Below are 115343 nucleotides of genomic sequence, written 5' to 3' on the forward strand. Positions count from 1 at the left end.
CTGGTGCTCAAGGTTTAAAAGGTGATAAGGGAGATGTAGGTGCAACGGGTCCTGCTGGAGCAACTGGTGCTCAAGGTTTAAAAGGCGATAAGGGAGATATAGGCGCAATGGGTCCTGCTGGTGCAACTGGTGCTCAAGGTTTAAAAGGTGATAAGGGAGATGTAGGTGCAACGGGTCCTGCTGGAGCAACTGGTGCTCAAGGTTTAAAAGGCGATAAGGGAGATATAGGCGCAATGGGTCCTGCTGGAGCAACTGGTGCTCAAGGTTTAAAAGGTGATAAGGGAGATGTAGGTGCAACGGGTCCTGCTGGAGCAACTGGTGCTCAAGGTTTAAAAGGCGATAAGGGAGATATAGGCGCAATGGGTCCTGCTGGAGCAACTGGTGCTCAAGGTTTAAAAGGTGATAAGGGAGATATAGGTGCAACTGGTCCTACTGGAGCAACTGGTGCTCAAGGTTTAAAAGGCGATAAGGGAGATATAGGTGCAACGGGTCCTACGGGCGCTACAGGTGCTGCTGGTGCACAAGGCATTCAGGGTGTGAAAGGTGACAAGGGCGATGTAGGTGCAACGGGTCTTACTGGCGCTACAGGTCCTGCAGGTGCAACTGGTGCTCAAGGTTTAAAAGGTGATAAGGGAGATATAGGTGCAACTGGTCCCACTGGCGCTACAGGTGCTGCTGGTGCACAGGGCATTCAGGGTGTGAAAGGTGACAAAGGCGATGTAGGGGCAACCGGTCCTGCTGGTGCAACAGGTGCTCAAGGCTTGAAAGGTGATAAGGGAGATACGGGAGCAACGGGTCCGGTAGGTGCAACAGGTGCTCAGGGCGGTACAGGTTTAATAATTGATGGCCTTAATACAACAGTCACAGGAAATGGAACAACTGCGACACCATATAAAATCAATACACCGACTACAACTTTAAGTCAAAATACTACGACTGGCGCAATTACTTATACCAATGAGGCCACAACGGCAGTAACAGCCCAATTGAAAAGTGCTAATACGCCTAATATTTTAAAAGTGGGTACAGATGGCGGTTTATTATTGGCACCAACTGATGTTCTAACGGCTACCAGTGCAAATAACGGATTAACAGTGACTAATGGCGTAGTGCAGCTTAGCGGACCGCTAATTAAGCCAACTATTGTTATTGCAGACGTTACGAATACGCTTGCGTTGGCAGGCTTGCAAACTGGCAATAATACCTATAGCTTTAATGGATCCTCATATACTTCAACTGCGGATCGCATTGTTGTAGCTGATCCAAGTTCAGGTGTATTAAAACAGGTTAAAGCAGCAATGCCTAAGTTTTTCTATGCACCATCGGTAGTTGTTCCTACACACGATGCTAACGGAATACCATTAACCGGAACCAGAACTTTAAATATTTATACATTTTATTCGCAGCAGTTTGGATTTACTTCGGCTCCAAATCAGGCGAGAAGTAATGCAAGTTCATCATTACCGGTTCTAGCACCAGCTGATCTGGATTATTTTGTAACCTATTTTGATAATAATGTATTCAATACGGTCACGATATCTGCGGCAGGTGTGATTTCTTATACAGTTAAATCTACTGCAGTAGCAACTGAAGCTTCATTTATGAATATTGTATTCAAGGTAAAGGATTAATATTTTAATAAATAAAGAAATGAAAATTCAAGTTATTATATCTATTAATTTTTTGAAGGACATTATTTGTCCTTCAAAAAAATTAAAAATGGCGATTAGCTTAGCCTTATTTTTAATAGTAGCTAATGTTAAGCAGGTAAATGCGCAATTATTTGGCGATTTTCCATACAATCAATCATTTTTGTCAACTACCCAACCCGCTGAGGTAACTAAGCCTACAGGCGCTGGAACAAATGCCGCTACCTTTACCACTACAGGATTACAATTAACGCCTGCTCAAACTGCTCAATTTGGTGCAGTTTTTATTAATGACAAGCAATTTAATACCTCAGTAGGGATTAAAATTTCTTTTGAGTATGCTATATATGGAGGTACAGGTGCTGATGGGCTGTTACTTTTTTTATATGATGCATCTATTACGCCAGTAATTGGGGCTAAAGGTCGTGGTATGGGATATGCATATTTAAGAGCGAGAGATTTATATAGCGCAGAGCGAAAAGATGGGCTTAGCGGAGCCTATTTAGGCATTGCCTTTGATTCTTATGGAAACTTTAAAAACGCCCCTTTTCAGGGTGATGCCCGTCTCAATGGTATTTCCGGAGTAACCTGGTCAAATGCAATGAGTCACGTAACTTTAAGAGGAGCAAAAGGAAAATTTATAGATAATTATGGTAGAGAACTTGGGCGGACCGGGTATCCGGTATTAAGAACTCAGGGTACGCTTTCCCCTACTTCTGTAACCAGAGGAGGCGCAGTACTTACAACAGCCGGTGGTTATAGTTATTTAGGTGGGATAGCTGATAATTTTAATTTAAGGTCTGGAGCTTATACTACAGATCCAAATGATCCGAATTATAGAAAAGCCTTTATTGAATTGATACCAAACGCTGGTGGCGGTTTTGATGTAACAGTTAAAATACAGCATCAAAACACAGTGACTACGGTAATTGATAATTACTGGTACAGGGCTGATGCCAATATGAATTATACTGAAAATGCAAACCCCCAATCAACTGATTATAATACTTCTGATATTCAGGGAGCCAATACTTTAAATACCATAGATAGTCGGGTTCCTGCAAATTTTAGAATGGGTTTTGCCGCAACAACAGGAGGGTTAACCGATATTCATAAAATATGGAAACTAAGTGTTTCTTTGCCTTATGCGGCAGAAGCTGCTGATGATAATGCTGCAACCTGTAAAAATACTCCGGTTATTGTAGATCCTTATGCCAATGATGTTGCCTACACAGGGCCTGTAAACGGCCCACCTACCGGTTCATCGGCTAATATAGATTTTAATGCGTTTCAATTTCTTAAAGCAGATGAAACCCCGGAAACGAATCCTTTTTCTGTAACTAATGCACAAGGTACATTCATATATGCTCCTGCTACCGGAAAGGTAACTTTTACACCCAAAGCAGGTTTTGTTGGTACAGCATCTATAGCCTATAAAATAAAAGGTAAAAACAATGGATCCAATCAGCCTTACGGAGATGAAAGTTTCCGATCAGGAGTAGCAACAATTTATTTTAGTGTGAGAAAGTGCCAGGTAATAACAAATCCTATGCTGCCCTCACCAAGTAATCAAAATTAATTATCGTTCAAATGTCAAGCCATTCTATAAAAATATTAATATCAACCTTATTGATGCTTTCCGGTTTTGGTGCCATGGCCCAAACCGGGACAGGCAGTATGACTGTCGATAATTCAACGGTTAATATCGCCGCTGGTACCACAGAGCAACGCTTCTCTGAGGAGAGCTATTTCGGACCGGAGGCAAACTGGACAATTGACGGAACACTTGAAATATGGAGTAAAAAAATATGGATTGCCCCGGGCGCAGTTTTTAAGGGATTGGGAAAAATTGTGATTTATAATCCTGGGGCAAATCCATTTTATCCTGGTATGGCTTCCGGTCAGACAAAGATTGATGGAAACAACGGTAATTTCATCAACCTGATTATTGAGCACCGCAATGAGGAGAATATCCTGCTTGCCGATGTTTCCGATCCGGGTTACAAAACGGCCAACCCTACAGGCGCCTTATCGGCAGAGCTGAACATTGGCGGTACTTTGGATTTAGCGGCAGACCGTGCAGATATTATCCTAAACGGACACAACCTAGCTTTTAACAGTTCAGGTAAAATTGAGAACTACAGCAAATCGAGGATGGTTGTTACCGGCAACAGCATTAACGGTCACATGATAAAAGATTATGCAGGCAGCGATGGTTTTGTGTTTCCTGTGGGTATTGAAGAAGGAGATTATACGCCTGCTACTTTAAGCCCGGGCAGTGTAGGCAAATTGTTTGTAAGCGTTCAGGATTATGCAGGCGCAAACAAGGCGATTAAAAACCCGGCTTTGGGCATGGACCGTGTGTGGCACATTTATGGTTCCCCATCGCTTACTGCAAACATGATTTTACAGCACAACAGCAACACCAACGGAAGTTTGTTTAAAGATGCCAATGCAGCAATTGCACGTTACTTAAGCGGTGAAAAATGGGATATCTTAAAGGGGACTAACCCTGGCGTGGGTGTACATACACGCAACAATGTAGCCCTTGCCACCGATATGGCAGCAAATGGCGGTTACTTTACCAAACTTAATGTTTCGGGCGCTACCTTGTTTATCCCTAATTTATATACACCAAACGGCGATGGCACGAACGATACCTTCGAGATCCGTGGATTGGAACTATTTGAGGAGAATGATTTGATTATTGTTAACCGATGGGGCAACGAGGTTTATAAAGCCACAGGCTACCAGAACAACTGGACAGGCGAGGGCTTGAATGAAGGTACTTATTTTTATGTACTTCGGGTAAAGGAATTAGCAGGGGCAGAGTGGCAGGTGTTTAAAGGCTACATTACTTTGATCAGGGCATTTAAGAAATAGGATTAAGGATTGGATGCTGAATGGTTAAACAAACAGAACACATTTTTAACTAACGCTCATTCAGGCAAGCCCATAATTAAGATAATAAATGAAAAAGATATTCATACTAACGATACTAACGATAAGCGTACTGCTGGCTAAAGCCCAGCAGGATGCCCAGTTTAGCCAGTACATGTTTAACGGGATTTACATTAACCCGGCGTATGCAGGTTATAAGGAACAGTTAAACCTTCACGCGTTTTACCGTAACCAGTGGACGGGTATTGAAGGTTCGCCCACCACCATGTCTATCGCGGTAGATGCAATTGCAAACAATGGCAATGTTGGTTTGGCCTTACAGATTTCAAGCGATAGGATCGGTGCGCAGCGCAACCTATCGGCCTATGCAAACTACGCTTACCGGATTCCGATGAACTCGGATGGCTCCTCGAGGCTAGCCTTTGGAGTGGGTGTTGGAGCGGTACAATTGGGAATTGATGGATCAATGTTAAACCCAAACGACTTTGAAGTGAACCAGCCAGTAGGTATTCAGAGTACAATTGTACCCGATGCACGTGCCGGGGTTTACTTTTCGAACAACCGCTTTTATGCAGGTTTATCAGCGGATAACCTGGTTTCGCAGTATATCGATATTGACCGCTATGCTTTTATTGCACAACCCAAACCACACTATTATTTAACCGCGGGGATGTTGTTGCCGATTAATGAAGACCTGCAGTTGAAGCCTTCGTTTTTATTGAAGGATGACCGTGGAGGACCAACGAGTTTAGACGTTAATGCTTTCTTTATCATTGCAGATAAAGTATGGCTGGGCGGTTCTTACCGTACGGGCGTAAAGTTGTACGATAAAAGTTATCTCCAGAAAGATTTGAGCAACTTAAATTCAGGAGTTGTGGCAGCGCAGTTTTTTGCAAGCAGCAATTTACGGATTGGTTATGCTTACGATTTCTCTATCGGACCTTTGCAGGGGTATAGTGGCGGTACCCATGAGATTTCGATCGGTTATTTCTTTAATAGGAAAAGCCTGAGGATGGTTACGCCAAGATATTTTTAGATGTTAAGCTTATGCTCTGAAGGATGAGATTCGCGATGATCGGAATCAGGTTGTATGATTCCAAAATTTCAAATTTAAATTAACCAATGAGATATAAAAAACTATCACTGATCCTGTTCAGTATGTTATGCTCTTTTTCAGCAACAGCACAGTATGTATTAAATGAGGCTGATCGAGCGTTTGAGCAATATAATTACGATAAAGCAATTGATCTTTACGAGCAGGCTTATAAGAAAAAAGCAACACTACATGCTGCCGAACGGTTAGCGGCCTGTTATAACTACCAACGTAATTATAAGCAAACCGAAAGCTGGTACGCGATCGCTGCAGGAATGGAAAAAAGCCCGGCAGAAAATACTTTGGCGTATGCAAAAGCATTGCAAAGTAATTCAAAATACAGCGAAGCTAAGATTCAGTATAATAATTATGCAGATTTAAATAAAAATCTTAACCCTTCATTAAAAAGTATGTGGTTGCGTTCCTGCGATTCGGCGATGTACTGGATGAAAGAACCGAAATCCGTTGTAATCAATAATGAAAAATCATTAAACAGCCCACAATCAGATTGGGGGGCAGTGATGCAAAAAGGAATGATCGTATTCTCCTCAGACAGGGGCTTAAAAGGTAAAGACGAACAAAGCGGGAATAAGCCATTTTTAAAATTCGATGGTTCGAAAGCACCCAATAAAACCATATATGGCTGGACAGGGAATCATTACCTTAAGCTTTACACCAAAACCGGTGCAGATAGCATCGCATTATTTCCAATCGGGACAGGAACAGATTACCATGTTGGTCCTGCAAGCTTTACTCAAAATGGAGGTGAAATGTATTTCACGCTTACGAGGATTCCAGCGCAATTAGATTACACAAAAGTTAAAATCCTAAAAGGAAAGCAAGCTACGGTTAACATCGAGATTTATAGCAGCAAAAAAGATGCTTCAGGAAAATGGGGTACTCCCGTAGCTTTTAAATACAATAATGTAAATCAATATTCTGTAGGCGATCCTTTTATCAGCACAGATGAACAAAGCTTATATTTTAGTTCAAACAGGCCGGGTGGCAAAGGTGGAACTGATCTGTATGTTTGCCAGAAAACAGCTGAGGGTGATTGGGGACTGCCAATTAATTTAACAGAGATTAATACGGAGGGCAACGAAAGAAACCCATCTTTTGACGGTGATAATAATTTTTATTTCAGTAGTGATGGACGGGTAGGCATGGGTGGTCTGGATATTTTTAGTGCCAAACTAATTGGCGGAAAGATATCAGAACCTCAGAACATGGGTTACCCGGTTAATTCTCCCCAGGATGATTTTACCTTCAATTTAAGTACTGCAACAACAGGATTTTTATCCTCTAACCGTATTGATGGTTCAGGTGAAGATGATATTTACAGCTTTACCCAACAATTAATTCTGGCCTTTAAATTGACTGGAACGGTTTATAATAAAACCACTGGACAGCCGCTTGGCAATACCATTGTTACACTAAACAAAACAGGTGGTTCAACATTAAAAGTAGAAACGGATGAAAACGGTAGGTTCAGGTTTAATCTTGAGAGAGCGTCTGATTATGGACTAAAAGGGGAGAAGACCAATTATAGAAGTGATGGAGATTCGTTAACCACTATTGGTCTTACTGCATCAACAGAGATTAAAAAACACTTATATCTGGAGGCGATTGAAATCAATAAAGCGATTAAACTGGAAAATATTTATTATGACTTCGATAAATCGAATATCCGTGCAGATGCGACGATTGAATTAGATAAGCTGGTTAAAATTATGACTGACAATCCAACGATTTGGATTGAACTAGGCTCACATACCGATAGTCGTGGAAATGATGCCTACAACCTGGCATTATCACAAAGAAGGGCAGATGCTGCAGTGCAATATATTATAGATAGGGGAATAAGTAAAAACAGGATTACAGCTGTTGGTTACGGAGAAACCAGATTGTTAAATAAATGTACAAATGGGGTACAATGTACTGCTGCCGAGCATCAGTTAAACAGAAGGACGGAATTCAAAATAGTAAAACAATAGCCTGATCATATTTGCTGCTATAAGCTATATTTTGCGTTCATAATATGAATGGACTAGGTATGGAAATTCAGCGATTTGCAGGTGATGGTGAATTCCGATGAATGAAGATCATCATCATAGATGATCACAAAATTTAATGCTCATGAAAAGCTGCCCACTTTCCTTCCGGGAAACCGCTGTGGTTACGGATTTAAGTGGAGGGTAGCTTACCATGGCTCCCTATTTCGGCAAACCTGCAGATCTCATATTAGTAACGGCGTTCCTTACCGGGAAAATTCAGGAACATAAAGAAATCTGTTCAATTATTGCCGCTTTGTTGTAAGGATAACGCCAATACTTCTCCCATTATTGCGCCTGGAAAAATATAGTCGAAAAACGTTGTTTTCGTGTGTTATACCTTATACTTTTGACTTTTCGTCTCTGTTAAAAATGCAGTTAAAGCATTGATAAACAAAGTTTAAAGATGTTTTAGTGTAGGGTGAAGAGACAAAATTTCTCCCAGATAAAAAAGGAAATGATATGAGCACATACGTAACTGGTTTTCATGAAATCGACAGGTCTGATATTTTAGAAGTTGGGGGCAAAGGTGCCAATCTTGGCGAGCTATCCAAAATTGACGGGATGCAAGTGCCACGGGGCTTTTGCATAAGCACCGAAGCCTATAAAGAAATAACAGGAAGCAATAAGGCACTTAATAATTTATTGGATGGGTTGAGCCAGCTCAAAACAGGAGATCTGCAGGCGGTTAGTAAAACCAGCGCCAAAATTAGGGCACTTATTGAAAACATATCCATTCCGGAAGATACTGTCGAAGAGATCGGAAAGTATCTTGCTGATTTTGACAAATATGAAGCTTTTGCTGTGCGATCTAGTGCTACCGCCGAAGACCTTCCAACAGCATCTTTTGCGGGGCAGCAGGATACCTATCTGAACATTATCGGAAAAACAGCCATCTTAAAACATATCAGCAAGTGCTGGGCATCATTGTTTACCGATAGGGCGGTAATTTATCGCCTCCAGAACGGTTTTGACCATCGGAAAGTGCAATTATCTGTCATTGTTCAGAAAATGATTTTTCCGCAGGCAGCAGGCATCTTATTTACAGCAGATCCGGTTTCAGGAAATCGGAAAATCTTATCCATCGATGCCAGTTTTGGACTTGGTGAAGCATTGGTTTCGGGTCTGGTAAATGCCGATAATTATCAGGTCTGCAATGGCCGGATTATCAATAAAAAAATAACAACCAAGAAACTTGCTATTTATGCCTTGAAAAATGGGGGAACAAGAGCTGTGGAGCTTTCGGTAGAAGCACAAAATAGGCAGGTGCTTACAGGTGAACAGATTTTAGAGCTTGAGCAATTGGGCAGGAAGATCGAAACACATTTTGGCCAACCTCAAGATATTGAATGGTGTTTGCTTGATGATATCTTTTATATGGTGCAGAGTAGGCCAATTACCACTTTATACCCCATTCCAGAAACAAAAGATGTTGAAAATCATGTGTATATATCGGTTGGCCATCAACAAATGATGACTGATGCCATGAAGCCACTAGGACTATCATTATGGCAATTAAGAGCTGCCAGACCAATGTTTAGTGCCGGGGCGAGGTTGTTTGTTGATGTAACGGATAGTTTGATTACGCCTACTGGCAGGGTAAATTTATTAGATGCAATGGGGCAACACGATCCGCTCATTAAGGATGCATTGATCACCATTACAGAACGGGGTGATTTTCTAAAATCGTTACCTGATGATGGAAACGAACCAGTGCTGGTTAAAAGCACTAGAGGGATGTCGGCTGAAGCCATTTTAGCGCAAATAGGAAGCGATCCGGCAATTGTTGCTGATCTGATTAAACAGAATGAGGCATCGGTAGCAACACTTAGGCAAAATATCCAAATAAAATCGGGACCGGATTTATTTGATTTTATTCTTGAAGACATCGCGCAATCAAAGAAGATGATATTTGATTCGAAACATATGGGGGTGATCATCGCCGCGATGAATGCTTCAGTGTGGATCAATGAAAAGATGGACGAATGGCTAGGTGAAAAGAATCCGGCAGACACACTATCTCAGTCGGCGCCTAACAATATCACATCAGAAATGGGCCTGGCACTATTGGATGTTGCAGATGTGATCCGTCCTTATCCTGAGGTAATTAATTATTTACAAGACGCAAGGGATGATAATTTTTTAGATGAGCTGACTCAATTTGATGGAGGCAAGGAAACCCAGGACGCTATCTATGCTTATCTCGAAAAATATGGAATGCGGTGTGCCGGAGAAATTGATATTACCAACACACGTTGGAGCGAAAAACCACTAACACTCATTCCCCTGGTTCTTAGCAACATCAAGAATTTTGAGCCTAATGCGGGCAAACGAAAATTTGAGCAGGGGCAACAGGAAGCTTTTAAAAAGGAAAACGAATTATTGGCTAAACTGACGCTATTGCCAGAGGGCGAACAAAAAGTAAAGGAAACAAAACAAATGATTAACCTGCTCCGGAACTTTGCAGGTTATCGCGAATACCCAAAATATGGAATTGTTAACCGCTTCTTCATTTATAAGCAAGCCCTACTGAAAGAAGCCGAACAACTCTTAAAAGCCGAAGTGATCAATGAGCGGGAAGATATTTATTATCTCACTTTTAAGGAATTACATGAAGTTGTAAGCACCAATAAATTAGATATTCAGCTTGTAAACAAACGAAAAGAAGCATTTAAACAGGACGAAAAATTAATTCCGCCAAGGGTAATTACATCCGATGGAGAAATTATCAGGGGTAAATATAAACGCGAAAATCTTCCGGCCGACGCTATTGTAGGCTTAGCGGTTTCTTCTGGCGTAATTGAAGGGAGGGCCCGCGTAATCCTAAATATGGAAGATGCCAGCCTGGAAGATGGAGATATACTCGTTACCCCCTTTACAGACCCCAGTTGGACACCTTTGTTCGTTTCAATAAAAGGTCTGATTACCGAAGTTGGCGGATTAATGACGCATGGCGCTGTAATCGCAAGAGAATATGGCCTACCAGCTGTTGTGGGTGTAGAAAATGCCACCAAGCTGATCAAAGATGGGCAGCGTATCAGGTTGAACGGAACGGATGGATACGTAAAGATTTTATAATTAAGCCTGGAGTCTTTAGTCCGGAGTTATGAGCCAATTAATTTGTGATTTATCATTCTGAGCGCGGTGAAGGATCTTTAAAAAGATAGATGTTGATGTTAGTACGGGGCGTGGGTTACGCACAAAGAAAAATCTAACTTTGTGGTATTTGCTTTTTTTCTTTATGCTCTTTGCAGTTAAACAGATCATACACCTCAAAATTTTGTATCACGATTAATACCAATCGTTTGTGAAAACAGTCTTATTTTTATCGCAAGATTAACTAACATGATGAATAAATATTGGCTTACTGTAACGGCTTGTACTTTGGCCATTACAGCAAATGCTCAGCAGAAAGCTTTAACCGTTAAAGATTACGAAAGAGCAGAAAGTTTTATGGGCTATAACACCGCAAAGTATATAGACCACGCCAGTGTGCAGCCTAACTGGCTGGACGGCGATAAATTCTGGTACACCACTAAAATGAATGATACCGAACAGACTTTTTTGGTAGATCCGGTAAAGAAAACCAAGACTTTAACCACCGATTATAAAGGCGGTGCAATACCATCACGCCGGGGAGCTAACCGTAATGAAGTTTTATCTCCTGATGGGAAAAAAGCCATTTTAATTAAAGATTATAACCTCTTTGTTAAGGATGTAGCCACCGGGAAATTAACACAATTAACCACGGACGGTATTAAAGATTACGGTTATGCTACCGATAATGCCGGATGGAAACATAGCGATGCACCAATTTTGCGCTGGTCGCCCGATTCGAAAAAGATCACCACTTTTCAACAAGACCAACGGAATTCGAAAGATATGTACCTCGTAACCACCAATGTGGGGGCGCCTGTGTTAAAAGCCTGGAAATATCCTTTGCCTGGCGATAAACAGATTGCAACGATTAGAAGAGTTGTGATTGATGTAGAAAACGCAAAAATGGTTTCATTAAATATTCCCGCAGATCAACACCGTGCTACCTTAAGTGATGATATTTCGAGTAGTGGTACTTTTGATGATATCGATTGGAAAGCCGATGGCACAGAAGTGGCATTCCTGTCTACCTCCCGCGATCATAAAAATGAAAAATTCCGTATTGCCAATACCACAACGGGTGCCGTTCGCGAAGTTTTCGAAGAAACCGTAAAAACACAGTACGAATCTGGTCATGGCGCTATCAACTGGCGTTACCTTCCAGCGTCTAAAGAGATTATCTGGTATTCGGAAAGAGATAACTGGGGTCATCTTTATTTATATGATTCAAGTAACGGCAAATTAAAAAACCAGATTACCAAAGGCGATTTCGTAGTTACCCGTTTAATTAAAGTAGACGAAAAAACTCGCACGCTTTACTTCATGGCCAATGGTCGCGAAAAAGGAAACCCTTATTTCAGTCATTTGTACAAAATCGGCTTCGATGGGAAAAATCTGGCATTGCTAACCCCGGAAGAAGGCAATCATCAGGTGGTATTTTCTCCATCTTTCGAATATTTTGTAGATACTTATTCACAACCTGATGTACCTGCCATTACCGTTTTAAGAAGTATCAACGGTAAACTGATCAATACCTTAGAGAAAACAGATGTATCGAGGTTAGCCGCCACAGGTTGGAAAGCACCTATTCCGGTTACTGTTAAGGCCAAGGATGGTAAAACCGATATCTATGGACTGATTTTTACACCAACCAAAATGGACCCAGGGCAGAAATATCCGGTTATCGATTATATTTATCCGGGGCCTCAGGGTGGTAGTGTAGGCAGCTGGTCTTTTGCTGCTTCGAGAGGCGATAATCAGGCCTTGGCCGAGCTGGGCTTTATTGTAGTGGTAATAGAAGGAACCAGCAATCCAGACCGCTCTAAAAGTTTTCATGATATGAGTTATGGCAATATGGCCGAGAATACCTTGCCTGACCAGATTGCAGCTATCAGACAGCTTTCTGCCAATTATCCTATTGATACAACTAAAGTAGGAATCTGGGGGCACTCGGGCGGTGGTTTTGCCACTGCTGCTGCCATGTTCCGCTATCCGGATTTCTTTAAAGTGGGGATTTCAGAATCGGGTAATCACGATAACAGAAACTATGAGGATGATTGGGGCGAGCGTTACAATGGTTTGGTAGAAAATTCTGATTATGAAGCACAGGCCAACCAAAACTATGCTAAAAACTTAAAAGGAAAACTGATGTTGGTACATGGCATGATGGATGACAATGTGCCACCTTACAACACGCTATTAGTTGTGGAAGCATTAGAAAAAGCAAACAAATCTTTCGATCTGGTTATTTTCCCAAATAGTGCGCATGGTTATGGCGATTACTCGCCTTATATGACACGCCGCCGTTGGGATTACTTTGTACAACATCTTTTAGGTGCAGAACCACCTAAAGATTATCAAATGAAAGCCAATATAAAATAACTTTATCAGAGCAACCTAATCAGTTGCTCTTTTTTATTATATTACCTTCGTGGCGAAACAAAGCGCTTTCTTTTAAGTTTTTGTTAATTAAGCAAATCATATCATGGGAAAAACCAGAACTCAGAATAATGTTATCATCACAGGTGCTACAGGAATGGTTGGCGAAGGTGTATTGATGCAATGCTTAAACAGTCCTGAAATTGATCATATTTTAGTAATCAATCGTAAGCCTTGTGGTTATACCCATTCAAAACTAAAAGAGATAATCCATTCTGATTTCTTTGATTTTTCGCAGATTGAAAATCAGCTTTCGGGTTACAATGCCTGTTTCTTTTGTTTGGGAATTACCTCAGTAGGTGTTGATGGCGATACTTATTATAAAATGACTCATACCCTAACCATGCATGTTGCCGAAACGTTAAGCAAGCTGAACGCTGATATGACTTTCTGTTATGTTTCTGGAGGTGGAACCAATGCGAATGGGCGTTTAAAATGGGCCCAGGTAAAGGGGGAAACTGAAAACGATTTGATGAAATTACCTTTCGCTCAGGTGTTTAATTTTCGACCGGGTTTTATTAAACCTTTGCCAGGACAAAAATACGCTCATAAATTTTATGCTTATATCAATTGGCTGTTTCCTATTGGAAGGGCCATTTACCCAAGTGGTTTCTGTACCATGGCCGAGCTGGCACAGGCAATGATCAATACCTTGAGCCATCATGGTGAAAGACGGATTTTGGAGGGCAAAGACATCATTGCTTTAGCTAAAGAATAAGCCCAGGTACCGCTTGGGTACCCGAGCTCATCTTCAGCAGGTTTAAGGATTTAGTTTAGGTTAATTGATTATTTTGGGTTTAATATAAAACTGCGGTTGCGTCTTTATCTTTTTGAGATAATACTGTTGCACCTGAGCCACATTGGCCACCATTCATAAGTGATAGCGCATCTGTTCCAGTAACACCAGGAACATTTGTTGCAGTTGATTCGCCTTGCGCTGCCCAGTTGGTATGCCTGAAAGAAATACAGTGACCAAACTCATGGCATATTGTTCTCGCCCTTTGAGCAAACGAATTACCCGCAATGTAACTTTTATTAATTTTGATTAAAGCACCTGCGCTTCCTCCCGATGGGAACTGCCCCTGGCCACAAACACCCGAACCTAAATTTTCATCTTTGATCAGTATATCATAAGGTGCTGAGGTTACAATATTAAGACGTAGTGTAGAACCGGGCACACCATTCCATTGTGCAATGGCATTATTAATTTCGCTGCTCATTGAAGTCATAGATGGATCTACAAAAACTCTGATATTTAGCTTATTAGTGCTGTTTACTATACTTCCGGTATAATACTGCTCTGTTTTCGGTCCAGCACCATTAGTCGTAATTTCCATGTTTTTAGGAAATATAATATCTTCTTCAACGATATATTCATTTCCATTATCTACAATACTCGACTCGGGGAATCCTAGATTTTTAATGTGCTGTAAAACCTTATCGGCATTTTTTACAGTTTCTTGTGGTTCTGGTGTTGATGTTTCCTGGTTTTTTTTACATGCAGCAATTGCAACTGCAACCATCGCTACAATTGCGATTTTTTTTAGGTTTTTTTTCATTGGTAAAGCGGTTAGTTAATCCTTAAGAGCTGATGAAACAAATGTAACAGAACGTGTTACATGAATTTTAAGCAAACCACGAATTTTACACGAAAACTTAACTGGCGCTCGGCGTGGCTGTTTAAAGCTATTGTTGTATTTAAAAATTTACACAAACAATCTGTTTTTACAGGTAATATTTTAGATATGTAGAAATTGTTATGTGTTTTTTTGCTGCGATAAATGAATTTTAAATCATAGCAATATCAAATATTAAACCTGATAAAAAATATTTTTTATTCTGATTTTACACTGCCATAGGGTTGTCAGTGGTCTGTGTTTTCTTTGTATAACTAAAACAAAAAAACATGATACAGGAACAATTATTCGCAGAAACAATGGAAGAAACTTCCCTTGTGTATTTAATGAAAAATTATGCAAACTATAATTTCTGGGCAAACTTAACCTTGGTAAATTGGTTAAAAAATTATCCAGAAGAGTTATTGGAGCAAGAAGTATTATCGAGTTTTAAAAGTGTAAAGTTAACGCTCGCCCATATTTTACAGACGCAAGAATATTGGTATTCAATTCTTACTAAAACCGAATTCGAATTTCGGGAATATGGAAGTTTGAATGATACTTTTGATGCACTGTTGAAACAGTCAGAAAATTTAGCCGTTTATATTACCGCAATCAGCGAAGATAGGTTTAACCAGAAAACGGAAATTCAAAGCCCTTGGTTTACTTCAGATTTTCAGAATTTTGAATATGTATTACACGTTTTCAACCATAGTACCTACCACCGTGGTCAAATTATTACCATTTGCCATAATTTAGGGATAACAGGCGCTCCAATGACGGATTATAACTTCTATAATGTAATGGCGAAATAAAGCTGCTATTCGTTAGTAACGGCTTGTCAGAAAATCTCATTCAACGTGAATCTTCAGACAAGCCCTTTTTTAATATTAAGTTACCTTCAATTATTTTTTATTATCGTATTTTCTTTGGTTGTCTTTATTGGACGTTTGATCTGACCGTTGTCCGCCACCATTGGTTATTCCCTGGATTTTTTTATCTGTTTTAACATCGTGGTTAGCCCGATCGGCTATTGAACTGCCCTGAACTGTTGGATTGTTTTTTGGTGTGTTCGTATTTTTCATAACTCAAAGATTTGGTAAATAAATAGCAGAGCGCTATAACAACAACCAATGTGGGATTGGATATGTTTTGATTTTTTTTGAGTTAGGTTTAACCAGTTAAGCAATATGTAATTTACAGTTGCCAATAAGCCAATTAGTTAGGGTTTAAACGCATGGCATTAGTTAACTATTTAAAATTACCAATGAACAACTGAACCAATGACTATTGAGCCGCCTAGTACAACAAAAATATAGTTGGCTGCTTATGCAGGTCTATTTCCTCCTTGCGCCAATTGTAAACACTTTGGGTTTTAATAAATTCATCCTCTGCGGTGAGGTTGCTGGCTACGCAAACCTGTGTATTGGGCTTGCAGCTTTTTAGTACTTCTTCAAAAAGCTGGTTGTTGCGAAAAGGTGTTTCGATGAATATCTGTGTTTGTTTGTAACGGCTTGCCGATAAATCTAAATCTTTAATCCGTTTGGTACGTTGCTCTTTATCAATCGGTAAATAACCCCAAAAAGCGAAACTCTGTCCGTTAAAACCTGAGGCCATTAGGGCCAGTAAAATTGAGCTTGGTCCTACCAGTGGCACTACTTTAATACCGCGTTTATGTGCTTCGGCAACAATATCTGCCCCAGGATCTGCAATGCCAGGGCAACCAGCTTCGCTCATTAAACCTACGTCTTTTCCGGCCGCAAGCTCAACAAAAAACTGACCTAAATCTGTCCGGTTATGTTTACCATAATCGTGCACAATTAAATCTTTCTGTGGTGTTTTTAAACCTGCCTCTTTTAAAAAGCGACGGGCTGTTTTACTATTTTCTACAATGTAAGTATCAATCTGGTTAATGGTATCAACCAAATAAGGGGTAAAAGTTTTGTGTGCTACCTCTTCAGCCAATGGTACGGGAATAAGGTATAAAGTGCCTTTTTGCATGCTACAAAAATACTCACAATAAATAGAATTTAAGTTCTAAAGTTGATAGAACTGGCAATATAATCTCTTTTGTAAGCAAAGGTGTAGCAAATTTTATTTCTGACTGACTTATTTTCTGCACAATTAAACTTGGCTTAAAACGTTAAATATTAGTTAAATATGCCTTGTATGGCAATATTTGAGGGAAAATGCGAAAACTATGCTTGCATATTAAACCCTCGATAATTTTGGTTCTCTAATTGATACATACAGATTAGGTTATTAAAATAAAACACACAAATGAAAACACTGAAATCTACGGCACTTGTGCTGGGGCTATTTGGGCTCCTTGCCGGAACCACAACCCTTGTCAGGGCACAAGACTACCAAAATGATTACCAGGATGATGGTTACAGCACTGGCAATATTTCTTTACAGACTTTTTACGATGAACTTTCGCCTTATGGCACCTGGATACAAGACCCACAATATGGATATGTTTGGCGCCCTGATGTAGATCAAAGCGAATTTCGGCCATATTATACAAATGGACGTTGGGCAATGACCGAATATGGTAATACCTGGGTTTCCAATTACGATTGGGGCTGGGCACCTTTCCACTACGGCCGTTGGGTAATTAACAGTTACAGGCAATGGATCTGGTTGCCAGATACCAATTGGGGACCAGCATGGGTAGATTGGAGAAGCGGTGATGGTTACTACGGATGGGCACCAATGGCGCCAAGCATTAGTATCAACTTAAGTTTTGGCCGCCGTTATGTGGTACCAGAATTTTGCTGGAACTTTATTCCACAGCGTAATATTTATATCAATACCTTCCCAAGGTACGATTACGGTCGTAACAATGTATATATCCGAAACACCACCATTATCAATAATACTTATGTTTATAACAGAAGAACATATTATGGTGGTCCAAGGGTTGAAGATATCAGACGTGCAACCAATAGAGATGTAACTGTTTATCGTTATGCCCAAAGTTCAAGACCTGGCGCAAGCAGGGTTGGTGGTAGAGAGGTTTCTATCTACAGACCAAGGCCTGAACGTAATTCAGTAGATAACCGTAATGCGGCACCAAGAAGATTTGAACAAGGTAATGCGGGTATTAGCAGAGGAGGAAGGAATGAAGGTTATACCAATCGCGATCAAAGAGACGGTAATAATAACGATAACCGTTTTGGATCGAGAAGAGATAACCGTACTGTGCAACCTGATAGGAATAACGGTACCATAAGCAGAGATAATAATCAGCCTAGTAACAGGGGCGAAGTTTATAACAGAGATGCTAATGGGCGTGCTAGCCGTGGCAATGCCAATGGAGTTGACGGAAGAAACGGACAAGAAAACGTAAACCGTGGTCAAGATCAGCAACGTTTTGAGCAGATGAGGCAGCAACGTATGCAACAAGACCGTATGAGCCAAGATCAGCAACGTGCACAGCGCGATATTCAGACGCAACAACGTGGCCAGATAGATCAGCAACAACGTGCAGCTCAAATGGAGGAGCAGAGAGCACAGCGTAACGAGCAATTGCAACAACAACGCACACAACGTGATGCTCAGGTACAGCAACAACGTAATGAGCAGATGCAACAGCAGCGTGCACAACAGGCTCAGGCTCAACAACAAGAAAGGGCTCAACGTGATGCACAGATGCAACAACAACGTAATGAGCAAATGCAGCAGCAACGTGCACAACAGGCTCAAGCTCAGCAACAAGAAAGGGCACAGCGTGATGCGCAGATGCAGCAACAACGTGCACAACAAGCCCAGCAACAACAGCAAGAAAGAGCACAACGTGATGCTCAAGCTCAACAACAAAGGGCTCAGGAACAACAACAGAGACAAGAACAAAGAAGATCGGAAGCGCCACAACAAAGAGGAGGTGGTGAAAGTGGAAGACCATCAAGAGGTGGTAGAGGATAAATTGAAAAGTCCCGATGAAAATCGGGACTTTTTTATTGTTAAAGCTTATTCTTAATCCAGATGGATTTTAAGAAGATCGCTATATTATTCGTTAATATTTATTTTACTTTAAAAACCTGAAATTCGGCTAAATGTGTATAATCCTGAGGCCCTTCGGTCATTTCTAACTTCAGGAATCTTACTTTAGTGGGGGCATCGAGCTCATAGTTCTGTAAAGCTTTTAAATTGGGGTCCATGGCTTTGGCTGTTAAAAGATTAGTCCAAATGATGCCATCAACACTTCCTTTCAGGTTAAATTTGGTAAACCCTGTATTGTTGTTGTTGCGGGGAGCCATAGATATACTTGTTACATTAGTTAGTGTAAGCATATCCACCTGGATCCAATGCGGGTATGGTAAAACGGTGGGTGAATATTGCGAATGCCAAAAAGTTGCCAGATCGCCATCAATTACACTAGTAAGTGATCCATCGCCAGGCTGAGTGCTTGATGCGGTAAGCGCCCACCCCGTTCTGTCTGCAAGAATCTCGGGCGCCTTATACGTCACAGAAGTAATAAACATTGTTTTTAACAAAGGATTGATCTTATATCCAGAAGCATCAATAATACTGATCGGCAACATATATACTTTGTTGGGGTCCAGGTTTTTAGAGTTGTATTTTAAGGAAGCCAGGTTGGAAGTAATTGCTCCGCTTGATATGGTTACATCCAGACCGCTAATAGTATAAGCACTTACAGGGAGTTTCAAATAGGGTGTAAGGTTTTGACTGGTACGTACAACATTTACACTATCAAAGGCCTTATCATCTATCTTAAATTTCACCGTAATATTGTTTAGCGGCAAACCTACGGCGGCGAAAGATGCACCAAAATCATAGGATACAACAGTGTCCTTTGTAGGATAAATGGTTATTTTTTGTGCATTGGCTTGTCTGGAAACATACACCAGCGCATTTTCTTTAGTGTCTGATTTTTCAAGGTATGCATCTTCTTTCTTACATGCACTCATAGCTGTAAGAACAGCTATGATACAGGATAATATTTTATATAGTTTCATATAATATCGTTTTAAGTTAGTACCCTGGAAGCTGAACAATTTGTTTGTTTCTGTCCATTTCATTCTGACGATAAGGGAGGAAATAAAATTTACGTTGCCACAGTACCCTGGAGGTTGCAACCACCCGTTTGTAAAAGGTCGGGTCAGACAAAGAAGTGCCCGCGTCCATATTCATGCCGTAAAAATCGCCACCTTGTTTTGAACCGGTTTCATCTGGGATTTTCCACCGGCGTACATCCCAGAACCTGAGACCTGATTCGTAGCAGAGCTCGATTCGCCTTTCCAGGCGGATTTGTTTCCGCATTTCTATCTGGCCGAGGTCTGCAGGGATTTCTGGTATCCCTCCGCGTGTACGTACATCATTCAGGTATTTTAATACATCGGCATTACCTGGCTGCGATTCGTTTAAAGCCTCTGCATAACTTAAATACAGTTCAGCCATTCTTATCAGCATAGCGGGGCGGGCAGGATTACTTCCTGTACTTAAATTGGTATTTGGGTGAATGTTTTTTCTGGCTGTATACCCTGTTTTTGGATAATCCCGTGCGTTTGCTTTTTTGCCCGATGCTGCTGTAGAATAATAAGTAACATAAGTTTGCCCTGCTGCAGGAACCACTGGTATTACTGATCCGCTAAAGGTTACATCGACATAAAAACGGGGTTCTCTTCCGACATACATATTATTCGTACCTGCAGAATAATAAGGTGTTGCAGTGTTGGTGAAAGTTGTTTCGTTATATGAAGGCGTTTCTTTAATTGTACGCCCGTCTGCCATTCTGAAATCATCAACAAGTTCCTGTAACACACCAATACCATTCCAGCCATTGCCAGACAAGGAATTTTTTGGCGCACAGTGCTGAGACCAACCAGAATGTATATTGGTTGCCCTTCTTAGCCAAATACCTTCTTCTTTCCAGCCATCCCAAAACATATCCCTGGTCGAATTAAATCCCTGAAGAAATAAGTTGGCATTTTGTTTTATAAAAAGTTTATGGCCCTGGGCTACATTCAGATCAATGGCTCTTTTCATTGCTTCGGCTGCAGCCGCCCAACGGGTAGGATCATAAGTTTGGTTAAATAATTGCTTTCCATCAAAGTTCTTCCAATCTGCGAATTCTGAATTTCCGTTAAATAGCGGGCTGGCATGCGCCAGTAAAACCTGCGCTTCAATTGCTGCTGCTATGGGTAGCGTAATCCGGCCAACCTGATAATCATCAACGGTATTGGAGCCAGTAAGGTGCAGGCTCGTTAGGCTTGCTTCCGATGCACGCATTTCATTCAGCACAAACTTTACGCATTCATCCCAAGAACTCCTTGGAATTTGAAAGTTATCATTTGGCAAACCCGAAACCAGGGGTGCAATGGCTGCTGGACCTACTTCTTTCATTAGTAACCAGTGATAGTAGGCCCTTAAAAAACGTGCTTCTCCTTTATATTCTTTTACAATAGATTCACCATTCTGTTGGTCTAAAAGCTCCTTACACTCATCAACCCGCTCCAGAAAAATGTTAATGTTCCGGATCAATTGGTAATAGGTTTCGAAACGTGTTGGCGAATTATCGCTGGTAACTGCTCCAGAATTGATGGTTAAGGCGTTACCTGTTCCCCAGTTGGCATATTCCAGCTCATCGCTAGTGCCCGCATACTGATAACCATAAGGTTGATCCCATATATCCTGTATACCTGCATACAGGCTAAAGAACCAGCGTTCGGTATTGGCCCTGTTAGAAAATACTTTATCTATGGTATTGATATTATCTGGTACGGTATCAAAATATCCTTTTTTACAGCTTGTGGGTATAAAAAGGAACGATATTAATAGCGCCAGAATTAATTTTTTTGCGAATCTGTTTTTCATAATTAGTTAAAATTAGCACGTAAACCTAAATTGAAAGTTGAAATGTTTGGATAAGATGCCCCACGGCCATCGCCCAGTTCCGGATCCCAAAATTTCCATTTTGAAAAAGTTAGCAGATTGGTCCCATTGGCATAAATTCTCAGCTTTTTAACGGCAACTTTGCTCAATGCCTTTATACCAAAAGTATAACCCACTTCTGCACTTTTTAAGCGGATGTAATCTGCACGTTTAACCCACCAGGTACTGGAATCATAATTTGTAGTAACATCCTGATTGGTGGATAAGCGTGGATAAAACGCATTTGGATTAGGGTTTTCTACCGTCCAGCGATCCGTTATTTTGGTATACATGTTTCCAAAAGTAGCGCCCTGAGAGAAAGGTGTTGTTCCTGTACCACCATTATAGCTGAAATCAACCTGACCAGCGCCCTGGAAAAAGAGCACAAAATCAAATCCTTTATAGCCTGCCCCAATGTTTAATCCATATAAAATTCTTGGGATACTACCATAACCAATGGCTTGTTGGTCAAATGTAGAAATGATACCATCTCCATTCAAATCTTTATAGCGGATGTCGCCCGGACGTACATTTCCTGCTTGTGTAGGTGCATTGTCAATTTCATTCTGGTCTTTAAATAGTCCCATGGCTACATAACCAAAACGCTGACCAATAGCGTGCCCGGTACGGTTAAGCCATGGGTATTGCCATGGTGGTAAACCATCAAAAATGTTCTTGTTCTCATTCATGTTGAAGGTTCCCCTGAAAGTTACAAATCCATCTCTGAAGCTCTTATTGTAGTTTAAAGTCAGATCGATACCACGGTTTGCTGTTTTACCCACATTTACATAAGGAATATTGGTGTTCGTGAATCCGGAAATATATGGAATAGTGTAATTTTGAAGTAAGATGCCGTTCCTTTTTTCCTTAAATAACTCCACAATCAGTTGAAGATCATCTTTTAGGAAATTGATTTCGATACCGAGGTTGTGCCTGAAACCGGTTTCCCATTGTACGTCGCTGCCGATTCTGTTTTCCTGGTAGCCGGTATAGCCTCTGTCTGCCCCTGGAATACCGAAAGTATATGAAAATGCATCACCTAAGGTTGATAAGAATAAAAAGCGGGAATTGGTATTACTGTTACCTGTTAAGCCATAGGTATAGCGGAATTTCAGATAAGATACAATATTTTTAACAGGTTCAAAAAACTTCTCTTTCGAAGCTACCCAGCCTGCACCAACTGAAGGGAAGAAACCAAAACGTTTGCTCGGAACAAAGTTTTCAGATCCTGAATAACCAAAGTTGGTCTCAATAAAATACTTGTCTTTATAGCCGTAATTTGCCCTTCCAACTAACGAACGTTGCCTGAATGGTATAGAGCTGATCAAGTCGGTCGCATTTCCATTCACGTAATCGGATTGATTGAAAAGTAATAAACCTGAAACATCATGATTACCGTATTTTCTCGAATAGTTAAGGGAAGTTTCGGTATAAAATCTTCTGTTACTGTTGCGGTCGGCCGAAAAGCCCAATACGTCTGAACCCGTTTCTGCTATTCTGGTAATAAGCTTGCCGCTTGCATCTCGGCCAGTAGCCAGATAGGATTGCAAGGTTCTTGACCGGGTTAAGCTGCTTCCGTTAACAGCATCGAAAGCAAACATGGTTGAGAAGGATAGTCCTTTGGTTAGGAAGTCTAGTTCCTGAATTACTTTGATGTTACTTCTAACAGTATTTGAATAGGTGTTTGAATAGCCGTTGGCAACTAGGTAGTAGTAGGGGTTAAATGGAACACCGGGATATTTGGGCCACTGGCCGTTCGAATAAATTGGAGGTACCACATGCGGCGCTTGCTGTGTGGCATAATCAAAAATTGCATTTACACCAGCTGATGGTGTATTATAATTGGTAATAAATCCATTAACTCCGAGTTCAAGATTGGTACTTTTGGTTACCTTAACACTTACATTACTGTTAAAATTAAACCTTTCAAGCTTTAGTGTCGAATTAAAAGATTGTGCTTCGGCCTGTTTAAACATTCCTTTTTCTGTGTAATAACCGGCCGATACATAATATTTGGCAGCATCTACACCACCGCTTACATTCAGATTGGCTCTGCTGGCACTCGAAAAATCATTAAACAGATAATCGTACCAGTTTACATTAGGGTATAAATCGGGATCTTCTCCGCTGGCATGTTTCGCTATAACAGCCGGATCGTATTGTGGCGTTCTTCCCCTGGTTGATAAGCTTTCATTATACAAAGTCATAAAGGTGGGCGCATCTATAAATTCCGGAAGCTCCGTAAATTTTGAGCGCGAACTGTTTAGCTCCACATTGATATTTGGTTTTCCTATTTTACCTTTTTTGGTATTAATGAGGATTACGCCATTGGCCCCTCTTGTACCGTACACTGCGGTAGCCGTCGCATCTTTTAATATGGTGAAACTTTCTACATCCTCAGGGTCGATGTTGTTGATTGGCCTATCAGGAACACCATCTACCACGAGTAACGGAGATTGAGGACTACTGGCAAAAGTTGCAATACCGCGGATAAAAATATCTGCTCCGTCTGCACCTGGTGCTCCGCCGCGTTGCGTAGATATTACACCTGCAAGACGTCCGGCCAGTGCGGAGGTTAAATCCCTTACAGGGAGTTTTAGCTCTTCGGGCTTAATAGTAGCTTGGGCACCTACCACACTTACCTTTTTCTGTCGTCCAAAGCCAATAACGGCAATTTCGTTCAAACTTCCTGATTCTGGCTCCAAGATGACATCGATATCTACTCTGTTTCGAACAGCTACTTCAACACGTTTATACCCCACGTAAATAAATTCAAGCGAGTCTGTAGCTTCAACATCTATGGCATATTTTCCATTTAAATCTGTTAAAACGCCATTTTTAGTATGTCGTACCCGTACAGTAACGCTTGAAATAGGTAAACCTAATTCATCTTTCACTGTGCCGCTAACCTTATATTTGGCTTGTTCAAGAACGGGTTTGGGTACAACTGACCTTTGATCGGGTACCGGTTGTTCTTTTTTTGTGATCACGATTGTTCGCTCATCAATCGTAAATGCCAGTGGCTGGTTCATCAGGCAAATTTTCATGACCTGGTCTAATGGGGTATTGTTAAAATCAGCATCGAGGGTGCGGCTGGTTTTTAATACTTTCGGAAGATAGAAAACATCGTAGCCCGTTTGTTTCTCAATCTCTTCAAATATCCTTACAATACTCACGTTTTGCTGTTTAAATGTTAGTCTTTGTGCATAGCTGACAGCACTGACCTGCATGATCGTTACAAAGAGTAATAACGTCGTTAATTTCATAAATCGCAGGATTTTAGGTATAAAGGAATAGCCCCCTAATATTCTTAGGTAAAATTTATACATTTGGTTTGTCTTGTTTTAGGTTAAAAAAATAGTTTGCAAACTAGTTTTACTCAGGCAAGTCGTTTGCTGGAAGTGTTGGTCGCACTTCCAGTTTTTATTTTAACCTCACCTGAAAGAAGCTTTCTGTTAATAGTAATCTGATTTTTTCATGTCTGGTTTTTTTAATTGATTAGTTTAAGTTGATATAATAATTAATTGGTTCTTGTTATTCTACAATGATTTCGCGCCCTTTTACCGTAAACTTGAATGCTTTTGCCAGTTCCATTTTCTTCAACACCTGATTAATGTTTGCGTATTTGGAAATCCGCCCGCCCAGTAGTTCATTTTTCAGTTCTGGCCGTTTATAAATAACCTGCACATTGTACCATCTGGCAACTTCGAGCATACCAGCCTCCAGGGTCTTATCAGTGAAGCGGAAAACGCCGTTTTTCCAGGCTATAGCATATTCTGTGTTTACTTTATCAACTGAAATGTTATCCTTATTGACTGTTGCCTGTTCTCCCGGAACAATAATTTTTTGATCCGTCTTATTTTTAATTTTAACACTTCCTTCAAGTAATGTGGTTTTTGTTGTAGATTCATCGGCGTAAGCATTTACATTAAAATGTGTGCCCAATACTTCCACTTCCTGTGTACCTGTTTTAACAATAAAAGGATGTTTTTTATCTTTTGCAATTTCAAAATATGCCTCTCCAACCAGGTTAACTGAGCGTTTTCCGGAATGAACCAAAGCCGTGTTATAAGAAAGACTGGATGCGGCGTTTAACCAAACCAGAGACCCATCAGGCAAACGGACCTGATAGGTTTCTCCATTGTTGGTAGAGAGCGTATTGATTTGATCAGGAAGTGTAGTTCCTTTTATCTCATAAATCAACAGGCCATTTTTAGTTTTGGTAATGGTTACACCAGCCTCACTTGCAAGCTCACCATTTACCGCATCAGATAATTTGATTGTTTTGCCGTTAGCCAGTTTAAGTGTTGCACCTGTTGAGCCAGGCGTAATGTGCGTATTTGTATCGGCCAAACTGGCTAAATCGGTACTTCGCTTTAAATAAAAGAGGCTGGCACCGAATATAATGATCGCTAATGCTGCTGCAATTCCTATCCAACGTTTCGGCCTTCGCTGAGGTTGTGTTAAGGGATAAATATTTTCACTTTGTATTTTAGAGAGGATTTCTCCGCCATCGCCAAACAGGAAAGCAGCCGGACTAAATTGATTTTCATCAAACGCTTCCCAATAGCTCTTAAGCAATCGTTTAACCTGTTCTTTATTACAGGGATCGGCCATCAGCAATAGAAATTCTTCCTTTTCTTCAGTAGAATTTAAGTGCTGCAATTGCCGATTGAATAAAAGATTCAATCTCTGGTTTTCAGTCATATCTGGTTAGGATTCTAGCGAATCATTACTAAAGACGCAGAGAAATAGAAAACGGGATATAAAAAAAAATAAAGACAGAAAAAAATACTTAATTCATGCTCAGGATGACAGAGATGGTTATTGCTGTATGTAGTTTTAGAAACTTGGATACCGATTTGGTTGCCCATTGCTGGTATTTTTTAACAGATTCGATAGATATTCCCATTTCTACTGCAATTTGCCTGCTTTTTAGCCCCTGCTGGCGAAGTTGCAATACCCTTTGTTGAGAGGGTGGCAATTCTGCAATAGCCTTGACAAGAATATTCTGATATTCCTGGTCTACATTAAAAATTTCTTCACTCTCATTAAGGCTTAATACTTCTTCAGCATACAACTGGCTATGTTTTTTATCTTTAACCATTCGGCGAATAGCACTGATGGTATAGTTACGTGTCAAAATAAAAAGATAAGCGGTGAACTTATCCAGTTTAGGTAATATTTCTCTGTTTTCCCATATCTTCAAGAATATATCCTGTACCATCTCTTCACAGATTTCTACAGATTCTAGCATGGTATAAATATATTTGGTTAAAGGACCATGATAGGCACGGAACAATTCGGCAAAGGCAATCCCATCGCCATTTGCTATTTCCAGTAGCAACTCTTTTTCATTCTGAAGAGGTTTAATCGCCATTTTTTAGTTTAGCTGTAAGATAAAACTAAGTATTTTTAATTAAGTGCAAAGAATAAATTTAGGTTAATATGGTAACAATCAACCATAAAATAGTGCCTCCTTTTTTTTGATTTATTAAATACGGAAATTATAACCCCACATTACTGCCCAGCTGCTGTATGCAGATTGCTCAAATCATTCCCCCTAAAAGTGGTTTCGGCATTTGGATGCAGGTTTTCAGGATCGAGTAAAAAGGTGCTGATCCCCAGTTCCAGCCCAAATTTGATTTCCGATTCGGCATCGTCGCCAATAATTAATATATCCTCTTTGTTAAAATGATGGCGATCAATCAACATTTCAAAAATTTTCTTTTTATTAGTGATAGAAACATCCACTACGTGTACTTCCTCAAAATCATCAGTAATGCCCAACATCTTAATTTTTGAGATTTGTTGTTTTCGGAAACCCGCCGTTACAATAAACTTCCGGCCAGTTAAGCTTTTGATATGATGATAATCATTGCTTGGTTTTAAAGGTTTGGTTACTTCCCTATTCTCGAGGTACGAAATAATTTCAGGCATCACTTCTTGCTTAAAACCATATTTTTTAGCCATTTTTAGAAAAGGCGTCCTCAACATTTCCTGTTTAGCAAGCTGAAAATCTTCTTTGCTGATGCCTAAATCCAATTTTTCTAAAAAACGGTATAATTCGCCCATCAACTGTTCTTCATTTGCCTTGGCAAAATAAATGGTATTATCTAGGTCTATAAAAAAAATGTGCTTCATTGTGGATTGGTTTTTGTGAGATGAAAAAAATAAAAACACCTGTGGGTTAAATATGTTTAATAAGTAAATCACTAAGAACATGAAAAAAGAGACAAAAATTATAGTAGGCGTATTAGCTGGAGCTGCACTTGGCGCAACAATCGCGTTGGCATTATCTTCAGATTCTGGCAACGATTTAAAAGGTAAAGTATCAGATTGGTTAGCTGATATTTTAGATAGCTCAAAAGGTAAATTAGCAGGTTTGGCAGATAAAGCAAGCGGTGTAGCCGATAAGGTGAAAGATAAAATAGCAGAAATAAATGCATAAAGAATTGGAAGTGCCGGAAATATCCGGCATTTTTATGCTATATATATTCTAACCACCATCTTGATGAACATTGCTTTTCATGGTGCCGCCCGTACCGTTACGGGGAGTAAGCACCTTATTACCTTAAAAAACGGTACCCAGATTTTATTAGATTGTGGATTATTCCAGGGGATGGGGCGCGCTACGGATAAATTAAATGATTTTTTTGGTTTTGATGCCAAAAAGGTTACTTACATGGTTTTATCACACGCACATATAGACCATTGTGGATTATTGCCTAAACTGGTTGCAGAAGGATTTGAAGGTGAGATTTTTTGTACTTCGGCAACTATGGATCTTGCCCGCATATTGATGATGGATTCTGCAAAGATCCAGATGCAGGATGCCGAATATGCCAACCGTCACCTCCGTCATGGCGAAGAAATGGAGGAAGCACTTTATACAGAAGAAGATGTTACCAAAACGGTGAGCCAGATGAAGATTGTAGATTATGAAGAGGATTTCGAGATTGAACCCGGAGTACTTTTGAAATTTACAGATGCTGGCCATATTTTAGGCAGTGCTGCGGTACATCTTACTATTATGGAAGATGGAAAATCGACCAGGATTACTTTTTCTGGCGATGTTGGCCGTTATGGCGACCTGCTTTTAAAAAGCCCGCAACAGTTTGATCAGGCCGATTATATTTTAATGGAATCAACCTATGGCGATTCATTACATAAAGACCTCGATCCAATCGAAAACATGCTTTTTGAGATCATTAACAATACCTGCAAAATTAAAAAAGGGAAAGTAATTATTCCAGCTTTTGCCGTTGGCCGTACTCAGGAATTACTTTATGCGTTAAATGGGCTTGAACTAAAGGGTAAATTGCCTGATGTTCCGTACTATGTAGATAGTCCTTTATCTTCGAAAGCAACCCAAATTCTTAAAAACCACCCTGAAGTATATAATAATGGTGTTAAGGAAACTTTAAAAATCGATCATGATGTATTTGCTTTTAAAGGCCTGCGTTTTATTGAAAGTGTAGAAGAATCTAAAGCTTTAAATGCCGATCCAAGGCCTTGTGTAATTATTTCTGCATCGGGTATGGCAGAGGCTGGCCGGGTAAAGCATCATATCCGTAATAATATTGGTAATCCCAAAAATACCATTTTAATGGTGGGTTACTGCGAGCCAAATTCGCTTGGTGGCAAGTTAATTGCGGGCCAAAAAGTAGTAGAGATTTTTCGTGAGGAATACGAAGTGAAAGCTGAAGTACAATCGATTAAATCGATGAGTGCACATGGTGATTATGAAGATTTATTGCATTTTTTATCGGGCCAGGATCCTGCTAAAGTTAAACAGCTGTTTTTGGTACATGGAGAATACGAAGTACAACAACATTTTGCCACGAGATTAAAAGATAATGGATTTAAACATGTAGTCATACCCGAATACCATCAGGTATTTGAGTTGGAGTAAAATTGTTAAGTGAAATTGTTGGTCCAGATTTGCAATCCGGCTTTCCGTGTCCGGTTTTTAATCTGACTTAATGAAGGATTGTAAATCCTTCGCTCTTAAGATGGAATTGCAAATCCCGACTAACTTATAACCTATTTGTTGTAATAATGGTTTTTTACTGCTCATTTTCTTTAAGCTTTAGTCTTTCAGCTTTCCTCCCTATCTTTGCCACATGGATGTTTTTGGTAAAGCGTTAACTGATATTTACAGAACAGGCGAGGCTGATACGCTTTGGTTACACAATTCGTATGGAGAGCCTGAAGAAATGCCTTTAGAATTCTTTTTCAGGGATGATGAAGATATGCCCGTTCTAGAGCTTCAGGCATTGCACATGTGCAATGGCAAGGTATTGGATATTGGTGCCGGTGTTGGAAGCCATGCTCTACTTTTACAGGCCTTTAATATCGATGTTACGGCTATTGATATTTCGGAAGCAGCGGTTAATATTATGAAAAACCGTGGTGTAAAAAAAGCATTCGTACAGGATGTTTTTACATACAAGGAGAAATTTGATACCATTATTATGCTGATGAACGGTATCGGTTTAACAGGAACTTTGCCTGGGTTTAAAGATTTTCTGATCAAATTAAAAGATCTCATCAACCCTAACGGACAGGTGATTTTTGATTCTTCTGATATTGCTTATTTATATGAAGATATGCCCAAACCGCAAAATAAGTATTATGGAGAGGTATCTTATCAATACGAATATAAAGGCGAAAAAGGCAACTGGTTTAATTGGATTTATATAGATGAAGAAACCATTAAACAAGCGGCAAAAGAAACGGGATGGGATGCTGAATTGATTTTTGATGATGGAGAAGATCAGTATTTGGTCAAATTGACTTTAGCGCAATAATCTTAAAGTCATAAAGCTTTTCATGCCCATATTTTAAATTAGTTGGCTCATACATTTGTTATATACGAATTATGAGCAATACAAAAATAAAGCTAAGTGTCTTAGATCAATCACCGGTTCGCAAAGGCGTTACTGCCCGTCGTGCCATTGAAGAAACCACTATTCTTGCACAAGAAACTGAAAGGTTGGGGTACCACCGTTTTTGGGTTTCAGAACATCACAATACCACCAGTTTAGCGGGTTCGACACCCGAGATCTTGATTGCCCATTTGGCCAATCATACCAAAACCTTAAGGATAGGCTCTGGCGGCATTATGCTGCCTAACCATAGCGCGTTAAAAGTTGCAGAAAGTTTTCGTTTATTGGAGGTGATGCATCCTAACCGGATCGACCTGGGGATGGGCCGGGCACCTGGTACCGACCGTATTACGGCTTCGATGCTTAACCCTTCAAACAATTGGAGTGAACAGGATTTTGTAGAACAACTGCGCGAATTGCAACATTATTTGCATGACACCTCTGATGGCGGTATCCAAGCAAAAATAAAGGCAATACCAATTGCTGAAACCATTCCACAGCAATGGCTTTTAAGCAGCAGTGGGCAAAGTGCTTTATTTTCTGCCCACTTTGGAATGGGCTTTTCTTTTGCGCATTTTATTAATCCACATGGAGGCCCACAGGCTGTTCAATACTACCGGGAACATTTTAAACCCTCGGTTGATTTAGCAAAACCAGTTGAAAATGTGGCACTTTTTGTTTTCTGCTCAGAAGATGAAGAAAAGATAAAGCAGCAGGAGGCTTTAATGGGGTATCGTTTTCTCCAGCTAGAAAAGGGTGGAGGATTAACCTCAGTGGGTTGGAATGATATTAAAGATATCAGTTATAACGCTGTGGAACAGGAACGGATTAATGCCAATAAACCGCGGATGATTTATGGCACGCCAACAGTAATAAAAGAGCGGCTTTCCAAACTAGCTGTTGATTATGGTGTAGATGAACTGATGCTCGTTACCATTACCGAACATTTTGAAGACCGGATAAAATCGTATGAGTTGTTGGCGGATTTATTTTTGTAAAATAAATTAAATCTGTTATTCTGAACGTAGTGAAGAATCTTTAATTATAGCGCATATTATACTCATTTCCGCGGTTTGCATCTCTATAAATAATAAAAAAAAATTGAAAAGAAGAGCTTTCGCCGAGGTCTGTGTCTCCACAGACCCCGGAGTTTAACATTCAGGATGACAGCACACTTTAAAAATTGAAAAACGTTTGCCGGCCGCCAACTTTTTGTCCAAAGTTTTGGATATTATAAGTAAGGGTAAGCATACCATATCTACCGAGGTTATTACTCTGCGTATCAATAACGCGGTTGCCCGTAATCTCAATATTCCTGCGTACATTGCTCTGCAAAATATCATTCACAGAGAACTTTAATTGCGCCCTGTCGTTTTTCATGAATAGGTAAGTAAGGGCAGCATTCCAGAATTTGATATTGTTGTTATAGCCTGCAGTTTTTTGGTCATTGATGGTTAAAGAATAGTTGGTTTCGAAAACCAGTTTTTTGGGATAACGGATAATCAGCTCAGATGTACTTCGGTGGGTATTGTAACTGATGTTAGTGTAAAAACTATCCTCGTATCTGCTCCTGTTCAGGTTTACCGAATACGACTGGTTAATCTCAACCTTATCGTTCAGATTTAACCTCAGGCTTCCATTTGGCCCTACATAAAATACATTCGCATTACTTTGGATATTGTTCACAATAACAGGACTATGATCAAAATTGGCCCAGAAACCCAGCCCAACCTTTAAGCTTGTTTTATCTTTCCTGAAGTCTTTTGAAATGTTAGCCCCACCCTGAAAGTTATAAATACCGCTCATGTTGATTGGATTAACCGTTTGCACGCCATTATTGATGGTAATTCTATTGACGATACCATTTTTGGTAAAATTGCCATAACCATATAGATTATAGTTGATTAAGCTTTTAGGGTCATATTTATACATGTTCATGCTTAAGTTCTGCGTTCTTGCCGGAAGCAGGTTTTGATTTCCGTTCCTGATATAAAATGCATTGGTATTATCTGCCACAGGCTGAAGATAGCTAACATTGGGCTCTGTAAACCTGGCAGAATAGTTAAAGCGGAATATTTTGTACTTCAATTGAAATGTTGGCCATACGAAGTTATAACGCTGATCAATGTCCTCGCTATTGGTAAAGCGGTTGTTTAACGAAATGTAGTTGTGCACCAATCCTGGTTGAAGGTAGAGATCTTTCGTTACTTTGTACCCAAGGCTGATATTTGTGTTGGTTTTGAAGCCGGCTTGTTTAACTGTTTGCGACAAATTCGGAATTACAATATCGTATAACTGGTTAGCCGGATTGCGGTAAAAAGTGCCTAGTGCATTTTCGTTATTGATGATATTGCCGCTTATATCCGTTTTAAAATTCAGTTTTTTGCTAATGGGTTCGGTATAGTTGCCATAGAGATAAGACCTGAAGTTATCGATGGTATTGTTCCTTAACTGATCGATTTCTGAAGTAGACGGTGTGATGTAAAAAACACTTGTGCTCCTGTTGTAATTGATAACAGGGTTCGGGGTTGCAGAAATATCGACGCCCATATTGAAAGATCTCCCTGCTTTTTTAAAATCTTTACTAAAGTCGGCCCTTAATTGATATTGGTTGCTCGAAGTATTTAGGTCATTCAAATTCTCGAGTTTGTTGATAAGCTGATTATTCGCATTATTATTGCTTGAAAATATCTGGCTTACCGAGTTGTTGGAGCTGAGCACAATAGCCGGTTCGATGGTCAGTTGCGTTAAGGAATCGACTTGCCAATCTAATTTTCCACCAATATTGTGTTTTAGGATAAGGGAATTGGTATTTTCATTGGCGTTGGTAATCAGCCCGTCGGTACCCAGTGTTTGGTTGGTGTTGGTGAGTTTTTCCAGAAGATTATCCGAACGGCCAAAGAAATATTGGGTATTAATTTTGATTCCTTTTTTGGTTAAAGTATTAAAGTTAAAGCCACCTCCGGATGAAGTCTGAACACCATTATAACTTCCTCCAAAACTAATACCATTGAACTCGAAATAACCTCCTGAGGTCATCATCATAGAGTTTACACCGCTTCTGTTAAACCCACCTATACGTTGCACATCATTGGGGTTAAAGCCTGGCTGATTGATGTTGTTGCCATAAGCCAATATACTTACCTGTGTGGTATCTCTAAAGAAGTTCATTAATCCACCGGCCTGGTAGAGGTCTTTTAAACCTCCGCCAGCATATAATTTACCGAAGGCTCCTTTTTTAATCGCTTTTTTCAGCTTTAAATTGATAATTTGAGGTATTTCTGCTGCCGTTAAATCCGGATCACGCCTTTTGGCCTGTTTATCATCAACCACCTGCACCTTGTCTATAATATTAGCGGGTAGGTTTTTGGTCGCAATCTGCTGATCGCCACCAAAAAACTCCTTTCCATCTACTAAAATTTTACTAACTGCTTTGCCATTAACCTGTATAGAACCGTCGGCTGCAATGGCAACGCCCGGAAGCTTTTTTAGTAGATCTTCTACCACTGCTGATGGCAAGGTTTTAAAAGATTCAGCATTAAATTCAATGGTATCTTTCCGTACAATTACGGGTGGTCTTTCTCCTGAAATTATAACTTCACTTAAGTCATTCGCCCTAACAGAAAGATAAAGGGTACCTAAATTTAATGTAGGGTTGGCTGCCGTTAGCTCTACCTCTTTTCGGTATGTTCCATATTGCCATGCCGTTACCACTAAGCGGTATTTTATGCCTATGGTTAAACCACCGATTTTAAAAACACCTTTATCATCCGATAACTTATAACTGCTTAATATACTATCGCCAACTTTGTAAACTGAAACTGTTGAATAATTTAAAGTGGTCTTGTGATTGGCGCTGTCGGCTAAAATTCCGGTAATGCTTCCATTTTTTTGCGCAAATAAATTAAAAATAGCTAAGATGAGGCCGATTGAAAGTAAGAGTTTCTTCATATATATATTAAATAAGCAAGCTAAAATTAGGTGCTATGTTTTTATGGTACAGATAAATGTGACGAACGATATAAAAAATGTGACAGACTAAAAAGATCTAGTATAGTTCATTAAAAGACATAGCAGTTGACTAAACGTTGCATTTAACCAAAAACAACTAATCTTTTAGGTAAATGTAAATGGCTTAAGGTGTTTTCGCAAATACTAAACGAAAAAATTACATAGGGCTAAAACGAAAAAGCCCCAAGCTAATGCAATGGGGCTGAGAAAGCGTATACTATATTAGTTTAGTGCAAATCGTTATAATTGATGATTTTAACTGCTTGGTTTTTGGCTAAAATTTCTTCCATCCATTTGCGGTGTGAAGCACCAACGCCGACCACGACCCTTTTTGCATTTTTCGCCTTTGCCTGCTCGACGATGTTTTTACACATACCTTCGTTTCTTAAGGTCCATTGTGCAATCATCTCTTTTACCGTTTCGGTAGGGAAACCTGCATAACCATAAAAATGAGGACCGCCATAAAAGTTCCAGGCTTCATCTAGAATGCCATATTTTACAGTATTCATGCCAGCGTATGGATCGGCATTAAAGGCTTTTTCTTCTTCGGGTGTATAGCTCCAATAAGCTTCTATAGCTTTCATAGTTGCCGCTTCGGCCGAACTACTATCAGCTTTGGCTCTTTTGATCAATATTTGAGATAAAGAATCTGTTTTTGCCCAAGCTATGCTCCAGGGTTTATCATAAGTTTGGCAGTCCATGTTATAAATCCGATCTAGTTTTAACTGATAAATCAATGGGAAATAGATTTTAACATATTCGCTTCCAGGCCTATAAAAACCTATCTTTTTTAACGAATCTATACCACCGAACATCTTGGTGTAGATTACTTGCTCTTCTTTTCCGAAGCTTTGTTTCATATAATTTTCAAGTACAAAAATTTGATAATCAGCATTTCCTCTATCCCAGTTTTTTGCATAATTAACGGCTAAATTCATCCTTGTTTTATGATAATAAGCGAATTTTGCGAGCGCTTTTCGATCTTTTTTAATTTGTGCATCAATATTTTTAGGTGATTCCGGATTTAATTTTTCCAGATAATCGTGTTCTTTTTTAAACAATTCTTTTGCCCAGTTACTTTCTTCCAGCTTAGCGTAATCGCCCTGCGGAAGGTATTCGCCAAAAACCATATCGGGCTTAAAGTTTTTAAGCTTATCAATGATCGCCTGAAAGTTTTGTGTCGATTTAGAATTGTTGTGGGCAGAGCCTACTATAACAATTTCGATTTGGTTCTGGGCATTAGATTTAATGGCAAATACCATTAACCATAATAATGCAAGACTAAGTTTTTGTACAGCTTTCATAATGAATCTTGTTTTCGTTTTGTTGATTCAAAGATGAGCATACATACTGGGCTGCTATATTTAATTATCCCAACGCCTTATTATATTATCCCAATCGGAGAAATTGAGAATTAACGGTTTACATCGTGATTTAATGCTTTCGTCATAAAAAATGAACTTATTCCATCAGTTTTTGGTTAAATCCGACGATCAATTTAAACAGGTCTTTATACTCGGTAAGTGGTAATGTTTCAGGTTTATCGAATATATCATGATAGGCAGATGGGCCTCCTTGGGTATAAATGAAGAATGCCGGAACACCTTTTTCGGTAAAGAAGTAGTGATCGCTGTTGGCTGCCTTTCCTCTAGAGTTTATTTTTGAGATATAATGATTTTGGTTGTTGATTGCGTTCAGCAAAGCAAAAGCTTTAGGGTAAACAGATGCATTAACAACCGTCATCCCGGCTTCGCCTGTACCGACTAAATCTAAATTGATTAGAAATTTTATTTTACTTAAAGGGATTAGAGGGTTTTCTACAAAAAACCTCGATCCCAATAACCCGGCTTCTTCGCCAGCAAAACAGATAAAGCCAATGGAGTAGGGTTGGGGATTGGCGGCATAATATTTGGCAAGACTTAATAAAGTGGCCACACCAGCTGCGTTATCGTTCGCACCGGGGAAATAGGTATCAGCCCCCATACCGCCTAAATGATCGTAATGCGCGGTAACGATTAGCGGTGAATCGGGATATTTAGTGCCCTTAACTAAACCGCAAACATTAGCTGCCTCAAAGTTTGGAATGAATTTGTTTTCAATATCAACATTAATTTCTTTCGGTATTGCGGTAAAGCTCTTTTTATTGAGCTGAATGGTAGTTACATCTCCAACTTGAGTAGCTACAGACCAGGTTAATTTATCTTTTAATAAAACCTGTAACGACGATGAGGCATGATAATTAAGGCTATCAACTGGTGTTAAACCTGCTGTCTGTTTAATACCCGGGCTTTCATGATTAATGATAAAATCTTTACCGGGAATGAGTTTTTGACCATTAATGGCTACCATCATTTTTCCGGGAAAGGTGTTAACAGGGAAATTGAAGGTCTGTTTATAAGTTGTACCCATTGGCGATAAACCAGTTTTTTGATAAACATTAGCAATATAATCGGCAGCTTTTTTCATGCCCTCTTTGGTGTAGCCCCTGCCCCAAAAAGTTTTTGAAGTTAGGGTGTTTACTATAGTTCGGGTGTAGGTAGAATCCTGCGCAAAACTGTTGACGGCACAAAACAGTAAGATGAAGAAACCGAATTTTTTCATGCCGGAATTTAATAAAATAAAGTAGTGTTGTTAAATAATTATTGATAGAGATTTGTAATCCAGACTCAGAGAAATTTTTTAGGTGGATTACAAATCCACCATTTAGTCAGTCGAGATTGCAAATCTCGACCAACATTTCAAGGATTAACCTGCCAGCTTTACATAAAAATGGTTGGTAGATTAACAGCTTCTGCTATTAATCTACCAACCACCATTACGTATAAATTAATATTTTTTACTTTACCAGATAGGGCTGTAAAGCTGTTTTAATTTTGTCTTTGTTCTGGCTTGCTGTCCATTTTTCTTTGATAGATTGATCGCCCAGGCTAAAAAGTGTTTCGTAAAGCAATTTGCCATTTGCCATCGTTTGCACTTTATATGTATTTTGTGAGCCAATAATGTCAGCCCAAACACTACGTACATCTGCCCAATAAGTATGCTGGCTAGCCCACCATTTTTGTGCATATGCAAAAGTTTTAGGATCTATTTTAGTAAATTCCTCATAACCCTTTTCAATAGCTAAAAGTTTATCGCCACTAGCAGTGCGCACAATTTTTTTATTGTCCTGCTCAAACATCCAACCGTTTTTAGTGATGGTAATTCTGCTTCCGCGGTTTAATACATTGTAATCTTTACGAACGGTAGATTCTCTCCTAGGTAGTGGAGAATCAGTTTCGCTCGACCAAGAATCGTGATCACCAACGTGGCTCCATGTTCCATAGCCCTGATAACGTGGGCTATCATCAACCTGATAAACTTTTTGCGTCCATTTTCCTTTTACATCAGCTGGGGTTAAATTAATTTTTTTCCAGGCATTACCTTCAGTATAAAGCATCATGTTGGCGTCTTCATAAGTCCAATCTTGGCGCCAGTGTTTAATAACCGTGGTATCGTTAATGGCCAGCATGTGTTGAATTACAATTCTTTTAGGTTCATCTACAATAATCTCTGCCCATTCGTTACCATGGCTTTCATAAGGTTTACTGAATTTATAGTTTGGATCTGGAGCGGTAACTTCGCCGTAGTTAAAATTAACCTCATAAAAACCAGCTAAAGATTTTATTGCTTTTCTATCCTTTTCCAGTTTTTCTTCCGGAGAATCAACTTTTGTTTGTGCATCAGCATTAAGGGTAATCATACCAGTTAATACTAAAATTAGGTTTAAAAATTTCATTTTTATTATCAATTAGAGGGTGCTTAGTTTTCCGCCACTGCGGAATTTTTTTCTTTTCCCCCACCAGATAATAAATCCGGTGATGGGTAAGCTTGCTGCAATTAAACTGGCAAAAAAAGCCATAATTTTTCCGGGAAGGCCTAAAATAGCGCCTACGTGAATATCGTAATTCATGCCAATTACAGTTTCACCACCATTTTTTTCTGATTGGTTTGTTCGATGTAATAACTTGCCCGAATACTGATCGAACTGAAGTACGTCGTAATTCCAAAACGTTTCTTTACCTCGGTATCCTGTGGCATAAATGGTTGCTGTACCGCCTCCCGCGGGCGACATGGCAATGCGATCTTCATTTTTAAATATTTTTTTTGCTTGCTCAAAAGCAATATCAAAGGGAATTGAAGTAATGGTTTTGGTTGAATCTGATTTAACTTCTACCACTTTTGGGCGTGTGGTAGTTCCTGCCGACACTACATAAACGGTTGCCTGGAACCATTGGAATGCCCAAACTAAGCCCGTTAAAGCCAGCATTAAACAGATTAACATTGTATAAAAGCCCAATACATTGTGCATGTCGTAATTAATGCGTTTAAATTTGGCCTTCCATTTTATTTTGAAACTCTTGTCGAAGTTCGATTTTTTAAGGTTTTTAGGCCACCACATCACCATGCCCGAAACGAGCAGGAATACAAAAATGAAGGTAGACCATCCGATAATCTGTTGACCAATGGGGTGATTGATCAGTAAACTCCAATGGATCATTTTAACTACACCAAAAAACTCATATTTATAATCGGCAACCAAAGTCACTTTTCCGGTATAAGGATTAATCAGCACGACATCATAATAGTCGATAGAATCGAAATACCAGAATGCATTTGGGTTACCGGGTTTATAAACACCAAGTTCCCATGCCCTTTCGGGTGCGTTATAAGCAGATATAAAATTGATTTTCTTTTTATTTCCCAGTGCTTTTTCTGCATTGGCTTGTAGTACACTTAATGGCAGGGTTTTAGGATTTGACGGAACTTCGATAAAAATCTCCTTACGGTGAATAGACTGGGTAATTTCTTTTTGAAAAACATAAATACATCCGGTAATGCCTAACATAAATACGATTAACCCTGATGCGATGCCCAGCCATAGATGCAGCCAGTCACTGATCCGTCGTATGCGCGATTTTTTATTTTTTGATTTTATTGATGGTTTTGTTAGTGCCATTAGCAAGGTGTATGAATAAAAGAACCAATTAGCCTTAAAAATGCTAATTGGCTTTAAATTTTATAAAATTTTCGATTATTTAACTTCAGTAGTGTAGGTTACTAAATGCCAAACTTTATCGTAGTTTTTCCCGTTTAATTTTCCGGGCGTTTTATCTTCTTTAAAAGCTTCTATAAAATATTTGCCACTTTTTTCGACCTTAAAGTTACATTTTCCTGATTCATCTGTTTTAAGCTCCAGTTTTTTCCGGTTGGGATCGATCATACTTATCCTTTGATTTACAAATGCTGATTTATTAAATACAAATTCTGGCGAAGCCAATTTGCCTAACTCAGGCGCTGAATCTAAATGCACCGTAAATAAAGCATTTGCAGGGAATAGTGGCGAATATTTTGGTCCATCTCCAATAGCATCACCATCAGTTACAAAAACATTAGCATAAGTATAATATTCGATTTTTGCGTGCTCGTAAATTGCTGCAACTTCATGAACAATAGATAATCTGTAAAAACCTCTCTCTTCTGGCGTAAAATTAGCTTTAAAGAAATGTACGTCTGGTGTACTTGTTAAAACTTTTGTTGTACCATTTGGAGCAGTTAAAACCAATTTAAAATCCTTTAAGTTGCTGAACCATTTTGCCGCAGAGTCGGGTTCGTTGCTTTCGTATTCGCCGAAGAATACTTTTACTTCCTGTAGCTGTCCTTTTTTTCCTGTTGCCGATGTTTCTATCCATAAAGCATGTGCAAATACATTCGAGATGCTAAAAGCAAGAAATAGGGCTACTAATGAGATTTTAGTTTTCATGTTTTCCGGGTTGGGTTTTAAAACCAGGCGAAACTGATCTGATCCAGCTTCCCCTGATTGATTTAATTAAAATTTATAAGTAACACTTCCAGTAAAGGTTCTCAGGTCCTGAGGGTTCATGGTGCTATAACCTGTCCAGTATTTTTGGTTGGTAAAGTTGTCTGCTTTTACTCCGATCCTAAATCTTGAGTGATCGTAAAATACAGAGGCATTGAAAATCTCATAAGCAGGCAATATAAATACCCCTTGGCTAACACTATTTACGATTTTATTATCGCTGGCATAATTACCACCAGCGCCTAATCCAAAACCTTTAAATGAACCATCAATAAATTTATAGCTGATCCATAAGTTCGCTGAATAAGGAGCTGCCGAATAAGCATCTCTTCTTCCTTCTACATCAGGCGAAGCGTTTACCATGCGGTTATCGTTATAAGCGAAACCTGCAATAATATTTAAACCATTAACAGGATTTGCCACGATTTCGGCTTCGATACCCTTGCTAATTTTATTGCCATCCTGAATTCGTGCATTAGGATTGCTGGCATCTTGATTATAAGCCCTAACAATATCTTTAACTTTAATGTAGTAATAAGATACAGACCCTGTTAGTTTGCCATTAAGGATGTTGGTTTTAACCCCTCCCTCAATTTGGTTCGCTTGTTCTGCTTTAAAAGCATCACCTTTATAATCTATACCATTAATGTTGTTAAAGCCATTTTGGTAGTTGGCAAATAGGGATAGCTGATCTTTAATCGGTTGAAATACCAAGCCGAATTTTGGCGAGAAAACAGTCTGTTTGTAAGCACCTTTCGGCGCTGAGCCTGCACGGTCTGAATTGCCTTTATTATCAAACCTATCTACTCTTAAGGCAGCTAAGGCAATTAACCTGTCTGTTAAGTTAATTACATCAGAAGCATATGCACTATAAGTATTGGATTTAAAATTAACCGGATACGTAGCGTAAGGGGTTGCCGCATAAAATGCCGCTAAATTGGCTTCGGTAAAATTATTGTAGTTGGCACCGCTCCCATCTTTGTTGGTAAGGTCAAAAGTATCGATCGAATAAAACAGCTGATCTGAGTTCTGGCGTAAATAATCTAATCCTAAAACCACTCTGTTTTTAATTGAGCCTAAATTAAATGTTCCGTTAAAATTTTGTTGTACTTCGTAGGTGAAGATTTTACTATTATCGGTTGATTGGTCTGCTCTTGATATCAAATCGGCACCTGGTGCAGCCGTTGGGTTGCCCAATGGAGGATAGTTGTTTGGAACTAAGAACAAATAAGTACCACGGCCGTTAGAGAAACTATAGTTGCTTGAAAAGCTGGTATGTGATGACCAATTATCGTTAAACTTGTAATTAGCCTGTCCGAAGAAATTTGAGCTATTGTATTTCTGTTTCATAGCATCTCCGGTAAATGATTTGTCATAAGCTATTCCAGATTGATCGGCCCTATCAAAACCAAGGTCTTTTACCGGGAAATAAAAGAAAACGAAAGGTTTTAGCGTGCTATTACCATTGGAAATTTCGGCATCGAAAACAAAGTCTAATTTATCGTTTACTTTATACGACAGGCTGGGCGCAATGAAGAAACCTTTGTCATAAACATTCTCCTGGAAAGAACCTTTGTAATTGTAAGAAGTATTTAATCGGGCGTAAATATGGTTGTCTTTATCAACAGGGAAATTGAAATCAGTACTCACCCGGTTAAAATCGTAGCTACCTGTTGAAAAGCTTACAGCACCTCCCATTCCTTCGAAAGGTTTTTTGGTTATACGGTTAATTAAACCACCATAGGAGGTTAATGTACTACCAAATAAAGTAGCAGATGGGCCTTTAATAAATTCTACATTTTCTAAGTTAGCGGCATCATTACGGCCGGTTACGTTACCAGCAATGCCGTTTCTCAGTTTTGCCTGTACAATAAAGCCTCTTGATGCATAATAAGCACCACCATCGCCTCCGCGAGATGTCGATTCCCACATTTTTTGAACACCAGTGGCATTACGGGCAGCATCATCAACCGAAAATACCAACTGGTCTGCCATTGTTTCTTTTGTAATGGTAGTATATACCTGTGGATTTTCTAAGTTGTTAAGTGGCATTTTCGAAACAAATTCACTTTTTTTAGCGATATATTTATTTACCCCTTGATTAATATTTACTTCGTTAAGCTGATTTGAATTTTGGTTGATTACAAAATCAACAGTTTTGTTTTCGCCAGCTGCAATAACTACTGGTTTTTCTATATTTTGAATACCAACGGCTGACACCCTTAAGATATAGGCACCTGGTTTAATTCTTTGGATTTCGAAAACACCCTTTTCGTTGGTTACATTTCCAAGGCCTTTCCCTTTTAAGCCAACTGAAATGTAAGCGGCTGGTTTACCATCGGAGGTGGTTACTGTACCACTTATGATTGAAAATTGTTGAGCATAGGAAAATAAACCGATAAAAGTCAGGAGTGTTGTTAAAATGAAAAGTCTGGTTTTAAACATTATTATATTTTTATTTGGATTAATTCTAAACAGTTGCAAAATAACGGTACAAAATTGTATTATCCAAATTATTTTGAATTATTCTAAATAGGCTAAAATAATATGTATTTATCGAAATTTTTAATTTGGGAATTGCTTATGTACTAAAAGATTAGTTTAACGTTTTAGCTGCTGCTATTCTTAGATTTTTCCTAATTTTTCTTCTAAAAATCTATTCGTTAATTGATGAGCCTGATCTATGCAAAAAAATGATTGAAAATACGACTTATTTTGGTTAAATGTGCCATTTGGATCAATACGGGCATGTTTTATGCCGCAAAAGTCAGGTATTGAAGAATTAAATGTTAATTAATGTTAAATTTTTAGGTTAAAATATGGTTTCATTTAGCTAAAAAATAATTAAACGCCAAGTAAAAAAGTCGATACTTTAGTTGGTAATCAAACCTAACTAACTAATCATCAATGGAAAAAACTTCTACTAAACACTGCTATGCAAAATTTTTAGCGGCCACATTCTTTTATTTATTAATTCCCTGGCTGGCTTTTGCGCAAAAAACAATTAAAGGGACTGTTTTAGATCCTTCTAATAAGCCTTTACCGGGTGTTTCGATTATTGAAAAGGGTACAAAAAACGGTACTGCTACTAATGCGGACGGAAAGTTCGTTTTAACGGTTCAAAAAGAAGATGCAATTATTGTAGCTAGAATTGTGGGCTATCGTTCGGCAGAGAAAACGGTTTCTGCAAGCGGTACATTAAACTTTTCTTTGGAAGAGGATAATAATACACTAAATGAAGTGGTTACTATCGGTTATCAAAAAATTACCAGAAAGAAAACTACAGCTGCGATTTCCAGTATCTCTGGTAAAGAACTGGCTAATTTGCCTGCGGCAAGTTTTGATCAGCTGTTACAAGGTCGTTTATCCGGAGTAAACGTTCAAAACTTTACTGGCCAGCCTGGTGTGGCGCCTACAGTATCCGTAAGGGGTAACTCTACAGGTAGCACAAGTTATGATCAGTTTAATGTGATAAGATCACCGCTTTATGTGGTAGATGGTGTTCCTCAATCATCTGACGATTATGTTCCACCAGGAACTGGTACAGGCACCAACTACATGGCCGGCCTTAATCCGAATGATATCGAATCTATTGATGTGTTAAAAGATGCTTCGGCAGCAGCTATTTATGGTTCAAGGGCAGCGAATGGTGTAATTTTAATTACAACCAAAAAAGGTGTAGGTGGCGATACAAGGGTAAGCTTTAACTCTTATTATGGTATGGTACAACGCCCTAATTTAAGACAGGCTACCATGGGTACTACAGAACGCAGGCAAAAAATGGAGGTGCTTCAAAGACAGCTAAGTTACGATCAGCGTGTACAATTGCCTTATATACTTACAGATAGTTTAAATCCAGCTTTTAATGGCCATACTGATTGGCAGGATTTATTTTATCAGACTGGTAAAATCAATGATAATAACCTGAGTATAAGCGGTGGTACTGATAATGGAACAACTTACAGGTTTAGCGGAGGGTATTATGATGAGGATGGTATTGTAAAAGGAACAGGCTTTAAACGTTATACTACGCGTTTAAATCTTACCTCGAGAGCAATGAATAAAAAATTGATGATCAACCCCATATTTTCTTATTCAAGTGCTAGCAGGGGCAGAGGAAACGAAGATCCAAACGATCCATCTAAGCCTACAAAAGTTGGTTCAGGGAATTTGCCTTCCTCGTTATTAAATATATCTCCAGAAAAATTGGATTATTTTGTAAGTAAAGATGGTGAAAACTTAAACAGAAATGTGTCGAATCAATTTGGAGCTAACCTTAACCTGGCCTATGAATTTAATAAACACTTTACCTTAAATTCACAATCTTCCTATACTAGTAACAATAACCGTAGGGATGTAAGTATGAGCAATTTGTTAAACAATGGTTTTGGCAACAGCTCTTCCAGTTTCTCCTCAACTGATATGGGCTTAAGAACATCGAATTACCTCGCTTATAACGGTTCTATTCAAAAACATTCTTTTAGTGCTGTAGCGGGGCAAGATATAGAGTATAGTTTGTTTCAATCTACCCAGGCATCCGGCTATGGTGGTGCATCGGATAATATTCAAACAGTTACTGGTTTTAAGCAACAGAATATTTATGCTTATTCAAATTACCTCGCGCATGGATTGGTAGCTTATTATGGTCGTTTTAATTATGATTATGATGGCAAGTACCTTTTGTCGGGAACGATCAGAACGGACGGTTCTTCTGGTTTTGGCGAAAATAATAAATATGGAGTATTTCCTTCCATTTCAGCAGGATGGCTTCTTTCCGAAGAAAACTTTATGAAAAACTTAACCAATAACCCTTTTACACTAATTAAAATTAGAGGAAGTTATGGCGTGACAGGTAACGAAGATAAAAGAAATGCTTATGTGCAATATAATACCTACCAAGTTAACAATGGCTATTTTAGTGGGAATGGCGGAGCAACCTCATATAATGGTGTAACCGCAATTACCCCTAATTTTACAAATGGTGTTGCACAAAAGGATTTAAGCTGGGAGAAATCTACACAATGGAATATCGGTACCGATATGGAAATTGATAACGGTAGATATGCCATTTCATTTGATGTGTATAACAAAGAAGTAAAACAAAAACTTTTTAATGTTGATTTGCCGGTTACATCAGGCTATGACAATGCTTTCACCAATGCATTTGCCGTTCGTAATGCAGGTTTGGAGTTGACTTTAACTGCAAATCCTTTCCGCAAGGAATTTAAGTGGAATAGCTCTTTTAATATCTCTTATAATAAAAATCAGATCATGAGTTTGCCAAATGGTGGCCGTGATATTATTTTGAGTGGAGATCGTTTTGATAAAAACCACGTGCTTTCTGTAGGTAGTCCGCTAAATGCTTTCTATTTATATCGTACAAAAGGCGTATTTTCTACTTCAGCAGATATTCCGCAGAATCCTTACACTGGAGAAAGATATAGAAACAGTAATGGAACATTTAGTGCAGGTGATTTTTATCTGGCAGATTTGGATGGAGATTATTTTATAGACATTTTCAATGATGGTATTAATCCGGATAAAGCACCAATTGGCGATCCTAACCCACGTTTTACGGGTGGTTGGACCAATAACTTTTCTTACAAAAATTTCTCTTTGGGGATTTTTGTAACATTCACTCTTAAACGTGACGTACTCAATCTATTTGATTCAGATCGTTTTACGAACGCAACTGATGCTAATGCAGTATATAATTTTGCCAGTGTCTCTTCACCAGATCTAAGTCGCCTGAACATCTGGAGAAACCCTGGAGATCAGGCTGAATATGCAAAACTCGATTTGGGATCCTATCGATATTATTATACGGCTGCACAATCCTTTTTCCTCGAAAAAGGTGGCTATGCAAGGATCAAAAGTATCAATCTTGGTTATGATTTTAGCCCTAAAATCGTAAGAAAATTAGGCTTAAGTCAGCTGAAATTATACGCTATTGCTGATAACGTATATATGTTCCAGCAATCAAAAAAATTACCTGATGCAGAAGCTGTTAGCGGATATGGGGAGTATAATGGAACCGGATATCCTATTCCAAGAAAATATACTTTAGGTGTACAAGTTCAATTTTAATATCGTCAATAAATGAAAAATATAATCACAAAAATCGGCGTACTTATCGCAGTGGCTACAGCGGTTACCGTAAGTTCCTGTAAAAAATTATTATATGAGGAACCTAAGGACGCACCTTATGAGCAAACATTCTGGCAATCATCAAGGGATGTAAGAAGTGCCATCGCTGGTAATTATGCTATGATGCGTAGTGCTATTACCAATAAAAACAATCGTTATTTTATGTATGGTGACGCTATCGCCAAAAACTATTTTACGATTCAATATACAGGTGATGGTTTAGAAGGGATTCAGGGTGGAGATTTTACCTTTCAATACAATCTCAATACGCTGGCAAATTATACTTTATATTATAAAAGTATTGCCATGTCTAATCTGATTTTAAAAAAAGTTAATGGCATGAGTGATGCACAATTATCTGGTGAAGACGATCCTGCTCAATTCCGGAATTCAGCGATTGGCCAGGCCTATTTCCTTCGTGCATTAAGTTACTTTATGATGGTAAGGGTATGGGGTGATGTACCGTTGGTTACAGAGTCTTACGATGATCCAATCAATGCGCCACAATTGCCAAGAAGTTCAAAATCGGACGTTATGAAATTGATTGAAAATGATTGTCACAAAGCCATTAATCTATTAAGCTGGAATTATGCCAATACCGGAGACGCAAAGGTTACTGCAAATAAAGGTTCAGTATATGCCCTTTTAGCACATTTGTATCTTTGGAGAGCAACTATGTCTGACGTTTCAGTTGATGCGCCTAATTTGACTGATGTGAACAATGCCGATACGACCATAAATACATTAATTAGCAAAGGAGGCTATGCTTTAACAGATACCGCTAATTATAAAAATACTTTTATTGGTCGTTCTTCTGAAGGCATATTTGAAATTAACATCAGCGAGAATACATTGGAAGGTTCTAATAGTTCCATAGGTTCTTATTTTTTAAATGAGAATTATATCAAAGGTTATGGAAACAACCCACGTTTTTATACCACGCCTCTGTATCTTAATAATCATTTCGAAACAACCACCGATATACGTTACAAAAAAGGCTTTGACCTCACTAATCCGATTAAGCCAATGAGTATAAAATACAGTAACGTAACGTACAGAAATCCCGGGCAAAAATTAGACCCTTATCTAAGCAATAACATTATCATTTTCAGACTGGGCGATATGAAACTACTTAAAGCGGAAATTGCACTTTACAAAAAGGATGCAGCAACAGCTATTGGTATTATCAATGATTTCAGAAAAAGAAATGACCCAGATCCGGTATTAATTCCTGCCGGAAGCTCCGTAGATCAGGTAATGGATGAATATGCTTATGAGCGTGGTAAAGAAATGTACCTGGAAGGACATTTATTCTATGATTTGCTTAGGACTAGAAGATACGGTCTTATCGTAGATTGGCTTACAGAAAGCAGGTTTAGAAGAGAAGGTTTTTATTGGCCTGTAGACCCTGCATTGTTTAGAAACAATCCGTTATTGAAACAAACACCATATTGGTTGGGTAAAGTATAAGTTGTTTTTATTAAGAGATTAAAAAATATGAAAAATAATATATTAGTATATCTTTCATTAATATTACTGGCGCTAACGGCTTGTAAAAAAAATGATTATAAAAGGGATGGTGGGCCAAGTGATCCCAATGTAAACTTAAGTACTTACGATTACTTAAAGTCTAACCGCAACTTCGATTCCTTAGTGAAAGTGATAGACAGGGCAGGTTTAAAGGATGCTGTAAATGGCAATGTAACCTTTTTTGCAACTACAAATTATGGAATAGCGGAGTATGTAAAGGCCAAAAAATATCAGAAATCTCTCCAGCTTGGAACAGAAAACTTTGACTTCGGTATTAAAGATATTCCGTCACAGGAACTGAATGATTCATTAAAGACTTATTTATTTGCGGGCAAGATCAACAGAGACCAGATGAGCGTTAGCGGTAAGCTTTATAATAGTTTACTCGGAGCTATTCCAAATGTTCAATACCTGATCAAATTGAGACGTTCTTATGAATATACACAGTATGTTAATTATGTGGATTATGTAACGTATACTAAAGTAATCGGAACCCGTGATGATCAAGTGGCGGATCAAAGTACTATTCCAGATTCACAAAAAGACAAGGCTGTGGATTGTCAAACATCAGGAATTGTTACGACCAATGGTATAGTTCATGTGTTAAGTGGATACCACAGGTTATTTTTTAATGCACAGTCTTTGGGCAATTAATTTAATCGCAATTATGAAAATGAAATACATTTTAGGCTTATTACTCTTGTTAAGTGTAGTGGCCTGTAAAAAAATACAAAATGGTTTTCTAAGTGATTCCATTCGATATAAAGACAATAATATTTATGCAAAAAGAGGCTTGCCTCTTTTTCAATCAGATCGAATCAATGCAGATGGTTCTACACCGCCTTTTACCTTTAAATTGCTCAATTTGCGGAAAGAAGATGGTTCTCCTGCGCCTGTAGAGTTTTCGAAGGAATATGAAATTACTGTTTTTAAGACCGGTGCCAATTTTGATCCTGAAACAGATGTAACGCTTGACTTGCTAAATAAAAAAAGGGAGGTGGTTAAAAAGAAACCAATGGAGTTTAATGAATTGAGTGGACAGCTTACCTTTAACAAAGCATCTGGTTTCTTACCCTTGGGAAGATATGTATATGATGTAGAAATGACTAATGGTACTGGTACCAAGTTATTTCCTAAATTAGCAACAATTAATGTGGTAGATCCCACTATAGATGACCTATTTGAGATTACTGATAATGTAGCTAACGGCTTTAATGATGTTACAGGTGTAGCAACGCCAATGAAAAACCCAATCATTACCTGTACAAAAATTTCATCTTTAGGTGCAAGAGCTATACTGAAAATGGTGGATAAAAATGGAAATGTTTTTAATCCTAAAGCAAAAGAAATTATAGCCAGGGGAGATAGGCCAATTTTTGAAAACTATGCTAAATTCAACCCGGTTATTCAAACTGATACCGCTATGATCTGCGATTTTGAGGTAGCACCGTTTCCTTTAACAAAATATGTTACGCCAACTACCGATTGGGGTTTCTTAATGTATTATAGAATACCGAGTACCTTTATAAAATCAATAGATGGCTTTCCATCATCACCAGGTTACTCTGTAAACCCAAGGTGGTCTTGGAGACTCAAATTAGAAGGTACTTATATCATACAGGTGAAATTTACTGATGTAATAAAAAAATAGAAAATGATAGCGAGGATGTATGGTAAGTTGTAATTTCACCTCTAATTTGTCACGTTGAGCCTGTCGAAATGCCTTTGAAACATTTAAAAAAGGTCCTTCGACAAGCCCAGTATGACTTTCATACTTATGGTATAACCTCACTTTTCTTTTAATATAAACCAAAAACGGCAATTTTCATATCGAAAATTGCCGTTTTTTATGAAAGTTAAACATAACAGCCTTTTTTATTTGATTAATATAGCTTGTAAACTTAATGGACGTTCAGTTTCATTTGCAGGTGTTACCAAACCACCACAAATAATATCATAATGATAACCTGCTGTAAAACTGGTGCTGGCCGAGGTAGCTTTAACTGTCCCCGATGAAGTTTCTTTTACATCAAATGTATAAGTCCCTGCATCTACCGCAATGAAACTACTTGCGTTCTTATAAGCTTTATTGGTAACCAGCATGGAAGTTGCACCGGTTTTTGCCAGGTCTAAAGCAGGGGCGTCAGGCGATAAATTGATAAAACGGATGTAAGCTTTATCGGTTGATGGAATAGAAAGATCATCACCAATGGTATAAACATCTAATGCAGCTGGCTTATTAATTAAATAAGCAGAATAATAGGCACTAGCATTCACAGTAATGGTTTTGGTTAACAAACTCTCTGCACTGCTGGCCGTTGTAAATTTTAAACTGTATGTGCCTGCGGTAGAAGAAAGGTAAGCTGCAGAGCCCCCAAATGGTAAAGCAGCCGAATTAACCATGTTGCCATTAAAGTAAGCGTTGTAAGTAGCTAAAGAAGGTGATGCATTGATTACCCTTAAATAAGATATGTTAGGATCTGCAGTTTCGGTTTTTTTACATGAAGTGAATGCTGTAAAAGCAATTAGAACAAATAAAGTGATTGACTTGAAATGAAATGACGTAAAATTCTTCATACGGTTAAAATTTGATTTAATATTTAAGGAGTATCCATAAAACGATAGCCAGATCGCATTCGCTACAGGCATACAAATATTGGGTTTAAGCAGTATTACAGGATGTTAAATGATGTTAAGCAGATGTTAAAGTTTGTCGCATTCTTTTAACAATGTTAAAATTGGCAATATAACCCATAACTGAAATGTAAGATCCGCAACTTTTTAAATTTATAAGCGGCCCTCAGTGCCTGTTTAAGTCAGATTAATCCAATAAAATGGAAAGCTTAACATAAAAAAAATACGATATTATTGCGTAACTCGATTTTTATTTAAACCTTTGCACCTCAATAGAGTTAAAGCCGTTTTAATACGCAAGAAATGATTAAACAAATTTTACATAAACTTTCTGTTTTCACAGCACAAAATGTGTCTGGAAAAGGTGTGTTTATTAATCATTTTCAGCCCGTGTTTTATTATCCCACAAGCCGGCAAAATTTCACTCCACGTATTTAGTACCTATACTAAACGTAACGAGGAATTGATCCTCTCTAAAAACCCAATTAACAAGAATACTTATAATTTTTCGTTAGAAAACGAATGGATATTAACGAATTTATAGTGCAGGTTGCACTTCCTGAACATCGTGTATTTGCAGAAGAAATAGTAACCGAAATGGCAGAATCGGCAAAAGCTCGTGGAACAGGGATTGCTAAGCGTTCGCCAGAATATATTTCTAATAAAATGCAAGAAGGCAAATCGGTTATTGCTTTCCATAAAGATGGCTCTTGGGCAGGATTTTGCTATATAGAAACCTGGAGCCACGGACAGTTTGTGGCCAATAGCGGTTTGGTAGTAAGCCCCAAATACCGTAAAGCCGGATTAGCAAAAGCCATTAAAAATGAAATTTTTGGTTTATCGAGAAGGTTATATCCAAAGGCGAAAATATTTGGTTTAACAACAGGCTTGGCCGTAATGAAAATCAATTCAGATTTAGGCTATGAGCCCGTAACCTACAGCGAACTTACCCAGGATGAAGAATTTTGGAAAGGCTGCCAGAGCTGCGTAAACTTCGAAATTTTAAAAATGAAGGAACGCAAAAACTGCATGTGTACAGCTATGCTTTACGATCCGGCTGAAAAAAAACATGAAGTAGCCAAGCAATTTGCCGAAGAACTGCAAAAGAAACCCAAATTATACGAGCGTTTTATGCGCATTAAACAACGTTTAGTTGTTAAACCTAAGCCAAAAAATGGCTTAAAAGCCCTTTTATTTTTATTTACCTTTTTATTTAAGTAGCATGAAAAAAGTTGTTTTAGCATTTAGCGGAGGCTTAGATACCTCATTTTGTTGTATTTACCTGGCACAGGACCGCGGATTAGAAGTTCATTCGGTAATTGTAAATACCGGTGGCTTTTCTGACGAAGAATTGCAGGAAATTGAGAAAAGAGCTTATGCTTTGGGCGTAAAATCGCATGCTGTGGTAGATGAAACAGAGGGTTATTATGATGATTGTATCAAGTACCTGATTTTTGGAAATGTATTAAAAAATGCTACTTATCCATTATCGGTAAGTGCTGAGCGCGTGAGTCAGGCAACTGCTATTGCCAATTATGTGAAAAAAATCGGTGCTGATTATGTAGCCCACGGCAGTACAGGAGCAGGCAACGATCAGGTTCGTTTTGATATGATTTTTAATATTCTGATCCCGGGAGTAGAAATCATTACCCCAATCAGAGATTTAAAATTATCCCGCGAAGCGGAAATAGAATATTTAGCACAACATGGTGTAGAATATAGTGCAGAAAAAGCAAGATATTCAATCAATAAAGGTTTATGGGGGACTTCGGTTGGAGGAAAAGAAACTTTAACCTCGCACGAAACCTTGCCAGAAAGCGCTTGGCCTACACAGGTTTCAGAAACAGAATCGCGTAAGGTAGAATTAACCTTCGAAAAAGGCGAACTGGTTGCTATTGATGGTGAAAAACTAGCACCTGTTAGGGCAATCCAAAAATTACAGGCAATCGCTCAACCTTTCGGTATTGGTAGAGATATCCACGTGGGTGATACCATTATTGGTATTAAAGGCCGTGTAGGCTTTGAGGCTGCTGGTCCCATTATCATTATCAAGGCACACCACACTTTAGAAAAACACACCTTAACCAAATGGCAGTTAAGCTGGAAAGAACAACTTTCATCTTTCTATGGTAACTGGTTGCACGAGGGGCAGTTCCACGATCCGATTATGCGGAATATTGAGGCCTTTTTGACCGATACACAAAAATTTGTGAGCGGTAAAGTATTTGTAGAACTGTTACCATACCGTTTCCAGATTATCGGAATTGAATCTAACCACGATTTAATGAGTAATAAATTTGGTAGTTACGGCGAAATGAATAATGCCTGGAGCGGAGAAGACGTTAAAGGTTTCTCTAAAATATTTGGCAACCAGGTAATGATTTGGCATAAAGTAAATAACGAGGCATAGCCTCAAAGGCAGAAGGTAGAGGGTTTAAGGTTTAAGGCTGCATTAGCATTTAAACCTTAAGCCCTAGGCCTCAAACCCTAAACCTTTTTAAATATGAAAATTAAAGCAGGAATAATTGGCGGCGCAGGTTATACCGGTGGCGAAATGCTACGTATTTTGATTAACCATCCAAATGTTGAAATTGCTTTCGTAAATAGCACAAGTAACGCCGGGAACTTAATTTCTGATGTACACACTGATCTGATCGGTGATACTGATTTAAAATTCGTGAGTGATATTTCGCAAGATATCGATGTATTATTTTTATGTGTTGGCCATGGTGATGCTAAGAAATTTTTGGCTGCTAACCCAATCAACGAAAGCATTAAAATTATAGATTTATCTCAGGACTTTAGGTTGCATGAAAAATCGACATTCGAAAACCGCGAATTTGTTTATGGATTACCCGAACTAAATCGTGATAAAATTAAAGCAGCTAAAAATATTGCAAACCCTGGTTGTTTTGCAACTTGTATCCAATTAGGCTTATTGCCATTGGCTTCAAAAGGGCTGATTAAAAGCGAGGTTCATATCAATGCTACTACTGGCTCAACAGGTGCAGGACAGAGTTTATCAACCACTTCGCATTTCAGCTGGAGAAACAATAACCTTTCCATTTATAAGGCATTTGAGCATCAGCATTTGAACGAAATCAGCGAAAGTTTGTTACAGTTGCAGCCATCACTTTCTGAAGCTTTAAACTTTATCCCACAGCGAGGCGCTTTTACCCGGGGAATTTTAGCTGCGATGTATTTGGAAAGTGATTTAAGTTTGGAAGAAGCACAAAACATTTACGAAGAATATTATAGCACGCATCCTTTTACGCATGTTAGCCGGAAAAATATTGATTTAAAACAGGTGGTAAATACCAATAAAGCCTTGGTTCATGTAGAAAAACATGGCGGCAAATTATTTATCATCAGCATGATCGATAACCTGTTAAAAGGTGCCAGCGGACAAGCTGTTCAGAATATGAATTTAATGTTCGGTTTGGATGAAACAGCAGGATTGAAGCTGAAAGCAGCTAATTTCTAGGCGGAAGGCTGGAGGGTTGAAGGCTGAAAGGCCTGGGTGCAGACATACAAAATATTTATGAGTTATGAGAGATTATCAAAAATTAGATGTTTGGAAAAAGGCGCACTTATTTACTTTACAGGTTCATAAGGAAATCCTACCTATCATGCCTATTGAAGAAAAATTTGCTTTAACCCAACAAATTCGGCGGGCCACCTATTCTATCCCTTTAAATATAGTAGAAGGAAGTGGAAAAAACACAGATAAGGATTTTGTTCATTATCTTGATAATGCACTTGGCTCTACAAAAGAAATAGAATATGCTTTTATTCTCATCCGTGATTTAGCTTACATCAGTTTGGCAGTTTATGAGGCTGTGAATAAAAGTGTTAATGAAATTAAGGCGATGTTAATCGCATTTATTAAATTTTTGAGAAACGGTGGAAAAGGTTAGAGAATATCAACCTTCTACCTTCCCGCCCTCAACCTTTAAACCTTATTGAAAAATGAACTTATTCGACGTTTACCCACTTAATGATATAGAAATAACAAAAGCAGCAGGCAGTAATGTTTGGGATGCTAATGGGCAACAATATTTAGATTTATATGGCGGTCATGCTGTGATTTCGATTGGCCATACTAATCCGCACTACGTTAATAGACTGACCGATCAATTAAATAAAGTTGGTTTTTACTCTAACTCGGTAAAAATTCCTTTACAGGTTCAGCTTGCGGCGAAACTTGGTGAAGTTTCCGGTAAAGAAGATTTCCAATTGTTTTTGTGTAATTCTGGAGCTGAGGCAAATGAAAATGCTTTAAAGTTAGCTTCGTTTTATAACGGAAGAAAAAAAGTAATTGCTTTTACGGGTGCTTTCCACGGACGTACGTCTTTGGCAGTTGCCGTAACCGATAATCCTAAAATTGTAGCACCCGTTAATCAGACTGAAAATGTAATCTTTTTGCCTTTTAATAATGAGGTTGCCTTAGAAGAAACTTTTAAAGCGCAAGGCAATGAAATTTCGGCTGTTATTATTGAAGGTATCCAAGGTGTTGGCGGAATTAAAGAAGCGTCGAAAAGTTTCTTGCAGAAAATCCGCTCACTTTGCGACGAATACAATGCCGTTTACATTGCCGATAGTGTACAGTGCGGTTACGGACGTACAGGATCGTTTTACTCGCACGACTATTCAGGTGTTGAAGCAGATGTGTACAGTATGGCAAAAGGAATGGGTAATGGATTTCCGGTAGCGGGAATCTCTATTGCACCCAAATTTAAACCTTGGCATGGAGAGCTGGGTACAACCTTCGGTGGTAACCATTTAGCTTGTGCTGCGGCTTTAGCTGTTCTGGAAGTAATAGAAAAAGATAACCTCATCAAAAATGCCGAAGAAGTTGGAAATTACTTAATAGCTGAACTGAAGAAATTTGAGCAGGTAGTAGAAGTGCGTGGCCGTGGGTTAATGATTGGTATTGAGTTACCTGTCGAGCTGGCGCATGTTAAAAAAGAATTATTGTTTACACACCATATTTTTACCGGCGAGGCAAAACCTAATGTAATCCGTTTATTGCCAGCATTAAATTTAACAAAAGCACATGCTGATGAGTTTTTAGCCGCTTTTGGTAAATTAGTAAAATAGATATTGTGTATTAGGTCGATCGTCATGCTGAATTTATTTCAACATCTCTTAATAGAGACCCTGAAATGAGTTCAGGACGACGGATCGGGATAAATTAATTTAGATTAAAAAATGAAACTTTTTACTTCCGTACACGATGTTCCAAGCATCAAACAATTTGTAAATGATGCACTTGCATTAAAGGCGAATCCTTATGCGCACCAGGATTTAGGGAAGAACAAAACCTTGGGTTTAGTTTTTATGAATCCCAGTTTGCGTACCCGGTTAAGTACGCAAAAAGCGGCCTTAAATCTGGGTATGAATGTAATGGTGATGAATATGGATAAAGAAGGTTGGGCTTTAGAAACTCAGGATGGTGTGGTAATGAATGGTTCGACTGTTGAACATATTCGTGAGGCTGCAGCTGTAATGGGGCAATATTGCGATATTTTAGGCTTGCGTTCTTTCCCAAAACTGAATAACCGTGAGGAAGATTATAGCGAAGATTTTTTTAATAAGTTTGTGAAATATTGTGCTGTACCGGTAGTAAGTTTAGAGAGTGCAACACGCCACCCTTTACAAAGCTTTGCTGATATTATTACCATTCATGAAACCTGGACAAAGAAACCCGATGGACGCAAACCCAAAGTAGTTTTAGCCTGGGCACCACATGTTAAGGCATTACCTCAAGCTGTGCCAAATTCTTTTGCCGAGTGGATGTGCAAAGCTCAGGCAGAGGGGATGATCGATTTTACGATTGCTCAGCCAGAAGGTTATGAACTTGCCGAAGATTTCACACCAGGTGCAAAGATTGAATATAATTTAGAAGAAGCCCTGGTTGGTGCCGATTATGTATATGTGAAGAACTGGAGCAGTTATAAAGAGTACGGAAAAGTATTAACTTATCCTGATGGCTGGATGATGAATAACGAGAAATTAAAATTCACAAACGATGCTAAAGTGATGCACTGCTTGCCTGTGCGTCGCGATTTGGAATTATCATCAGAAATTTTGGATGGACCAAACTCATTGGTTATCCATGAAGCAGGAAATCGTTTATGGGCGGCGCAGGCGGTAATTAAAGCGATGTTGGAGGAATTGTAATATCAAAAAACTCGTCATTGCGAGGCACAAAGCAATCTTAATGCGGTAGAAAATAACCCATCATAGTTGTAAGATTGTTCCGTGCCCCGCAATGATGAAAAGGTAAAAATCATGAAACAACTTACTATCATAAAAATCGGTGGAAATGTAATCGATAATTCAGAAAACCTACATCAGTTTTTATTGGATTTTACTGCATTGCCCGGAGATAAGATCCTGGTTCATGGGGGAGGTAAAATTGCAACCGAATTGGGCGAATCGCTAGGTATTGAGGCCAAAATGATTGAAGGCCGACGGATTACCGATATCGAGACCCTGCGGATTGTAACCATGGTTTACGCAGGTTTGATCAATAAAAATATGGTAGCACAATTACAGGCAAAAGGCAGCAATGCCATAGGTTTGAGCGGTGCAGATGGAAATGTGATCAAAGCAACAAAGCGTCCGGTAAAAACGGTCACATATGGCGCTGCTCCCGGACCGTTGGCGGGTGCGGTAATAGATTATGGTTATGTTGGAGATTTAGATGAAAACTCTGTGTCTTCAAATACGCTAGACAGTTTGCTGAAGGCAGGCTTGGTTCCGGTATTTTGTGCCATTACCCACGATGGAAATTCGCAGTTACTCAATACCAATGCCGATACTATTGCTTCATCAGTTGCCGTGGCGATGTCGGCTTTATACGAAACACGTTTGGTATATTGCTTTGAGAAAAAGGGTGTGCTTAAAGATGTGAACGATGATGGTTCTGTGGTAAGAGAAATCAAAGCGGATGAATTTGAAGCTTTAAAAGCGGATGGAACAGTACAGGGTGGAATGATCCCCAAATTGCATAATGCTTTTGAAGCGATTAAAAAAGGAGTATCAGCGGTATATATCGGTAAAGCCAATGAGTTGGCTGAACTTGCTGAGGGAACTTTTGGAACAAAGATGCTGAAATAAGGTGGAAGGTAGGAAGGTTGAAGGCAGAGGGTTGAGACAATGCATGGAAAAGTAACCGATAATATACTGTCATTGCCCGATAAACCTGATAGTAGCGAACACGGAGTGCAACGGAGTAAAGCGGATAGCAGGAACTGCCTTTAAATAGCCTTAGTGAAATTGCTTTCCAGAAAAATTAAACAGCTGTATTAACAATCTGAAACAAACTATAATCAACCATGAATAAAAAAATAGCCATCATTGGTAGCGGAAATATCGGTTTATCTTTAGCGAAAGGTTTGGTAAAGGCCAACTTTGCCCAAGCTACCGACATTACGCTTACCCGTAGAAACACCGACCACTTAAAATCTTTTGCTGATGTTGGTTTTAACATTAGCAATAACAATAAACAGGCTGTAGCTGATGCTGATGTTATAATTTTGGGCGTTCTACCCCAACAATTAAACACGGTTTTAGACGAAATCCAAACGTCAATCGTTCAGGCTAAACATTTGGTTATTTCGGTAATTTCGGGTGTGAGTTGTGCTGCTGTTAGAGAAAAATTAGGTGATAAAGTTGAAGTGGTTCGCGTAATGCCAAATACGGCAATAGCCATTGGTCAATCTATGACTTGCATAGCTAGCGATAACGCATCAGCTGAAAATATCGCTGATGTAACCAAAATGTTCGAAACTGTAGGATCTGTTGTGAAAATAAATGAAGATTTAATGACTTCTGCAACAGCACTTTGTGCTTGTGGTATTGCATTTTTCTTGAGGGCAATTAGGGCCGCATCGCAAGGTGGGGTAGAAATCGGTTTTCACGCTGATGAAGCTTTAAAAATGGCTGTTCAAACGGCTAAAGGAGCGGCCGATTTGCTTTTATTACACGGAACACACCCAGAATCAGAGATAGATAAGGTAACTTCGCCGAAAGGTTGCACCATTGCTGGTTTAAATGAAATGGAGCACAACGGTTTTAGCTCATCATTGATAAAAGGTATTAAACTTTCAGCTTTAAAAGCAGGAAATCTATATACTAAAGAGGGTTAGCGGTATAGGGCATAAAGTCTTAATCGCAAACATAAAACTGAAAGCCAAAATAAAAGGTAGAAAGTTTAAAGACGGGTTTGGTCTTGATACTTAATACTCATTACTTGATACTATGTTATTAGAAAATATACAAAAAGAAAGTCTGGATTTATTGCGGCAGTTAATCCGTATCCAGTCTTTTAGCAAGGAAGAAGACAGAACCGCGAACTTAATTGCCCAGTTTTTGGAAGAGAGGGGGATTAAGACCCAGCGTAAAATGAACAACGTTTGGGCTTACAACAAACATTTTGATGCTAATAAGCCAACCTTGTTGCTCAACTCGCACCATGATACGGTTAAGCCAAATTCTGGTTATACCCGCGATCCGTATGATGCAGCAATTGAAGGTGATAAACTGTTTGGCTTGGGCAGTAACGACGCTGGTGGTTGTTTAGTTTCGCTAATCGGAACGTTTTTATATTATTACGGGCAGGAGGATTTAAAATATAACATTTGCTTGGCAGCGACTGCCGAAGAAGAAATTTCCGGTAATAATGGTTTAGAATTGGTTTTGCCTGATTTAGGCGAACTCGAATTTGGTATCGTTGGAGAACCTACAGAAATGAATTTGGCCATTGCCGAACGTGGCCTTTTGGTGTTAGATTGTGTATCGCATGGTAAAGCTGGGCATGCTGCCCGCGAAGAGGGAGAGAATGCCATTTACAAAGCATTAAAAGATATCGAATGGTTTAGGAACTACCAGTTCCCAAAAGTATCGGAGGTTTTCGGGCCATTAAAAATGACGGTTACCATAATCAATGCAGGTTCGCAACATAATGTTGTTCCTGCAAATTGTACTTTTACCGTTGATGTACGCGTAACAGATGCCTATACCAATGAAGAAGTGTTAGAGATTATCAGGGCAAATGTTGATTGTGATGTTACACCTCGGTCTATCCGTTTAAAACCATCGTCGATTGATAAAAACCATCCGGTTGTTCAGGCAGGAGTAGCACTTGGAAAAACCACTTATGGTTCGCCAACTACTTCAGACCAGGCACTATTAGATATCCCATCGGTAAAATGTGGCCCAGGATTTTCTGGCCGTTCGCACATGGCTGATGAGTTTTTATATGTTAGAGAAGTAGCCGAAGGAGTTGAGGGCTATGTGAATATGTTAAAACCGGTTATACAAGGTTAAAGGTAGAGGACTTTAAGGCATAAAGGCTTGGATGCCTGACTTAAATGTTTGAATGCTTTGTGTTCACTGTGAAAACTCAGTGAACGCTGTGGTAAAAAATAGTATAGCTTAGCGTGCTTTGTGGAAAGCCTGGCGCGCTTTGCGGTTAAATAAGATTAAAATGAAGATTTGGCAAAAAAATATTGATGTAAATCAGTTTGTAGAAAATTTTACTGTAGGTAAAGACCGTGAACTCGATCTGCAAATGGCAAAATTTGATGTGCTGGGTTCACTGGCCCACACCGAAATGTTGGAAACCATCAATTTGCTAACAGCTGAAGAATTGAAAACAGTTCAGCAAGAACTTAAAAATATTTATGCTGAAATTGAAGCTGGAAATTTCACCATCGAAGACAGTGTAGAAGACGTGCACTCGCAGGTAGAGTGGTTGCTTACCCAGCGTATTGGCGAAGCAGGCAAGAAAATCCATAGCGGCCGTTCACGTAACGATCAGGTTTTAGTTGATTTAAAACTGTTCTTCAGGGCCTGTATAGAAGATATGGTTGGCCGAACCTCAACTTTATTTAATCAGTTAATTGAATTAAGCAATACGCATAAAGATAAATTGATGCCAGGTTATACGCATTTGCAGATTGCCATGCCATCATCTTTTGGATTATGGTTTGGTGCTTATGCCGAAAGCCTGGCAGATGATATGGAGCTGATGTTGGCTGCATGGAAAATCTGCAATAAAAACCCATTAGGTTCTGCCGCTGGTTATGGTTCTTCATTTCCTTTAAATAGAACTTTAACGACTGAACTATTGGGTTTTGAAAGCTTAAACTATAATGTGGTTTATGCGCAGATGGGTAGAGGTAAAACAGAAAGAATTTTGGCGCAGGCTATGAGCGCAATTGCTGCAACTTTAGCTAAAATGGCGATGGATGTTTGCTTGTTTATTAATCAGAATTTCGGATTTATCAGTTTTCCGGCAGAGCTTACCACAGGTTCGAGTATTATGCCACACAAAAAAAATCCTGATGTTTTTGAGTTGATCCGTTCGCGCTGCAATAAAATTCAGGCTTTGCCGAACGAAATTGCCATGATGATTACCAATTTACCTTCAGGCTATCACCGCGATTTACAATTGTTAAAAGAAAACCTTTTCCCGGCAATTACTTCGCTTAATGAGTGTCTGGAGATTGCCACTTTTATGTTCCAGAACATTACGATAAAGGATGATATTTTAAAAGATAAAAAATACGATTACCTGTTTAGCGTTGAGGTTGTGAACGATTTAGCACTCCAAGGTGTTCCATTTAGAGAGGCCTATAAAATTGTTGGCGAACAGATAGAAAATGGTACTTTTGCACCATCTGGCCAAATACATCATACACACGAAGGAAGCATTGGCAACCTTTGTAACGAGCAAATTTCTGCAGCAATGCATAATGTTTTATCGCAGTTTGGTTTCGGAAAAGTGAATAAAGCAATAGAGGATCTGGTTAAATAAAATTTGCTAAATTTGTAATTATGACAACTTTAACAATAGAAATTAAGGATAAAGACGCAGGTTTTGTAAAAGAATTCCTTAGCAAGATTGGTGCTAAAGTTAAGGTAGAACCAACTAGTCAAATTACTTCCGAAATTGTTCAGGCCTTAAAAGAAATTAAGGAAATGCAGCAAGGAAAACGGAAGCCCTTAAGCTTAAAAGATATTTAAAGGCTAATGAGGTTATTTATTCGGATGTTTTCATCAAAAAGGCCAAAGCCTATAAAAAGAAATATCTTTCTTTAGTAGAAGATCTCTAAGAATTAGAAGAAAAACTTCTGGAAAATCCACAGCAAGGTAATGATATTGGTGCAGGTTTATACAAATCAGACTTGCTGTAAAAAGTAAAGGGTAAAAGTGGAGGATTTAGGATAATAACATATTTAGTTTCAAGTACCCCAGATGGTACAATTATCAATATGTTGACCCTTTACGATAAATCAGAAGAAAGTAGTATTGATAAAAGAGAACTTCAAAAAATAATTAAAGCATTATAAATCTGAAGAATAGCATTCAATATAAATATAAAACGATCATAACTTTCCACAATGGAATAACTACCAAGTTATGATAGCTTTATCACCATAGAAACAAAATATAAATAAATGAAAGTTTCAGTATTGGCCAGTTCATTAATTGGCTCAGAAATTATAAAAATCGGTAATGAGGTGAACGAAATGAAGCGCAAAGGTGCTTCAATCGCCAACTTAACCATAGGCGATTTTGATGCAAACATTTACCCAATCCCAACTGAACTAAAAGCTGGGATTGTAGAGGCGTACAATGCCAACCAAACCAATTACCCGCCAGCTGACGGAGTTTTGCCTTTACGTGAAACGGTTTCGGAATTATTAAAGGATAGATTTGGATTGGAATACAACACCAACAGCATTTTAGTTTCTGGTGGTTCCCGTCCATTAATTTATGCTACTTACCTGGCGTTGATCGATCCAGGAGATACAGTAGTTTTCCCTGCTCCGTCATGGAACAACAATCACTACTCTCACCTGACTTCGGCAAAAACTATTGCTGTAGAAACAGATGCCGCGCATAATTTTATGCCAACAGCTGCACAATTAAAACCGCATTTAAAAGGAGCAACTTTATTGGCTTTGTGCTCGCCATTAAACCCAACAGGAACCATGTTCGATGCAGCTTCATTAGCTGAAATCTGTGATGCGGTTTTAGAAGAAAATGCTTCGCGCGGTGCAGACGAAAAACCATTGTACATGATGTACGATCAGATTTATTCGCTTTTAACTTTTGGTAAAGTGCACGTAAATCCGGTTTCTTTAAGGCCAGAGATGAGGCCATTTACCATTTTTGTTGATGGTAGTTCGAAATGTTTAGCTGCAACAGGTGTACGTGTAGGTTGGGGTTTTGGTCCTGAAGATATTATTAATAGAATGAAGGCGCTGGTTGGCCACATGGGTGCCTGGGCTCCAAAGGCCGAGCAGGTGGCCATGTCAAATTATTTTAATGATAAAACACAGGTTGATACTTTTTTGACCAGTTTTAAAGGCCAGATCCAGGATAGTTTAAACGCGCTTTATAATGGTTTTAACGAATTAAAGAACGAAGGCTTTAATGTTGATGCCGTTGAGCCTATGGGCGCCATTTATTTAACCATTAAAATCGATTATATTGGAAAAACAACTGAAGATGGTCAGGTTTTAAAAGACAGTGCAGATGTAAATTTCTATCTGATTAAAGAGGCCGGAGCAGCTTTGGTTCCATTCTCTGCATTTGGAAATGAAGACAGCATGCCTTGGTTCAGGGCCTCGGTGGGAGCTTGTACCTTACAGGATATTAAAGATATGCTACCTAGAATAAAACTAGCTTTAAGCAAATTGAAATAGAGAATTTGAACATTCCGTCAAACAAATTGGATGATGGAGTGTTCAGATAAAAGATTTCATTTCACGCTTTTATGGAACCAAAATACACGCCTCAAGGTTACGCTTCTACATCAGCTATCCTTACTACACTTGCCATTGGTATTTTGGCATCATTCATTTTGCCGCTTTTTTACATTATCCTCGGAAGGCTTATTCCCAATATTTGGTTCATCGCCATTATCGCTTTGCTTTTAGGCTTGGGTTTGGGATTTTTTATTGATCTTGGAGTTAAGATCGGAAAACTCAGGAATAAAAAGATCGTTACCATTATTGCAATCTTTTGTGGATTGTTTGCTTTCTATATTCAGTGGGTATTATTCGATACCTTAGCCTATAGTAGGAAGGGTTTTACTTTTAACCTCAATGGCGATGATTTAAAGTTTTTGGCACGTGATTTCTTTTTCCTTTTTACGCATCCTCATATTTTGGTTCAGGAAATTATTAATCTGAATGAAATAGGTACATTCCGTATCGAAAGCACAGATACCATTAGCGGGGTATTATTATGGATAATTTGGGCGGGGGAATTTATCGTTATTCTTGGTGGAGCAATAGTCGGTGTTCTGAATGGTCAGGTCATCCATCCCTACTCTGAAATTAATGATAATTGGATGAAAAGACGAAAAATTACCCATCGCATTCCACTGGTAGAAAATAAAGAAACGATTGTAGCGTCATTAAATCAAAGAAATTTCACTGTTTTACAAGATCAGCCTTCATTAATAAATGCAACTGATTATGCCGAAGTACTGATTTTTGAATCCACAGGCGATCCAACTAAGTACATCAGTGTGGTAAATGTATCAAATCCTACAGGAAAAGCTAAAGATAAAAAAGTAAAAAGCATTCTTAAATTTTATCCGCTTGAGAACGCTGAAATTTAATTAAAAAAAAATGAACTTTTTTAATAGCGCAAACTTGATGGATAGAATGAACTTAAAAATTTTCAGAAGATATTTTCAAAAAAACTGTCGTCACCCTGAATTTATTTCAAGGTCTATTCTGGATAAAGGATGCTGAAATAAATCCGATAGCTATCGGATCAGCATGATGCTTAGGTTCGGAAAAAGGTGGCGAAATTGAACATAACTTGTATGTATTATCACAAAATCAGGCTAATTAGAAAACCCCATTTCAAATTATAAAATGGGGTTTTTGATAGTAGTGCTGATAAACGCAGTTAAGAATTGATTGATCTTGCTAATCCTCCCTGCTTCCATCATCAGCCATTCGCACCATTTTGGGCTCAAATTTAGCTACTACGTCAACCAGTTCGGTTTGTGCGGCCATTACTTTGTTGATGTCTTTATAGGCCATTGGCGCTTCATCTAAGCCAGCCCCAATTAACGTAACATTGTGATCCTTTAAAATGGCTTTCATATCCGATTTAGTAATTGATTGGAAAGCTTTAGTTCGGCTCATTTGACGTCCGGCACCATGCGATGCCGAGTTGATTGCACTTGTTTCACCTTTACCTCTCACTAAAAATCCAGGTGCCGTCATACTTCCTGGAATAATCCCCATCACACCTTTGTCTGCCGGGGTAGCACCTTTTCGATGCACAATCACTTCTTCTCCATCAAGCATTTCTTTCCATGCAAAATTATGGTGGTTTTCTACCTTGGCCAAAACTTTTGCCCCGATTGCTTTAGTCAGCCTTTTATGAATCACCTCATGACAGGCTGAAGCATAATCGCCCGCTAAGTTCATGGCAATCCAATATTCGTGCCCTTCGGCAGAATTTAGATCCAAATAAGCCAGGTTTGCAGCCTCTTTAGGAAGTTTGCAAATCTCTTTCGCTAATTTGGTATAATGACCAGCAATAGTTGCCCCCAATCCACGTGATCCTGAGTGCGTAAGTAATGCCACATAACGACCTTTATCAATATTCAAAATTTCATCACGCTCCGCAAAGTCGATGATACCCCATTCTACAAAATGATTTCCACCACCCGAGGTTCCTAATTGCGCCCAGGCTTTTCCATGTAGATTTTTAAGGAAAGGGGTAGCGTTGAAAGCCTCATTTTCCAAAACATCATGATCGGCTCTTTCATTGCCTTTAAAGTTTTGTCCGGCTCCAAATTTGGTAAAGGCAATCAACTCTCGTTTGTACATGGCATCTTTCCCGAAATAATGTTTCTCTGGGATATCGAAAATGCTTAAAGCCATTCGGCAACCGATGTCTACACCTACACCGTAAGGGATAATTGCATTTCTGGTTGCTAATACACCCCCGATTGGTAAACCATAACCTTGATGGGCATCAGGCATCAAAGCCCCCGCTACCGAAACAGGTAGCTTCATAGCGATATCCATTTGATTTCTGGCACCTTCTTCTATATAATCGGTACCGAAAATCGAATAATCTTTGGCATTGTTGATCAGTTCAATGGTTCCATCCGATTTTGGATTGGCTTCCTCGATCACAGCAGCTGCGAGTGTGTTTAATACCTCATCATCCAAAAAACTTTCAGGGTAATCTTTTACTTTCTTAAATAAGGCCAATAATTCTTTTTCTTTGATATCAGTAAAGTTTTCTTTCAAAATTTCTAAGGCCAGGCCTACTATTTTTCCTTCGGAATAACCTATTTCGATCAGGTTATTACCTGTTATGTTGTTGTTCATTGTTTAATCTTTTAATTGGCATAAAGTTCTGCTCTGATCTCAACAAGTATCGATTCGATTAGTCGAGCATCTGGTTTTTCCTGAAGCTTACTTTTTGTTGTTTCTTGTTCTATTTGTAGCATTAGTTTTTCTGCCATTTTTAATACTTCATCGTAATCAAGTTCTCCTCTTTTTATTAAAAGTAACTCATCCCGATTTTGTCTTTTTACATTTAGTTCTCCATCGCGTACAATCTCAAGCGCTACTTGCAAAAGTCTAATGGTATGCATCATGTTTTTGGTATCGTAATCTTTGCCATGGCTTTTATTTAAGCTGTACCTATCTTCATTTCGTTTTTCTACCCAATCCCAGTATTCATTGTACTCTTTGCAATAAGATGAATAGCTATCCTTGTTGAAAAACAAATAGGCGATTTCTTGTTCTCCTGCAGGTATTGATGAGACTGATACTTCATTTGCCGCTTCCTTATTTGCAATCCCCTTATAATTCAATTTCTTCTCCGCATCATAAAACAAGGCATACAGATCTTTAGCATTTGGAATTTTCGACAATCCACAATCAGCTTTCGAAATAGCATTTTTTGTAAGCCAGCTTTTCGCTTTTACAGATGAATAATTTTCTGTGATGAAACAAAAATCCAATACTGTTTTTCTGGTCTTCGGCATTGGATTTAAAATCTTCTTGTTCAAACCTTTTGCTTTTCTAATCTGTGTTAAAGCATATCCGCCAAAGGTATCTTTGCACAGCTTTGATAAAATCATGTCAATGTTTAGTTTATCCAATATCGGATGCTTATATAAGATACATTCTTCTGGTGTTGCCAAGATCTCTACAATATTTGGATTGTTCTTAATCAATAATTCAATAAAACGGCCAATTTCATAGTAAACTTCGTCATTACTTTCATTGCTGATCTGTGGGATATACTTCAAACCAAAAAACATTTCTTTTGGCATATAATATATTCCTTTAATATCAGTATCAGATTGTGGAGTATCTAACCCATAAGCCTTACTACCGCTTAAACATTCAAATAACAGTAAATTTTTATCCTTTAAATCTTTAATCGTCATAACGGGTTATTGTATCTCTAAAAAATGTATCAAGTATTTCTGCATTAAAACTTTCTTTTAGTAAATCTTTGGCCCCTTCGGTACAGTTTTTAAATTCAGCATCAATGTATCTGCTCAACTCAGGGGCTATCTTGATGATAAAACCTTCTGCTGAGGTCGATTTTAATATGATTAAATCCCTTACCAATGTTTGAAGATGCTCGGGCATTAAGGTTAAAAGCGGCCCGATGGTCATTGGCGCAATCGCGTTTTTCTCCAAACACCATTTAGCCGAAAGTAGGGGACGAAGTACATAAAAAAGCTTTTTAATCTTAATTTCATTTTCGTTTACTACCGTTTCTAGTGCGCTGTGTGCTATTCCTAAATAATGATTGATATTTGTTTTTCTGTAAAAGTATGATTGACAGAGTGTCCATAAATCATTTCTAAAATTACCCAGTTCACTATAAATGATTGGCGATTGTAACCACTCGAAAGGAGTAGTATTAGATTTCCGGATCAATTTAAGCACCTTCCTGATGTCCCATCCGTAAATATCCAGCTCATCATTAATAGGAAAATCCAATTGATCATCCTTATCCTGAACAGAAAGATAAAAATTGAGCGGGCGCACATAAATAAAGCGGACATCGAAATCACTATCCGGTGAGGGAAATTCCCATCCCCTGCTACCTGATTCACATGCAAATAATATTTTGATATCATTTGATCTTTCTATTTCTGCAAGTTTATTTATTATTGTGGTTTTCATTCTATTCTCGTTCAATTCCCGGCAGGTAATACTCACCTGACCGAGGGTTTCTAAATTTAATTTATTTTACGAAGATTTGTTTCAATTGATCTACAATTTGTCCACTGCCCGATAAGCTGATGTTGTTGATTTTTTCTGCGATTTTCTCCACATATTCCATCTCTTTCAACTTATACAACATAACGTTGTCTTCCATCAATTTGGCGGTGTTTAACAAACTTCTGGTTGATGCCGTTTCTTCTCTCCGTGTAATGATATTGGCTTGCGCTCTTTTTTCGGCAACTAAAACCTGGTTCATAATTTCCTTAACGTCACCTGGTAAAACGATGTCTTTAACACCACAGTTTGTTAATTTTACACCCAAATTTTCAACCTTATCTAAAGTGATGGCCATTACCATTTCGGCAATTTTTTCCTTGCTTTCCATCAATTCGTCAAAAGTCATTAAGCCAATACATTCTCTTAATGCCAATTGCATGGTGATGTACAATTGTTTTTCAAATTCCTTGTTTTCCAATAAGGCTTTGATAATGTCGTCAACTTTATATTGGATACTGAAGTTTATTCTTAACTGCGCTTTATCCTTGGTTAAGATTTCTTGCCCGATAATCTCCATATTCAATTGTCTGATGTCGGTTTTTAAAACCTGAATACTTGTGCCGTTTTTCCAGTAAACATAGTTTCCTGCATCCAATACGTTTTCAAATTTACCATCGATAAATAACAAAGCTTTTTCGAACGATTCTACTTTGTAGGCCCTGATGTAATTTAACAATGGTGTTTTCTCCAATAAATTTTTATCAATTGCTTCGTCAATATTAATGTTGCTGATGTCTGCCTTAACAAAATTGTATTCTGATAAACCTTTCCAAATGGCGTGCCTACCGGCGGTTAAAACGTTCTTAAAATTTTGGTTTTGATAAACCAAAACCAACTCATTATCGGCAACACTTACCAAGTGAATCAAATTCACAAAATCTGTGTTTTCCAATAAGATATCCAATTCGGCAACCGTGTAATAGTACTCTTTTGCCATATCGTACAAAGTCATATCTTCACCGAAACCTAACCAGTAAGTTCCAGCTGTTAAAACGTTTTTTAATTTTCCTTTTTTAAACACCAATCCAACATAATTGGTGTTAATGGTTACTCTTTTCATGTTTTCTGGTTTTAAAATTTATTTCTGTTATTATTTATTCTTTAAAAAGCGTTGCGGAAGAACATTTACCTGTTTTCTACGGAAGTAAAAGTTTGTTAAGTGTGGTTTAAAAATGAAACCTTGTTTTTCTACTCAGGTCTTAGCTCATTAAGCATTTTGCCTTTTCGATTAACTCATTTGATTTTTAAATCTTTTCTTAAACACTGATCCTTGCTGGGCAAAACACAGATTTGCTTTTTTGATTTCGAAAAACCTTGAAGCCAAATGCGGTTGCGCAACGCTTATTCTGGTGAACGATTTGAAAAGTTGCTCTTCTTTTAACATGGATTAACATTCCATTGCATTACCCTTATGCGATTCCAAGTGGTATTTGGAAGCAGGATTCGAACCTGCATTTTGGTGGTAGTTACTCTAATCAACTGAGTTATTCCGATAAAACCGGAAGTGGGATTCGAACCCACGACACACAACCTGTTTAGACAATCTATCATAATCCTGATCAGCATATTCTACGCAAATTGCCCGAATACTTTGGGGCTGTTCTGAAACCCTCAACATTGGATAAGTTTTATTTAGTATTGCCATCCCTTTCGGGATTTCTTTATAATGATCTGATTGCGCTAAACAGTACCCTGTTCCACCTATCGGGAACAGGGGTTTCTTGCTGAACCAGATAAACTAGAACAGCATAACGGAGAGCGCGTATCATTTAAAAACAGTAAAACTGTCTTCTATCAATCAGATTAGTTTATTAATATTTATCAAAGAACTTTTATCGACTGGCGACATTACAAAGATGCCACCACTACTACGCGGCTGATTTGCGTAGTGAGAAATATTTTGCAGTAAAACACTTAAGTGTTTGATAATTAGGTTTGTAAATTTTGTTTTACTTAAAATATATTTCTTTTCATCATCAATTGCGCAATTGTGTTGCGTAGATGAAGAACACTTTGCTATATTTAAATAAGCTTTATGATCAGATTTTTAGCTTGATACTCAAATTGATTAAAAATGGCAGTAAATAAATTAGCGCTTATCCGGTATAAAACCATTGATGATTGTTTGAAAAACCGTTTCCGTAAATGGACCTTGGAAGATCTTATCGAAAAGGTGTCTGCAACCCTATACGAACTCGAAGGGATTACCACTGGGGTAAGCAAGCGAACTATTCAGGCAGATATTCAATTAATGCGGAGTGACAAGCTAGGTTACAATGCGCCAATTGTAGTGAAGGACAAACGCTTTTATGCTTACGAGGATTCTAGTTTTAGTATAACCAAAGCACCAATCAATAATGCTGATGTAGATAAAATGAAAGAAATTGTTGGTGTACTGAAACAGTTTAATGCCTTCAATTATTTCGACGAGATGAGCGATATGATTGCGCGTTTGGAAAATAACCTTTACAAATCGACCAAACAGAGTGGCAACAACATTCAGTTAGAAAGCAATAAGCTGGTAAAGGGCCTGGAATGTATCCCGCAGCTTTATCAGGCTGTTTTGAATAAACGATCGTTGCTGATTGAATATAAATCGTTCAAGGTACAACAATCGCAACAGGGAATTTATTATCCGTATCTATTAAAAGAATACCGCAACAGGTGGTTTCTGATTTGTAAAGCGAAAAAACGAGCAGGGATTTTAAACTTGGCCCTAGATCGGATTGTCGAATTTCAGGAACTCCCTAATGAAGAATTTATAAGTTATCAAGGCGTAGATTTCGATCGGTATTATGAAGATCTGATCGGTGTAACGAAAAACGAGCGGGATCGTGCACAAAAAGTGATTCTTGAATTTACAAACGATCATGCACCGTATGTGGTAACGAAACCGCTGCATTCATCGCAGATAGTATTATCAAAAAACGAAAAAACAACCATTTTTAGGATCGATGTGGTATTAAACTACGAGTTGGAGCGGGAGATTTTGGGTTTTGGCGAATGTGTTAAAGTGCTTTCGCCACGATTGTTGATCTCAAAAATTAAAAGGCGTTTAGCACTAACGTACAAACAATACGAAACCGTTGATGAAGAAAAAGTTTTCGTAAAGACCTCAAGAAACTAATTAAACGTTTTAGTAATTGAATTCTTATTCGTAATTTGAATTTAATATGTTCAAGACCAAATATATTCTAGCTTTTTTAATGTACTGTTCGATAAGCGCTTTCGCTCAACAGTCAACTCCTCAGTGGAGGCCGAACTATCATTTTACCGCACCATCAAACTGGTTAAACGATCCAAACGGATTAATTTATCTGAATGGGGAATTTCATCTTTATTACCAGTACAATCCATTCGAAAATAAATGGGGACATATGAGCTGGGGCCATGCCACCAGTAAAGATCTGGTAAATTGGAAACACCTGCCGGTTGCTATTCCCGAAAAAATTACAAATGATACCACTACCATGATTTTTTCAGGTTCAGCCGTGCTGGATAAATATAATGTAAGCGGATTGGGGAAAGGACAGGCACCTGTGGTAGCTTTTTACACTGCAGATCTGCCTAAACAACATAATGAATCTCAATATATGGCCTACAGCAACGATGGGGGCTTAACCTTTACCAATTATCCTAAAAATCCCATTATCGATTTAAATAAAAAAGATTTTAGAGATCCTAATGTTTGGTGGCATGAGGCCTCTCAGCAATGGATTATGACTGTTGCGATGGTTGATGAGCACCAGACACGGTTTTATGGCTCGAAAAACCTGAAAGACTGGACCATGTTGAGTGATTTTGGGAAACAGGGTAATCAGGGTAGTGGTTGGGAATGTCCGTTTATTATCCCCCTTTCTGTTGACGGAAATAAGGATAATACAAAGTGGGTTCTGGCAATATCGTTATTTGGACCAAAGGGACCAACCATGCAATATTTTGTCGGCGATTTTGATGGCAAGACTTTTAAAAACGACAATGATGAAAAATTAACCTTATTGGTTGATGACGGCGATTCTTTTTATGCCGCCATTCCATGGAACAATGCACCTAAAAACCAGCGGATTTTATTGGGATGGTTACAACCTGGAGGCAAGGAAACATTCCCATGGAAGGGACAGATGTCTATCCCAAGAGATTTATCCTTAAAAACTACAACCGAAGGAATTAGGTTGTTTCAGCAGCCAGCTAGCTTGATTGCCGATAATATTAAAAAACATTCAAATAGTAAAGTTATCAGTAAGCAAAATGTTGTTATCGATCAATATATCGACCTAGGCGCCAGTCATAATTCTTATTGGATTGATGCCGATTTTTCGGTTATGGATGCAAAAAACATAGGTTTTAAACTTGCACAACTAAAGGATGAGAATGGAAATGTTGTTAAAGAAGTTGAAGTTGGCTATGATGCCGTTAAAAAACAACTTTATGTAGATTGTACACGTTCAGAGAAAGGGGTTAAAAATGATAAAAACATCGTTCAAACCGCAACTGTAAATCCGATAAACGGGAAAATTAAACTCCAGGTGCTATTTGATAAATCTTCATTGGAAGTTTTCGGGAACGGAGGTGAAAAGGTAATTACGACCATGGTTTTTCCGGATGAAAAAGCTACAGGAATCAGGATGTTTTCGAAAGATGGTAAAAGTACCTTAACCAGCTTAAAGATTTGGGATTTGAGTAGGAAATGATAATAATAAGGACAAATCGTCATTGCGAGGAGGTACGACGAAGCAATCTGTTTCGCGAATAAAGATTGCTTCACGCCACCGCTCATTCCTGTTCTTCAGTTAGCAATGACGATAGTATATTATTTTTTTGTGTTATAGACTTCCCCCTCCGGACTAAAAACTAACTCTTAAACTCGCTGGTTTTATGGAAATCGATATCAGGATAATCCTGTTTGGTTAAATTAATCATGTATTCACTATCTGACAGATAAACCGGGTTAGCTTCTTTATCGAAACCGATGTGCTGCTGTTTACGTTTTACAAATTCATCCAGTTTCTTTCTATCGCTAGAAGTTACCCAGCTCGAACGGGTATAACTCAAAGTACGGAAACGACATTTTGCGCCGTACTCATGCTCTAACCTGAAATTGATTACCTCGAACTGTAGCTCACCAACGGCACCGATCACTTTCCTGTTTCCAGGCTGCATCACGAATAACTGCGCCACACCCTCGTCTGTTAACTGCTCAATACCTTTTTCCAATTGTTTGGTACGCATTGGGTCCATATTTTCTACCTCTTTGAAGATAGATGGAGAGAAACTAGGGATGCCTTTAAACTGCAGTTTTTCACCTTCTGTTAAAGTATCGCCGATTTTAAAGTTGCCACTATCATACAACCCAACTACATCGCCTGGCCATGCTTCTTCAACAATACTTTTCTCGTTGGCCATAAAATCCATCGGGTTAGAGAATTTCAGTTTTTTATCCTGGCGGGTATGGTAATAGAACTTGTTGCGCTCAAACTTGCCCGAACAAATCCTTAAAAAGGCAATCCTATCGCGGTGTTTAGGATCTAAGTTGGCATGAATCTTAAACACAAAGCCACTGAAATTTTTCTCTTCAACCAGTACATCACGCTCTTCTGCTTCACGGTGACGGGGACTTGGAGCGATATCTATAAATGTATCTAAAAGCTCTTTTATCCCGAAATTATTAATCGCACTGCCAAAAAATACCGGCGCAACCAAACCATCGGTATATAAATCCTTATCAATTTTACCATAAATACCATCAACCAGCTCAACATCATCTTTCAACGTATTGATTTCGTTTTCTTTTAGGTAATTTAATAAAGAAGGATCATTTAAATCACTCGCCGCCACAACCGAATCGGTTACTTTGGTTTTATCCGAGTTGAATAAATTTAAATGCTTGTTATAAATACTGTAAACGCCTTTAAAGGTATGTCCCTGGCCAATAGGCCACGAAAGTGGGCAAAGGCTGATGTTTAGTTTCTCTTCAATTTCATCCAATAAATCATAAGCCTCTTTACCTTCCCGGTCCATTTTGTTAATGAAGATAATTACTGGTGTATTACGCATACGGCAAACCGACATTAGTTTTTCCGTTTGTTCCTCCACACCTTTCACACAGTCTACCACCAAAATCACACTATCTACTGCCGATAAAGTTCTGTAAGTATCTTCTGCGAAATCCTTGTGACCGGGTGTATCCAGAATATTGATGCGTTTACCACTGTATTCGAAACCCATTACCGAAGTTGCTACAGAGATACCACGCTGCTTTTCGATCTCCATAAAATCGGAGGTATTACTTTGGTTCGCTTTATTCCTTTTTACCGCACCAGCGGTATTGATGGCACCACCAAAAAGCAGAAATTTTTCTGTCAGCGTGGTTTTGCCCGCATCCGGGTGACTAATAATGGCAAAGGTTTTACGTTTTTCTATTTCAGGGTTAAGCATAATAAAATATTGGGTGTAAAGTTGATGAAACCTTGTTAAAGGAATTTAACAGCGATAAGATTTGAATATTGTTGTTTCATCAGGCTGCAAAGATAAGTAATTTGGTTAACTGTTTGAACTGGTTAATTGTTTAATTGAAAACTGATTGCAATTTTTTGAGATTGGGAAAGCAGGGACAGAGGTTCTTCTGTTAATATAATATAAACCTGCCATGCACTGTAGCTCCGATAGAAAACCTGTGAAACAAGCAAGCACGCCAAAATATAACATAAACCGGTGCTTAAATCGGAGGCTGTCGTTCCTGGCAGGTTTAGCCATCCCAGTTGTGTACTTTCCTGCCTGATTAAGCCTTAAGCAGAAAAATATCCACTAAAATTTAAAATTTCTCACCAATCATTGTTTAGTTTTGTGCTAAAATGTTTAGCTTTATTCATCCCTCCGTTTATTGTAAACTAAAATTTTACTGCCGATGCCCACTTTGGAAGAAACTTCTATGCCTGCAGAAATTGCGGCTAAATTTGTTAATTATACCTCAAAACATGTTTTTTTGACTGGAAAAGCAGGTACAGGTAAAACAACCTTTTTACGGAAACTGATTAAACTTACGCACAAAAAAGCCTTAATTGTAGCGCCAACAGGTATTGCTGCAATCAATGCATCAGGAGTAACGATTCATTCGCTTTTTCAGCTCCCTTTCGGTTCTTTCTTCCCAGATGCAGCCGGGAGCTTGATCAATGAAAATATCAACTTCAACTTTAATACGCCTAAAACTTTAGTAAAACATTTAAACATGCAGGGCAATAAACGCCGCATGCTGCAGGAGATGGAACTGTTGGTAATCGACGAGGTGAGTATGCTACGTGCCGACATGCTCGATGCGATCGATTTTGCTTTGCGGTATGTCCGCCGGAACAGAAATGTTCCTTTTGGAGGGGTACAACTCTTGTTTATCGGCGATCTGCATCAATTGCCGCCAGTAGTAAAAAATGATGAATGGCGCATTATGGCCAAGTTTTATAAGAGCATTTATTTCTTCGATGCACTGGCCCTGCAAGATAATCCGCCTATTTATATCGAATTAGATAAAATTTACCGTCAGGATGATGCGGTTTTTATCAATCTACTGAATAACCTGCGGAACAATAAAATCACCGTAGAAGATACAGCCTTGCTCAGACGGCATTTCAAACAGGATTTTAAACCTGCGGCTGACGAAAATTACATTACTTTAACCACGCACAACAATAAGGCCGATAGCATTAACCGCGAAAGGCTGGCCCAGTTAAAGACCAAATCTTACTTTTTTGAGGCAAAAATTCAGGGCGAATTTAATGAGTATGCTTATCCGAATGATAAAAGTTTAGAGCTAAAGGTTGGCGCACAGGTAATGTTCATTAAAAATGATATGACAGCCGAGAAAAGGTATTACAACGGCAAAATCGGCGTGGTGCACCATATTGAGAAGGATATAATCGAAATTGAGCTTCCCGAGGATAGGACAGTTATTGAGATCTCCCGTTATACCTGGGAAAATGTTAAATATAAGTTGGATGAAGCGACCAATGAGATTAAGGAGAATGTAGCAGGTTCGTTTATCCAATACCCTATAAAACTGGCCTGGGCCATCACTGTACACAAGAGTCAGGGTTTAACCTTCGATAAGGCCATTATTGATGTAGGGGATGCTTTTGCCCCTGGCCAGGCATATGTGGCCTTATCGCGTTTACGTTCGTTAAAGGGTTTGGTTTTAACTTCGCACCTTCGCGATAGTGGTTTGCAACAAGATCAGAACGTACATTATTTCTCCAAAACAAAACAACCTTCCGAAGTGCTGAACGAGCAGATCAGTATAGAGAGTTATACTTTTATTCGCAGTTATCTGCTTGCTGCATTCGATCTGAACTTAATCCGCTATTACTTAAAAGAACACCGTCAGACATTTGATAAAAGTGAAAAATCTGCCAAGCAAAGGCACGAAGATTGGACGGATACCATTTATACCGACTTTCAAAAAATCACCACTACAGCCGATACTTTTGTGAATCAGCTAAAAAATCTTTTCGCGCAGCAAACCGAACATACTTTATTTAATGTATCCAAAAGGGTAGAGGCTGCCTTAAAGTATTTTAACCCTTTGGTCAAGGAAATTTCAGATCGTTTTTTGACGCAAATAGAAGTAATAAAAGAAGAAAAACAAATTAAAACCTACGTTACAGAACTGTTAGAACTCGAAATTTTAGTGTATGAGCAACTAAAAAAAATGCATAAAAGTAAAGCATTGTTGCAAGCGCTTATTGAAGGGAAAGAGTTTAGCAAAGCCGATACCGATGCACTGTTGAATACGGTTGAAAGAAACAATCAGCTCCAAAAAGCGATCCAGTTAAAAGGAGAAACACTTAAGGTAAAATCAGCAGCCGAGAAAAAGAAAAAAGAGCCAAAAATAGACACTAAATTGGTAAGCTTCGAGCTTTATGAACAGGGCAAAACCATTGATGAAATTGCAAAAGAACGCGGCTTTTCTGTCGGCACTATTGAGGGGCATTTGGCCTATTATGTTTCTACACAACAATTGGATGTTACCAAGTTGGTAAAGGCCAATAAAATCAGAAACATTAGTGATGCGGTGGAGAGCCAGAAAACAAAATCGATGGCTACGATAAGGGAGTTTTTAGGTAAAGATTATTCTTTCGGTGAGATTAAACTGGTGCTGGCCTCGTTGTTTCCATCAGAAGAATAGATCGAAATCTAACCGCAAAGATCGATAAGGATAAAACGCAAAGGATGGTTTGTAGGAAAGCGCATGTAGGAAATGTTTATTCTATAGGTCTGATCGTCATGCTGAACTTGTTTCAGCATCTTAGTCAATCAGTAAGACCCTGAAATAAATTCAGGGTGACGACCGTATGTTTAAGTATTTACAGAACAATTTTTCCAAAGCAGCTTTATTATGAATGGCTATTAAAATAACCTCCGTTTTCTCTGTGGTTAAACCACTATGAATTCTGTTTTCCATGTAAATATTCGTACCTTTTGTGGTTAAAACTTAAAATTATTTATCTTAGCATCCGTGGAAAAGGTTAAAGTTTTAGCGCAGTACATGCCAGAACCAGCGGCGCCGCTAATAGCAAAATGGATTGATTATTTTCAGTGCGAATTTAAAATTGCCAAAACCCGCTCTACCAAACTGGGTGATTACCGTCATCCTTATCAAGGTAAAGGTCATCGCATTTCGGTGAATTTCAATCTCAATCATTATGCTTTCCTGGTTACTACCGTACACGAGTTTGCCCATTTGCTCACCTGGAACGATTTCAAGAATAAAGTAAAACCGCATGGAACAGAATGGAAGAAGAACTTCCAGCGGATGATGATTCCCTTTTTTGATATGAATATCTTTCCAACCGATATCCACAAAGCGATTGATAATTATATGTCCAATCCAGCGGCATCAAGCTGCTCCGATCTGCATTTGTCGCGTGCTTTAAAAAAATACGACGACAATAAATCCGAGGCCTTACATTTAGAGCAATTGCCGATTAATACCACGTTTAAAATTAAAGACGGCCGGCGTTTTACCAAAGGCGAAAGGATCAGAAAAAGATATCGTTGTGTTTGTTTAGATGACAAACGGATTTACCTGTTTAATCCGCTGGCTGAAGTGTTTTTGTTAGAGTAACTGTCATTCTGAACGCAGTGAAGAATCCTCCAAACCGATCTTGGGCTTAACTTCTCATTCCTATTGTTGTACTTATAGTAAAAAGATTCTTCGCGATGCTCAGAATGACAAAGCGCTACATTAACTTAAACTCATCCCCGTCAAATAAACCTTTATCACTAAGCTTTAAATGTGGAATTACCAGTAGTGCCATAAAAGAAAGCGTCATAAAAGGCGCAAGAAGGGTTGAACCTAAATCTTTCGCAAACTGATCTATTGAAGTGTAACTTTCTGCTACTTTGTAACCATTTTGATTGCTCATTAAACCAGCAACTGGTAAAGCTAGAACTTCTTCTTTCCCATTTCCCAGTGCCACTACACCTCCGGTTTCTTTGATTACTAAATTAACAGCTTCGCAGATACTTTTATCATCGGCACCAACCGCAATAATATTATGACTATCGTGTGCAACACTTGAGGCTATGGCACCCTGTTTTAAGCCAAAGTTTTTTACGAAGGATATGGCAACAGGTGCATCGTGATAACGATTTACGACTACCATTTTCAAAATATCGTTTTCCAGATCACTGATGATATTTTGATTTAAAACCTTTGGTTTGGCAGATATTCTGTTAGTAATTAATTGTCCATCTAATGCTTCAATAACTGGAATTTCTTTTTGTCCAGTGAATGGATAAATAAAATCTTCTTCCTTTTTCAAGCTGCAATCGAAATGGTTTACCGATTCGCGATCTTCGACATGTTTTACCCAATTACCCACTGTTTTTCCATTTTCGGCAAGCAATAACCCATCGATATAGGTTTGTTTAACCTTGAATGTTTTTAAATCTTCAAGCACGATAAAATCTGCGTAATCATTGATCTGGAGCGCACCAACATCTAATTTATAGTGAATAATAGGATTGATGCAGGCCGCCTGGAGTATATTGAATATGTTGATCCCTTTTTCTACTGCCCTTGCACAGAGCTGATTAATATGGTTTTCGACTAAACTGTCCGGATGTTTATCGTCGCTACAGAACATCATCATTTCCGGCCAATCGTTTAGTAGATCAATCAGCGCGTCGAAATTTTTTGCTGCGCTTCCTTCGCGGATGAGGATTTTCATACCGCGCTGTAATTTATCTAATGCTTCTTCGGCGGTAAAACATTCGTGATCTGTAGAAATTCCGGCATTGATGTACTGTTGAACGGCATCACCCCGTAAGCCCGGAGCATGTCCATCAACAGGTTTACCCAAGTGATGTGCAGCAGCAATCTTTTTTAAAACTTCTTCGTCTTTATAAAGCACGCCAGGGAAATTCATCATTTCACTCAGGTATTTTATTTCCGGACGTTCTAAAAGTGCCTTTACATCATCATGATTTAATTCAGCTCCTGCCGTTTCGAAAACTGTTGCCGGAACACAGCTTGGGGCACCAAAATTAAATTTGAAAGGCACGGTATTGCCATTTTCAATCATAAATTCTACACCCTCCATTCCACAAACATTAGCAATTTCGTGTGGATCGCTAATCGTAGAAACAGTTCCATGAACAACAGCTAGTCGCGCAAATTCACTTGGAATAAGCATACTGCTTTCGATGTGCACATGACTGTCGATAAAGCCTGGTGAGATAAAATGTGCCCCTTCTTTCTGTTCAGAGATTTTAGAGATTGATTTTATTTTTCCACCTTCAACCGCTACTTCGCCAAAGAAAATATTTCGCTTTGCGATGTTGATGATATTCCCTTCGACTTTAAAATTGCTCATGTATTTTTTGTTTTTTGATGTCGTCACCCTGAATTTATATCATGGTCTTTAAAGATGCTGAAATAAATTCAGCATGACGATATAGATCAATATTTCAATAATTTATCAATCGTTTCTGCTAATCTTGCTTTAGCTAAAAAATCTTCTTCCAATACTTTGCTCATTGGGATTGCAGTATCTAAGCTCGCACAGCGCATTACGGGTGCATCGAGATAAGAGAAACAATGTTCTCCAATCCAGGCAGATAGTTCAGCACCAAAACCATTTGTTAAGGTATCTTCGTGCAAAATTAAAACCCTTCCGGTTGCTTTAACAGCGGCCCTTACAGCATCTTTATCCCAGGGCTGTAATGTACGCAGGTCAATTAGTGTAGCACTGCTTTCAGGATACTGTTTTAAGTAATCTAAAGCCCAGTGTACACCGAGCCCATAGGTAACGATTGCAAATTTACTTCCTTCGGCAAGCTTCACTGCTTTACCAATCTCTGTAGTATAATAGCCATCAGGAACTGGAGCAATTAAACTTCTATAGAGGTATTTATGTTCAAAATAAAGCACAGGGTTTGGATCTTCAATCGCAGCCAATAGCAAACCTTTTGCATCTTCGGGGAAAGCCGGATAAACAACTTTCAACCCTGGCGTTTTGGTAAACCAGGCCTCATTACTCTGTGAGTGAAATGGCCCCGCACCTGTTCCGGCGCCTGTGGGCATGCGTACCACCACATCGGCCTTTTCGCCCCAGCGGTAATGTGTTTTGGCCAGGTTATTCACGATCTGATTAAAGCCTACAGTCACAAAATCAGCAAACTGCATTTCTACAACTGCTTTATAACCATTTAAGGATAGACCCAAACCTGCCCCAACAATGGCCGATTCGCAAATAGGGGTATTACGTACTCTGTCTTTTCCGTATTTAGCAGTAAAACCATCCGTAATTTTAAAAGCCCCGCCATAATCGGCAATGTCCTGCCCCATTAAAACCAGGTTAGGGTATTTCTGCATAGCCAGGTCCAAACCATCAGTTATAGCATCCAGATATCTTTTTTCGATGGAAGTTGGGTTTGGCTGGATAACCTGTTGTGTGTAAGGGAAATACATGTCGGCCTCTTCCTGATTGGCATTTGCAATAGGCTCATCCTCGTTAAAAGCTTCTTCAATTTCCAGTTCAATATCTCTTTTAACCTGGATTTTGATGTCGATAATTGAATCTGATGTTAAAACACCTTGCTCAATTAAATAGGTTTCGTAATTAATTAACGGATCTTTCTTCTCCCACTCATCAAAAAGTTCTTGTGGAACGTATTTGGTACCAGATGCTTCTTCATGTCCACGCATCCTGAAAGTTAGGCATTCTACCAAAACAGGTCTTGGATCTTTTCGGATTTCCATGGCCAGTTGATTGATGGTGTTATAAACTTCTAGGATATTATTTCCATCTATCTGAATACCTTCTACACCATAACCTATGGCTTTATCTACCAGGTTTTTGCACCTGAACTGTTCTGACTTTGGAGTAGACAGGCCATATCCGTTATTTTCGATCAGAAAAATAACAGGAAGGTTCCAAACTGCGGCAACATTTACTGCCTCATGAAAATCACCTTCGCTGGTTGCCCCTTCTCCGGTATAAACCAAAGTAGCGTGAGGCTGATTGCGTAAAACATCTGCCAGTGCAATACCATCGGCTAAGGCCATTTGGGGGCCAAGGTGGGATATCATCCCGATAATTTTATATTCTTGTGTACCGAAATGAAAAGAGCGGTCGCGGCCCTTAGTGAAGCCGGTAATTTTGCCTTGCCATTGGGCCATTAATTTTTTCAGAGGAATATCGCGCGAAGTAAAAACGCCCAAATTACGGTGCATGGGTAAAATGTATTCGTCGCTTTGCATGGCTAAGGTACTGCCAACAGCTATGGCTTCCTGGCCAATACCCGAAAACCATTTGCCAATTCTACCCTGGCGCAAAAGCTTTAGCATTTTGTCTTCAACCATCCGAGGGTAAAGCAATCTTCTGTATAAGTTCAGTAGGAACTCGTCGTCTTTATCACCTCTGTTAAATTGCATATCTGGTTATTTTGACTAATGAATCTTGATTTAAGACTCCTTATTTTTTTTCAGTTCTTCCCATTGTTTGGCAAAAGATTTATCGGCAACTTTTGGCATTTCCCGGTATTTGCCCCAGCTCTTTTTAAAGAAAGTGCTAAGCATAAAATTTTTAAATTTCCCACCAAAGAAATCCATCCACTTGCGTTTTTGCATCATTCTGCTGAACATGCTCCAACCAATTTCCTCTTTTTTGCCATTTTCATGCCCTGAAGCGGCATCTCTTCGGTTAAGCAGGAGCATTTTGTGGATGTCAATTTTTACCGGGCACACCTCAGAACATTTGCCGCAAAGACTAGAAGCATAACTTAAGTGCTTAAATTCTTCCATGCCCTTTAAATGAGGGGTGATTACCGAGCCGATTGGCCCGCTATAGGTGGTGTTATAAGTATGGCCACCGATATTTTTATAAACCGGACAAGCATTTAAACATGCACCACAACGGATGCAATATAAGCCTTGTCTTTGATCTTTTTGCGCCAATAAATTGGTTCGGCCATTATCTAACAAAATCACATACATTTCCTCTGGTCCGTCTGTTTCATTAGGTTGGCGTGGACCACTTAAAATGGTATTATAAACCGTTAAGTTCTGCCCGGTTCCATGTGAGGCCAGTAAAGGCCAGAAAAGATCGAGGTCTGCTATAGAAGGAATTACCTTTTCGATACCTACTATGGCAATATGGATTTTAGGGAAAGTGGTACTTAAACGTGCATTACCTTCATTCTCCGTCAAGGCAATACTTCCGGTATCGGCTATTAAAAAATTGCCACCACTAATACCGATATCAGCATTTAAGTATTTATCGCGGAGTAATTCCCTTGCTTTTTGTACGAGCTGAGGGGGAGTAGCATCGATAGGTGTGTCAAATTTATTGTGAAATAATTGTGCTATATCGGTTGCACTTAAGTGCATGGCAGGAGTAACAATATGGTATGGCGCCTGACCAAGCAATTGAACGATATATTCGCCCAAATCACTTTCTAAAGATTCGATATCGTTCTTTTCCAGAAAATCGTTTAAGTGAATTTCCTCGGTAGTCATCGATTTTGATTTGATAACCGTTTTGCCGTTATTTCTTTTGATGATGTTGAGGATTTCCTGTTGCGCTTCTTCAGCATCATTAGCCCAGATTACCTTACCACCCCGGCGTTGGAAATTTGATTCGAATTCTGGTAAGAATTTGTCAAGGTTTTCCATCACACGCCATTTAATTACGTGTGCCTTTTTTTTGGATGCCTCTAAATTTTCGAATTTTGATAAGCCCCGTTCAACTGCTGCATTGTATTTCCCAATATTATAATTTATGGTTTTACGATGCGGTAGATCGAAAGCTTTCTCGTCAGATTTCTCTAAAAATTCTTCAGCAATATTCATCAATAGTTATTTTGTAATAGGGTAACGAATATTAACTGATTTTAGTTTTTAGCTATTTCGTTATCACATCAAAGATAGGAAACCCTGTCGAGTTTATTAGAAAAGTAAAACAACGAAAATTGTTATTTTCGAATAGATTACTACCAGATAATTCTAGTTGTATATTTTTTAGCTATCTCATCACTGGAAATAAGGTCTAAACCTAATTCTATACTCGTTGCGATGATAATCCTATCGAACGGATCGCGGTGTAGGAATGGTAACGCTTTAAGCATCTTCAATGTCCCGTAATCTATTGGTAAAATCGTAATATTATTGGTATCGCAGGAATCTATGAGTTCGTCTATGAATATTCCAATTGTAATTTTCCAAGAGATTGTTTTATGGTAATCTCCCATAAACTAACTATGCTTAAATAAAGCTGAGTAGTAGAATCTTCTAAAATTTTTCTAGCTGTTTTAGACAATGCAATATTATCATCCAGCATCCAAAGTAAAACATGTGTATCAAGCAGATATTTTTTTACTACATGTAGTCTATGAAATCATCCAATGGCGCGTTAAAATCATCGCTCATTTTCATTCTTCCTTTTAGTAAGCCAAGTTTTCTTTGTGTTTTTTCTTCATTTTTTTTCTTTACTTTTTTTTGTAAAATAAAATCGATAAAGTCTTCCACCTCTTGCTGATAGGCAACAGGGATCATTTTAATTTTTTCTAAAATATGCAACTGATCCATAAACTCACTTTTATCAAAAATAACATTTTAATTTTGAAATATAAAGCATCGCAATTATGCATAAAAAAGCCCCGACATTTTATCGAGGCTTAGTTTTTGTACTTTTATTTCTTTGGATTTCCTTTTCCGTCCATATCTACGGCTGGACGTTTAGCTCTGTTAGCCAATTCCCATGCGGTAAAATAGGTCAGTTTTGCTCTTTTGGCCAAAAGCGGGAAATTAATCTTACTTACTTCATCGCCTGGTTTGTGGTAATCCTGTTGCAACATTCCATCATAATAGAAGATGATAGGAATGCCTAATTTAGCAAAGTTGTAATGATCTGAACGGTAATAAATCTGCTCAGGATCTTTTGGATCATCGTATTTATAATCCAGTTTCATTTTGGTATAGGTTGCATTAACCCGCTCGCTGATATTGGCTAAATCGCTGCTCAACATTTTGGAGCCTACTGAATATATATAGTTTGCCGAATCTGGCTTGCCTAAATATTCTTCACCGGTACGGCCAATCATATCAGTATTTAAATCAGCAATGGTGTTTTCTACTGGAAAAACCGGATGCTCCGAATACCATTCAGAACCCCAAAGTCCTTTTTCTTCACCAACAACAGTCATAAATAAGATGCTACGTTTAGAACCTTTTCCAGCTTTTTTTGCATCTGTAAATGCTTTCGCCATTAATAATACGCCTGTAGTTCCCGATCCATCATCATCAGCGCCGTTGTTTACTTTATCTTTTGCATCTGGATCAGTTACCAATCCGATATGGTCATAGTGACCTGTAAGGATCAACACTTCTTTTTTAAGCACTGGATCAGAACCTTCTAAATAACCCAGAACGTTCTCGCATCTAACTGGTGTTTCTGTTTTTGCCGCACTTGCAGAAAAAGGCACATTTAATATTTGCGAGGCAGGCGCCTGACTATCTACTATTTTCTTTTGCAGATCGGCTACTGTAGTATTCGATGCCTTTAACAGCTCGTTTGCCAAAGCAACAGATATCGAGATGCGCGGGATATCGTTTTGTTTTTGAGCTTCAATAGCCGCGCTTGTTTTTACGATTACACGACCTTTATTTTGAGATTGTTTGGTATCTTCGGTAATTCTATCCACAGCCGGATCGATCAGGATAATGGCTTTAACGTTATTTTCTGCAAAATACTTAGCCTTTGCTTCAAGCGCAGCACGGTAAGCGGCCCTATCAATTCTGGTACCCGGTTTAATAGTCGGATCGCCACCGTTGAACATCATTACCACCTTGCCTTTAATATCGGTTGCGGCAAAATCGTTATAGCTGTCTTTTTTGATTCCGTAACCAATAAATACAATCTGATCGGTAGAAAAAGTGAAACCGTTATCGCTGATTAAGTTTGGTAGAACAACATAATCTTTCTGGTATTCTTTAGGCTGACCGTTAACCGTTAAATGGCTCTCTTTTAAGGTAACATTTACCAAATCGATTTTTTGGAAATAACTGCCATTTACGGGGGCTTTTAAACCTAAAGACTTGAAATAATCACGGATATAATCAGCAGCCATCCAAGCCCCTTTTGTTCCTGTTTCGCGGCCTTCATATTCATCAGAAGCCAGTACAGAGAGGTGTTTGTAGGCATTTTCGGGGTTAATGGCCTTACTGAATTTTATTGCGTCCTTATTCGGTATAAGGGGTTTTACCTGGCTAAAGCAACTTGCTGTAACAAGCGATACCAAACCAAGGGTTAAAAACTTTTTGTTCATTATGATAATAGTTAGTTAAGTTTCTTGTTAGCACGAAATCTTTTCAACCCTGTTTTGGTGACGGCCGCCCTCAAATTCAGTTGTTAAAAAGGTTGTGGTAATCTCTTTAGCCAGTTCTTCAGAAACAAATCTGGCAGGTATGCACAAAACGTTTGCGTTATTGTGTTTGCGGACTAAAGAAGCAACTTCATTCTCCCAACATAAACCTGCTCTGATGTGCTGATGTTTGTTCGCGGTGATGGCAACACCGTTTGCCGATCCACAAAGTAAAATCCCGTAGGTAAATTCTCCATTTTCTACCGCGGCAGCAACCGGATGGGCAAAATCTGGATAATCAACAGAATTTTCTGAGTGAGTACCAAAATCTTTTACTTCGTAATCCTGTAAAAAATCTTTTAATATTTCTTTGTATTCAAACCCAGCGTGATCCGCTCCAATAGCAATTTTAATTTTTGTATCAGACATTGTCAAATTTATAGAGAATTATAAAATGTATTCGTAATGTTTTTGTTAGTTAGCGTAGAAAGCAGCCTCAGCTTTTTTCTTCTTTTTTTCTATATAGGCTGATACAAAAATGCTCAGCTCATAAAGCAAGAACAATGGCGTAGCTACTGTTAGCATTGTTAAGATATCAGGTGTTGGTGTTACAATTGCCGCTATAATTAAAATAATTACGGTTGCATACCTTCTGCTCTGTCTCATCAGTTTCGGGGTCATTAATCCGAGTTTTGATAAGATGAAAATAATAATCGGAAGTTCGAAAATTATGCCTGTGCCTAAAGTTAATGTGGCAACTGAAGATACATATGAATCAATTGTAAATGTGTTTTTAATCTCGGCACTAACTGTGTAACCTGTTAAAAAGTTAATAGATAAAGCACAAACAATAAAATAACCGAATAGGATACCTATAATAAATAAAACAGAGGCAGAAAATACAAATCCACTTGCCGATTTACGCTCATTTTCATGCAGGGCTGGTTTAACGAAACGCCAGATCTCCCACAATAAATAAGGAAAACCAACCACAATACCGCACATTACGCAAACATTTAACTGTAGGTTAAACTGGCCAGCCATCTCGGTGTTGATGATTTCGCCATTGATTTTGGTAATACACATGTCTTTGCCCAGTGATGGAAAGTGTTCTACAAGTTTACACATCATACGATATGTCCAGAAATCTGGTTTTTTCGGGCCAAAAATTATTTTATCCAGAATCTCCTCATTGAAGTAAAAAGCGATACCCGTAAAAACGGCAATGGCAATTACGGCTCTGATTAAATGTTTACGGAGAACATCCAGATGATCGAAAAAAGACATTTCTGCCTCTAAAGTGGTGCTCCTTTGCCCGATAGCTTTTGTAAGTGAAGTTTTTTTAGTGTCGCTCATGTTGAAAACAAAAATACCATTCTATTTGAATAGAATGGTATTTACGTGTTAAATATAGAAATAGTTTATATTATTCCGAAAATTCAAATGTTTCCATAAATTTAGTAGTGAAGTTTCCAGCCCTGAAGTTAGGATCTTTCATCAATTGTAAATGGAAAGGAATAGTGGTTTTAATACCTTCAATTACGAATTCGCTCAACGCACGTTCCATCGTACAGATGGCTTCTTCGCGTGTCTGCGCTACACAGATCAACTTAGCGATCATTGAATCGTAGTTAGAAGGAATCGAATATCCTGCATACACATGCGTATCTACACGAACACCATGGCCACCCGGAGAGTGGAAATTAGTGATTTTACCTGGAGAAGGACGGAAGTTATTTGCCGGATCTTCTGCATTGATGCGGCACTCAATAGCATGCATCTCAGGTGTATAGTTTTTACCTGAAATCGGGATTCCGGCAGCCACTTTAATCTGTTCTTTTATTAAATCGAAATTGATCACCTCTTCGGTAACCGGGTGCTCTACCTGGATACGGGTATTCATTTCCATAAAGTAGAAGTTACGGTGTTTATCAACCAAAAATTCGATAGTACCCGCTCCTTCATAATTTACAGCCATTGCTCCTTTAATTGCTGCTTCACCCATTCTCTGGCGCAGTTCGTCAGTCATGAAAGGAGAAGGAGATTCTTCTACCAATTTCTGGTGACGGCGTTGAATAGAACAATCGCGTTCTGATAAGTGGCAGGCTTTGCCAAACTGATCTCCGATAATCTGGATTTCAATGTGGCGTGGATCTTCAATGTATTTTTCTAAATATAAGCCATCGTTACCAAATGCTGCGCCAGATTCCTGACGTGCACTATCCCAGGCATTTTCGAAATCTTCATCTTTCCAAACTACACGCATACCACGTCCACCACCGCCGGCAGTAGCCTTTAAGATAACTGGGTAGCCCATTTCATTGGCAATTTTAATACCTTCTTTAACGCTGGTAAGTAAGCCCTCAGATCCTGGGATGGTTGGAACACCCGCAATTTTCATGGTCTCTTTTGCAGAAGCTTTATCGCCCATGCCATTAATCTGCTCTGGGGTAGCACCAATAAATTTGATGTTATACTCTCGGCAAATGTTAGAAAACTTAGCATTTTCTGATAAGAAACCATAACCTGGGTGTATGGCATCGGCGTTAGTTAATTCTGCAGCCGAGATAATATTTGGGATATTTAAATAAGAATCTTTACTAGGTGGGGGGCCAATACAAACAGCCTCATCAGCAAAACGTACGTGTAAACTCTCTCGATCTGCGGTAGAGTAAACAGCAACCGTTTTGATGCCCATTTCCTTACAGGTACGGATAATACGCAAAGCGATTTCACCCCTGTTGGCAATTAGTATTTTTTTAAACATAATTTTTTACGTTTCGTCTCTGTTTTAAAATAATCGTCATGCTGAATTCATTTCAGCATCCATTTAAAAAGAAGACCCTGAAATAAATTCAGGGTGACGTCAATCTTTAAATAGGTTCTACTAAAAATAACGGTTGGTCGTATTCTACGGGCGATGCATTATCAACCAATATTTTCACGATACGGCCTGAAACTTCACTTTCAATCTCGTTGAAAAGTTTCATCGCCTCGATAATACAAACTACTTTACCTGTGCTAATCTCATCGCCAACATTAACAAACATTGGTTTTTCTGGACTAGCTGAACGATAGAAAGTACCGATCATTGGCGATTTAATTGTAATGTATTTTGAAGTGTCTTCTGCAACTGGTACAGCAGGTGTTGCTGCATTTGGAGCAGTAGGAGCTGTGGCAACAGGGGCAGCAGCCTGTACAAGCGGAGCCTGTGGTACGGTAGCATGCACAACTGTTGGTGCTTGGTTTGTTTTGATCGTGATTTTGAAATTTTCTTGCTCAATAGCAACTTCATTTACTCCAGAACGAGAAACAAATTTAATCAGTTCCTGTATTTGTTTGATATCCATTTTTTAGGCTTTTATGTAAAAAATAGTGTTTATTGAATTAACTAAGTTATACTTTTTTTGTTTTATTTTTCTTTGTAACCGCTTAAGGTTGATGGTTTAATGGCTATGATGCTTTATCGAGCAGCTGATTAACTCCCAATTCCAGGCGTTCAACTCAATTACTCAGAGTCGTAAGCCCATTTAAGGTATACCGAACCCCAGGTAAAGCCGCCACCGAATGCAGCTAAAACGATGTTATCGCCTTTTTTCAGCCTGCTTTCCCACTCCCATAAACATAAAGGAATGGTTCCGTTGGTTGTATTTCCGTAACGTTCAATGTTGATCATTACCTTATCGGTTGTAACCCCCATGCGGTTTGCGGTGGCATCGATGATGCGTTTGTTGGCCTGGTGTGGTACCAACCATGCAACATCATCAGCGGTTAAGCTGTTGCGTTCCATAATTTCGGCAGCAACATCTGCCATATTGGTTACGGCAAATTTGAATACTGTTGGTCCTTCCTGGTGTGCAAAATGCTCTCTTGCATCAATGGTTTCGTGGGTTGCAGGTTTAACTGAACCACCAGCTTTCATTCCTAAGAAATCTCTTCCTGAACCATCTGTTCTTAAGATGGAATCCTGAATGCCAAAACCTTCTTCATTTGGTTCTAATAAGGCACAACCACAACCATCACCAAAAATGATACAGGTTGTACGGTCTTCGTAGTTGATAATCGACGACATTTTATCGCCGCCAACCACTAAAACTTTTTTATGCCTTCCTGCTTCAATGAATGATGCTCCTGTAGAAAGTCCGAAAATAAAGCCAGAACAAGCGGCCTGTAAATCGTAACCCCAGGCATTTGTAGCACCAATTTTATCAGCTAAAACGTTAGCAGTTGCAGGGAAAGTGAAATCTGGAGTAGTGGTGCAAAAGATAATCAGTTCAATTTCTTTTGCATCAATTCCTCTCTTTTTAAGTAAACCGTTTACAGCATGAACAGCCATATCGGAAGTACCTAAACCTTCACCCTTTAAAATTCTACGTTCTTTAATTCCCGTTCTGCTGGTAATCCATTCATCCGAAGTATCAACCATGGTTTCTAACTCTGCGTTTGTAAGCACATAGTCGGGAACGTAACCATTTACTGCTGTAATAGCAGCGTGAATTTTACTCATTTTAAGAATTTTAATAAATTATTTAAATGCCATTCTAATTTTTTCTACCAATCCCGTAGTGATCATTTCTCTGGATTGTAGAACCATATTTTTAACAGCTAGCGGACTTGAAATTCCATGTCCGATAACAACAGGGGCGTTAACACCTAGAACCGGGCTTCCACCGTACTGCTCGTAATTAAAACGATCAAAGAACTCATCTTTAAGCCCCTTTTTGATGGTAAGCACGTAAAACGATTCTGCTAATTTTAGCATTACATTTCCGGTAAAACCATCGCACACAATTACATCGGCTTTATCGTTAAACAAATCTCTTCCTTCCACATTTCCAACAAAGTTGAAGAGGCTGGTTTCTTTCATTAACGGGAAAGTAGCCATGCTTAGCATATTTCCTTTCTCATCTTCCTCACCAATATTCATCAGGGCAACTTTCGGATCGTTGATCTGCAAAAGATTTTCTGCATATAAACTGCCTAAAACGCCAAATTGTAATAAAATATCGGGTTTACAGTCGGCATTTGCACCTACATCTAACAGTAAGCCAGTACCACCTTTAATTTTTGGAAGAATTGTACATAAACAAGGGCGGATAATGCCCGGAATGGTTTTAACGCTAAAGACTGCGCCAACCAACATGGCTCCAGAGTTACCAGCACTTGCGAAAGAATCGATTTTACCTTCTTTTAAAAGGTTGAAACCAACAGCTATGCTCGAGTTTGGTTTCTGAACGATTGCTTTGGTGGGATGTTCGCCCATACCAATAACTTCATCAGTATGAACGTATTCAAAATGATCTGGATTAAAACCTTCTTCTGCAAGAATGGGTTTAATCTGTTCAGTATCGCCAATAAGAACTAAATGCTCTCCAGCGTTAAGCGATTGATGAGCAGCTATTGCTCCCAAAACAATTGCTTTGGGAGCATAGTCTCCGCCCATTATGTCGAGGCCTATTTTCATAGAAAAAATCTGTTTGTGTTAAGTCAGGTGTAATCCTGAATTTTTCAGTTGACTAAGGTATGACTAAAGCCGCTGAAAACACAAACAATTTTTTAAGAAAATTACCCTATCTGAGTATTTTCGATAACCAGTTTGCCGTTGTAGTATAAGTTACCATCAACGTTATAAGCACGGTGAGGTACGTGAATAGCACCTGTTGCCGAGCATGTTGCTAAAGAAGGAGTAACAGCTTTATAGTGCGTTCTTCTTTTATTTTTTCTCTGTTTCGAGATTTTCCGTTTTGGATGTGCCATTGGTGTATAATCTAATTATTTTTTTAACTTATTAAGGGCTTCCCAACGTGGGTCGCTTGTTTGTTCATTTTCTTCAGCCTGCTTTTCAATCGATAACTGATTTAAACGATCAATCATTTCCTGATCGCAATCTTTACCTGCCTGATCGCAGTTTTTGATATAAGGTACCGCTACGTTAATCATTTCGTATAAAGGACCAGATATATCAATCTCGGTATCTTTACGGCTTAGCGAAATAATTTCTTCATCATCGCTCTCCAGTTCATCTTCAGCAAATTTTACAATCTGCCTTTCATAAAGATTTATAGGCAACGGAAACTCAGATAAACATTTGTCGCAATCTAAATTAACTGTACCTATAACTTTGAATTTTAGAAGCAACATGGTCTCTTGTTTCTCAAGTTCCAGGTCTACTTTTAAATTCCCGCTTTTAATTAACGAATACTCAAATGCGTTAAAAAAGCGATCATCAAGCTCATAATCAAACTGATGAGTTCCCAATTTTAATCCGGTAAACGGTAATGAAAATTGTTTTAGTGGGTTCAAAGTACTGTAAAATTTTAGCCTGCAAATGTAGGGATAAAATAATTAGATTAAAAATGTTTTTTAAAAATTGTTGATGTTAGCTCTTGATTTTTAGGCCATACAGATTTTTAAAACCTGTATGGCCTGTATAAGACTAGCTAGCCAACACCATTTCTTTATTATTCCTGCTCCATTCGCTCCACGAGCCAATATAAAGTTTAGGGATGGGCAAACCTGCATAATCCATAGCCAAAAGGGTATGGCAGGCTGTAATACCTGATCCACAATGAACAATAACATTATCTGGCTTCACATGCGCCAGGGCTTCTACATATTTTTCTTTCAATGTTTCTGGAGCCAAGAAAGCGCCCGTAGCATCTAGATTTTCGGTATATGGAATATTTGCCGCTCCCGGAATATGACCTGCAATTAAATCGATAGGCTCGGTGAGGCCGGCAAAACGGTTGGCATCGCGCACATCAATCACCATGTAATCGTCGGTTTTGGCAACTTTTTCCACTTCATCGATGTTAGATAACGGTAAGTTCCATGCAGTGATTTCGTATTTTTCAACAGATTTTGGTATTTCTACTTTATCTGTAGTTGGGAAGCCTGCTTTAACAGCCGCCTGAAAGCCTCCATCAATTACCTGTACTTTTTTATGGCCGATGGCTTTTAGCATCCACCAAAGCCTTGCAGCTGCGTTACCGCCGTTTTTATCGTCGTAAACAATCACATGGCTATCTTTAGTAATGCCGAGTTTCTGTAAAACAATTGAAAATTGCTCGAAAGTAGGCAAGGGATGCCTCCCGCCAATGGCAAAATCGCCAATGTTGGCTAAATCGTTATTTACATCGGCAAAGAGGGCTCCGGCCAGATGTTGCTCGTCGTATCTTGCTTTTGAGCCTGCACTAGCGTCGATAATTACGATTTCATCGTCTTGGTTTAACCAGGTTAATTCTGCGGGTTTTATAATTGGTGGTAGTTGTTCCATTTGATTTTTATTCTCTTAATATCTTTTTTATCTGATTTTCTTCTGATTGGTCAGATAGCATGGTTCTGCTACACAGATTTGTCCAATAGGTATTAATGTCTTTTGATCTTCGCTCAAATTTGCTTGACCTAAATGTGGCGTCGTAATTGGTTGCATAAACAATATATTCGTTCCCTATGATAAAGTTAAAGCCGCAACTGGCGCCATTGTTCGGCGTGATTACGGTTACAGTATCAGACGTTGTTTTTCCTTTATAACGTTTATTTATCTTGATTTTTATCACTGCCATTAAAAGCCTTTGTGTCATCAAATAATTGATATTTGTGGTATCGCTTGTTTTAATGGTGCTCAGAGCGGACAGGTCGTGGGTTAAAACTTTTGAAATAACCTTGCCCTTAAATACGATCCGTGCATTGCTAATGGCTTCTTTTGTTGTAAGTTCATAACAAGAACAAGCAATTGCGGGGATGTTTATTAAGCATAAGAAGAGAATGATTATTTTTTTCATTTCTTTAGTCACTTTTTAACAATGCCAAAATACCCAAAATAGGTTCAACAGCCAAAACCATATAAAGATAATGCGAATTCATTTCCTTAGCTAACAGATTAATCACCTGGATGCTGATGATCGTAATGGCAAAACCAATGCAATTTATCATTGTTAACGCAGTTGCTTTCGAGTGCATATTTGGCAATGAAAAGAAGAAAATAAAGGAAAATTTACAGTTTGGATATACTTCCTCACAGATTTCTCCACTACGGTCGAAATGACGATTTTTCTTAGCGTTTAGTCTTTACACGCTGCCCTCGGACCTCTGACTTGCGGACTTCCGCCTTTTGGCTTTGGTCTTTCAGCTAACCTTTCACCTTTTAAGAAGCATCATCTTTAATATCAAACTGTGTTTCAACCACTTTCCCACCTGTACGTAACTGGTTGCCCAACATTTCTTCTTGCTCCCTGCGGTTTTTTACAATGTGGATAGCCGAAAACAAAGCTTCAGTAAATGAAGTCGGATCAGCTAAATCTTTACCTGCAATATCGTAACCTGTTCCATGATCCGGAGAGGTACGTACAAAGTTTAAACCAGCCGTATAGTTTACGCCATTATGGAAAGCCAATGTTTTAAAAGGAATTAAACCCTGATCGTGGTACATCGCCAAAACCGCGTCAAACTGTTTGTAACTACCATTACCGAAAAAGCCATCGGCAGGGTATGGACCAAAACAAATAATGCCTTTATCATAAGCCTCCTGAATGGCTGGCGTAATAATTTCTGCTTCTTCAGTTCCCAATAAACCATTATCGCTGGCGTGTGGATTTAGGCCCAGAACAGCAATTTTTGGTTTTTCGATCCAGAAGTCTTTTTTTAAACTTTCGTTAATCAGTTTTAATTTGCTGGTAATTTTTTCTTTGGTAATTGCTGTTGGAACGTCTTTCACAGGAATGTGACCTGTTACAACACCTACACGTAAATTTTCGCTGATCAAAAACATCAGTACATCTTTACTTCCACTTTTTTCTTGCAGATACTCGGTATGGCCAGGAAAAGCAAAGGTTTCTGATTGAATGTTATGTTTGTTAATCGGAGCAGTAACCAGGGCGTCGATATCGCCATTTACCAGGTCGGCGGTAGCACGCTCTAGTGATAAAAGTGCATACTTTCCTCCGGTTGCAGTAACCTGACCCAATTCGATTTTTACATCTTCTTCCCAGCAGTTGATCATGTTTGCTCTTTTGGGCTGTGCCTGGTTAGCATGGCTAACTACATTAAAACTGAAATCACCCAGGTTATTCGCTTTTCTATGAAAAGATGAAACCTTGGTATGGCCATAAACAATTGGAGTGCAATAATTTAAAATCGCAGGATTAGATAATGTTTTAATGATTACCTCTAAACCTATGCCGTTTACGTCGCCTATACTGATGCCAATTTTAAGTTTATTGCTCATAATTACCTGAAAATTTTAGCGCAAATTACTGATTTTCGTTTAAACCCTTTAAAAAAAATGAAACCGCAAAGCATTCAAAGTGATTTGCTAATAAATAATAAGCCTATCTTTGCTAACAATTTTATTTTTTAATGGCTCCTTTAAGGGGTTGGGGTTATGAGTTTAGTAAAAGCAAAAAAACATCTAGGGCAACATTTTTTAACCGATAAAGGCATCGCTAACCGCATTGTTGAGGCTTTGGTGAATACCGATAAATATAATCAGGTTTTAGAGGTGGGGCCGGGGATGGGAATCTTATCTGATTTTTTATTGCAGCGTAAAGATTTAACGACTTATCTAATTGATATCGATACCGAATCTTTCCATTTTTTGAATGAAAAATACCCACAACTTGGCGATCGATTGATTAATGGCGATTTTTTAAAACTCGATTTCGACAGCATTTTTCCAGGACAATTTGCCATTATTGGTAATTTTCCATACAATATCTCATCACAGATTTTATTTAAGATTTTAGATAACCGCCACAAGGTTGTAGAAATGGTGGGGATGTTTCAGAAAGAAGTTGCCCAACGTTGCGCAGCACCCGCTGGGAACAAAGAGTACGGAATTTTGAGTGTGTTTCTTCAGGCCTATTATAAAATTGAATACCTGTTTACGGTTAAACCGGGTACATTTAACCCACCACCAAAAGTACACTCGGCAGTAATCCGTTTAACCAGAAATGAAGTGGAGACTTTAGATTGCGATGAAAAATTATTTTGGCGGGTGGTTAAGGCAGGTTTTAACCAGAGGAGAAAGACCTTACGCAATGCGGTTTCTGCAGTAATGCCTAAAGATAAAATGGACCATCATATCTACTTTGAAAAACGTGCAGAACAGTTAACCGTGGCCGATTTCGTGACTTTAACGAAGCACGTGAGTAAGTTGATGGAAGCTTAGCAATCTTTTTGTCATGCTGAGGCACGAAGCATCATCGGGTGCAGGTTTATTCTATCGGTTGGTGTTTCACCGGCCAAAATAGAATTTGGAAATGAGGTTTCAGTGGTTCTTGGCGGTGTGTAGCCCCGCTTTCGCTTATAGTCCTCGCTGCGCTGCGGGCTATTCCGCTCAATCTGGTTTATAAACAAGGGTTTCTGCACCTCGCAACCCTAAAGATGGAATGCTGTTTGGCCACCTGGCCCCGGTTGAAGCGTTACCTGCAGCAACGAGGCACGAGGAAGCGTATAAGCGTAAAACGGGAAGAAACCGAGTGTTTTGTACTACTATTGCGCTCCAAAGAAAGTTATGTATGAGTGTTATATGGTAACATCTAACACCACGAATAAGGGGTTATCCCTATCGTCATGGTTCCTGTTTCCACATACTATAAAACCTTTTGCCTATCGGTTGGTGTTTCACCGGCCAAAATAGAATTTGGAAATGAGGTTTCAGTGGTTCTTGGCGGTGTGTAGCCCCGCTTTCGCTTATAGTCCTCGCTGCGCTGCGGGCTATTCCGCTCAATCTGGTTTATAAACAAGAGTTTCTGCACCTCGCAACCCTAAAGATGGAATGCTGTTTGGCCACCTGGCCCCGGTTGAAGCGTTACCCTGCAGCGGCTAGGTATGAGGAAGCGAAGCGTATAAGCGTAAAACGGGAAGAAACCAGGTGTTTTGTACTACTATTGCGCTCCAAAGAAAGTTAAGCATGAGTGTTATATAGTAACATCTAACACCACGAATAAGGGTTTATCGCCATTGTTCATGTCTCCACGCACTATAAAGCCTTTTGTCCATCGGTTGGTTTCTTACCGAACGAGATAGCGTCAGAAATGAGCGCCTGGTGGTTTTTGACAGCAATCAGCCGCTTGTGTTTTCTTGCAAATCCGTGATTATTTTCATTGAATTTCTCCTTTCCTTTGCGACATAATTTTAAACATCATGGTTAATTACAGCGAAATTTTCAGCGAACAAGGAATGGATTATCAAACCTATCGTGCATTGATTGATCAACTTCTGTTAGAGGGAAAGGCTACTGGTGACGTAACTTACGACTTGCACTATACTAAAATGAATGTGCAAAGAATGAATCGTGTAGATAAGACGATTAGTTTAACCGATGAGTTGATCTCAACCATTAACCAGCTTAAGGGAAATTATAAGTTTTTGGTGATTACTGAAGGTTGGTGTGGCGATGCTGCACAGATTGTTCCGATATTCAATAAAATCGCAACTGCTTCATTAGGTAAAATTGATCTGAAATTTGTGCTTAGAGATAAAAATCTACCGCTAATTGATGCACATTTAACCAATGGCGGAAGGGCTATTCCGGTTTTAATTGTGTTAGATGAATCGGCAGATGAGGTTTTAGGAACTTGGGGTCCAAGACCACAAATTTTGCAGGAACTTTTAAAAGAGTGGAGAAAAGAAAATACTGAAATGCCAATTTTGGCAGAAAAACTTCATGGCTGGTATGCCAAAGATAAAACACAGACTACTCAGGCTGGCTTAAATGAACTTTTGAAGGACTTGGAGTTATAATCTTATCGTTTCGTTTTAGACGGTCGTCGCCCTTGACCTGCAGTACAGCGGAAAGCTGCGCAGTAAACAGAGCTTTAAGCGAGCTCACCGAAGGTAATTTATTTCAGGGTCTTCTTCTTAAATAGATGCTGATTCCGAATCTTCGGGACAGCATAACGTTAGGACAAAATAAAAACTGCTCTAGTTTAATCAACAGAAACAGTCAGGCCTTCCTGCTGTAAAATTTTACGGTAAACTTCCATCTCGGTAAATGAGCCTTCCAAAACAGGACATTTCCCATCATTATGTACTTTCCAGGCAATTTTTTCGGCTTGCGATTCGTTATAATCGAGGTATTTCATCATGCAGTAAATCACATGATCGAAAGTATTGATATCGTCATTCCACAAAATAAGGCGATGTACGGTTTTTAGGGAGGTTAAAATTTCTTCGAGCGTAAAGGTCTCTTCTTTAGTTTCTGTAGACATGATGCAAAAATAACTATTTTTATGTAAGATGTAATAGGTAAAATGGATGATAATCTGACTTATATCTAAATATCTGCTCTTGGATTTATAATTTCATTGTTCAGTGGATTGTATTTTTGATTAAATAAAGTCCGTACTACACGTTACATCGTACATTTTACATATTCTTCCGCCTCTTTTAATACATTTGCTAACCAAATAATAATAAATACAAGTATGCACCAATCTAAAATAGCCGGAATAGGTTACTACGTTCCGAAAAATGTATATACCAACGATGATTTAAGCCGTTTTATGGATACCAACGATGCTTGGATTCAGGAGCGCACGGGTATTAAAGAACGTCGTTTTGCCGACCGGAATGAAGAAACCACCACTACAATGGGTATCGAGGCCGCTAAAATTGCGATAGAAAGGGCAGGGATTACAGCTAAGGATGTCGATTTTATTGTTTTTGCCACGCTCAGCCCTGATTATTATTTCCCTGGATGTGGTGTATTGCTACAGCGAGAAATGGGCATGGGCGAGATCGGTGCTTTAGATATCCGGAATCAATGTTCTGGTTTTGTTTACGCACTTTCGGTGGCCGATCAGTTTGTGAAAACCGGCATGTATAAAAATGTGCTGGTGGTAGGAAGCGAAAAACATTCTTTTGCCATGGATTTTGAAACCCGTAGCCGTAATGTATCGGTGATTTTTGGCGATGGAGCCGGTGCTCTTGTATTACAACCGACAGACGAAGCCGGTAAAGGGATTTTAAGCACACATTTACATAGCGATGGTGCCGATGCCGAAATTCTAGCGATGTACTATCCGGGTTCCCATGCCAATAAATGGTTAAAAGATAAACCAGCCTATCCGGAGCAGGAATTGGGTGGCTTGTTTATGACACCTGAAATTTTAGAAAGTGGCGCAGCTTTGCCCTATATGGATGGACCCGCGGTTTTTAAAAAGGCAGTTGTAAAATTTCCTGAAGTAATTAAAGAAGCTTTAGCCGCAAATAATTTAACGGAGAAAGATATTGATATGTTGGTGCCGCATCAGGCCAATTTGCGTATCAGCCAGTATGTGCAACAGTTGTTGGGCCTAAATGATGACCAGGTTTTTAATAATATCCAAAAATATGGCAATACTACGGCCGCTTCTGTTCCTATTGCCTTATGCGAAGCCTGGGAGGCGGGCAAAATTAAAGATGGTGATCTGGTGTGCCTTGCCGCATTCGGATCTGGCTTTACCTGGGCAAGCGCGCTGATTAGGTGGTAGGCTTTGGTTTAGGGTTTAGGGAAAATAGCCAAGCAAGCTAGGATAAAATAATAAAGGTTAACTCAATACTATAAGTTCCTCATTTCGAGCGAAGAGCAACGAAGTCGAGAAACCTATTAAATTAGATAAGTGTTGTGCTGTAAAGTTTCACTGTTTTATGTTTTTACCATTAAGGAGTTAAGGACATTAAGGTTTTATCGCATGGTCCTTAACTTCTTAATGGTTAAATGTGCTTATTGCGTTCTAGGTTTAATAAAATCTCCTAGATAACTACATTCACCTGCTGCAACGGCATAAAAAGGCGTTTTTGCGTAATTAAATCTTAACTCTTTAAGATAAGGATTGTTATAATTAGCCTTGATGAAGTTTCTCCATTTCACATCTTTTTTATCGTAGTAATAAAACGATAGCGGGTTAGCATTCATGATGATCTGTTTCTGCAAACATTTAGCCAGCATAAAAGTACATTTTGCCTTAAAATCAGCATTAGTGCTTAATGCCCTGGCTTTTAAATACCAGGCTTTTGCCGTTTGCGCTTTTTTATAATCGCCATCGTATACATATTTTGCCGGGTTACTATTGTCGTAAGATGACCAATCGTAGCTGATCAGGAACCAACTGTTGCCAAAATAACCTGTTTGATAAACAGCGTTGGCCATTTTATAATAATAAAGCGCTGCATTCTTTTTATCACTAATGGATAATTTCTGCAAACGGAGCATTTCTGCTGCAAAAGCCTTTTTGGTAATTGATGCTTTAGCAGTTACATATTTTTTTGGATAGTCATTTATCGTTTCGATAAAGGGATTAGCATAAAGTTTTGCATTGGATTCATCTCCGTACCAATTCTCTGGATTGAAGTATTTGTAGCTTGCCGAAACCTTTGCGAACATTTGAACAGCCTTATTGTATTGGTGTGTACGCAAATAAGTTGTACCAAAAAGCTCGTAAAAATCATCGTTTTTGAGTTGGTTTAAAGCCGAAGCCAACAAAGCGGAGACATCATTGCCTGTTGCTTTTGTTTTATAAACCGCTAAGTCCTGCATACTTTTCGGACTCAAGTAGTTCTGCCAAAAAGCGATGCTTTGGTAACTCATATTCTGGAAAAGCGAATTCTCTTTTAACGTTTTGTATTCCAGGTCGCCTTTAACCATTGCTAAAGCTGCTTTTGCCGTATCGCCCATATTCAAATAAGCTGGAGCTAATATCTGCTGATAAAAGTTTCTGGTAGTTCTGCTAAATCGTTTACTGGCACGATCGGCATCATAATAATAGGGACCATTCGGTTGGTTACTGTTTTCAGCGAAACGTTTTTCATCAAGCCATTTTAAGGTTGGCAATAAATCGTTTTCATTAAACGGATTGCCTTTTTTGATGTTTTTTGCCTTGATCAATAAATCGGTAATGCGGTATTGGTCGCGTAATCTTTCTGGTAATTTATCGGGCTTTAATATGGCCAGGTAATTGGTGGCCAAGAAATCTTTATTCTCCATCCATGATAAATAAGCTGCAGTTAACGTACCCAGTTCAGGTTGTGGATATTTCTTCTCAGTAGCCAGTTTTACAGCAAAATTCCTGATTTCATTCAGGTGTTTTAAGTTAATGTTTTTTAAACTGTCTTTATATTTAGGATTGCCGTTATCCGAAAAGTAATAATTATAACCAATTTTGGCTATGTCATTTGCTTCGATAAGATCTTGCTCTAATTTATTTACTTCGCGCACCAATAGTGTACCGTTGAGCTGGCTTTTGGGTTCGTACTGGTAAACTTTATTTAAGCTTTCTATACCCGAATCGGCATTGCCAAATCCGTTTATGGCCCATATATTGGCTTTCTCGTTATTGGTTTTTGCATATTTTAATGCACCATTAACGGGCGAGCTGGTATAGTAATAATTTTTATAGGCCTGTACTCTTCGCTCAGGATTACCTGCAAAAACCTTGGAGAATAAAAAGGCCGATTCTTCAGGGTTGCCCAACCGGCGGGTTGATCCGGCATAGAGTGCCAAAGCCCAACCCTTAACAGAACTGTTTAACCTGCTGGTTTTAATGTACTTCTCGTAAGTTGATTTACTTTCAGTATGGTTGCCTGCAAAATGGAACATCCGTTCTGATTGATATGCATAACGGAGTTTAAGGAAATCATCTTTTTCAGCTTCCGTTAATCTTAAGGCTTCTTTTGCCTTTGATTCCATCGTTGTGGTATCGCGTGGTTTTGGGTCCCAAAGACTGAAATCTACATTGGCTAAAGGTTCGCAGCTTTTGGCGAATTGATAGTATTTTAAAGATGCTTTACGTTTACCCAAAGCCTGGATAAAACTGTTTTGTTGTAAGCTATCGGGTAATTGTGAAATGTTGCCGTCAAAATTTACCAGTTTTACATCAGTGGCACTGTCTGTTTTGTACATTACTTTTAGCACATCCTCTTTTTTAACATTGAGGTATTTTGCCCATTCATTACTGTTGATATCGGGCTCACTTTCTATATCCGTCTCACTGTTGAGGTAAGCCATCTGGTTGTAGGCAAATGGCGAATATTCATCACCTTCAATATTGTTGTGGAAATAAGAAACATAATAATCATAGGGATCTATCTCACCTCCACAGGCAAGATTTACAGCAATCTCGCCGAAAAAAGTAATCAGGAATACACTAAAAATTAGCGATAATTTTTTGAACGTCGTCATAGGTAAAGTGTTTTAATAGGTCGGTGTCTAAATGGTAGAAAATAAGATTCCGGTCTCTGTGGGCTAAATATCGGGATAAAAATTTAGAGGTGGCAAGTAAATCTTTTGAAGAAACCTGTTCCCATCTTACCACGTCGCCCTGTTTTAACCCCGCGGCAGGATAATCTATAAGTAGATTGTAAAGGATGGAATTTTCCCGCTGTTTGAAAAGCTTTTTATCCTCAATCTCTGTTTTGCCGATCCGTTTGGAAATACCTGCATATTGCCCGTTCCTGAATACCACTGCCCATTCAAAAATGGGTAAGGCAACATCAAGTGGCAAGGGATATTGCTCAAGGTAATCTTTTAGGTAAAGATCCATTTCGTGCTGGTCCAATATAGAGTTCTGCTCGCCATATTTACGCAGGTTGCCCATATTATAACACATTAATATCGCTTTTTCTGCTGGTGGTACACCGCTTGATACAATATTTTTAACCTGATGCAGACGGAGCGTTACCGATATCGTTTTACCCTTTAGAAGTGCATTGGCCTTTAATTGTTCAAGAAATTTGAAATACCTGTTTCGTGTGCTTTTTGTCCAATCACAATCAATCTGAAGTTCATAATAATTTTGTTTCCCAGCCTGTTTTACCTTTGCGGCAACAAATTTGGCAATGCGATCAGCCATCACCATAGTCTGTGTGGTATCTATCTTATTAAAAAGCTGGTTAACAATAAATACGACCGGTATAATATCGGTTTGTTTAGGTATAGGATCCGAAAATTTAATTGGCGAAATGGGCACAGGCAGTTGAAGATCGGGGTTAAAATCTACATCCATTATCCGTACGTATAAAGATTTTGATTTAAACTGATCGAGATAAGCAGTTTCTGCTTTTTTATTCTGATAATCTGTTCTCCAATAATAAAAAGTAGGATTTATGGCGGATTTTTGTTTACAGCCAAAGAAGAGAAATACAGAAATCACTAAAATACCTATCTTGCGCATATCAATTTTATTGAGCAAAAGTATACAAAATGCGGGCAGTTTTACAAAGGGTTACACAGGCAAATTGCACAGTTGATGGAGAAATAACTGGGGCAATCGAAAATGGATTTTTGGTGTTATTGGGTATTGAAGATGCAGATACACAGGAAGATCTGGATTGGCTGGCGCAGAAAATTATCGGTATGCGTGTTTTTGGTGATGAAAACGGGATGATGAATAAAGCACTTGCTGATGTTGGAGGCGATATCTTACTGATTAGTCAGTTTACCTTATTTGCATCTACAAAAAAGGGAAACCGCCCGGGTTTTATAAGGGCTGCACGACCGGATGTGGCCATTCCGCTTTACGAAAAAATGATCGAAAAGCTATCGGCTTTATTAGGTAAAAAAGTAAAAACCGGAATTTTTGGAGCTGATATGAAAATTGCACTACTAAACGATGGGCCGGTTACGATATTGATTGATACAAAAGATAAGGAATAGTTAAAATTAAAAGTACAGCGTAACTTATTTGATTAAAAGCTGTCAAAATTCATAACTGATCTATTTCAATAAAATTTGCAATAACTAATATGAAGGATAAAAATCTGAGCAGGTTAACCGAATATGCTTACCTGGTATTTTTTCTGATCTTAAAAGTAGTTTTATCTTTTGTATTGGTTAATTCAGTTTATGAATTACACCGCGACGAATTTCTGCATTTAGATCAGGCTAACCACCTGGCTGCGGGCTTTACCTCTGTTCCACCTTTAACCTCGCTATTTTCATGGCTGATTAAGGCTTTCGGTAACGGTGTTTTTATGGTAAAACTTGTTCCGGCATTAATTGGAGCAATTACGATATTATACTGTTGGAAAATTGTCGATTTTTTAAAAGGGAACCTACTGGCCAAATGCCTGGTTGCGGTAGCTTGTATTTGTTCTTCTCTGCTTAGGTTAAATACACTCTACCAGCCCAATTCTTTTGATGTTTTAGCCTGGACAGCCATTTTTTATTATCTGTTAAAATATTTTGATAAAAACGAAGCCAAATACCTTTATGCTTTTGCCATTTTTGTAGGTTTTGGCTTTTTAAATAAGTATAATATCCTTTTTTTGATTATCGGTTTGTTACCGGCCGTAATGATTACACCAAACCGAAAAATATTTGCTGATAAACACCTTTATCTGGCTGTTTTGTTGGTGATTATAATTATTTCGCCCAATGTAATCTGGCAGATTAACCATCACTTTCCGGTACTTACCCATATGAAAGCCCTGCAGACTACACAATTGGTACATGTAAACCGGACCGATTTTTTTATTGGGCAGTTTCTCTTTTTTATCAGTTCGATATTTGTTCTCTTGGCTGGGATTGGTAGTTTGATTTTTTATAAAGATTTCAGGAAATACAACTGGATTATTATTACCTACCTCATTACCCTAATCGTATTTAGCTATTTTAAAGCAAAAGATTATTACGCCCTGGGCTTATATCCAATTGTACTGGCTTTTGGAGCTGTTTATTTAAGCCGGGTTTTAGCAAAGATATATATATTAACAGGGTTGCTGTTTGCTTTTAATATTGGTTCATTTATTTATCTGTTGCCGCTTTTGATGCCATTTTATAGTCCTGATGAAATTATTGCCCACCATAAAAGGTTTGAGCGGGTGGGGGCATTGCGTTGGGAAGATGGTAAGAATCACCAGTTGCCACAGGATTATGCCGATATGCAGGGCTGGAAAGAGTTGGCAGCAATTGTTGATGTTGCTTACGGAAAGGTTAAAGATAAATCTACCCTGTTGATTCGTGCCGATAATTATGGACAAGCCGGGGCAATCAACTATTATTCGAAATACAAAAATATAAACGCAGTATCGTACAACGCTGATTATTTGTATTGGTTTAAAATGGACAAACCGATCAAAAGTTTAATTATGGTAACCGGCTGGAGGGACGAGGATCCGCAAAGAAAGAGAGAGCAGCCATATTTTGCCAAGATTACCAAAATTGGAGAAATAAAAACACCCTATGCACGGGAAGAAGGAGCAGGTGTGTTTTTGCTCGAAGATGCCAAGCCCGAAGTGAGTAGCATTATAAAATCAGAAATAGAGGAAGAAAAAAATGACCATTAACGAAGCACAGGAAACGGTAGACCGCTGGATTAATACCACAGGTATCCGTTATTTTAATGAATTAACCAATACCGCTATTTTAATGGAAGAAGTAGGGGAAGTAGCCCGTATTATGGCCCGTAAATACGGCGAACAGTCGTTTAAAAAGAGTGATGAAGCGGTAAACCTTGCCGATGAAATGGCCGATGTGATGTTTGTTTTAATCTGTTTAGCCAATCAGACCGGTATAAACCTAACCGATGCTTTAGAAAAGAACCTCGAGAAAAAAAGCATCCGTGATGCCGACAGACATAAGAATAATGAGAAGCTTAACCCCTAAATCTCCTGAAGGGGGACTTAATATTTTTCTTGGCTTCAAGCCTCCTTTAGAGGGTTGGGGGTATAAATTCCATCAAACTACGGTAAGCTACAAAGCGATTTTTATATCTTTCATTTAAATCTGCCTGTAGGGCTGGAGCAAATTCTTCCTGGTATTTATTGTATTGTTCGAGTGTTTCTGCTACATATTGCGTACAATAAGTTACCCCTTCGTTAGGCGAATCTATTACCTTTAATAAACGATTAGAAACAAACATCCCAGTAGCCATAACCTCGGGGATATGTACATCCTGCATCCATTGTAACCATTCTTCGGCTATTGCATCATCCAAGATGAGCGTAACATTATATAAAAACATGGCGCAAAGGTAAATAATATATAAATGTTAAAAAATTGATGAAAGCAGATTTTATTCTTTAAAGTTGTATCAATCTATTAAATTTGATGATTCCCATTGTTTTTAAGCATGATACGAACTAACGACTCTCAAAAAACAGATAATTCTACACGCAATTATATTTACACTGGTTACATAACTGCAATTTTCGGCGGCATTTTGGGGCTGGTTATTGGTTGGGATTTAATGAAGAAAAGGAGAACACTAAGTACAGGTGAAAAAGTGTTTTCTTATTCACTAACAGATAGACAACACGGCGCTAGGATTTTAATTTTAGCGGGAATTTGCTTCATTTTGTTGCTAACGTTAACTATTATTGCAATAGATGCCTAAGTTATCTGCAATTCAGAAATGATTACCATTACCAATTCTTCTAACACGGAGGAACTTGAAGGAATTCTTGAACTCCAAAAACAAAACCTAAAAAAAGATCTAACTCCTGAACAAATAAAAGAACAGGGCTTTGTTACCGTTTCACATTCGCTTGAAGATTTAGAGAAAATGCATCAATATGTGTCCAACATTATTGCAAAAGATGGTGAAAGGGTTGTAGCTTATGTGTTAGCAATGACCGAGCAGTCTAAAAATGATATCCCCAGACTGGTTGAAATGTACGAAAGTTTCGATCATATTATGTATCAGGGAAAACCCGTTTCCGATTATCATTACCTCGTGGTTGGGCAAGTTTGCATAGGGCAAGATTATCGGGGTAGAGGCTTATTCGATCAATGTTATCATGCTTATAAAGACTACTTTAAAGGTGAATATGATTTTGCAATCACTGAAATTGCGAGCATTAATCTTCGATCGATGAATGCACATAAACGTGTGGGATTTGAAGTGATTTACACCTATACCGATAGTAGTGGTGTAGAATGGAATGTTGTGGTTTGGGATTGGAAAGATTTTAATTAGTATCTTAACGCGAACGCTCAACCAAATACTTATGACAACTAATTTTTTAACTTTCCAAAGATTTAATGATAGGGTAGCAGCTTTAACACTAGCTGAAACTTTTAGAGAAAACGGGATTGAGTGTGGATTGGAAGATGTTTCTGAAAATTTCGATGTTTCGTTTGCCAATAATGAAATCAATAAAGATTTTAGAATAAAGTTAAAGCCTGAGGATTTTGAACGAGCTAACAGTTTGCTGCTACAACTGGCGGAAAAAGATCTGGCAGATGTTGATCCTGATTATTACATTTTTGGTTTCAGTGATGAAGAACTGAAGGAAATTATAGAAAGACAGGATGAATGGAGCAGTTTAGATTTTCTCCTAGCCCAAAAGATATTAAGGGAACGTGGTGTCGAAGTTAATATTGAGCAGATTCAAACACTCAAAGTAAAAAGAATTGAAAAATTATCTGAGCCAGAAAAAAACACGCAATTGCTAATTATAGCAGGCTATGCTCTGGCCATTATTGGTGGGCTTATCGCCATCATAATCGGAGCTTATTTATGCACTCATAAAAAAACATTGCCAAATGGAGAACGGGTTTTTGGTTACGCCGCTTCAGATAGGGGGCATGGTGAAAGAATTTTGATTATCGGCATTCTTGCACTGATTCTTTCAGCTATATATCAATTCTCTAAATATGCTTAAGGCAAGTTGAATTAACTAATCTGCTAAGAAAATTAATGGTTTTTGTCGATGCAGATCTCTCCATTCTGTTGCACTTCAGTCGGGATGACGATAATATTGAGTTAACCAATAAGCAGTTTGCAAATCATCAGTTAACCGGTTTAAACACTTAACCAATTAACCCGTTTATCACTAAACCATTGAACCACTAAACCCCATCTCCGCGTAAATTCCTGAATCTTTTTCTGGCTTCGGCACTGAACATGCTCCCTGGATAATCTGTAATCAGTTTCTGGAAATAAATTTTCGCTTGCGCAATGTCGTTCAGTTTCTTTTCGTACAAATCACCTAGTGTAAATAGGGCATCATCTGTCCAAATCCCATCTTTAAAGTCTTCAGTTACTTTTTTTAAGATGTCTGCTGCTTTTTGGAAATCGTTGGCTTTGATAAGAATCCTTGCTTTGCTCATCATTATCGCATCGCTTAAGCTATTTTGAGGGAAAGCTATCGCAATACTATCCATTTTTTTAACTGCACGTTCAGGGAGGTTTCGGAATAAAAGCATTTCTGCATCCGCATACATTTTTAGTGCATTACTATCTGCAGGGGTTTGAATATTATCGTTAATCAATAAACTCAGGTTCAGGGCATCATTCGCAATGAGCTGCGAAGTTGCAGACTTTAAAACCAAGCATTGGGCGTTGCTGTATTCGAAATTACCCTGATAAAAAGAAAGTTTAGCACTTCTAAAACGGGCCTCATTTCCTACGGGTTGCCCTTCAAACTGTTTGCTTACCTGCTCGTATACTAAAAAAGCTTCCCAGGGTTGGTTGGTTAAAATATAAATGTCGCCTAAATCGAGTTTTAGCTGGCCCAAGTCCTGATCGTTAATACCTGGCATTTTTATGGCTTCTTCTAGCTCTTTTTCTGCACTACCGGGTTGATTTAAATAATAAGCCTGCAGGTTTGCCAGTTTTTTTATGGCGAAAAGCGTGTTCCTGTTCTTGCCGTTTTCGTCTAATAATGCCTGGTAATCTTTCGCCAGCAGATCAAGGTCGGCAACTGTATATTTCCCGTTGGTACGTAGGTTATACTTGGTATTCAGCATTTCTATTTTTGAAGGAAGATAATACTGGCTATCCTTTCCTTTGGTTAATAGATAATCGTAGGCTTTAATAGCTGTTTCGTAAGCACCATTATCAATAAAGGTATAAATGGCATTAAACAAGGTGCCGCCATCAGCTTTGGTACGTTTATCGTATGCGATAAGCTGGCGCAGAGCCATATCAAATTCCTGTTGTTGAATATAGTTCCAGGTCAGTAACTGAATATAGATTTCGGCATCAGGCTCTTTCTGTACTTTTCTTAAAATGGCCGCCTGAAAGGTTTGATAATCATTTTTGTCTTCAAAAATAGAAGACAGTACAGCTTCAGCCTGTGGTAAAAGTTGTGGCATTGTTCCAAGCGCATCAAGATACTCTTGCATGAGCATGGGCTTATCCTTTTTAAACCGATAGATATTTAACAATTCAAAGGTAAACATTTGATCGTTGCCCAATAGTTTTCTACCCTGTTTAAAGGTTTGTACCGCAAAATCATAATTTTCGAACCGATAAAAGCTATTGGCTAAATTTCGGATCTTAAACTCATCCTTAGGAAGTTTGCTAATCACATCACTGAAAATTTTATTTGAACTTTGCGTATCGCCTTTCTCCTGATACAGCTTACCCAACGCTATTGGATAAACATCGTTCTGCTGATTTTTTTTGATTTCCCTTTTAACCACTTTTTCTGCAACATCATAGCGTTTCAATTTTAACAATGTGTTAAAATAAATATCAAAATAGGCTTCGTTATTGGGGATAGCATAGAGTTTTTCCAGTAACACAACTGCCTTTTCATAATCTCCATCCTGGTAATACTGAATAGCCAGACTACTTTCATCAGGTGCAATCTGCTGATTGGGACGAAAGATTTGTGCATTGGCCCCAAGAGATAGAAATAAAAAAATGATGAAAAAAAAGCGGTTCATAAACCCTAAATTATAAGTTTTAAATGTAACATTTTAATACATCTTTAGCTAAACTGCCAATTGATATTAAACGTATTTTAAATGTTACCTGTATTTTATTTTGTAGGTATTTTATAAATACTAAATTGACCCACGACTTATTATTGATTGCATAAGTAACATTGTTGGTGTAAATCACGGTTAAGTTGTTGTGATACTTATTTTTGTCATCCTGTAAAGGATTTATTTATGCTAAAAAGGATTTTTCTATTGTTAATGGTTGCATTGATTTGGGCTTGTAAAGGCACTAACAATGATACTATTCCTGTAGACGATTTTTTTAAAACACAGGATAAAGCCTACTATCGCATTTCTCCAGACGGGAAAAGTCTTTCTTATCTAAAGCTTCATGATAAAAAACTTGATCTTTTTGCTGAAGATCTTACTACTGGAAATAGCATTCAGTTAACCCATTTGAATGGGAAGAATATCAGTTTCCATTTCTGGACCAGCAATAATGAGCTGATTTATTATACTGAAGACGAATCTAAAGAGCGTAAGTCGGATATTTTCGTCATCAATAAAGATGGAAGCAAGCAGGTTCAGCTGAGTGCCAACGAGAAAAGCAGGCTAAGGGTAATAGAAGATCAGTTAATTGATGACAAATACATTATTGTTGCATCTAACAAACGCGATTCGACAGTTTTCGATGTTTATCGTTTAAATGTCCGGAATGGTAAGATGGATATCGCGGCCAAAAACCCTGGTAATATTACCGAATGGATGACAGATAACAGAGGGGTATTAAAAATTGCTGTAGCAAGCGATGGAGTGAACGAAACATTAATGTATCGCGAAAACGAAAACCAGGCCTTTGCCCCTGTAATTACCAATAATTTCGAAACCACTTTACAGCCCATTGCTTTCTCAGAAAACCAGCCTAATATACTTTATGCCATTTCTAATGTAAATAGGGATAAGAATGCGTTAGTGGCACTCGATTTAAAAACCGGTAAAGAAAAGCAGGTGCTTTTTGCAAATGATACCTTAAATGTAGTAGATGCAAAATATTCGCGCCTACAAAAGAAAATGCTTTTTGTAACCTGCGAAACCTGGAAAAAGGAAAAATATTACCTTGATGATAGTACCAGGATTACCTATTCGAAAATAGACCGGCTTTTGCCAGGTACCGAATGGAAAATTATGGATAAAGACAAAATGGATAAGGTTTTTGTGGTAAGAACCTTTACCGATAAAAATCCGGGTTCTTATTATCTCTATACCGTTGGTGAGAATAAACTTAAAAAACTAACTGATATTAGCCCATCCATTAAACAGGGCGATATGAGTGCCATGAAACCAATCTGTTTTAAAAGTGCCGATAATTTAACCATTAACGGTTATTTAACTTTACCAAAAAATAAAAAGGCTGTTAATTTACCGGTAGTAGTTTTGCCGCATAATGGCCCAACGGGGAGAAATAGTTGGGGCTATAATGCCGAAGTACAGTTTTTGGCTAACCGTGGTTATGCTGTTTTGCAGGTTAACTATCGTGGATCTACAGGTTATGGAAAATCTTTTTATGCTGCTGGTTTTAAGCAGTGGAGCGATAAAATCCAGGAAGATGTTAATGATGGAGTAAGATGGTTAATTGCCAAAAAAATTGCCAATCCTAAAAAAATTGCTATTTATGGCAATGGTTTTGGAGGTTATATTGCATTAAATTGTTTGTATAAAAATCCCGATCTTTATAAATGTGGCGGATCAAATTCAGGTGTAATCAATTTATTCAGTTACCTGAAAACCATTCCCCCGTTTTTAAAAGCGAATCTGCAGATGTATTATGAAATTGTTGGCAACCCGGTAACTGATACCGATTATATGCGGTTTGCATCGCCTGTTTTCCATGCTGATCGGTTTAAATCGCCTGTTTTTATTGCACAAAACCCTAAAGATCCACGTGTTAATGTAGCAGAGGGCGTTCAGTTTATTAAGGAACTGAAAAAACGGAATGTTCAGGTTACCTATATCGAAAAAGAAGAAGGACCAAACCCAATAGTACGCCAACAGAGCAGAACGGCATTATACAAAGCTTTAGAAGAATTTTTACAGGAAAATCTAGGTAAGAAATAGGGTATGGCCTTAGATAAAAAAAGTGGTTATCGTAAAAATTTCTCGCTCGGCGTAACCTTCATTGTACTCATTTCCATTCTTTTTATCCTATCGCTTTTTTTAGCATTTAACTATAGCAAAAAATCGATCGAGAACGATTTTGTCTCCGAGAAAGTAAATGTACTTGAGCAAAGTATTAAACCCTATAACGATTTCTTTCAGAATAAAATGCCTGAGATTTCTTATTATAGTGGCTTTTTAGACTCTTCTACAGCAGCGAAGTTTGTTGATACCGTGATGTTAAAATATCCTTTTATCTCGAAGGTTACTTTTTACGATACAGAGGTGAAGAATGTGCCTGTTAAAGATGGGATTAATGCAAATCATCTGGGTATTGGCCCAAAATCTATTTTCCAGTTTGGTAAAGGGGTAAAACCCGATTCGGTAAAGCTGTATTCAGAAGATGATACGAGATCTTTTAATGTGGGAAGTGATTTTAATGCAATCGCCATTAAACTTGCCACTTTTGTTGAAGATCTCGATACCGCATCAGTACCTACACAAGAAGAACTGTTCACCAACTTTTCTATCGTTAATTCGAACGAAAATAAAATCACTTATTTAAATATTCCCCGCCGGGAAGATTTAAGGACCTATAAAGATATGATCAGGCGGAAGTTAAATCCGGCACCTGTTTATCAGCAGGATGTACTGGTTTTTAATCTCGACGCGCATAAAATCAAGATCATCAATACCAGGCCATTGCTATACCAAACGATCAGGATTGAACCGCTAACTTATGATCCGATTGATACTTCTGATGAGAGTATTAATACCGAAATTGCCCTGCCAGGCGCATTTTCTGATTTTAAGCTATACCTCATTTCATCAAAATCTTACATCAAGAAAGAAATTTTTATTTACTTCATGCCAATTGCCCTGGTGTTATTGCTGGTATATGGGGTACTTTTATTGGTTGCTTTTTTGATTTACCGTAACCTGAACATCAACCGTAAAATGTTTAAGCTGCAGTACGATTTTGTGAATAACCTTACGCATGAGTTTAAAACGCCCGTTAGTGTAATTAAGATTGCAGGAAATAATATTAAAAGTGCTACCACATTAAGCCAAAGGGAACAGCAGCTTTATGGCAAGATACTGGATGAAGAAGCCGATAAGTTGAATGGTTTAATGAACAAATTACTGGCTTTTACGCAGATCGAAAATAAGGCGATTAAACTGAACCAAGAAGAAGTTAATATTGTAGATTTTATTGAAAGTACAATCGAATCGCATACATTAAAACACCCCGATTTTAAGATTACCTATGAAGTGGTGGGCTTTAAAACGTTTATTACCGATCCGGTATTATTGGGTAGTTTATTCGATAATCTGGCAGAGAATGCCTACAAATACTCGAAACCGGAACAGAAGAAGTTGCACATTAGCGCAAAGCTGATTAAAGGGGTATTGGTTTTCCGGTTTGCCGATAAAGGGATAGGTATCGCATCGTCAGAATTAAACAATATATTTAAGAAGTTTTTCAGGATACAGAATGAATATAACCAAATGGGCAGTGTAGGCCTGGGTTTGGCATTCTGCAAAGAACTGGTTAACTTTATGGAGGGAGAAATCTCTGTAAAAAGCAAAGTAGGGAGCGGTACTGAATTTAAAATTGTACTGCCATATAATAGTTAATTTTTAGAGGTTGAAAAGTTAAAGGTTGGAAGGTTGTAAAGTTAATTAACCTTCAAATATTGCAACGTTTCAACATTACAATGTAACACACACATAAATGTCTAAAGAAGTAAAAATATTAATTGTAGAAGATGATGAAAATCTTCGCTTTCTTGTGGCCCACCGTTTAAAGGCTGAAGGTTATACTGTGCTCGAAGCAAATGATGGCGAAGCTGGTGAAAGAATGATTTTAGCCGATCAGCCTGATATTGTTTTATTGGATTGGATGATGCCTGGTAAACAGGGCGCAGAAGTTTGCGAGAATGTGCGCAAGCAGGGTTTCGAAAACCTGATCATTATGATGACGGCCAAAGCACAGGATGTGGATAAAATTGATGCCTACAACTTTGGCGCATCTGATTATATCACCAAACCATTTAATATGGATGTTTTGGTTGCGATGCTGGAGAGTAAGGTGAAGTTTATTGTGAATAAAGATACTGCCGAAATTCATCGTTTTGGCAATATGGAACATCATCCAAACATCCATACATTATTCAGAGATGGAAAGAAAATCGAATTAACGATATTGGAAAACCGTATCCTCCTTTATTTCTTACGTAATCCTGGTAAGGTAATCAACCGCGATGAACTGATGTTGGTCGTGTGGGGTTATAACTCTGATGTAAATACACGTACGCTTGATATGCACATTGTACGCTTACGTAAGAAGATAGAATTAAATCCGGATAATCCGCAGTTGTTACAAACCGTGAGGGGCGTAGGTTACCGCTTTAACGCGGGATAAGATAATGATTGAATTCTTGAGTTTTGAATGAGAGAATGTTTAAGCGTAATGCCCATTCTTTCATTCAATCATTCTCTCATTTAAAATTATCTAAGCTCTCTTCAAAGTAAAAATAGTTATCTCCGGTAAAATGCCAACCCTGCCAGGATAACCTAAAAAGCCATAGCCCACATTAACGTAAAGCTGTTGTTTTTGCTCTTGATACAAACCTGCCCATTCTTTATAAATGTATTGCACCGGACTCCATTGGGCTGCTTTAAAACGGACGCCAAACTGCATTCCGTGCGTATGCCCACTAAACATGGCATCTATTTGCGGGTATTTTTTCAAAACCTCTCCGCGCCAGTGCGAAGGATCGTGACTAAGCAAAAGTTTAACTGGTAAATCATCCGTGTTTTGAACGGCCAGTTCCATTTTTCCATATTTAGGAAAGCGGCCCATACCCCAGTTTTCAATTCCTAAAATCCCGATTTCTTCTCCGTCTACTTTTAATCTCCGGTTTTCGTTCATGAGTAAGTCGTAACCCATTACCTTATGTACATCAACCATATCTTTCAGGTTTTTTACCTTGGCAGGAGATGATTCCTTTCCAAAATAATAATCACCATAATCGTGGTTGCCTAATGATGAATACACACCGAGTGGTGCTTTTACTTTTGAAAATATATCCTGGTAATCTCTTACTTCATTAGTAAGGTTGTTTACTAAATCGCCTGTAAAAAAAATAAAATCAGGCTTTTCACCCAATAACATTTCTACACCGCCTTTTACAGCCGTTTTGTTATAAAAGCTACCAGAGTGGATGTCAGAAATCTGACCCATGGTAATACCGTCAAAAGCCTTGGGTAGGTTAGGGAGGATTAAATTTACCCGTCTCACCTGGTAATCGTATGCGCCAGAAATAATACCCCAACTTAGGGAAGTTAATGGCACAGCTGCTGCCACCAATCCGGCTTTAACCAGAAACTCAGAGCGCGAAATGGAATCTGCAGTTGTAGATTGTGCTGTTTGTGGTACGGTTGAAATTTCAGCTGTTTTATTTTTCCTGAAAATTTTAATAAACAACCTGCGTAAATCATCAAGTAACAAAAAAGGCAACATGGCCAATTTACAAGCTACGGTTAAAAAGAAGGCCACTAAGATAATAGCCCTCAGCGTAAGGAAAAGATTGAGGTAAATGCCACAAAAAACACC

The 115343-nt window shown here is 38.6% G+C and carries 93 protein-coding genes and 1 pseudogene (1 of these 94 running past the window's edge); 47 read left to right on the forward strand and 47 right to left on the reverse strand.

The window, feature by feature from the left end:
• The 8 genes and pseudogenes from HDC90_RS25615 to HDC90_RS08050 all read left to right on the forward strand — a co-directional run.
• Positions 1 to 1631, forward strand: a pseudogene (locus HDC90_RS25615) (collagen-like protein); the annotation flags it as partial.
• Positions 1632 to 1719: 88 nt separating this feature from the next.
• Positions 1720 to 3228 carry an Ig-like domain-containing protein gene (locus tag HDC90_RS08020; RefSeq protein WP_184465451.1) on the forward strand — a complete coding sequence of 503 codons (1509 nt, stop codon included), beginning with the start codon at positions 1720 to 1722 and terminating at the stop codon, positions 3226 to 3228.
• Between the two features lie 11 nt (positions 3229 to 3239).
• Complete coding sequence (locus HDC90_RS25500) at positions 3240 to 4532, forward strand: gliding motility-associated C-terminal domain-containing protein (RefSeq protein WP_255497553.1); 1293 nt, start codon at positions 3240 to 3242, stop codon at positions 4530 to 4532.
• An 88-nt stretch (positions 4533 to 4620) separates the two neighbouring features.
• Positions 4621 to 5586 (forward strand): type IX secretion system membrane protein PorP/SprF, encoded by a 966-nt coding sequence (locus HDC90_RS08030; protein WP_184465452.1) that lies wholly within the window; start codon positions 4621 to 4623, stop codon positions 5584 to 5586.
• A gap of 86 nt (positions 5587 to 5672) precedes the next feature.
• A complete protein-coding gene (locus tag HDC90_RS08035; RefSeq protein WP_184465453.1) occupies positions 5673 to 7637 on the forward strand; it encodes an OmpA family protein in 1965 nt (654 codons plus the stop codon).
• A 519-nt stretch (positions 7638 to 8156) separates the two neighbouring features.
• On the forward strand, positions 8157 to 10772 hold the full coding sequence (ppsA, locus tag HDC90_RS08040) for a phosphoenolpyruvate synthase (protein ID WP_184465454.1): 2616 nt from the start codon (positions 8157 to 8159) through the stop codon (positions 10770 to 10772).
• Between the two features lie 267 nt (positions 10773 to 11039).
• Positions 11040 to 13172 carry a S9 family peptidase gene (locus HDC90_RS08045; protein ID WP_255497554.1) on the forward strand — a complete coding sequence of 711 codons (2133 nt, stop codon included), beginning with the start codon at positions 11040 to 11042 and terminating at the stop codon, positions 13170 to 13172.
• 103 nt (positions 13173 to 13275) lie between these two features.
• The gene (locus HDC90_RS08050) at positions 13276 to 13947 is read left to right on the forward strand and encodes an NAD-dependent epimerase/dehydratase family protein (protein ID WP_184465455.1); all 672 of its coding nucleotides are present in this window, start codon (positions 13276 to 13278) and stop codon (positions 13945 to 13947) included.
• A gap of 79 nt (positions 13948 to 14026) precedes the next feature.
• On the opposite strand, the gene HDC90_RS08055 is transcribed toward HDC90_RS08050, so the two are convergent.
• Positions 14027 to 14788: a M57 family metalloprotease gene (locus HDC90_RS08055; RefSeq protein ID WP_184465456.1), complete on the reverse strand. Its 762-nt coding sequence runs from the start codon at positions 14786 to 14788 to the stop codon at positions 14027 to 14029.
• Between the two features lie 347 nt (positions 14789 to 15135).
• On the opposite strand from HDC90_RS08055, the gene HDC90_RS08060 reads away from it, so the two are divergent.
• Positions 15136 to 15660: a DinB family protein gene (locus tag HDC90_RS08060; RefSeq protein WP_221451817.1), complete on the forward strand. Its 525-nt coding sequence runs from the start codon at positions 15136 to 15138 to the stop codon at positions 15658 to 15660.
• Between the two features lie 90 nt (positions 15661 to 15750).
• On the opposite strand, the gene HDC90_RS08065 is transcribed toward HDC90_RS08060, so the two are convergent.
• Together HDC90_RS08065 and HDC90_RS08070 are read right to left on the reverse strand one after the other, a co-directional pair.
• Positions 15751 to 15930: a hypothetical protein gene (locus HDC90_RS08065; RefSeq protein ID WP_184465457.1), complete on the reverse strand. Its 180-nt coding sequence runs from the start codon at positions 15928 to 15930 to the stop codon at positions 15751 to 15753.
• 214 nt (positions 15931 to 16144) lie between these two features.
• A complete protein-coding gene (locus HDC90_RS08070) occupies positions 16145 to 16846 on the reverse strand; it encodes an SAM-dependent methyltransferase (protein WP_029274984.1) in 702 nt (233 codons plus the stop codon).
• 279 nt (positions 16847 to 17125) lie between these two features.
• Here HDC90_RS08070 and HDC90_RS08075 point away from each other — a divergent pair, with 279 nt between their 5' ends.
• Complete coding sequence (locus HDC90_RS08075) at positions 17126 to 18772, forward strand: DUF6600 domain-containing protein (RefSeq protein WP_184465458.1); 1647 nt, start codon at positions 17126 to 17128, stop codon at positions 18770 to 18772.
• A gap of 98 nt (positions 18773 to 18870) precedes the next feature.
• Here the strand turns inward: HDC90_RS08075 and HDC90_RS08080 are convergent, their stop codons facing one another.
• The 6 genes from HDC90_RS08080 to HDC90_RS08105 all read right to left on the reverse strand — a co-directional run bounded on the left by HDC90_RS08080 (position 18871) and on the right by HDC90_RS08105 (position 27886).
• Positions 18871 to 19827 (reverse strand): discoidin domain-containing protein, encoded by a 957-nt coding sequence (locus tag HDC90_RS08080; RefSeq protein WP_184465459.1) that lies wholly within the window; start codon positions 19825 to 19827, stop codon positions 18871 to 18873.
• A gap of 16 nt (positions 19828 to 19843) precedes the next feature.
• Positions 19844 to 21685 (reverse strand): RagB/SusD family nutrient uptake outer membrane protein, encoded by a 1842-nt coding sequence (locus tag HDC90_RS08085; RefSeq protein ID WP_184465460.1) that lies wholly within the window; start codon positions 21683 to 21685, stop codon positions 19844 to 19846.
• A gap of 2 nt (positions 21686 to 21687) precedes the next feature.
• Positions 21688 to 25008, reverse strand: coding sequence for a TonB-dependent receptor (locus HDC90_RS08090; protein ID WP_184465461.1), 3321 nt, complete (start codon positions 25006 to 25008; stop codon positions 21688 to 21690).
• 268 nt (positions 25009 to 25276) lie between these two features.
• Positions 25277 to 26449 carry a FecR family protein gene (locus tag HDC90_RS08095; protein ID WP_184465462.1) on the reverse strand — a complete coding sequence of 391 codons (1173 nt, stop codon included), beginning with the start codon at positions 26447 to 26449 and terminating at the stop codon, positions 25277 to 25279.
• An 88-nt stretch (positions 26450 to 26537) separates the two neighbouring features.
• Positions 26538 to 27122, reverse strand: coding sequence for an RNA polymerase sigma factor (locus HDC90_RS08100; protein ID WP_184465463.1), 585 nt, complete (start codon positions 27120 to 27122; stop codon positions 26538 to 26540).
• 140 nt (positions 27123 to 27262) lie between these two features.
• On the reverse strand, positions 27263 to 27886 hold the full coding sequence (locus tag HDC90_RS08105; RefSeq protein ID WP_184465464.1) for an HAD family hydrolase: 624 nt from the start codon (positions 27884 to 27886) through the stop codon (positions 27263 to 27265).
• 79 nt (positions 27887 to 27965) lie between these two features.
• Here HDC90_RS08105 and HDC90_RS08110 point away from each other — a divergent pair, with 79 nt between their 5' ends.
• The 4 genes from HDC90_RS08110 to HDC90_RS08125 all read left to right on the forward strand — a co-directional run bounded on the left by HDC90_RS08110 (position 27966) and on the right by HDC90_RS08125 (position 31631).
• A complete protein-coding gene (locus tag HDC90_RS08110; protein ID WP_184465465.1) occupies positions 27966 to 28193 on the forward strand; it encodes a YtxH domain-containing protein in 228 nt (75 codons plus the stop codon).
• Between the two features lie 63 nt (positions 28194 to 28256).
• Complete coding sequence (locus HDC90_RS08115) at positions 28257 to 29657, forward strand: MBL fold metallo-hydrolase RNA specificity domain-containing protein (RefSeq protein ID WP_184465466.1); 1401 nt, start codon at positions 28257 to 28259, stop codon at positions 29655 to 29657.
• Positions 29658 to 29868: 211 nt separating this feature from the next.
• Positions 29869 to 30555, forward strand: a complete 687-nt coding sequence (locus HDC90_RS08120; protein WP_184465467.1) for a bifunctional 2-polyprenyl-6-hydroxyphenol methylase/3-demethylubiquinol 3-O-methyltransferase UbiG — start codon at positions 29869 to 29871, stop codon at positions 30553 to 30555.
• 71 nt (positions 30556 to 30626) lie between these two features.
• Positions 30627 to 31631 carry an LLM class flavin-dependent oxidoreductase gene (locus HDC90_RS08125; RefSeq protein WP_184465468.1) on the forward strand — a complete coding sequence of 335 codons (1005 nt, stop codon included), beginning with the start codon at positions 30627 to 30629 and terminating at the stop codon, positions 31629 to 31631.
• A gap of 178 nt (positions 31632 to 31809) precedes the next feature.
• Here HDC90_RS08125 and HDC90_RS08130 read toward each other — a convergent pair whose 3' ends face one another.
• From HDC90_RS08130 to HDC90_RS08160, 7 genes are all read right to left on the reverse strand, one after another.
• A complete protein-coding gene (locus HDC90_RS08130; RefSeq protein WP_184465469.1) occupies positions 31810 to 34584 on the reverse strand; it encodes an outer membrane beta-barrel protein in 2775 nt (924 codons plus the stop codon).
• Positions 34585 to 34871: 287 nt separating this feature from the next.
• A complete protein-coding gene (locus tag HDC90_RS08135; RefSeq protein ID WP_184465470.1) occupies positions 34872 to 35948 on the reverse strand; it encodes a DUF5694 domain-containing protein in 1077 nt (358 codons plus the stop codon).
• 157 nt (positions 35949 to 36105) lie between these two features.
• Positions 36106 to 37245: a M28 family metallopeptidase gene (locus HDC90_RS08140; protein WP_184465471.1), complete on the reverse strand. Its 1140-nt coding sequence runs from the start codon at positions 37243 to 37245 to the stop codon at positions 36106 to 36108.
• A gap of 235 nt (positions 37246 to 37480) precedes the next feature.
• Complete coding sequence (locus HDC90_RS08145; RefSeq protein ID WP_184465472.1) at positions 37481 to 38419, reverse strand: DUF6607 family protein; 939 nt, start codon at positions 38417 to 38419, stop codon at positions 37481 to 37483.
• Between the two features lie 12 nt (positions 38420 to 38431).
• Positions 38432 to 39640 carry a PepSY domain-containing protein gene (locus HDC90_RS08150; RefSeq protein ID WP_184465473.1) on the reverse strand — a complete coding sequence of 403 codons (1209 nt, stop codon included), beginning with the start codon at positions 39638 to 39640 and terminating at the stop codon, positions 38432 to 38434.
• A gap of 75 nt (positions 39641 to 39715) precedes the next feature.
• Positions 39716 to 40444 carry a DUF4198 domain-containing protein gene (locus HDC90_RS08155; protein ID WP_184465474.1) on the reverse strand — a complete coding sequence of 243 codons (729 nt, stop codon included), beginning with the start codon at positions 40442 to 40444 and terminating at the stop codon, positions 39716 to 39718.
• 66 nt (positions 40445 to 40510) lie between these two features.
• Positions 40511 to 42946, reverse strand: coding sequence for a TonB-dependent receptor (locus HDC90_RS08160; RefSeq protein WP_184465475.1), 2436 nt, complete (start codon positions 42944 to 42946; stop codon positions 40511 to 40513).
• A 462-nt stretch (positions 42947 to 43408) separates the two neighbouring features.
• Between HDC90_RS08160 and HDC90_RS08165 the strand changes: the two genes are divergently transcribed.
• From HDC90_RS08165 to HDC90_RS08180, 4 genes are read left to right on the forward strand one after another with little or no spacing between them, the layout of a single operon-like run.
• The gene (locus tag HDC90_RS08165; protein ID WP_184465476.1) at positions 43409 to 46588 is read left to right on the forward strand and encodes a SusC/RagA family TonB-linked outer membrane protein; all 3180 of its coding nucleotides are present in this window, start codon (positions 43409 to 43411) and stop codon (positions 46586 to 46588) included.
• Positions 46589 to 46600: 12 nt separating this feature from the next.
• Complete coding sequence (locus tag HDC90_RS08170) at positions 46601 to 48118, forward strand: RagB/SusD family nutrient uptake outer membrane protein (RefSeq protein WP_184465477.1); 1518 nt, start codon at positions 46601 to 46603, stop codon at positions 48116 to 48118.
• 27 nt (positions 48119 to 48145) lie between these two features.
• Positions 48146 to 48832 (forward strand): hypothetical protein, encoded by a 687-nt coding sequence (locus tag HDC90_RS08175; RefSeq protein ID WP_184465478.1) that lies wholly within the window; start codon positions 48146 to 48148, stop codon positions 48830 to 48832.
• Positions 48833 to 48851: 19 nt separating this feature from the next.
• On the forward strand, positions 48852 to 49829 hold the full coding sequence (locus HDC90_RS08180; RefSeq protein ID WP_184465479.1) for a DUF5007 domain-containing protein: 978 nt from the start codon (positions 48852 to 48854) through the stop codon (positions 49827 to 49829).
• Between the two features lie 224 nt (positions 49830 to 50053).
• Here HDC90_RS08180 and HDC90_RS08185 read toward each other — a convergent pair whose 3' ends face one another.
• Entirely contained in the window at positions 50054 to 50755 is a 702-nt protein-coding gene (locus HDC90_RS08185) for a DUF4397 domain-containing protein (RefSeq protein ID WP_184465480.1), read from the reverse strand.
• A gap of 579 nt (positions 50756 to 51334) precedes the next feature.
• Here HDC90_RS08185 and HDC90_RS08190 point away from each other — a divergent pair.
• From HDC90_RS08190 to HDC90_RS08250, 13 genes are all read left to right on the forward strand, one after another.
• Complete coding sequence (locus tag HDC90_RS08190; protein WP_167297266.1) at positions 51335 to 52033, forward strand: GNAT family N-acetyltransferase; 699 nt, start codon at positions 51335 to 51337, stop codon at positions 52031 to 52033.
• A gap of 1 nt (position 52034) precedes the next feature.
• Positions 52035 to 53222, forward strand: coding sequence for an argininosuccinate synthase (gene argG / locus HDC90_RS08195; RefSeq protein WP_184465481.1), 1188 nt, complete (start codon positions 52035 to 52037; stop codon positions 53220 to 53222).
• Positions 53223 to 53315: 93 nt separating this feature from the next.
• Positions 53316 to 54296: an N-acetyl-gamma-glutamyl-phosphate reductase gene (gene argC, locus HDC90_RS08200; protein ID WP_184465482.1), complete on the forward strand. Its 981-nt coding sequence runs from the start codon at positions 53316 to 53318 to the stop codon at positions 54294 to 54296.
• A gap of 64 nt (positions 54297 to 54360) precedes the next feature.
• Positions 54361 to 54729 carry a four helix bundle protein gene (locus HDC90_RS08205; protein ID WP_184465483.1) on the forward strand — a complete coding sequence of 123 codons (369 nt, stop codon included), beginning with the start codon at positions 54361 to 54363 and terminating at the stop codon, positions 54727 to 54729.
• Positions 54730 to 54781: 52 nt separating this feature from the next.
• Positions 54782 to 55912: an aspartate aminotransferase family protein gene (locus HDC90_RS08210; protein ID WP_184465484.1), complete on the forward strand. Its 1131-nt coding sequence runs from the start codon at positions 54782 to 54784 to the stop codon at positions 55910 to 55912.
• Between the two features lie 111 nt (positions 55913 to 56023).
• On the forward strand, positions 56024 to 56995 hold the full coding sequence (locus HDC90_RS08215; protein ID WP_184465485.1) for an acetylornithine carbamoyltransferase: 972 nt from the start codon (positions 56024 to 56026) through the stop codon (positions 56993 to 56995).
• Positions 56996 to 57106: 111 nt separating this feature from the next.
• Entirely contained in the window at positions 57107 to 57937 is an 831-nt protein-coding gene (argB, locus tag HDC90_RS08220) for an acetylglutamate kinase (RefSeq protein WP_184465486.1), read from the forward strand.
• Between the two features lie 218 nt (positions 57938 to 58155).
• Entirely contained in the window at positions 58156 to 58968 is an 813-nt protein-coding gene (gene proC / locus HDC90_RS08225) for a pyrroline-5-carboxylate reductase (RefSeq protein WP_184465487.1), read from the forward strand.
• Positions 58969 to 59080: 112 nt separating this feature from the next.
• Complete coding sequence (locus HDC90_RS08230) at positions 59081 to 60148, forward strand: M20 family metallo-hydrolase (RefSeq protein WP_184465488.1); 1068 nt, start codon at positions 59081 to 59083, stop codon at positions 60146 to 60148.
• 160 nt (positions 60149 to 60308) lie between these two features.
• Positions 60309 to 61640 (forward strand): argininosuccinate lyase, encoded by a 1332-nt coding sequence (gene argH, locus HDC90_RS08235; RefSeq protein ID WP_184465489.1) that lies wholly within the window; start codon positions 60309 to 60311, stop codon positions 61638 to 61640.
• Between the two features lie 20 nt (positions 61641 to 61660).
• On the forward strand, positions 61661 to 61849 hold the full coding sequence (locus HDC90_RS08240) for a hypothetical protein (RefSeq protein ID WP_184465490.1): 189 nt from the start codon (positions 61661 to 61663) through the stop codon (positions 61847 to 61849).
• 434 nt (positions 61850 to 62283) lie between these two features.
• Positions 62284 to 63537, forward strand: a complete 1254-nt coding sequence (locus tag HDC90_RS08245) for a pyridoxal phosphate-dependent aminotransferase (RefSeq protein WP_184465491.1) — start codon at positions 62284 to 62286, stop codon at positions 63535 to 63537.
• 71 nt (positions 63538 to 63608) lie between these two features.
• The gene (locus tag HDC90_RS08250; RefSeq protein WP_184465492.1) at positions 63609 to 64460 is read left to right on the forward strand and encodes a hypothetical protein; all 852 of its coding nucleotides are present in this window, start codon (positions 63609 to 63611) and stop codon (positions 64458 to 64460) included.
• Between the two features lie 316 nt (positions 64461 to 64776).
• Here HDC90_RS08250 and HDC90_RS08255 read toward each other — a convergent pair whose 3' ends face one another.
• The 4 genes from HDC90_RS08255 to HDC90_RS08270 all read right to left on the reverse strand — a co-directional run bounded on the left by HDC90_RS08255 (position 64777) and on the right by HDC90_RS08270 (position 69184).
• Positions 64777 to 66201, reverse strand: coding sequence for an RtcB family protein (locus HDC90_RS08255; RefSeq protein ID WP_184465493.1), 1425 nt, complete (start codon positions 66199 to 66201; stop codon positions 64777 to 64779).
• A gap of 11 nt (positions 66202 to 66212) precedes the next feature.
• Positions 66213 to 67274, reverse strand: coding sequence for a DNA polymerase beta superfamily protein (locus HDC90_RS08260; protein ID WP_184465494.1), 1062 nt, complete (start codon positions 67272 to 67274; stop codon positions 66213 to 66215).
• Complete coding sequence (locus HDC90_RS08265) at positions 67264 to 68025, reverse strand: nucleotidyltransferase domain-containing protein (RefSeq protein WP_184465495.1); 762 nt, start codon at positions 68023 to 68025, stop codon at positions 67264 to 67266. Before HDC90_RS08265 ends, HDC90_RS08260 begins: the two co-directional genes overlap by 11 nt.
• 61 nt (positions 68026 to 68086) lie before the next feature.
• On the reverse strand, positions 68087 to 69184 hold the full coding sequence (locus HDC90_RS08270; RefSeq protein ID WP_184465496.1) for a slipin family protein: 1098 nt from the start codon (positions 69182 to 69184) through the stop codon (positions 68087 to 68089).
• A gap of 1014 nt (positions 69185 to 70198) precedes the next feature.
• Here HDC90_RS08270 and HDC90_RS08275 point away from each other — a divergent pair.
• Together HDC90_RS08275 and HDC90_RS08280 are read left to right on the forward strand one after the other, a co-directional pair.
• Entirely contained in the window at positions 70199 to 71251 is a 1053-nt protein-coding gene (locus HDC90_RS08275; protein ID WP_184465497.1) for a YafY family protein, read from the forward strand.
• Between the two features lie 46 nt (positions 71252 to 71297).
• Complete coding sequence (locus HDC90_RS08280) at positions 71298 to 72815, forward strand: glycoside hydrolase family 32 protein (RefSeq protein WP_184465498.1); 1518 nt, start codon at positions 71298 to 71300, stop codon at positions 72813 to 72815.
• A 160-nt stretch (positions 72816 to 72975) separates the two neighbouring features.
• Here the strand turns inward: HDC90_RS08280 and HDC90_RS08285 are convergent, their stop codons facing one another.
• Positions 72976 to 74559 carry a peptide chain release factor 3 gene (locus HDC90_RS08285; protein ID WP_184465499.1) on the reverse strand — a complete coding sequence of 528 codons (1584 nt, stop codon included), beginning with the start codon at positions 74557 to 74559 and terminating at the stop codon, positions 72976 to 72978.
• 469 nt (positions 74560 to 75028) lie between these two features.
• On the opposite strand from HDC90_RS08285, the gene HDC90_RS25620 reads away from it, so the two are divergent.
• Both HDC90_RS25620 and HDC90_RS08295 read left to right on the forward strand, forming a co-directional pair.
• Positions 75029 to 77296: a helix-turn-helix domain-containing protein gene (locus HDC90_RS25620; protein WP_184465500.1), complete on the forward strand. Its 2268-nt coding sequence runs from the start codon at positions 75029 to 75031 to the stop codon at positions 77294 to 77296.
• 330 nt (positions 77297 to 77626) lie between these two features.
• The gene (locus tag HDC90_RS08295; RefSeq protein WP_370576586.1) at positions 77627 to 78235 is read left to right on the forward strand and encodes a SprT-like domain-containing protein; all 609 of its coding nucleotides are present in this window, start codon (positions 77627 to 77629) and stop codon (positions 78233 to 78235) included.
• Between the two features lie 115 nt (positions 78236 to 78350).
• Here the strand turns inward: HDC90_RS08295 and ade are convergent, their stop codons facing one another.
• The 19 genes from ade to pdxA all read right to left on the reverse strand — a co-directional run bounded on the left by ade (position 78351) and on the right by pdxA (position 95203).
• Entirely contained in the window at positions 78351 to 79988 is a 1638-nt protein-coding gene (ade, locus tag HDC90_RS08300; protein WP_184465501.1) for an adenine deaminase, read from the reverse strand.
• 86 nt (positions 79989 to 80074) lie between these two features.
• Positions 80075 to 82051, reverse strand: coding sequence for a thiamine pyrophosphate-dependent enzyme (locus tag HDC90_RS08305; protein WP_184465502.1), 1977 nt, complete (start codon positions 82049 to 82051; stop codon positions 80075 to 80077).
• Between the two features lie 30 nt (positions 82052 to 82081).
• Positions 82082 to 83467, reverse strand: a complete 1386-nt coding sequence (locus HDC90_RS08310) for a LutB/LldF family L-lactate oxidation iron-sulfur protein (RefSeq protein ID WP_370576587.1) — start codon at positions 83465 to 83467, stop codon at positions 82082 to 82084.
• Positions 83468 to 83607: 140 nt separating this feature from the next.
• Positions 83608 to 83865: a PIN domain-containing protein gene (locus HDC90_RS25720; RefSeq protein ID WP_184465504.1), complete on the reverse strand. Its 258-nt coding sequence runs from the start codon at positions 83863 to 83865 to the stop codon at positions 83608 to 83610.
• Complete coding sequence (locus HDC90_RS25725; RefSeq protein ID WP_370576589.1) at positions 83811 to 83981, reverse strand: PIN domain-containing protein; 171 nt, start codon at positions 83979 to 83981, stop codon at positions 83811 to 83813. Before HDC90_RS25725 ends, HDC90_RS25720 begins: the two co-directional genes overlap by 55 nt.
• An 11-nt stretch (positions 83982 to 83992) precedes the next feature.
• A complete protein-coding gene (locus tag HDC90_RS08325; protein ID WP_184465506.1) occupies positions 83993 to 84202 on the reverse strand; it encodes a DUF2281 domain-containing protein in 210 nt (69 codons plus the stop codon).
• A gap of 104 nt (positions 84203 to 84306) precedes the next feature.
• On the reverse strand, positions 84307 to 85941 hold the full coding sequence (locus HDC90_RS08330; RefSeq protein WP_184465507.1) for a M28 family peptidase: 1635 nt from the start codon (positions 85939 to 85941) through the stop codon (positions 84307 to 84309).
• A 27-nt stretch (positions 85942 to 85968) separates the two neighbouring features.
• Positions 85969 to 86406 carry a ribose 5-phosphate isomerase B gene (gene rpiB / locus HDC90_RS08335; protein ID WP_184465508.1) on the reverse strand — a complete coding sequence of 146 codons (438 nt, stop codon included), beginning with the start codon at positions 86404 to 86406 and terminating at the stop codon, positions 85969 to 85971.
• Positions 86407 to 86451: 45 nt separating this feature from the next.
• Positions 86452 to 87333, reverse strand: coding sequence for a twin-arginine translocase subunit TatC (gene tatC / locus HDC90_RS08340; protein WP_184465509.1), 882 nt, complete (start codon positions 87331 to 87333; stop codon positions 86452 to 86454).
• Positions 87334 to 87403: 70 nt separating this feature from the next.
• A complete protein-coding gene (accC, locus tag HDC90_RS08345) occupies positions 87404 to 88744 on the reverse strand; it encodes an acetyl-CoA carboxylase biotin carboxylase subunit (protein WP_184465510.1) in 1341 nt (446 codons plus the stop codon).
• Positions 88745 to 88850: 106 nt separating this feature from the next.
• Positions 88851 to 89327 carry an acetyl-CoA carboxylase biotin carboxyl carrier protein gene (gene accB, locus HDC90_RS08350; RefSeq protein ID WP_167297237.1) on the reverse strand — a complete coding sequence of 159 codons (477 nt, stop codon included), beginning with the start codon at positions 89325 to 89327 and terminating at the stop codon, positions 88851 to 88853.
• A gap of 158 nt (positions 89328 to 89485) precedes the next feature.
• Positions 89486 to 90484, reverse strand: coding sequence for a beta-ketoacyl-ACP synthase III (locus HDC90_RS08355; protein WP_184465511.1), 999 nt, complete (start codon positions 90482 to 90484; stop codon positions 89486 to 89488).
• A gap of 18 nt (positions 90485 to 90502) precedes the next feature.
• Entirely contained in the window at positions 90503 to 91441 is a 939-nt protein-coding gene (plsX, locus tag HDC90_RS08360; protein ID WP_184465512.1) for a phosphate acyltransferase PlsX, read from the reverse strand.
• A gap of 101 nt (positions 91442 to 91542) precedes the next feature.
• On the reverse strand, positions 91543 to 91734 hold the full coding sequence (gene rpmF, locus HDC90_RS08365) for a 50S ribosomal protein L32 (protein WP_025143959.1): 192 nt from the start codon (positions 91732 to 91734) through the stop codon (positions 91543 to 91545).
• Positions 91735 to 91749: 15 nt separating this feature from the next.
• Positions 91750 to 92280 carry a DUF177 domain-containing protein gene (locus tag HDC90_RS08370; protein WP_184465513.1) on the reverse strand — a complete coding sequence of 177 codons (531 nt, stop codon included), beginning with the start codon at positions 92278 to 92280 and terminating at the stop codon, positions 91750 to 91752.
• 133 nt (positions 92281 to 92413) lie between these two features.
• The gene (locus HDC90_RS08375; RefSeq protein WP_184465514.1) at positions 92414 to 93253 is read right to left on the reverse strand and encodes a sulfurtransferase; all 840 of its coding nucleotides are present in this window, start codon (positions 93251 to 93253) and stop codon (positions 92414 to 92416) included.
• Between the two features lie 7 nt (positions 93254 to 93260).
• Positions 93261 to 93761 (reverse strand): hypothetical protein, encoded by a 501-nt coding sequence (locus HDC90_RS08380; RefSeq protein WP_184465515.1) that lies wholly within the window; start codon positions 93759 to 93761, stop codon positions 93261 to 93263.
• A gap of 4 nt (positions 93762 to 93765) precedes the next feature.
• On the reverse strand, positions 93766 to 93912 hold the full coding sequence (locus tag HDC90_RS08385) for a hypothetical protein (protein ID WP_184465516.1): 147 nt from the start codon (positions 93910 to 93912) through the stop codon (positions 93766 to 93768).
• 211 nt (positions 93913 to 94123) lie between these two features.
• The gene (gene pdxA, locus HDC90_RS08390) at positions 94124 to 95203 is read right to left on the reverse strand and encodes a 4-hydroxythreonine-4-phosphate dehydrogenase PdxA (RefSeq protein WP_184465517.1); all 1080 of its coding nucleotides are present in this window, start codon (positions 95201 to 95203) and stop codon (positions 94124 to 94126) included.
• A gap of 156 nt (positions 95204 to 95359) precedes the next feature.
• Between pdxA and rsmA the strand changes: the two genes are divergently transcribed.
• Complete coding sequence (rsmA, locus tag HDC90_RS08395) at positions 95360 to 96145, forward strand: 16S rRNA (adenine(1518)-N(6)/adenine(1519)-N(6))-dimethyltransferase RsmA (protein ID WP_184465518.1); 786 nt, start codon at positions 95360 to 95362, stop codon at positions 96143 to 96145.
• Between the two features lie 977 nt (positions 96146 to 97122).
• Complete coding sequence (locus HDC90_RS08400; RefSeq protein WP_184465519.1) at positions 97123 to 97722, forward strand: thioredoxin family protein; 600 nt, start codon at positions 97123 to 97125, stop codon at positions 97720 to 97722.
• Between the two features lie 185 nt (positions 97723 to 97907).
• Here HDC90_RS08400 and HDC90_RS08405 read toward each other — a convergent pair whose 3' ends face one another.
• On the reverse strand, positions 97908 to 98189 hold the full coding sequence (locus HDC90_RS08405) for an ATP-dependent Clp protease adaptor ClpS (protein ID WP_029274160.1): 282 nt from the start codon (positions 98187 to 98189) through the stop codon (positions 97908 to 97910).
• Between the two features lie 216 nt (positions 98190 to 98405).
• Here HDC90_RS08405 and HDC90_RS08410 point away from each other — a divergent pair, with 216 nt between their 5' ends.
• Entirely contained in the window at positions 98406 to 99452 is a 1047-nt protein-coding gene (locus HDC90_RS08410) for a 3-oxoacyl-ACP synthase III family protein (RefSeq protein WP_184465520.1), read from the forward strand.
• A 233-nt stretch (positions 99453 to 99685) separates the two neighbouring features.
• On the opposite strand, the gene HDC90_RS08415 is transcribed toward HDC90_RS08410, so the two are convergent.
• Both HDC90_RS08415 and HDC90_RS08420 read right to left on the reverse strand, forming a co-directional pair.
• Positions 99686 to 102139, reverse strand: a complete 2454-nt coding sequence (locus HDC90_RS08415) for a hypothetical protein (RefSeq protein WP_184465521.1) — start codon at positions 102137 to 102139, stop codon at positions 99686 to 99688.
• A complete protein-coding gene (locus HDC90_RS08420; RefSeq protein WP_255497558.1) occupies positions 102105 to 103130 on the reverse strand; it encodes a hypothetical protein in 1026 nt (341 codons plus the stop codon). Before HDC90_RS08420 ends, HDC90_RS08415 begins: the two co-directional genes overlap by 35 nt.
• 29 nt (positions 103131 to 103159) lie before the next feature.
• Here HDC90_RS08420 and dtd point away from each other — a divergent pair, with 29 nt between their 5' ends.
• The 3 genes from dtd to HDC90_RS08435 all read left to right on the forward strand — a co-directional run bounded on the left by dtd (position 103160) and on the right by HDC90_RS08435 (position 105562).
• Positions 103160 to 103612, forward strand: a complete 453-nt coding sequence (dtd, locus tag HDC90_RS08425; RefSeq protein WP_184465523.1) for a D-aminoacyl-tRNA deacylase — start codon at positions 103160 to 103162, stop codon at positions 103610 to 103612.
• Between the two features lie 89 nt (positions 103613 to 103701).
• Positions 103702 to 105243 (forward strand): glycosyltransferase family 39 protein, encoded by a 1542-nt coding sequence (locus HDC90_RS08430; RefSeq protein WP_184465524.1) that lies wholly within the window; start codon positions 103702 to 103704, stop codon positions 105241 to 105243.
• On the forward strand, positions 105233 to 105562 hold the full coding sequence (locus HDC90_RS08435) for a nucleotide pyrophosphohydrolase (RefSeq protein ID WP_167297223.1): 330 nt from the start codon (positions 105233 to 105235) through the stop codon (positions 105560 to 105562). Before HDC90_RS08430 ends, HDC90_RS08435 begins: the two co-directional genes overlap by 11 nt.
• A 46-nt stretch (positions 105563 to 105608) precedes the next feature.
• Here the strand turns inward: HDC90_RS08435 and HDC90_RS08440 are convergent, their stop codons facing one another.
• Positions 105609 to 105920 carry a DUF4286 family protein gene (locus HDC90_RS08440; RefSeq protein ID WP_184465525.1) on the reverse strand — a complete coding sequence of 104 codons (312 nt, stop codon included), beginning with the start codon at positions 105918 to 105920 and terminating at the stop codon, positions 105609 to 105611.
• A 108-nt stretch (positions 105921 to 106028) separates the two neighbouring features.
• On the opposite strand from HDC90_RS08440, the gene HDC90_RS08445 reads away from it, so the two are divergent.
• From HDC90_RS08445 to HDC90_RS08455, 3 genes are read left to right on the forward strand one after another with little or no spacing between them, the layout of a single operon-like run.
• The gene (locus HDC90_RS08445) at positions 106029 to 106292 is read left to right on the forward strand and encodes a hypothetical protein (protein WP_184465526.1); all 264 of its coding nucleotides are present in this window, start codon (positions 106029 to 106031) and stop codon (positions 106290 to 106292) included.
• A gap of 18 nt (positions 106293 to 106310) precedes the next feature.
• Positions 106311 to 106874, forward strand: a complete 564-nt coding sequence (locus HDC90_RS08450) for a GNAT family N-acetyltransferase (protein ID WP_184465527.1) — start codon at positions 106311 to 106313, stop codon at positions 106872 to 106874.
• A gap of 31 nt (positions 106875 to 106905) precedes the next feature.
• Positions 106906 to 107562 carry a hypothetical protein gene (locus HDC90_RS08455; RefSeq protein WP_184465528.1) on the forward strand — a complete coding sequence of 219 codons (657 nt, stop codon included), beginning with the start codon at positions 106906 to 106908 and terminating at the stop codon, positions 107560 to 107562.
• A 187-nt stretch (positions 107563 to 107749) separates the two neighbouring features.
• Here HDC90_RS08455 and HDC90_RS08460 read toward each other — a convergent pair whose 3' ends face one another.
• Positions 107750 to 109573 (reverse strand): tetratricopeptide repeat protein, encoded by a 1824-nt coding sequence (locus HDC90_RS08460; RefSeq protein ID WP_184465529.1) that lies wholly within the window; start codon positions 109571 to 109573, stop codon positions 107750 to 107752.
• 228 nt (positions 109574 to 109801) lie between these two features.
• On the opposite strand from HDC90_RS08460, the gene HDC90_RS08465 reads away from it, so the two are divergent.
• The 3 genes from HDC90_RS08465 (at position 109802) to HDC90_RS08475 (ending at position 114149) form a co-directional block, all read left to right on the forward strand.
• Positions 109802 to 111685 (forward strand): prolyl oligopeptidase family serine peptidase, encoded by a 1884-nt coding sequence (locus tag HDC90_RS08465; protein ID WP_184465530.1) that lies wholly within the window; start codon positions 109802 to 109804, stop codon positions 111683 to 111685.
• 3 nt (positions 111686 to 111688) lie between these two features.
• A complete protein-coding gene (locus HDC90_RS08470; protein ID WP_167297217.1) occupies positions 111689 to 113362 on the forward strand; it encodes a sensor histidine kinase KdpD in 1674 nt (557 codons plus the stop codon).
• A 97-nt stretch (positions 113363 to 113459) separates the two neighbouring features.
• Positions 113460 to 114149: a response regulator transcription factor gene (locus HDC90_RS08475; RefSeq protein WP_086547960.1), complete on the forward strand. Its 690-nt coding sequence runs from the start codon at positions 113460 to 113462 to the stop codon at positions 114147 to 114149.
• Positions 114150 to 114239: 90 nt separating this feature from the next.
• On the opposite strand, the gene HDC90_RS08480 is transcribed toward HDC90_RS08475, so the two are convergent.
• Positions 114240 to 115343, reverse strand: the 3' portion of a protein-coding gene (locus HDC90_RS08480; RefSeq protein WP_184465531.1) for a metallophosphoesterase. 159 nt of this gene lie beyond the right edge of the window; the window shows 1104 of its 1263 coding nt (coding positions 160–1263); its start codon lies beyond the right edge, outside the window — the gene reads right to left on this strand; it ends in the stop codon at positions 114240 to 114242.

This window comes from Pedobacter sp. AK013 (assembly GCF_014205835.1).
Classification (GTDB): domain Bacteria; phylum Bacteroidota; class Bacteroidia; order Sphingobacteriales; family Sphingobacteriaceae; genus Pedobacter.

What these genes read in the sequence shown, in the direction of transcription:
- HDC90_RS08020 (WP_184465451.1), top strand. Translation starts at nt 1,720, where the DNA reads ATGGCGATTAGCTTAGCCTTATTTTTAATAGTAGCTAATGTTAAGCAG.
- HDC90_RS25500 (WP_255497553.1), top strand. Translation starts at nt 3,240, where the DNA reads ATGTCAAGCCATTCTATAAAAATATTAATATCAACCTTATTGATGCTT.
- HDC90_RS08030 (WP_184465452.1), top strand. Translation starts at nt 4,621, where the DNA reads ATGAAAAAGATATTCATACTAACGATACTAACGATAAGCGTACTGCTG.
- HDC90_RS08035 (WP_184465453.1), top strand. Translation starts at nt 5,673, where the DNA reads ATGAGATATAAAAAACTATCACTGATCCTGTTCAGTATGTTATGCTCT.
- ppsA (WP_184465454.1), top strand. Translation starts at nt 8,157, where the DNA reads ATGAGCACATACGTAACTGGTTTTCATGAAATCGACAGGTCTGATATT.
- HDC90_RS08045 (WP_255497554.1), top strand. Translation starts at nt 11,040, where the DNA reads ATGATGAATAAATATTGGCTTACTGTAACGGCTTGTACTTTGGCCATT.
- HDC90_RS08050 (WP_184465455.1), top strand. Translation starts at nt 13,276, where the DNA reads ATGGGAAAAACCAGAACTCAGAATAATGTTATCATCACAGGTGCTACA.
- HDC90_RS08055 (WP_184465456.1), bottom strand. Translation starts at nt 14,788, where the DNA reads ATGAAAAAAAACCTAAAAAAAATCGCAATTGTAGCGATGGTTGCAGTT.
- HDC90_RS08060 (WP_221451817.1), top strand. Translation starts at nt 15,136, where the DNA reads ATGATACAGGAACAATTATTCGCAGAAACAATGGAAGAAACTTCCCTT.
- HDC90_RS08065 (WP_184465457.1), bottom strand. Translation starts at nt 15,930, where the DNA reads ATGAAAAATACGAACACACCAAAAAACAATCCAACAGTTCAGGGCAGT.
- HDC90_RS08070 (WP_029274984.1), bottom strand. Translation starts at nt 16,846, where the DNA reads ATGCAAAAAGGCACTTTATACCTTATTCCCGTACCATTGGCTGAAGAG.
- HDC90_RS08075 (WP_184465458.1), top strand. Translation starts at nt 17,126, where the DNA reads ATGAAAACACTGAAATCTACGGCACTTGTGCTGGGGCTATTTGGGCTC.
- HDC90_RS08080 (WP_184465459.1), bottom strand. Translation starts at nt 19,827, where the DNA reads ATGAAACTATATAAAATATTATCCTGTATCATAGCTGTTCTTACAGCT.
- HDC90_RS08085 (WP_184465460.1), bottom strand. Translation starts at nt 21,685, where the DNA reads ATGAAAAACAGATTCGCAAAAAAATTAATTCTGGCGCTATTAATATCG.
- HDC90_RS08090 (WP_184465461.1), bottom strand. Translation starts at nt 25,008, where the DNA reads ATGAAATTAACGACGTTATTACTCTTTGTAACGATCATGCAGGTCAGT.
- HDC90_RS08095 (WP_184465462.1), bottom strand. Translation starts at nt 26,449, where the DNA reads ATGACTGAAAACCAGAGATTGAATCTTTTATTCAATCGGCAATTGCAG.
- HDC90_RS08100 (WP_184465463.1), bottom strand. Translation starts at nt 27,122, where the DNA reads ATGGCGATTAAACCTCTTCAGAATGAAAAAGAGTTGCTACTGGAAATA.
- HDC90_RS08105 (WP_184465464.1), bottom strand. Translation starts at nt 27,886, where the DNA reads ATGAAGCACATTTTTTTTATAGACCTAGATAATACCATTTATTTTGCC.
- HDC90_RS08110 (WP_184465465.1), top strand. Translation starts at nt 27,966, where the DNA reads ATGAAAAAAGAGACAAAAATTATAGTAGGCGTATTAGCTGGAGCTGCA.
- HDC90_RS08115 (WP_184465466.1), top strand. Translation starts at nt 28,257, where the DNA reads ATGAACATTGCTTTTCATGGTGCCGCCCGTACCGTTACGGGGAGTAAG.
- HDC90_RS08120 (WP_184465467.1), top strand. Translation starts at nt 29,869, where the DNA reads ATGGATGTTTTTGGTAAAGCGTTAACTGATATTTACAGAACAGGCGAG.
- HDC90_RS08125 (WP_184465468.1), top strand. Translation starts at nt 30,627, where the DNA reads ATGAGCAATACAAAAATAAAGCTAAGTGTCTTAGATCAATCACCGGTT.
- HDC90_RS08130 (WP_184465469.1), bottom strand. Translation starts at nt 34,584, where the DNA reads ATGAAGAAACTCTTACTTTCAATCGGCCTCATCTTAGCTATTTTTAAT.
- HDC90_RS08135 (WP_184465470.1), bottom strand. Translation starts at nt 35,948, where the DNA reads ATGAAAGCTGTACAAAAACTTAGTCTTGCATTATTATGGTTAATGGTA.
- HDC90_RS08140 (WP_184465471.1), bottom strand. Translation starts at nt 37,245, where the DNA reads ATGAAAAAATTCGGTTTCTTCATCTTACTGTTTTGTGCCGTCAACAGT.
- HDC90_RS08145 (WP_184465472.1), bottom strand. Translation starts at nt 38,419, where the DNA reads ATGAAATTTTTAAACCTAATTTTAGTATTAACTGGTATGATTACCCTT.
- HDC90_RS08150 (WP_184465473.1), bottom strand. Translation starts at nt 39,640, where the DNA reads ATGGCACTAACAAAACCATCAATAAAATCAAAAAATAAAAAATCGCGC.
- HDC90_RS08155 (WP_184465474.1), bottom strand. Translation starts at nt 40,444, where the DNA reads ATGAAAACTAAAATCTCATTAGTAGCCCTATTTCTTGCTTTTAGCATC.
- HDC90_RS08160 (WP_184465475.1), bottom strand. Translation starts at nt 42,946, where the DNA reads ATGTTTAAAACCAGACTTTTCATTTTAACAACACTCCTGACTTTTATC.
- HDC90_RS08165 (WP_184465476.1), top strand. Translation starts at nt 43,409, where the DNA reads ATGGAAAAAACTTCTACTAAACACTGCTATGCAAAATTTTTAGCGGCC.
- HDC90_RS08170 (WP_184465477.1), top strand. Translation starts at nt 46,601, where the DNA reads ATGAAAAATATAATCACAAAAATCGGCGTACTTATCGCAGTGGCTACA.
- HDC90_RS08175 (WP_184465478.1), top strand. Translation starts at nt 48,146, where the DNA reads ATGAAAAATAATATATTAGTATATCTTTCATTAATATTACTGGCGCTA.
- HDC90_RS08180 (WP_184465479.1), top strand. Translation starts at nt 48,852, where the DNA reads ATGAAATACATTTTAGGCTTATTACTCTTGTTAAGTGTAGTGGCCTGT.
- HDC90_RS08185 (WP_184465480.1), bottom strand. Translation starts at nt 50,755, where the DNA reads ATGAAGAATTTTACGTCATTTCATTTCAAGTCAATCACTTTATTTGTT.
- HDC90_RS08190 (WP_167297266.1), top strand. Translation starts at nt 51,335, where the DNA reads ATGGATATTAACGAATTTATAGTGCAGGTTGCACTTCCTGAACATCGT.
- argG (WP_184465481.1), top strand. Translation starts at nt 52,035, where the DNA reads ATGAAAAAAGTTGTTTTAGCATTTAGCGGAGGCTTAGATACCTCATTT.
- argC (WP_184465482.1), top strand. Translation starts at nt 53,316, where the DNA reads ATGAAAATTAAAGCAGGAATAATTGGCGGCGCAGGTTATACCGGTGGC.
- HDC90_RS08205 (WP_184465483.1), top strand. Translation starts at nt 54,361, where the DNA reads ATGAGAGATTATCAAAAATTAGATGTTTGGAAAAAGGCGCACTTATTT.
- HDC90_RS08210 (WP_184465484.1), top strand. Translation starts at nt 54,782, where the DNA reads ATGAACTTATTCGACGTTTACCCACTTAATGATATAGAAATAACAAAA.
- HDC90_RS08215 (WP_184465485.1), top strand. Translation starts at nt 56,024, where the DNA reads ATGAAACTTTTTACTTCCGTACACGATGTTCCAAGCATCAAACAATTT.
- argB (WP_184465486.1), top strand. Translation starts at nt 57,107, where the DNA reads ATGAAACAACTTACTATCATAAAAATCGGTGGAAATGTAATCGATAAT.
- proC (WP_184465487.1), top strand. Translation starts at nt 58,156, where the DNA reads ATGAATAAAAAAATAGCCATCATTGGTAGCGGAAATATCGGTTTATCT.
- HDC90_RS08230 (WP_184465488.1), top strand. Translation starts at nt 59,081, where the DNA reads ATGTTATTAGAAAATATACAAAAAGAAAGTCTGGATTTATTGCGGCAG.
- argH (WP_184465489.1), top strand. Translation starts at nt 60,309, where the DNA reads ATGAAGATTTGGCAAAAAAATATTGATGTAAATCAGTTTGTAGAAAAT.
- HDC90_RS08240 (WP_184465490.1), top strand. Translation starts at nt 61,661, where the DNA reads ATGACAACTTTAACAATAGAAATTAAGGATAAAGACGCAGGTTTTGTA.
- HDC90_RS08245 (WP_184465491.1), top strand. Translation starts at nt 62,284, where the DNA reads ATGAAAGTTTCAGTATTGGCCAGTTCATTAATTGGCTCAGAAATTATA.
- HDC90_RS08250 (WP_184465492.1), top strand. Translation starts at nt 63,609, where the DNA reads ATGGAACCAAAATACACGCCTCAAGGTTACGCTTCTACATCAGCTATC.
- HDC90_RS08255 (WP_184465493.1), bottom strand. Translation starts at nt 66,201, where the DNA reads ATGAACAACAACATAACAGGTAATAACCTGATCGAAATAGGTTATTCC.
- HDC90_RS08260 (WP_184465494.1), bottom strand. Translation starts at nt 67,274, where the DNA reads ATGACGATTAAAGATTTAAAGGATAAAAATTTACTGTTATTTGAATGT.
- HDC90_RS08265 (WP_184465495.1), bottom strand. Translation starts at nt 68,025, where the DNA reads ATGAAAACCACAATAATAAATAAACTTGCAGAAATAGAAAGATCAAAT.
- HDC90_RS08270 (WP_184465496.1), bottom strand. Translation starts at nt 69,184, where the DNA reads ATGAAAAGAGTAACCATTAACACCAATTATGTTGGATTGGTGTTTAAA.
- HDC90_RS08275 (WP_184465497.1), top strand. Translation starts at nt 70,199, where the DNA reads ATGGCAGTAAATAAATTAGCGCTTATCCGGTATAAAACCATTGATGAT.
- HDC90_RS08280 (WP_184465498.1), top strand. Translation starts at nt 71,298, where the DNA reads ATGTTCAAGACCAAATATATTCTAGCTTTTTTAATGTACTGTTCGATA.
- HDC90_RS08285 (WP_184465499.1), bottom strand. Translation starts at nt 74,559, where the DNA reads ATGCTTAACCCTGAAATAGAAAAACGTAAAACCTTTGCCATTATTAGT.
- HDC90_RS25620 (WP_184465500.1), top strand. Translation starts at nt 75,029, where the DNA reads ATGCCCACTTTGGAAGAAACTTCTATGCCTGCAGAAATTGCGGCTAAA.
- ade (WP_184465501.1), bottom strand. Translation starts at nt 79,988, where the DNA reads ATGAGCAATTTTAAAGTCGAAGGGAATATCATCAACATCGCAAAGCGA.
- HDC90_RS08305 (WP_184465502.1), bottom strand. Translation starts at nt 82,051, where the DNA reads ATGCAATTTAACAGAGGTGATAAAGACGACGAGTTCCTACTGAACTTA.
- HDC90_RS08310 (WP_370576587.1), bottom strand. Translation starts at nt 83,467, where the DNA reads ATGAATATTGCTGAAGAATTTTTAGAGAAATCTGACGAGAAAGCTTTC.
- HDC90_RS25720 (WP_184465504.1), bottom strand. Translation starts at nt 83,865, where the DNA reads ATGGGAGATTACCATAAAACAATCTCTTGGAAAATTACAATTGGAATA.
- HDC90_RS08325 (WP_184465506.1), bottom strand. Translation starts at nt 84,202, where the DNA reads ATGGATCAGTTGCATATTTTAGAAAAAATTAAAATGATCCCTGTTGCC.
- HDC90_RS08330 (WP_184465507.1), bottom strand. Translation starts at nt 85,941, where the DNA reads ATGAACAAAAAGTTTTTAACCCTTGGTTTGGTATCGCTTGTTACAGCA.
- rpiB (WP_184465508.1), bottom strand. Translation starts at nt 86,406, where the DNA reads ATGTCTGATACAAAAATTAAAATTGCTATTGGAGCGGATCACGCTGGG.
- tatC (WP_184465509.1), bottom strand. Translation starts at nt 87,333, where the DNA reads ATGAGCGACACTAAAAAAACTTCACTTACAAAAGCTATCGGGCAAAGG.
- accC (WP_184465510.1), bottom strand. Translation starts at nt 88,744, where the DNA reads ATGTTTAAAAAAATACTAATTGCCAACAGGGGTGAAATCGCTTTGCGT.
- accB (WP_167297237.1), bottom strand. Translation starts at nt 89,327, where the DNA reads ATGGATATCAAACAAATACAGGAACTGATTAAATTTGTTTCTCGTTCT.
- HDC90_RS08355 (WP_184465511.1), bottom strand. Translation starts at nt 90,484, where the DNA reads ATGAGTAAAATTCACGCTGCTATTACAGCAGTAAATGGTTACGTTCCC.
- plsX (WP_184465512.1), bottom strand. Translation starts at nt 91,441, where the DNA reads ATGAAAATAGGCCTCGACATAATGGGCGGAGACTATGCTCCCAAAGCA.
- rpmF (WP_025143959.1), bottom strand. Translation starts at nt 91,734, where the DNA reads ATGGCACATCCAAAACGGAAAATCTCGAAACAGAGAAAAAATAAAAGA.
- HDC90_RS08375 (WP_184465514.1), bottom strand. Translation starts at nt 93,253, where the DNA reads ATGGAACAACTACCACCAATTATAAAACCCGCAGAATTAACCTGGTTA.
- HDC90_RS08380 (WP_184465515.1), bottom strand. Translation starts at nt 93,761, where the DNA reads ATGAAAAAAATAATCATTCTCTTCTTATGCTTAATAAACATCCCCGCA.
- HDC90_RS08385 (WP_184465516.1), bottom strand. Translation starts at nt 93,912, where the DNA reads ATGATAAATTGCATTGGTTTTGCCATTACGATCATCAGCATCCAGGTG.
- pdxA (WP_184465517.1), bottom strand. Translation starts at nt 95,203, where the DNA reads ATGAGCAATAAACTTAAAATTGGCATCAGTATAGGCGACGTAAACGGC.
- rsmA (WP_184465518.1), top strand. Translation starts at nt 95,360, where the DNA reads ATGAGTTTAGTAAAAGCAAAAAAACATCTAGGGCAACATTTTTTAACC.
- HDC90_RS08400 (WP_184465519.1), top strand. Translation starts at nt 97,123, where the DNA reads ATGGTTAATTACAGCGAAATTTTCAGCGAACAAGGAATGGATTATCAA.
- HDC90_RS08405 (WP_029274160.1), bottom strand. Translation starts at nt 98,189, where the DNA reads ATGTCTACAGAAACTAAAGAAGAGACCTTTACGCTCGAAGAAATTTTA.
- HDC90_RS08410 (WP_184465520.1), top strand. Translation starts at nt 98,406, where the DNA reads ATGCACCAATCTAAAATAGCCGGAATAGGTTACTACGTTCCGAAAAAT.
- HDC90_RS08415 (WP_184465521.1), bottom strand. Translation starts at nt 102,139, where the DNA reads ATGACGACGTTCAAAAAATTATCGCTAATTTTTAGTGTATTCCTGATT.
- HDC90_RS08420 (WP_255497558.1), bottom strand. Translation starts at nt 103,130, where the DNA reads ATGCGCAAGATAGGTATTTTAGTGATTTCTGTATTTCTCTTCTTTGGC.
- dtd (WP_184465523.1), top strand. Translation starts at nt 103,160, where the DNA reads ATGCGGGCAGTTTTACAAAGGGTTACACAGGCAAATTGCACAGTTGAT.
- HDC90_RS08430 (WP_184465524.1), top strand. Translation starts at nt 103,702, where the DNA reads ATGAAGGATAAAAATCTGAGCAGGTTAACCGAATATGCTTACCTGGTA.
- HDC90_RS08435 (WP_167297223.1), top strand. Translation starts at nt 105,233, where the DNA reads ATGACCATTAACGAAGCACAGGAAACGGTAGACCGCTGGATTAATACC.
- HDC90_RS08440 (WP_184465525.1), bottom strand. Translation starts at nt 105,920, where the DNA reads ATGTTTTTATATAATGTTACGCTCATCTTGGATGATGCAATAGCCGAA.
- HDC90_RS08445 (WP_184465526.1), top strand. Translation starts at nt 106,029, where the DNA reads ATGATACGAACTAACGACTCTCAAAAAACAGATAATTCTACACGCAAT.
- HDC90_RS08450 (WP_184465527.1), top strand. Translation starts at nt 106,311, where the DNA reads ATGATTACCATTACCAATTCTTCTAACACGGAGGAACTTGAAGGAATT.
- HDC90_RS08455 (WP_184465528.1), top strand. Translation starts at nt 106,906, where the DNA reads ATGACAACTAATTTTTTAACTTTCCAAAGATTTAATGATAGGGTAGCA.
- HDC90_RS08460 (WP_184465529.1), bottom strand. Translation starts at nt 109,573, where the DNA reads ATGAACCGCTTTTTTTTCATCATTTTTTTATTTCTATCTCTTGGGGCC.
- HDC90_RS08465 (WP_184465530.1), top strand. Translation starts at nt 109,802, where the DNA reads ATGCTAAAAAGGATTTTTCTATTGTTAATGGTTGCATTGATTTGGGCT.
- HDC90_RS08470 (WP_167297217.1), top strand. Translation starts at nt 111,689, where the DNA reads ATGGCCTTAGATAAAAAAAGTGGTTATCGTAAAAATTTCTCGCTCGGC.
- HDC90_RS08475 (WP_086547960.1), top strand. Translation starts at nt 113,460, where the DNA reads ATGTCTAAAGAAGTAAAAATATTAATTGTAGAAGATGATGAAAATCTT.